This window comes from Hymenobacter cavernae (assembly GCF_014641455.1).
Taxonomy (GTDB): domain Bacteria; phylum Bacteroidota; class Bacteroidia; order Cytophagales; family Hymenobacteraceae; genus Hymenobacter; species Hymenobacter cavernae.
The window spans coordinates 114,671-230,013 of the sequence record NZ_BMHT01000001.1 but is presented as its reverse complement, the minus strand read 5'-3'; the positions used below and the strand labels follow the sequence as shown (position 1 = coordinate 230,013).

The window sequence follows — 115,343 nt, the reverse complement described above, 5'->3', positions numbered from 1 at the left end:
CTTGCTGAACATGTCGACCCGCAGCAGCTAGGCTTCAAATGGCTCAGCAATCAGGTTATAATCGAGGCCGTGCCGCTCCGTAGTTTCCCGCAGAATGGTTTTTTGCCACGGCCGCAGAACTTGCTCAGCACCTAGCTCGATGATGTCGGCAATTAGTCGATTCGACAGCACAAGGTTTGCTACGTACCCATTGATGTCGGTGGTAATGTGTGTTTTGAGTGCGGTCAGCAGTTGTTCGCGGGCATCGGCTCGGGCTGCCTTTTCGCCGCTCAAGCGTCGGCGGAAAGGAAAGCGCCGCTGCTCAGCCGGTAATGCCGGTTCGGGCACCGGAACAAAGTTATCGGGCGAAAGCGCCGCCAGCTGGTCAAGGTAAGGCGAGCGTTTCAGCTCCGGATGCAGGCCACGGGTCGCCTTCCAATCGGTAGCATCCTGGGGCATGGCGCGCACCAGCTCCGGGAGCCGATCATTGGCAAACACCATGTAAGGCGGCCGGTCGAGTTCCTTCGCAATCCGGTCGCGAAGCAGGTACAGGTCGCGGAACAGCGGCATCTCGTTAGGCTGAATGCGGTACTTGCCGGCAATGCGCAAGTAAGGGCGCTCATCACGCGTATAGCGAACTTCTTCCAGCGCTTTGTTTTCCTCCTCGGCCCAGTGCGCACGACCTAGGTCGGTGAGCTTGGCCGTGAGCCGGTCGCTCAGCTCAAACAGGTAGAGCACGTCGTTGGCCGCGTACAGCTTCTGGGCTTCCGTGAGAGGACGCTTGAGCCAGTTCGATTTCTGCTCGCCTTTGTCAACCTCCAACCCTAGCTCGCTCTGAATCAGTCGACCCAGCGAGATGTTGTTGTCTGATTCGCCCAAAAGCGTGTACTGCACGCTCGTGTCAGTGATGTGGCGCACATGCACGCCATACAGCTCATCCAGCAGCAGAATGTCGGATTTACAGCTGTGAAATACCTTTTCAATGGCCGGGTCGCGCAGCAACACCCAGATGGGTTCCAGCTCGTGCGCTGGGTTGGTTAGCGGAATAGGATCAATAAGATATACTTTCTGGCCGTCAAAGATCTGGATGAGCGCCAGGTTGCGGCCATAGCGGTGGCGCATATCGTCAAACTCCAGATCAACCGCGAGGCGTGAGCTGGCTCGTAGCGTGTCGGCCGTTTGTTGGATATCGGTCGAAGTAGTTAGGTACTGAATGTCCGTCATTAAGAATGAAATAATACAAGGCGGAAACCAGAGTAACAGCGCCACCGGAGACTGGTTCTGGTAGGAGTAAAGGTAGGAAGCTCCGGCGGGGAAAGCCAACATACCTAGGTCTTATGATGCCGCAGCCTGCAAATGAGTCATCTGGCTGACAACGAGTTCAACGAGCCACGCAGCACACGCTATGCCTCAAAAACGCTGCTAAGCTTAAGTGCCTGCATACATGGAATACGCGCTATGAATCTGGGCTTTATGCTATTTAATTGCAGAAATATAATTAATGCAATATTAAAAGGGAGTTAAATTTTCCTTTAAAAAAGAAGGAGGTATGCATACAAAAATAGATTTCACTAATAAATTTGTATTCCTACCTGCCTAATTACCGCCGCGACACCAGCCGTTGACCCTCTTTTCTGCCGATCTGTCAACCATTTTCCTGGTTTATTGCGCTTAAGCCCCCGTGCTTAGTTCGGTAAGATGTGAATTGTGTGCCTGGCTTCTTTGAGCAGAAGCCATTTATGAAGTTGTGTTGTAGCAGGGTCCTTTTTTCATTCCTGGCAGTTTTTCGACTGGCAGTTTTTTTCACTTTAACCGGCTTACGGGCCACGTTTAATGAAACAAAAGTTTATACTCACTTTGGTGTGGTGTCTGCTGCTGGCGTCGGTTGCCTGGGCGCAAACCCGCGCCATCAGTGGCCGCGTAGTAGGCTCCGACGGGGCAGGGCTGCCCGGCGTTACGGTGCTGGAGCGCGGCACCACAAATGGCACGAGCAGCAATGCCAACGGCGAATTCTCGCTGACGGTGCAGCCGGGCGCGTCTCTGGTCGTTAGCTCCATCGGCTTTGAAAGCCAGACAGTAACCGTTGGCTCGGGCTCGACCGTGAATGTTACGCTGAAAACCAGCGCCACGCAGCTGAATGAAGCAGTAGTGGTAGGCTACGGCACGCAATCGAAAGCCGACCTGACGGGCTCGGTGACCCAGCTCACAGCCCGCGACGTGGAGAATACACCTGTAGTAAGCTTTGAGCAGGCTATTCAGGGCAAAACGCCGGGCGTAGTCATCAACCAGACGTCCGGAAAGCTAGGTGCCGGCTTGCAGATTCGGGTGCGCGGCTCTTCGTCCGTCACGGCTTCCAACCAGCCGCTGTACGTGATTGATGGTATTCCCGTGACTTCGCAGGACGTAAGCTCCGATACCGAGCCCCTCAACCCGTTGGGCGATCTGAACCCGAATGACATCGAAAGCATCACGATTCTGAAAGATGCTTCATCTTCAGCTATTTATGGTTCGCGCGCCTCGAATGGGGTAGTGCTGGTGACGACCAAAAAGGGTCGCCAGGGCCAGACGAAAGTGAACGTGGGCTACTACTACGGCACCAGCTCGGCTACCAAGAAACGCAAGTTTCTGAACGCGGCGCAATACAAGGAGCTGTTCAGCGAAGCAGCCATCAATGCTGGCTACGACGACCCCGCTGATGCCTTCACGGAGAACGGCCTCGACTATGACTCGCCCTATGATGAGAGCTGGGTGGATGCTGGTCTGCGTCGTGGCTACGTGACGCAGTATGACTTCAACGTGAGCGGCGGCGATGCCAAGACGCGCTTCTACCTGAGCACCACCTATAACGATCAGAAGGGCATTATTGTAGGCAACCGCTACCGCCGGGGCAGCGCCCGTCTGAACCTAGACCACTCCATCAGCGACAAGCTGAAAGTGGGGTTGAACTTCTCGCTGACGCGCTCTGTGAACGACCGGGTGCCGGAAGACAACGACTTCTCTAACCCGATTCAGCTGAATGCGCTACCGCCAATTCAGCCGAAGTACGACCCCATTACGAAGCAGCTGAACCAAGCGACTCTCTACTATAACAACCTGCTGGACCTGCAGAACGGCATGAACCGCGCTGGTACCTACCGTTCCTTCAGCACGGCTTACCTGACGTATCAGCCCATCAAAGGCCTGACGCTGCGCACTGAAACCGGTGCCGACTTCCTGAACCTGAACGAAGAGCTGTACCGTGCCGCTGGCACGCAGACTGGTGGCAACTCAGGCTATGGGTACAACAACCAGGTGCAGGTGATTAACTACACCACCAACAACACGGCTACCTACAACTTCACCCTGCACGAAGACCACAGCTTCGATGTGCTGGGTGGTTTCTCGTTCCAGCGTTCGGACACGAAGCAGACCTCAGCTGAAGGTCGAGGCTTCCCAAATTCTGAGTTCACCAAGATTGCCAGTGCCGCTATCAAGACGGCGGGCAGCGCTTCTTCGCAGAGCGGCTACTCGTTCATATCGTACTTCGGCCGCCTGAACTACGCCTTCCGCAACAAGTACCTCGTGTCGGGTAGCATTCGTTATGATGGCTCTTCGCGCTTCGGCAAGGCAAACCGCTATGGTACCTTCGGCGCCGGCTCCTTGGGGTGGTTGATTTCGGAAGAAAGCTTCCTGAAGGATAACTCGGTGGTGAACTACCTGAAGCTGCGCGGCAGCTACGGCCTGACGGGTAACGCCGAAATCGGTAACTATGCCTCGCGTAGCCTGTATTCGGCTATCTTCTACGCCGACCAGTCGGGTATCACGCCGGCAACGTCGGTGAATGGCGTGCTGACTTACGCCATTGGCAACCCGAACCTCTCGTGGGAGAGCACCGCGCAGACCGACCTAGGTCTGGAGTTCGGTTTGTTCAAAAACCGCTTGTCAGGTGAGATCGATGTGTATCAGAAAAATACCCGCGACCTGCTGCTGAATCGGCAGCTGCCCTACCTCAATGGCTATAGCCTCGTGACTGAAAACGTGGGCAAGCTGCGCAACCGCGGCCTAGAGATTTCGCTGAATGGCCTCGTTATCGACAAAGCAGTGAAGTGGAACGTGGGCGGTAACATCTCGTTCAACCGCAACCTCATCACTGAGCTGGTTGATCCGATTGTGGCAGGCGGTAACACGCTGGCGCAGGTGCGTGAAGGAGAGCCTATCGGCGTGTTCTATGGTCGCAAGTACGCCGGCGTTGATCCCGAGACAGGTGATGCTTTGTACTACACCGCTGACGGCAGCAAGACGAACAATCCGGCTGAGGCTTCGCAGCAGAAGCTAGGTAACCCAAACCCCAAATACACGGGTGGCGTGACGACCAGTGTTTCGTGGAAAGGTTTTGACTTCAGCGCCGTAGGTCAGTTTGTATATGGCAACGACATCTACAACACGGCTGGAAGTTATCAGTCGGTGAATGGCGACTACTTCGACAACCAAACGGTTGACCAGTTGAAGCGGTGGCAGAACCCGGGCGACATCACCAACGTGCCGCAGGCGCGCCTGTATGCCTCGAACGGTACGGCGGTTTCGTCGCGCTGGATATCGGGCGGCTCTTTCTTCCGCGGAAAAAACTTCACGCTGGGCTACACGCTGCCCAAGACGCTGATGGGTGAAAGTGTGCTGAAAACGGCGCGCCTCTACGTGACGGCTCAAAACCTGTTCACCATCACCAACTACGACGGCTACGACCCCGAGGTGAACTCCGCCACGTTTGGCAGCGCCAACTACATCCTAGGCCATGACTTCTACACGCCGCCACTGGCGAAGACCTTCTTGGTGGGCATAAACCTAGGTTTTTAATCTACTGCACTGACTACTAGAATGAAGACTATATTTTCCCGTTCGGCTGTGGCGCTTACCCTGGGGGCAACCCTAGCGCTGACGGCTTGCGAAAAACAACTGGACCTGGCGCCGCCGCAATCGGTAGATGCCACGACTGCGCTCAACTCGGAAGCGAAAGTAGGTAGCGCCGTCATTGGCCTGTACGCCAAGCTCGACGAGCCGTCGCTGTATGGCACGCAGCTGATTCTGGTGCCCGATGTTCTGGGCGGCGACGGCTATGTGAACTGGCAAGGCTCCTTCACGACGTATCGTGAACTGATCCGGCGCACTACAACCAGTATCAACAACATTGCGGAAACTATCTGGCGGGTAGCTTACCAGGACATCAACCAGGCAAATCTGGTAATCAATGCCTTGGAGGTAGTTGCCTCCAAAGATTTGAAAGCACAGTATGAAGGGGAAGCCCGCTTTGTGCGCGCCGACCTGTTGTTTGAGCTGGTGCGCCTCTACGGCAAGCAGTACAACGCCGGCACTGCTTCCACGGACCTAGGTGTGCCCATCAGCCTGACCCCGGCCCAAACATTGGAAGACGCAGCGGTAGAACAGCCACGCGCAACGGTGGCACAGGTATACCAGCAGGTTATTACCGACTTACAAGCCGCTATTAAGCTACTACCGCCCACGAATGGTTTCCGGGCTTCCAGCTACACGGCCAAGGCATTGCTGGCACGGGTGTATTTGCAGCAAGGCAACTACGCAGAGGCGCTCACCCTAGCCGATGATGTAATTAAGAACAGCGGCAAGTCACTGTCGCCCACGCTACAGGCGGTTTTCACCAACCGCAACTCATCAGAGTCGTTGTTCGAAATTCAGCAGAATGACCAGAACAATGCCGGTACTTCCAACAACGGTCTGGCTACCTTCTACGCCAATATTGACCAGCTTGGGCGCGGTGATGTGCAGGTGCTGGGCAGCTTTTCCAACCAGTACGGTCCTACTGACGTTCGCGGAACGGATTCGCTGACAGCTGACCAAACCAAAAAGCTCATCTACATCGGTACCGGCCCGACACGCGCGCCTGACCTGCTGCGTTCCGGTAAGTGGACTTCCTATGGCCAGAATATTCCTGTTATCCGGTTGGCAGAAATGTACCTGATTCGGGCAGAGGCCTCTTTCCGCGCTGGCGACTCTGAAACTGCTCTAGCGGATGTAAACCGCATTCGCACGCGCTCGAATGCTACACCACTCACCGCGGATGAAATCTCCCTGAGCGCGATACTGCGCGAGCGGCAGCTGGAGCTAGCTTTCGAAGGCTTCCGCATTCACGACCTAAAGCGCACCGGCACCAACGTTACGTACACGGCCACGGATGGCACGCCCGTAACCATCGACATCACGAATCCCCGTTTCGTGCTGCCGGTTCCGCAGCGCGAAATCAATGTGAATCCTAGCCTGATACAAAACGCCAGCTACTAACCTAGCTTACTGATACCAAAAAAGGTCGCTACAATTCTGTAGCGGCCTTCTTTATGCGCTATAGCCTGGCTTTTACTTACTCGTCCTCGTCTTCATCCGAAGCCTCAAAATCTAGCTCGGAAGCTAGGTCCAGAGCCTCGGCAATGATATCGTCCATCATTGGCTTGGTGTCGGCGTCTAAGGCGCGCTCGAAAAGATTGAAGAGCTGTTCGGCTTCCTCGTTCACGTAGAGGTTGGTATAGAGACGCTCGAACAGCTTTGCGTCGCGGGTGATGGTAGCGTCAATGTCGGCGACGGAGCGGGCACGCAGGGCTTTGTGCAGCACCTCCATCACACGGCGGCTTTCTTCGTGGTCACCTAGGTCGGCGACGAGCTTCAGCAGCGACATGGCCACGCCCAGGCGAACCCGCTCGAAGCGAAAAGCCAGGTCGGCTTTGGAAGCGTGCTCGAACTCGGCGTAGACTGCGCGAATAGGTTCGGTGATATAAGTAGCCACGTCAGCTTCCGCGCGGAAGGCGGCACGTAGGAGCTGCTCGTAAGGGTAGATTCGCATGGTAAAACGGTAAAAGCAGGAAATGGAGTAAGCGGGCTAGGCTTAGCGAGACTGAATTAAATACGGGCCTCTTGTAACCTAGGGTGGCAAAGGTACGATTGATTAGAAAGGCGAAAGCCGCGCTGCTGCCTCACCTGTTACTCTTCGTACTTCATTTCTAAAGCTTCTACCTAATGACACACAAAGAAAAATGGCTGCTTTTTGCCCCCTCGGGCTTAGTTGTTATTGGCTTCGGCACTTGCCTGGTGCAATGGGCAACCACTAAAATGCAACGGAAAGCGCCTACTCGCGAGTGGGTGCTGGCTGGCACGGCGGCGCTAACCGTACTCAACGCAGGTGTGAGCCTGTTCGGACGCGGCGTAGCAGAAAGCGTGCTGTACCAGATCCGGGAACAAGGACCATCTGCCGTTACCGTCGACAACATTCCTACGGAAACCTCCGCGCTGGATACAGAGGAAGCTTCCGCTCTCGATTAGCCGTCATAGGTTTCACTTATGAAAACCAAAAGGCCCGTTGAGCTTGCTCAACGGGCCTTTTGGTTAGCTAGGTTCGCGTATGCTACCGACCGGCTTGTACCGATGTGGCGGGCTTAGCAACACGGAAAGGAACTCCCAATAGTTCTGCCACGCGAGGTGCCACATCTTGCAGCGCCATTTGAGGCACGACTTGGCCAGCCGTGAACCCCGGACCATAGCCAATAAAGCCCGTTTGAATTTGCGCGAAATCGGGGAAGAAGCCGTGGGTGCCGCCTTTGCCCGGCTTCACAACTGCACCTTCCCGCGCTGCGCTCATCGAAACACCTGGCACCGGCGCCAAGGCCAAGGCAGCATTCGGATCGGCACCGATTTGGTCCAGCTCAGCGCGCTCGACTACGCGGAATAGCTTTTGTTGTTCGGCGGGCAGCTTACTGAGTAAAGCGCGCACTTGCGCCACCGTTTTCTTGTCGCTTTTGTTTTTCAACATCAGAAACGCCGCGGCGCCTGACGTGTGAAACTGCGCTTTCCACTCGCCTTTACCAGCGCCGTACAAGCCATTCTGGGCTAGCCATACGTTAGGAGCCAAGGTCGTGTTGATATCCACAAAGCCGTGGTCACCGGTCACGATAACGGCCGTTTCATTCTGAATTCCCGCTTTGGTAAGGGCTTCCACAATGTTACCCACGGCCCAGTCGGCGGTGGCGAGGGCTTTGCGCACATGCTCTCCGTCGCGGCCGTCCTGGTGCTCGGCGTGGTCTACCCCGAAAATATGGATAGTGAGCAGCGCGGGCTTGTAGGTTTCCAGCAGGTAAGCCGCCATGCGGCTGCCGTTTTCGTCGCCGCTCGCGTAGTCGCTGCTCATTTCGCGGGCCGTGAGCTTGCCGGTAGCGTTCTGCTCAATTTCCTCGAACAAGCCTTTCGGCGTGGTCTGCTGCCGGATGGGTGTCAGGCGGTCCATGTTCTTATCGAGCGACCAGAACTCGGGTACGTTGTAGTCGATGGGCGCGCCAACCGACACGGGCCACTGCACGGATGCCGACTTCAGGCCGGCTTGGTGCACCGCATCCCAGATTGTCTCGGTTTTGATCAGGTTTTCCTCCCAATACCAACGGCCGGTAGCACCGTCGGGCTCGAAAGGCGAGTTGTAATAAATGCCGTGCTGAGCCGGCGCCACACCCGTAATGAGCGTCGTGTGCGACGGATACGTCACGCTCGGGAATACGCCCCGCACGCCATCGGCCGAGGTGCCTTGCGCGGCCATGTGCTGCAAATTGGGCGTCGGCCACTTTGTTTCGCGGTAGAAATCAGGCCGGAAGCCGTCTATGCTGATGAGCACGACGTGCTTGGCCGTTTGGGCGAACGTGCTGAAGGTGAGGCCAAGACCTAGGCCTAGGGTGGTGAAGAAAGATTTCATGGCTGTGGAATTGTGAAAATTTAGAACGTCAACGGTCGTCATGCTGAGCTTGTCGAAGCATCTCTACCGCTTCGTTGCTAGTGGGCGGATTACTACTGCGGTAGAGATGCTTCGACTATGCTGCGCGTCGCTCAGCATGACGACCTAAAAAGCAAGGCTAAAAAGAATACCGGGCGCCGAGCTGAATCTGGTAGGGCGTGCCGTTTTGGTTGGTCGTGCCCACGTTCTCATTCACGCGGTAGATGTAGCGCTGCGTGGCCTGGTTGAACCCCGTAACCGACAGCAGATTCTGCTGACCTAGGTTGTAGTTCACGCCCCAGTCCTTGTTGAGCAGGTTGGCGAAGTTGAACACATCCACGCTGAAGGTGAGGCCTTGCGTTTTGAAGGTCTTGAAGGTCTTTTGCAGACGCACATCAAAGGTGCCAGAGAAAGGATTGATGCCGCCGTTGCGGTCAGCGATGGTGCCCAGGCTGCGACGGATGTAGTCCTTGGCGCGGTTATCGGGGTTGTCGAGCACCTTGCGCATGGAAGCGGCTACAGCGGGGTCCGTTTCGGGGTTGTTCGGGTCGAACACGAAAGCTAGGTCGTTGTCGGTGCCGGGGCCGCCCACGAAGTCGCCGTTGATGTCGGCATCCACCGTGAGCGAGTAGCGCGTACCACCTAGGCCCGTGAAACGGCCGCTCAGCGCGAAGCCTTTTACCGTGGGCGTGGTGCCGAAGAACACCACTTTGTGACGGAACTGGTTATCGGAGTAGTTGATTTCGCTCAGGCTGCGCGGGTCCGACTTGATCGGGCGGAAAGTGGAGGTGTTGGCCACGTTGCCGTTGTAGGACGTATTATCGCGGGTCGAGTTCCAGGTGTAGCTGGCGTTGAAGAAACCATCCCGGAAGTAGCGCAGCTCGGCATCTACTACAATGTTGGCTTGGTGAACTTTAGCGCCGTTGTTGAACTCCAGGGTTCGGCCTACGGCTTGTGTTTTACGACCCAGCACGTTATTCGTGATACCCGCCGTGGTGATGGTATTGGCCGGCACGAACACGCCGCGGTTGGCTTCGTTGCTGAGCGTGAAGTACGGCTGATCGACCAGGTTGCGGTCGAGGTACACGTAGTTGTCCTTGGTGTAGGAATAAAGGAAGTTTACACCCACCCGCAGCCAATCGTTCACGATGCGGTTGATGCTGAGGTTCGCTTTGTAGATGTTAGGAACCTCTAGATCCTTGTTGTTCAGGTTGATGGTCGACACGTAGGGCACGCCTGGCAGCAACCCTGGGGCTGCGCTAGGGTCGGCGCGGTAGGCCGGGAAGTCGGGACGCGGCACCGGATTCGAGCCGGTGGAAGGGCGCGTTACGTCGATGGAAGCAACCTTGGTGCCGCTGTTCTGGATGTTGTTCACCTGGGCATAGTTCACGGGGTTAGCCGAGAAAATGCCGCCACCCAAGCGCACAATGCTTTTCCGCTCGCCCTTCACATCCCAGGTCAGTTGCACGCGGGGCTGAATGTTGTTCCAGTCTGTCGGGTTGTTGTCGGTGCGCAGACCTAGGGCTTCCTGCACCACGGGGTTGTAGGCGCCGGCCGTTAGGTAGCTGGTCATGTCCCAGCGCAAACCGAGGATAGCCTCTACGTGCGGCAGCGGATTGTACTGCATTTGCCCAAATAGCGACGTATTCAGCACATATTGCTGCACCGACGGAATGCCTTGCAGCGGCACTTCCCGGGCATAGCGCGAAGGGTTTAAATCGTTAAATTCCTGCAAGCTGTTGAACACAAAACGCCCATTCTGCTCGCTCGAAATGTAGGTGTCGAGGTAAGTAAGCGTGTTGTCCGTGCCGAAGGTGAAGTTGTAGCGGCCTTTAGTCAGGTAGGTCGTGTTCACCAGCTGAATCTGGTTTTCCAAGTTGTTTTCGGGGGTGAAGCGTTGCCCACCGAGCTGCACTGAGGTGCTACCCTGGCGACCATTGGGCAGGCGGGAGCGCACCGTCACGATGGCGCGCGGAATGTTGGCAGAAGGTAGCTCGTCGTTGGGCGTGTAGTCGCGCTTCACGGTCTGGTACTGCACCTTCAACTCGTTCAAAAGGTTGGGGCTGAACTGGGTACGCAGCGAAGCTAGGGTGCTGTTTTCGCGCGACTTAAAGTTGCCATACACCTCAAACAGGTTGATGCTGGAGTTGTCGTCGGTGCTGTTGGGGTTGTTCCAATCGCTGTAGTTGTTGCGTAGCGTCAGGCGGTTCTTCTCGTTGATCTGCCAGTCGAGGCGAACGAAGAAGGTGTTAGCCAACGTCTTGCGGCCAAACTCGCCGGTTTGTTTGGCGTTGCTCAGGCCGTACTTCGTGCGGCCAATAGTCAGTACCGTATCCAAGGCGCCGCGGCTGATACCTAGGGCATTGGCATCAGCATCCGACTTGATGTCGGCAATAAAGAAGGGCGCCGATTGATCTTGCCGGTCGAGGGCAGTGAAAAAATGCAGCTTGTCCTTGATGATCGGGCCACCTAGGCTAAAGCCGTACTGGTTGGTGGTGAAGTTCTGGGTGCGGCGGTTGCCCCGAATATCATAAGAGCTAGCCAGGAAATCGGCTCGGTAATAGTCGAAGATAGAGCCGGTGAAGGTGTTGGTGCCCGACTTGGTCACGGCGCTGATGGTGCCGCCACCCTGCCGGCCCTGGGTCACATCGTACACGTTGGTGGCCACCTCAAACTCGCGGATGGCTTCTAGCGAAAGCGAATACGGGCCGTTACCCACGGCACCGGAAGTGAGGTTGTTACGCGCACTTACCCCGTCGATGAGGTAGTTGGTGGAAGAGGGCAGCTGTCCGCCCACGCTGCCGCCGTTGGAAGTAGGCGCCAGCGAAGCTAGGTTGGTGAAGCTGCGGTTTAGCGTCGGAATCTGGCGAATGGCTTGGTCCGTGATGGCCGTGCTGCTGCCGAGGCGGTCGATGCGGCTGTTCAGGGCATTGCCACGCACCACCACTTCCTTCAGCCCAACGGAGGCCGGCTGCATGGTGAAATCGATGGCAAGTTGGTCACCTAGGTTCAGGGCTAGCTCATTTTTAACTTGAGCCGCCGAGCCGATGTAGGTGGCCCGCACACTATAGGGTTTGCCGAGCGGGAGCTGCCGTAAAAAGTAGCGGCCTTCGCCGTTCGTAACGGTGGTAGTTTGGAAACCGGTGGCTTCGTTGCGAACTACGATGGTCACGCCCGGCAGCGTAATACCTTTCTCATCAACGACCCGGCCCGCAATGGAAGCATCGGTCGATTGACTTAGACCTAGGTGCGCGCTGAGCAGCACCCACAAGAGAAAAAACAGCGTAAACGTTTGGCGCATGGTGGTAGGGGGTGAAATGGATGCGCAAAGTTTCCGCTGGCGTGTCAAGGGAATATTAAGGGCATAAGACGTTGGTGTTATGATTCTAACACTGTGGAGCTGGACAATAGCTAGGTTATAGGCATCTGCCAAGACACAGGCGAGCAGGAAAAAGCCGTCATCATGGCCTACATTCGCTAAGTGCTTAGGCAGTGTACCTAGGTTGGCTTTGCTGAAGTAGCAAGGTCAAGCTGCAACCTAGGTGCAGCGCCTCCGCTCAATTGCAGTCTTTCTTTGGTCTTTCTTTCTCTCACTTCTTTCCCCGGTTTTTTGGTGGTTAAACTTCGTACCCTCGCGACCTTTCTACTGCTGCTAACCTGGCAGACAGAACCCGCATCAGCCCAAAACACCCCAGCCGCCGACGCCGGTCCGCTACTCACGCCGGCTCAATTCCTAGGTTATCCGCTGGGTAGCCAGTTTACGCCGCACGCGCAACTGCTGCGCTACGTGGATCATATTGTGCAGCACTCGCCCGCCACCATGAAGCTGGTGCGTTACGGCGAAACCTACGAGCACCGCCCGCTAGAAGTGGTGCAGATTGCCACCGCCAACAACTTCACGCGTTTAGAAGATATTCGGCACAATAATCTGCGCCTGGCAGGCGTGGAAAGCGGCCAGGCAAACCGCCAAATGCCCGGCGTAGTGTGGCTCAGCTACAACGTGCACGGCAACGAAGCTGTGTCGTCGGAGGCGGTGATGCAGGTGCTGTACGACCTAGCTAATCCGCAAGACAAAGAGGTGCAGCAGTGGCTTCAGAACACCGTAGTGCTCGTGGACCCCTGCGTGAACCCCGATGGCCGCGACCGGTACTCGTCTTGGTATAATCGGGTGCGCAACCAGTCGCCAAACGCTTCGCCGTATTCGTGGGAGCACCACGAGCCTTGGCCTGGCGGGCGCTACAACCACTACTACTTCGATCTGAACCGCGACTGGGCTTGGCAAACACAGCAGGAAAGCCGCCAGCGTATTGCGCTTTACAACCAGTGGCTGCCCGAAGTACACGCCGATTTCCACGAGATGGGGCCCAATAACTCGTATTACTTCTCGCCGGCTGCCAAGCCTTTCCACGCTGACATCACGCCTTTCCAGCGCCAGTTTCAGAATATCATTGGCGAGTACAACGAGAAGGTGTTCGATAAAAACGGCTGGCTGTATTTCACCCGCGAAGTCTACGACCTTTTCGCGCCTACCTACGGCGACACCTGGCCGACCTTCAACGGCGCCATCGGCATGACCTACGAGCAGGGTGGGGGCGGACCAGCCGGCGTAGCCTACGCCCGCGCCGATGGCGACACACTGACCCTAGGTCAGCGCATTGCGCACCACGTAGCCGCTAGCCGCGCAACCATCCAAGCCACCGCCGAGCACCACGACGACCTGTTGCGGGAGTTTCAGAGATACTACGACGATGCCCGCACCAAGCCGAAAGGCGACTATAAATCATATGTAATGGCGGGCGCCAGCGACCCTGGCCAGCTCCGCGCTTTCACCCAGTACCTCGACCGCCAGCAGATTAAATACGGCTACGCGGAGAAGAAAATGAAAGTGCGGGCCTTTAACTACACGTCGGGCAAAGTGGAAGCGGTGCAGATCGAGCCACGCGACGTGGTGGTGAGCATGTACCAGCCGAAATCCACCTTGGTGAAGGTGCTGTTTGATCCAAAACCGCAGCTTGAAGATTCGCTCACGTATGATATTACGGCCTGGGCGTTGCCGTATTCTTTTGGCCTGAAAGCCTACGCGCTGCGTGAAAAGCTAGGTTCCTCGGCTACGGCACCGACACAAATCACCGTGAAAGGCAGCGCGGCCGCTACCGCCGAAAAGCCATACGCCTACCTGGCCCGCTGGAACAGCCTCCAGGATGTTCGTTTCCTGAGCCGCTTGCTCCAGCAGAACGTGAAGGTGCGCGTGGCTCAGGAGCCGTTTGAGGCAGAAGGCCAGAAGTACCAGCACGGCACGCTCGTGATTACGCGCACCGGCAACGAAAGCATGGGCGCGAAGTTCGATCAGCTCGTGCGGGCCCAGGCCGATTCGGCGGGCGTGGTGGTGCAGGCAGTGAAGTCCGGCTTTTCTACCACCGGTGGCGACCTAGGTTCGGAGTCGGTGCACTTCGTGAAGCGACCCAATGTGGCGCTGCTGGCCGGCCCCGGCGTCGACCCGACGGCTTTCGGCGAGGTGTGGCACTTCTTCGAGCAGCAGATCGGCTACGCCGTAACGGTGCTAGGTACTGACTACTTAAGCACGGTGCCGCTCGCCAAATTCGACGTGCTGATTCTGCCCGATGGCAACTACACCGACGTGTACTCGGAGCGCAATCTGGAAAACCTAAAGCAATGGATACGCAGCGGCGGCAAGCTTATCGCGCTGGAAGGTGCCTCACGCTTCCTGGCCAACAAGCGCGACTTTCTGCTCAAAACCAAGCCCGCCGATTCGACAGCTTTGAAAAAAGCTAGCCCCTATGCGCTGCTGAAACCTTACGGTGCCGCCAACCGCGCCGGCATTGAAGAGCGGGTGCAAGGCAGCATCTACCGCGTGCAGCTCGACAACACGCATCCGCTGGCTTTCGGCTACGGTAATACGTACTTTGCCCTCATCCGCGAGCCGCTGGGCTACCGCTTCCTCGGGGAAGGTGGCTGGAACGTGGGCGTCATCAAAAAAGGCAGCTACGCAGCCGGTTTCACAGGCACCAAGGCGCGCCAGCAGCTCACCGATACCTTCGTGCTAGGCACCCAAGACCTAGGTCGCGGCCAGGTGGTGTACATGGGCGATAATCCACTGTTCCGGGCCTTCTGGCAAAGTGGCAAGCTGCTGTTTGGCAACGCGCTTTTCTTTGTTGGTCAGTAACCTAGGTTCTTCCTGTTGCTAAACAAAAAGCCCCGCCAAAGTATTGGCGGGGCTTTTTACTGGGTGGGTAATACGGCTAGTAGACTAGTCTACTACGTCTTTTGCTTTGGTCTTAACGGCTTTAGCACCTTTCTTCACGGCTTTACCCGTTTTCTGGGCGCCTCTTTTTACGGCGTGTCCAGCTTTCTTGCCTGTTACTTTGGCGTCTTCCTTAGTTTCGTGGATCTTTTCGCCTGCTTCAGTGCGGCCGGTGCGGGTTTCCGTTTTCACGGTGCCATTATCACGAACGGTCGTAGTCGTTTTAGCGCCGGTAGCCGGATCTTGCGTGGTAGTAGTCTGCGCGAAGGCAGCGGTTGAGAAAGCTACTGCGGCGAGTAGCATGAGTGACTTTTTCATGAGATTGTTAGGCTAAGGGAGAGAACCTTTAGGCCCTTATACGCACCCCCTGAAAATGGTTGTATTAGCTCATCCGTAAAAGCGTATAATCACGGCAAAAGCAGCGAACTGTCGCCGTAGCTCAGAAAACGATAGCCGTGCTGAAGCGCATGGTCGTACACGCGCCGCCACTCCGCGCCAATCAGCGCCGATACGAGCAGCAGCAGCGTGCTTTCCGGCTGATGAAAGTTGGTAATCAGCCCTTGCACCACCCGAAACTGATAGCCCGGCGCGATAAGCAGCTGGGTAGTAGCCTGCAAGATATCGGTGCCCGTGGCCTCTAGGTGCTGAAGCAGCGCCTGCAAAGCCTCGGTTGTAGAGAGCGGCGGCAAGTCTTCGTAAGGTTGCCACTGCCCTACGTGCAAAGAACCTAGGTTGGCGGCCGGATTTTGCGCCAGCAAAGCCCCAAGCCAGTAAAGACTTTCCAGCGTCCGAAGGCTGGTAGTTCCCACGGCAATAACGGGCCCGCCGGTATGCGCCAGCAGCTGCCGCAACAAGCTGGCTTCCACGCTGATCGGCTCGCCGTGCATGGCATGGCCCGCCATCTGGTCGGCCTTCACCGGCTGAAACGTGCCGGCGCCAACGTGTAGCGTCACTTGCCCCTTGGTGATGCCGCGGGAAGCTAGGTCGGCAAATACGGCTTCTGAGAAGTGCAGGCCAGCGGTGGGCGCGGCTACGGCGCCTTCGTGGGCGGCGTATACCGTTTGGTAGCGCACGGCGTCCACATCCGTGTCGGCGCGGTTCAGGTAGGGTGGGAGGGGCAGGTGGCCCGCGGCTCGCAGCACCTCGGCAAACGGCAGCGCCGCCGGCTCCCAGCTGAACTGAATCAGGGCGTAGCCGTCGCCGGTTTCCAGGCGCTCAGCCGTGAGCAGCGCCTCTTGACCGTTGGCGGTGAAAGCAAGCGTAACCGGACCCGTTTTCCAGCGCTTGCCATTGCCTATCAGACACTTCCAGACGCAGCTGCCGGTCTGTTGCATGGCCGGCTCAATGGCGCGGTGCGGCGCTACCGGCTCCAGGCAGAAAAGCTCGACGATGCCACCCGTGGGCTTTTGGCAAAACAAGCGGGCGCGCACCACCTTCGTATCGTTGAAGATGAGCAGCGAGCTAGGTGGCAGCTCGTTGGGTAAGTTGTAGAAATGCCGGTCGGTGATTTCGCCGCGGCGCCACACCAATAAGCGCGATTGGTCGCGGGCAGAAAGCGGCTCGGCGGCAATGCACTCGGGCGGCAGCTGGTAGGTGAAATCGTGGATGGAAAGCTGGCGCGGATCAGGGAAAGCAGACATACCGCAAAGGTAAGGCTAGGTTGCGCTACTGCCGCCAGCCTCGACCTAGGTGCTTAGAGCTTGGTTTCCGCTTTGCGGAAGAACATGAGGTGCTGCTGCGGCAAAACTTCCACGCTCTTGTCGAACTCCAGCCCCACGGTTTCCATCTCTTTGCGCGCCTGCTCGATGCTCATCTTATGAATGCGCTTGATATGCACCTGCGGATCTTCGGCGCGGTATTCGGCCAGTACCACACGGCCTTCGGGGGTGAGAGACGTGCGGATGGCTTCCATCATCTCGCGCGGATGGTCAAATTCGTGGTACGCATCCACGATCAGCACGACATCTACGGCGCCGGCGGGCAGGTTGGGGTTTTTGGTGGTACCGAGCACCGGTTCCACGTTCTGCATGTTGTTGCGCTGCTTGTTTTCCTTCAAAGCGGCCAACATTTCGGGCTGAATATCAACCGCCAGCACTTTCCCTTTCGGCACCAGCGGACTGATGCGGAAGGAGAAGTAGCCAGTGCCCGCGCCAATATCCGCCACTACATCGTTTGGCTTCAGGTTGAGTTGCTGCAACAGCACGTCCGTACCTTCTTCCTCGTCGCGGTCGGAGCGCTCCAGCCAGCCCGAGCCTTCATGCCCCATTACGTGCGCAATCTGCCGACCCTGGTAGTACTTGCTGATGCCATTGGGGTCGGAAGCAGGGCGGAGCTCGTAGCCACTGGAGTCAGCAGGAGCTTCGCTGCGCGTCTGTTCACCGATGAAAGCTGCGCTGCTGCTTTCTGTTGGCGGTTGCGTACAGGCTACCTGCATCAGCAGTACGCCAGGAGCCAGAAAATGCTTTACGAACAAGGAAGAGCAACGCATAGATAAGTATTCACAAAAGCCTCCAAACTAAACAGCACTTGGCTTCGAAGGGTTCGGCAAAGCCCTGACCCTATTTGCTACAACGCAGGAGAAAGCCCTTTGCTTATACAGGCAAGCTAAAAAAGCTAGGTGGTAAATCAAGGCCAGAGCTAGGTGCTGATTCTCAAAGAGGTTCTGACAAAGAACATCTTCTGTGAGGCAGGTGCTGAACACTGCTAAATCAGATTATTACATTTTTACTGCCCTAAACTCCGGCCAACCTATACTTTTACGCGTATAGGGCACTGTTCAACCCAATCTTTTCACCTTTTTACTCTCTTCTTATGATGCCAAAAATCCACACGAAATGGCTTGGCTACATGACGTCGGCTGTACTTTTTGCCGCATCACTCACGAGCTGCAACCGCGCTGAGTATGCTATGCTGCCCAAAACGTCGTCGTACCACGGCACAGCTGCCAACCGCGCTGTAGCAGTGGCCCCCGTAGCGCCCGCCCCAGTAGAAGCTGCTCCCGTTACTACGCCTGAAGTTAGCACTCCACAGGCTGCGCCGGCCGTAGTTGCTCAAGCTCCAGCAGTTCCCGCTAAAGTTGCTGCTCCTGTAGCGCCTGCTGCTACCACTGCCAAAGCGGAAGTTGCTAAGCCAGCCAAAGCTGTCAAGCTAAACATCGTGCAGAAAGCTATGGTGCAGAAGGTGATGAAGAAGGCTGATAAAGTAGCTTCAAAGATGCAACTCAAGCAGCGCACCGAAACTGCTTCGACGGATGATGCTAACGCACTCAGCCGCAACATCAAGCTAGGCATTGTATTGCTGTTAGTGGGTATTTTGCTAGGGATATTTGGTGGCATTATCGGCCTGCTTGGCGCTATTCTCGCCATCCTAGGTATCGTGCTCATTATCCTAGGCATTTTGGACGAGGTATAAGCGTCTATAATGCAATAAAAAAGCCCGACCATCATGCATGATGGTCGGGCTTTTTATTTTAAACCTAGGTTTTACATCGGGTCCACGTCGGCTACCAACCTAGCCTGTTTAAACTCTTTTTGATCTTTGACCACGTTCATCGCCTCGCAGATTTGCAGCTTAGCCTGCTTGAGCACCGTGTGTTCCCGATCAAGCTTAATCGTGATTTCCTGCAAGTAGAAGTTGCGGATGCGGAAAATATATGGCGCTTCCGGCCCCAGCACCGCCTCCCGACCTAGCCTCGCCACCAGTTCCTGGGTGAGCAGAATGGCCGCCTGTTCACCTAGGCTTTGGTCCATATGCTTCACCGTCATTCGGATGACCCGCATAAACGGCGGAAAGCCATATTCGCGTCGCTGCGTGATTTCGTAATCGTAGAATTCGAGGTAATCGTTGCGGATTACTTTGTCGAAAATCACTTGCTGCGGGTCGGCGGTCTGGATGATAACCTTGCCTTTCTTGCCCTTGCGCCCGGCGCGCCCGCTCACCTGCACAAACATCTGAAACGCCCGCTCGTGCGCCCGGAAATCGGGGTAGTGAATGATGCTGTCGGCATTGATGATGCCGACCAGACTCACATTGGCAAAGTCTAGGCCTTTGGTCACCATCTGGGTGCCAACCAGCACGTTGGTCGTCTGCTTCTCGAAGTCGCTGATGATTTGCTGGTACGAGTTCTTGGCGCGGGTGGTATCCAGGTCCATGCGCTGCACGTTGGCAGCCGGCAGCATAATCTTGAGGTCGTCCTCGATCTTTTCGGTGCCAAATCCTACCGTTTTCAGGTTGCGCGAACCGCACGCGGGGCACTCCACCGGCATGCGGTCGGCGTAGCCGCAGTAGTGGCATCGCAGCTCGTGGCTGTGCTTGTGGTAGCTCAGACTAACGGCGCAGTTCTTACACTTCGGAATCCAGCCGCAATCCAGGCAATTGATAAAAGGCGAGTAGCCGCGCCGGTTTTGGAACAGAATAACCTGCTCCTTTAGGCTGAGCTTGGTTTCGATTTCCGTCAGCAGCTCGGGCGTGAAGTGATTATGCATCTTCTTCGCCTCGCGCGACTTACGCGTATCAACCAGCTCAATTTCAGGCAAACCGGCTTCCCCGAAGCGTTTGGTAAGCGTAACTAACCCATAGCGCCCGGCGCGGGTTTGGTAGTAGGTTTCAACGGCCGGCGTAGCCGAACCTAGCAACGTTTTGGCCCCTTGATAATTAGCCATCATCAAGGCTACCTCGCGGGCATTGTAGCGCGGGGCCGGCTCGTACTGCTTGTAGCTCGACTCGTGCTCTTCATCCACAATGATAAGAGCTAGGTTGTCGAAGGGCAGAAACACGGCCGAGCGCACGCCCACCACCACCTGAAAGCGCCCCGATAGCACGCCGTTCCACACTTCTACCCGCTCGTTGTCGGAGAACTTGGAGTGGTAGACACCTAGCCTTGACCCAAACACGCGCATCAGGCGTGTTACGATCTGAGCCGTGAGGGCAATTTCCGGGAGCAGGTACAGCACCTGCCCGCCGCCTTCCAAGGCCTTGCGAATCAGATCAATGTAGATTTCAGTCTTGCCTGCGCCCGTTACACCGTGCAGCAGCACGATGTCTTTCTCCCCGAAGAGGTTCAGGACTTCGTCGCGGGCGGCGGTTTGGGCTTCGCTGAGCGCGAAGTGCAGCTTGGCTTCCGGCTCATCTTCCAACGGAAAGCGCGACACAATCACGTCGAATTGCTCCAAAACGCCATTTTTGATGAGCGTATTGACGGCAGAAGGGGAGAGGTGCGGACTGCTCGTGAGATACGCTTTTTCCAGCCCCTTGTGGTTGGCGTGAATATTCTGGTACACCGGCACGCGCTGCAAGTAGCGCATCAGCACATCAAGCTGTTTGGGTTTGGAAGCTAGCTTTTGGAACAGTTCTTCGAGCACACCTTCCTCCACAAAGTGATGCGCCAGGTGCACCTTCTTCACCACTTTCGGCGTGTACTTATCAGCCAAGTGCTCAAACAGAAAGATGACGTCTTTCTGAATCAGGCTTTTAATTACCTTATGAAAGCTGCTGATACCCAGTAGGTCGCCTACTTCCGTAAACGTAAGCGACTTGCCATCTTCCGAAGCCAGAATGCTCACGATGCGCTCCTCCTGCTCCGACAGCGGGTACGGATTTTCCTCCGCTACAAAAGCCGGGTGCAACTGAATGCGCGACTCCGAGCTAAGCTTCAGCGCCGAGGGTAAGGCCGCGTTGATCACCTCTCCGAGGGTACACATGTAATAGTCAGCCATCCAGCGAAACAGCTTCAGCTGCGGCTGCGTGACGACCGGCGCATCATCAATGAACTCTAGAATATACTTGGCCTGGTACTGCTTAGGCGGTGTTTCGTGCACGGCCGCCACAATGCAGCTCAGCGTTTTCTTGGCACCAAACTGCACAATCACGCGCCCTCCAATCACGACTTCGTCGTTCATTTCGTAGGGCACGCGGTAGGTGTAGAGCTTGGGCAGCGGCAACGGCAGAATCACGTCGACGAAAAGCGTGATGCGGTCCGTCGCCGTGGCTTCCGGCAAAACAAAGTCAAAAGAGAGGCTCAAGGGAAAGAATACTGTCGGGCGAACCGTAAAGATAACACGAATGGAGCGGGCAACCGGAGCCATGCGCCTCCAAATGTGCGCCGCGCTACAGTTGGGCCAACGCCTCCGTTACCGTATGCACCGGCCGTTGGCAGGCCCGGTTAAAGCAAACATAAATAGTGGTCTGATCGTTTTGAGCCGCACGCTGTTGAAGCAACGGCAAGCCGCTGCTGCTAGTCGTGCCGGCCACTACGGCATTGGGTAAAAAGTACTGTTGCAGCTCGTGGCGCATGGTTTCTGCCGCTGGCCCTACAATGGCAATTTCCGCGGCCGGCTTCAGTAAAGCGGCGTACAAGGAAGCCCAATTGGTAAGGTGCTGTGGCTCTTTCACGGCTAGTTCCTGCACCTGCCGGAGCATCGTAGAAGCTAGCTCCGCGTAGCGGGCATTTTCCAGGTGCAAACCCAGGCGGTGCAGGTTGTGCGCCATTACCGAGTTAGAGCTAGGTATCACATTATCAAACAGCTCCTTCTTGCGGGCAATCAGTGCTTCGCCGGTCGCGTCGGTATAGAAAAACTGGTTTTCCTGCGGGTCAAAGAAGTTCGCCAGCACATATTCCGTCAGCGCTTCCGCCTCGCCCAGCCATTGCTCCTCGAAGGTAACTTCGTAGAGCTGCGTGAAGGCTTGGATGACTAACGCATAATCCTCCAGAAAGCCCGCGATGGTAGCGCGACCATTCTTATAATTACGCCACAGGCCGACACCGTTGCGCAGCTTCTCCTGAATAAATTGGGCGTTTTGTAAAGCTAGGTCAAGGAACGCTGCTTCGCCAAAAGCCCGGTAAGCGTCTATCAATCCGTTTAGCATTAGGGCGTTCCAACCAGCCAGGATCTTGTCATCAAGGCCGGGTCGTACGCGGTTTGCTCGCGCCTCCATGATTTTCTCCTTCCAATCGCGCACGAGTTGCGTCACAACTTCCGGGGCTAGCTCATGCTCCTCGGCAAACTCCGCATCTGTCTGCCGCCGATGCAGAATGTTGCGGCCGTGCTCCCAGTTACCTAGGCTGTTGCAGTTATAATAGCTGGAAAAAAGTGCCTCCTCATCGCCGAGCAGCTCACCTAGCTCTTCTTTGGTAAACACGTAAAACTTACCTTCCTCGCCTTCACTATCCGCATCCAACGACGAATAGAAGCCGCCTTCCGGGCTGGTCAGCTCACGTTGCACAAAGGCTACCGTGTCATACACTACCTCCCGAAACAGATCATTTCCTGTTACTTGATATGCTTCGGCGTACAAGCTCACAAGCTGGCCATTGTCGTAGAGCATTTTCTCGAAGTGTGGTACCAGCCACTCCGCATCAACCGAGTAGCGCGCAAAGCCACCACCAATTTGGTCGTACAAGCCGCCCCAAGCCATTTCGCGGAGTGTAAGTATGGTTTGATCCAGCACTACCTGGTTGCCGATTAGGGCGTGGCAGCGCAGCAGGAAGCGCCAGATGCTGGGCATTGGGAACTTCGGCGCGCGGTTCATGCCACCTAGGTCCCGGTCGAAACGCCCACCTAGGTTATTGACCAACAGGCTAAACTCCTCGTCCGACAAACCTAGGTCTGGGCCTTGAGAGCTATATTTCTCTAAGTCACTGGCCCGAAGCACGCGGGCAAACTGCTCCGCCGATTCGTCCAGCTCCGCCCGGTGCTCACCCTGATACGCCTCGCCAATGCTCGTTAGCAGCTGCACCCAATTGCGGGGCGGGAAGTAAGTGCCGCCGTAGAATGGCTTCGCATCCGGGTTCAAAAACACGTTCAGCGGCCAGCCGCCCTGTACACCCATCGCCTGCACGGCGTCCATGTACACCTGGTCGACGTCCGGTCGTTCTTCCCGGTCTACTTTGATGCACACAAAATGCTGGTTCATCACCTCCGCGATACGCTGATTCTCAAACGATTCACGCTCCATTACATGGCACCAGTGACAAGCCGCGTAACCAATGCTCACCAGAATCGGTTTTTGCTCTGCTTTGGCGCGGTCCAAAGCTTCTTCTCCCCACGGATACCACATCACTGGGTTATGCGCGTGTTGGAGCAGGTAAGGACTGGTTTCGTCGATTAAACGATTCGTGAAACTTGATGCAGAAGTAGACATGAGAACAAAGAGCTAGCTTGAAAAAACAAAACCCGGCCAGAGCAGCCGGGTTTTGTTTTACGTAGGAGGTGTCGATTCGTCAGTTTTCGCGGGCTTCTTGCGCGGTGGACGGCCGCGCCGCTTCGCCGCGACAGCAGGTGCCGTTGGTACATCATTAGGATTAGCTTCAGCTACGGGCGCAGGCTCAGGAAGCGGCTGAGACTCAACTGCTGCTGGCGCTGGTGCTGTCACGGCGGGTGCTTTGCGGCGAGTGGTGCCAGCGGAGCTAGCTTTCGCCGTTTTAGAAGCCGTGTTAGTCGCAGCTTTTGCTGACTTACGGCCGCTTTTTGCCTTCAGAATCTGCCCTGCCGTGCGTCCTTTGCGAGCTCTAGGGGCAGTTGGCACGGGTTCATCTGTCGTTTGCAGGTCGGCAGTGTTCGGTTCATCATCCGAAGGAGTAGCCGAATCTTCCGTTGGTTCGGATGCTTCTGCTTGTGAAGTGACAACGGATGCAGGAACAGACTCCAACTCAGGTTCTGAAGCTAGCTCAGGCCTAGGTTCCGACTCATGCGCTGGTTGAGGAATCTCCGTTACTTGGTTTTCAGCAGACGGTAACTCAACCGACTCAGGCGTGCTTTCAGCGGTGGCATTTTCAGCAATAAGTGCCACTGGCTCCGCTGATGGTAATAGTAGCTGAGCTTCAGGAGTAGCCAGCGCTGCGAGCTGAGCTGCTTTTTTGCGGGCTGTTCGTTTAGCTCCACCTCTTGAACGACGCTTTTTCTTCAACGAAGCAGGCGCCGCTTCTGCCGTCTCCGTAGTTGGCTGCGCTTCTATTGCTGGTTCTTCGGCTATAAAGGTTTCCTCTTCTTCATCTTCCTCAACCACTTCCGTCATCAGTGGCTGCTCTTCAGGAGTCACGGGAACAGCAGTTCTTTCGGCTGCACCGATGTCAATGCGTTCCTCATCGTCTTCCTCCGGCTCGGGAAGCACCACAGGCTTAGGAGTCGGCAACGCTTTTAGTCGCTGCTCCACCTCGCGTATCTCAGCGCGTAAGTCGGCCTGAGTAGACAGGCGCTGCAAACGACCGAGTGTATTTTCCAGAAATTGCCGATACTCGGGTGCACTCGGGTAAAGCGGTCGGTGCGATAAGGCTTGCCGTACTGATTCCCATTCTTTCCGGAAACGACCAAAATCGGCGTCAAAATACGTTCGTGTGAATCGCTCCCAGATATAATTATCCGCTACTTCAGAAGGATGCAGCATGTCAGCCGCGTAGAAGCGATAATCACGCAGATCATCCAACAACAGCTCGTACGCCGGGAAATAAGCTACATCGGCAAGCAGTTCGCTCAAGTAATGGCACGCAACTCTCAACACTGATTTGCTTACGGCATTTAGCGGCAATGTGTCCTTCAAATGCCGTACCGGGCTGACAGTCAAGATAAACCGAAGCTTCGGATTCTGTAGCCGCAGAAAGGCGTGGGTTTCTGCCACCGCATTAATAATCTCGTCCGGCGTCAGCAATTCTTTCTCAAAGCGCTCAGCCGGAATCTTGTGGCAATTGCTTACAAGCTCCTGCGTTTCCAGCAGCCGGTACGCAAAAGCAGAACCTAGGGTAAGCACAACGACATCAGCCGTGCGCACGAAGTCGCCGGTTTGCTGCACCAACTCCTGAATATGTTGCAGCAACGCAACGGGTGAGTCGGCACCGATGGTAGCATGCAAGTCATAGCTCTGCCACCTGCCGCGTGCTTCCACTAGGTGTTGCTGCCAGTCCACTTCTTCCCCGACAGCGGCCCGTAGTAGCTTGCAAGCGGATAAAGGGTTGAATACAGTGCCAAAGGGATTAACCAATGTCTGCACTTTCGCGTCCGCAAGTCGATTGCCAATTGCATCGGAAAAGCAGGAGCCTACAGTGAGGATGCGTGCTGATGCGGGCAGCGGGTGCGGGTGTGCAATAAAAGGAATTTCGGTGCGAAACATTCTAACTAAATACGGCCGCGACTGGACAAGGAACAAGCAACCTACTGAACTCTGTGCGTTTAGCCAAACCCAAACCTAGGTCTTCGCCTACTCAGCTAACCTGTTGATTACCGAGCAAACCACGTAGTTGAACAAGGACTTGAACGAAAGAAGTTACAATTTCAACAAAAAAGCCCAACCACTCGCGTGATCGGGCTTTTAACTTAAGCAATGCGAACTATTCAGCTACTACATTAAAGCGCACCTGGTGCTTCACTTCTTTGTGCAGGTTGATAGTAGCAGTGTACTCACCAGCAGTTGAAGGCTCTTGATCGAAGGAAATGCGCTTACGATCTACTTCAATGCCTTTCGCTTTGAGTGCCTCGGCAATTTGCAGCGTAGTTACACGACCGAAGATCTTACCGGTTTCGCCTACTTTAGCCCGAATCTCTAGTACTGCTTCACCGATCTGGTTAGCAATGTTTTGTGCGTCAGTTTTTATTTTTTCTGCTTTGTGAGCAGCCTGGCGTACGTTTTCAGCTACAATTTTCTTGTTAGCCTTGTCAGCCAGAACCGCAAGGCCCTGTGGCAACAGGTAGTTACGGCCATAACCAGGCTTTACCGTCACGATATCGTTCTTGTAACCTAGGTTCTTTACGTCGTCTTTCAGAATTACTTCCATGTCTTTATCTAGTATTGAGTAGTGAGTAGTAGGTATTAAGTAAGCATAGAAGAAAACTTTCTGATTGCCTCACTACTCAATACCAACTACTCAATACTAACTAATGTCTATTTCAGCGAGTCAGTTACGTAAGGCATCAACGCCAGGTGACGGGCTTTGGCCACGGCTTGCGCTACTTTGCGCTGAAACTTCAGGCTGGTACCCGTGATACGACGGGGCAGTACGCGGCCTTGCTCGTTCACGAACTTCAGCAGGAAGTTCGGGTCTTTGTAGTCGACGTACTTGATGCCGTTCTTCTTGAAACGGCAATACTTTTTGCGAGTATCCTGTTTGTGGATTTTTTCGTTAGCTAGGCTCATCTTCTTACTGGGCTACGGCGTCCGATTGTTTTTGGGCTTTCTGCTGGTTCATCTCACCGTTGCGGCGACGCTGGTTGTAAGACACGGCGTGCTTATCAAGCACCGTAGTCAAAAACCGAATGATGCGCTCGTCACGGCGGAATGCCAGCTCCAGCTGGTCAACTACGTTGCCAGCGCCAGTGAACTCGATCAGGTGGTAATATCCGGTCGATTTCTTCTGAATCGGGTACGCCAATTTCTTGAGGCCCCAGTTTTCAGTGTTGATGATGTCGGCGCTATTTTCCTTAAGCACCTGCGAGAACTTCTCGATCGTCTCTTGCACCTGAGCCTCGTTCAGCACGGGGGTCAGAATGAAGACCGTCTCGTAATTTCTTACTTCCATTAGACGGGATGAATAAAATTAAGTGAAAACTAAATGAGGCGGCAAAGGTACTACTTCTATTGCTCATGACAAACATATTGGTTTAATTAGTTCATACTCAATCAGCAGAAGTAATAAGACTAGATTGAAGTATAGGGCTTTCGTAAAAACTTGGTTCAAGTTGACAACTACTATAAGGTATACCAAGTAGTAAGTAGAAGGTATAACCAATAGTAGGGGTATACTACTTACTGCTAGCATAATAGGTGGGCCTTGCTGTATTTAGGTACCTATATAAAGTAGTATTTATTGCGGTTTTTAGAATGATTCTAAGCAAGATTCATTACGTGAAAATTACCTAAACCGGGTTTGTGGTCTGCGATTCACGACCTACATTTGTGGCCTTGGAGCACCTGTGCGTTTCTTTTCTTCAGTCTTTTTGTGCTATGGATAGCATCCGACTACGTTCCCTTTCTCATCTCTTCCTTGCGTTGTTCCTGACCTTTGCTGGCCTAAGCAATGCTGTGGCTCAACAGCAAAGTTCTGGTACAGCGCCGGTGGGTTCAGCCCCTGGCGTAAGCAAGGATGGAGTAGCCCCCGGTGCTACCGCCGGGGCTGACCCAGCCACCGGTGGAGGTGATGCTGCTGCTATTGCTGCCGGCGATGCATTGTTCAAAAACAATTGCGCTCAGTGTCACGCTGTGAACGACGTAGTAGTCGGACCAGCCCTAAAAGACATTACCAAGCGCCGTCCGATATCTTGGCTCATCCCTTGGATAAAGAACTCCAGCAAAGTAGTAGCCAGTGGCGATGAATATGCAGTGAAGCTGTTCAATCAGTATCAGAAGCAGCAGATGCCTAGCTTCCAACTATCAGATGCTGAAATTACCTCTATTATCTCTTATATCAGCGCCGAGAGCGGAAAAGGAAGTACGGCTGATCAGGGAGGTGTAACAGCAGGTAACGTTAACGCAACAGACGGCAAGGATGCTGCCGCTGATGATACTGCTGGAGCTGGTCAGTATGTTAATGTTCTATTGATCGTATTAGTAGTAGTTCTGATCGTGTTGGTAGTGACGCTCGTCATTATCGCCAACATCATGAAGGATGTACTTCGCGGCCGCAAAGACTTGGATGGTCGTGATGTAGAGTTGATGGAGCAGCGCTTCGATTATTCGAAGATATACAAGTCCAATATCGTACGAGGGCTTGCTGTCACCGTCTTTACACTGGCTATCCTCTACGAATCAGTTCAGGCTGCCATGGGCGTTGGCCTAACCCAAGGCTATCAGCCCACGCAACCTATTGCCTTCTCACACAAACTACACGCTGGTACAAACCAGATTAACTGCTCTTATTGCCACACTAGTGTGTATAAGAGTAAGAGTGCCAATATTCCTTCGGCTAATATCTGTATGAACTGCCACTCGCAGATCAAAACAGAATCGCCGGAGATTCGCAAGATTTACCGTGCTATTGAGAAGAAACAGCCAATTCAGTGGGTACGTATTCACAACCTACCTGACCTAGCTTACTTCAACCACTCACAACATACGCAAGTCGGCGGCATCGAATGTCAGACTTGCCATGGCCCTATTCAAAACATGGAAGTAGTGTATCAGTACTCTGCTCTCACCATGGGCTGGTGCATCAACTGCCACCGCGAGACGCCTCTCAACACGAAAGGCAACGGCTACTACAATAACCTTGTGAAGTTGCACGACAAAGCTAATAGTGCAGCACCGTTTACCGTATCTTCTAACGGCGGTACGGAGTGCTCTAAGTGCCACTACTAGGTTATAGGGCTGTATAGAAGTTGATCTTAATCAAGCTCTATACAGCCTAACACCTTTACTGATTTTAGATTCTAAATAAGCCTTAACTTGGTGATCCTACTCGGTTCTAAAAAGCCTAATCACCAAGGTCTTAAGTCCTAAAAACAAATGCAAGAGTCGCCTAAGTACTGGAAGGGAATTGAGGAACTGGAAAACTCGCCGGAGTTTGTAAAAAACGCACTCACTGAGTTTGCGGATTTTCTACCGGTGAAAGAAACCTATGGCTCTTCCGACGAATCGGTAGCCCCGCGCCGCGACTTCCTCAAGCTCATGGGCTTCGGCATTGCCGCGGCCACTTTAGCTAGCTGCCAAACACCAATTAAGAAGGCTATTCCCTACCTGAATAAGCCAGAAGAAGTTGATCCAGGTATTGCTAACTTTTATGCCTCGTCGTACTTCAACGGTACTGACTACAACAGCATATTGGTAAAAACTCGTGAGGGCCGTCCGATTAAACTAGAAGGCAATCCTGGTTCACCAATTACAGGGGGAGGCCTATCGGCACGAGCGCAGGCTTCTGTGTTAAGCTTGTACGATGGTGGCCGCTTGCAGCACTTCACTATAAAAGGGCAGAAAGCAGAAACAGCTCGCGTTGACCAAGAGATTCGGACTAAGCTTGCCGGGGCTACTGGCCGAATTGCAATTGTGTCTCCTACCATCATCAGCCCGACTACTAAGAAAGTAATTGCGGAGTTTGCTGCCCGTTATCCCAATACGGAGCATGTAATGTATGATGCCAACTCCAGCTCTGCTCTTCTGCGTGCTAATGGTGGCGTTGTACCTGCTTACGACTTCAGCAAAGCCGATGTCATTGTTAGCCTAGGTGCTGATTTCCTAGGTACATGGTTGTCTCCGATAGAGTACGCCCGGCAGTACATTACCAACCGCAAAGTATCGAGTGATAAGCGTACAATGTCACGGCATTTCCAGTTTGAGCCGACTATGTCGCTCACTGGTGCCAATGCTGACGTACGTGTCGCAGTAAAGCCTTCTGAAATGGGGGCAGTAGCCGCTGCACTTTACAATGGTATTGTTGGCGGAGGAAGTTCATCGTTCAAGAATGAGCAGTTAAACAAGGCTGTTGCTGAGTTGAAGGCTCATCGTGGTCGTAGCCTAGTAGTTTCAGGCTCAAATGATGTAGCGGTTCAAACAGTTGTAACTGCCATCAACCAAGCTTTGGGTAATGTAGGTACTACTGTTGATACAGATAACCCCTCTTTTGTTCGCCAAGGTGATGATGCCCGTTTTCTGCGTCTGGTGAATGACATGAATGCTGGTACTGTAGGCGCAGTTATTTTCTACCATGCCAATCCAGCATACAATCATCCTTTAGCAGATAAAGTAAGATCAGGCATTGCAAAGGTGCCCATGAGCATATCGCTCAACGACCGTTTAGACGAGACAGGTTCGCTTTGTTATTATGCTTGTCCAGACCACAATTTTCTGGAATCGTGGAATGACTATGAACCACGTCGTGGTGCTTTGAGCTTAGCTCAACCTACTATTTCGCCTTTGTTTGCTACCCGCCAAGCTCAGGATAGCTTGTTGAAGTGGGCAGGCAATCAGCAATCATACTACAATTATCTCCGTGCTAACTGGCGTGGCGTCTTAGGAGGCAACTTTCAAGCTAACTGGGATAAAGCAGTACATGATGGTGTCGCTGTTGGTTCTCTTACTCCCGCTGTTCAACCTCAGCTAGGTAGTACAATCACAATTGATCAAGCTCTTAGTAAAATTGCTTCTGCACCGAAGCAAACAGGTATAGAACTCTCCCTTTACGAGAAAGTAGGTGTAGGCCCTGGGTACGGAGCTGATGCAAATAACCCTTGGCTACAGGAGTTGCCAGATCCAGTTTCCAAAGCTACTTGGGGTAACTACCTTGCTGTACCTCGTACTATGGCTGTTGCGGCTGAGAATAAATGGGAGCAGGGTGATGTAGTTCGCATTACCACTGCAAACGGTCAATCAGTAGAACTGCCTATATTAATTCAACCGGGCCAGGCACAAGGTTCTGTTAGTGTTGCAATAGGTTATGGGCGTGAGAAGGCAGGACGAGTAGGGGATAAATTAGGCGCAAATGTTTACCCGTTAGCAGTAGCGGCAGATAACGCCATTTCCTATGTTACTTCGGTCACTAAGATTGAAAAGACAGGAGCTAACTCGCAGATTGCACAGACGCAGACGCACCATACAATTATGGATCGTAAGCCAGTAGTGCAGGAAGCTACATTGGATGAATATGCCAAGAATCCGAAAAAAGTTACTGAGTACGATAAGGTTGCTACTCCTGAAGGATTAGAAGATCCCAGAAAAGTTTCTCTGTGGCAAGATTATGAGTATAAAAACCACCACTGGGGAATGGTCATTGACCTTAACTCATGCATCGGCTGTGGTTCTTGTGTGATAGGTTGCCAGATCGAAAACAACGTAGCCGTAGTCGGTAAACAAGAGGTGATCAACCGTCGGGAAATGCACTGGCTGCGCATTGACCGTTATTATAGCTCAGATCATCACAAGGATGAATTTGAGACCGAAGGTAAGCTAGCTACATACCGGGCTATGGAAGATCCTTCCGACAATCCGTCGGTTATTTTCCAGCCTATGCTTTGCCAGCATTGCAATCACGCACCATGTGAGACAGTGTGCCCAGTATTGGCTACTACGCACAGTTCGGAAGGTCTGAATCAAATGACCTATAACCGTTGCGTTGGTACCCGCTACTGTGCAAATAACTGCCCGTACAAAGTGCGTCGCTTTAACTGGTTTTCTTACTACTCTAACGAGAAGTTTGAAACGGTGAATGGTCACATGTTCACTGATCTAGGCCGGATGGTACTGAACCCCGATGTTACAGTGCGTGCCCGTGGTGTAATGGAGAAGTGCAGCTTCTGTGTGCAGCGTATCCAGTTGGCTAAACTCGAGGCTAAAAAGCAGAAGCGCCGTCCGAAAGATGGCGAAGTTGTAACTGCCTGTGCACAGTCATGCCCAACTCAAGCAATTGTGTTTGGTGACCTACTCGATCCAGAGTCACAGGTTCACAAAATAACACAGCGTGAACATGGAGAAAGAGGTTTCCATGTAATTGACTCTATCAACACGCAGTCGAATATCACGTACCTTACTAAAATCCGTAATACGGAAGAGAGTCGGAACGCTTAGTTTTTGTGTAATACAGAAGAGTTGTTGTAAAAAATGGCTCTTTCTTCCACTCCTTTAAGTTCAAGATTATGCAGCACGTATCAGCCGTAAGGGAGCCTCTCGTAACAGGAGGAAAGACCTACCACGACGTTACGCAGGACGTGTGCCGCCAAGTTGAAGCCAAGCCGAACGTCCGGTGGATGGCAGCCTTGAGTGTAGCTTTGTTCCTGTTCGGCGTTTTTCTCTACTCAGTTTATCGCACCTTATGGTATGGTATCGGAGAATGGGGTTTAAATAAGACAGTTGGCTGGGCTTGGGACATCACCAACTTCGTGTGGTGGGTAGGTATTGGCCACGCTGGTACGCTTATCTCAGCTGTGTTGCTGTTGTTCCGTCAGAAGTGGCGGACCTCCATCAACCGGGCAGCAGAAGCAATGACTATTTTTGCGGTAATATGCGCCGCTATGTTCCCTGTACTGCACATGGGACGTCCATGGTTAGCTTTCTGGGTATTGCCGTTCCAAAACACTTTTGGGTCACTATGGGTAAATTTCAACTCCCCTCTGCTATGGGACGTGTTTGCCATCTCGACTTACTTCTCTGTTTCGTTGGTGTTCTGGTACACAGGTCTGATTCCGGACTTCGCTACCATCCGTGACCGAGCAAAAGGGCCAATCGCACGTCGTGCGTATGCACTACTTAGCTTCGGCTGGACGGGTTCGGCCAAGCACTGGTCGCGCTACGAAACAGTTTCTTTAATCCTAGCTGGTGTTTCTACGCCGCTAGTATTATCAGTACACACGATTGTATCGATGGACTTTGCTACCTCTGTTGTACCAGGCTGGCACACTACCATCTTCCCTCCATACTTCGTGGCAGGAGCTATCTTCTCCGGTTTTGCTATGGTACTCACGCTGATGTTGATTACGCGTGTAGTGTTTAAGTTGGAAGATTATATCACACTGGAGCACATCGCCTTGATGAACAAGATCATGATGATCACTGGCTCAATCGTAGGTGTGGCATACATTACAGAGTTCTTCATCGCCTGGTACTCGCAGGTAGAATTTGAACAGTACGCATTCATCAACCGTGCTACTGGTCCTTATTGGTGGGCTTACTGGTCAATGATGACCTGCAACGTAATTACCCCGCAGCTGGTGTGGATTCGTAAGGTTCGTTATAGCATCCCGCTCACTTTCCTGCTCTCCATCATTGTGAACATTGGTATGTGGTTCGAGCGCTTCGTAATTATTGTTACTTCGCTTCACCGTGACTACCTGCCCTCTAGTTGGGCCATGTTCTCGCCAACCAGAATCGATGTTGGTATCTACTTGGGTACCATTGGCTTATTCTTCACGTTGTTCTTGCTTTTTGCCAAGTTCTTCCCTGTCATCAACATGGCTGAAGTGAAGTCTGTCCTGAAATATGGAGTAGACAATGGTCCAACATATGTTGGAGGACATGATCATCATGCTCCCGTTCAACATGCTGCTACTCCTGGTGTTCCTGCCTCAGCTCCTGTAAACTATAATAAGCATGACTAAGCGCTTCGCCCTCGGCATCTTCGATGACGAAGACGTGCTCCTGCACGCCATTGATAACATCCGCGCTGCCGGTGTTAAAATCCACGACGTATTTACGCCATTTCCTGTACACGGCATCGATGATGCACTAGGTATTGAACGCTCTCGTTTGCCTATAGCTGCTTTCTTCTTTGGCCTGTGTGGAACTTCATTTGCTTTGTGGATGCAGATCTATATGCTAGGTTTCGACTGGCCAATGATTATTGGTGGCAAGCCACACATCGCTCTTCCTGCCTTTATCCCTGTGACTTTCGAGTTAACTGTGCTCTTCTGCGCATGGGGGATGATGATTACCTTCTTCACTATATGCGGTTTGTACCCACGGTGGAGAGTTCCAGTGCTAGATGTTCGCTCCACTGACGATAAGTTTGTAGTAGCTATTGATTTGAACAATAGCACTTTCGATATGAACCACCTAAGACAATTGTTGCGTGACAATGGTGCTTCGGAGGTGAACGAAAAAGAAATGACTCAGAAATAATGACGCATACGCTGAAATTAGGTCTGCAAGCGTCGGCTATACTGTTCGGAGCAGTATGCACTGTTGCCTGTAATGAAGCCGGTAGTCCCGGTGTGGAATATGCTCCGCAGATGTACGAATCAATTCCTTACGAGCCGCTGAAGCAAGAGAATGTTAATATCATCAATCCGATGGGACTTAACATGCGCACACCAGTGGTTGGAACAGTACCATTAGGTAAGTTGAGTTACTACGATCATATTCCGAAAGACAGTGTTCGTATTGCAGAGCATACCTTGCGAAACCCATTTCGCTATACCAAAGCGAACCTAGAAGAGGGTAAGGTTCTTTACACTCGTATTTGTTCGCATTGTCATGGTGAACAAGGTGACGGTCAAGGGCCAGTAGGGCAAAAGTTTAAAGGTGTGCCGAACTACTCTACTGGAGCTTATAAGACGATGAATGATGGGCACATCTATCACGTCATACAATGGGGACGTAACCGTATGATGCCACACGGATCTATCGTTAATCCAGAGGAGCGTTGGAAGATTGCTATGTACGTACGTGTACTCCAGCAAGGAAAAGGTCCAGATGGTTTAGCTGACTTGGTACAAGCTAAAGGTGACGATTCTCCTGAAATAGTTGATCAATCAGAATCGACAGATCGGGCAAATCAAGCACCAGTAGAGGAAGCTCAGGCTGGTAAAGGTTCTGCAACTCCTGGTCAGGGTGGTGCTCAAGGACGAAACGGAAAAGCTAACTAATCAACTATGGCAACTTTGACGCATCATGAAAGCGCCACGGCTGAACACCTGGAGCTTTCCGCGAAAACACGTAGAACATTTGTTACGATTATTGTTGCCGGTGTAATCCTGCTAGTAGTTGGGTTGATTTTAGCGGCTATGGGTGTTGGTGCTGACCATCACGCTGCTGAACATGGCACTGGCATGGGAGCTTCCGCACACCATGAAGAAGGAAGTCCTATCTGGCTAAAGCGCCTGTTCGCTAGTCTATGGCTGAATAATGTGTACTTCGTTGGTATCTCTGTAATTGGCACTTTCTTCGTCGCATTACAATATGTTGCTTACGCAGGCTGGTCAGTGCTAATCAAACGTGTCAACGAAGCACTGAGTGCTTGGCTACTTCCAGGAGGAGTTATTATGCTGCTAGTATTCTTAGTAGGCAAGCATGATCTCTTTCACTGGACACATGAAGGAATTATGGATCCTAAATCACCAAGCTATGATGCTATCATCTCTGGTAAAAGTGGCTTTCTAAACCAGCCTTTTTACCTCATAAGAATGATAGTTTACATAGGTATTTGGTGGTTCTTCTCTGAAAGACTGCGCAAGCTTTCGTTAGAAGAGGATCTAAATGGTGGTACTGCTTACTTCCACAAAAGCATCAATGTAGCTGCTGTATTCTTAGTGCTATTTGCGGTGTCCTCATCAATGTCGGCTTGGGATTGGGTAATGTCTATAGATACACACTGGTTCAGTACAATGTTTGGCTGGTATGTTTTTGCTAGCTGGTGGGTATCAGGTATTGCAGCTACTACGCTTATTGTAATTTTCCTGAAGCAGGCTGGATACATGCGTTTTGTAAATGCTAGCCATTTGCATGATCTAGGTAAATTCATGTTCGGCTTCAGCATCTTCTGGACTTATGTATGGTTTGCTCAGTTCATGCTGATCTGGTACGCTAACCTACCAGAAGAAGCTGTGTACTATAATCAACGTCTAGGAGGGTTCAATGACCGTTATACAGGAATCTTCTTTTTCAACCTGTTAATAAATTTTGCTTTCCCCTTCTTAGTACTGATGACGCGCGATGCTAAGCGGCAGATGATTATGCTCAAAATTGTAAGCATTGCTATTCTGATTGGACACTGGTCTGATTTCTATTTGATGATCATGCCAGCAACTTTAAAGGCCGACAATGGGTTTATCATTGAGATCGGCACGGCAATGATCTTCTTAGGGTCTTTCCTTTTGCTGGTGACAAAACGTTTGTCGCAGGCTTCACTTGTTCCAGTGCATCATCCATTCTTGGATGAGAGTGTGCATCATACCACTTAACCTAGACCTGAGTATTGTGGAGTGAGAAGGTAGATCAGTGAAGTCCTCTCACTTATAGCTTCCCAACTCTCATTTCTGTAGCTCAACATATCCTCATGATTGCTCTCAGTATTCTTCTGGTTCTGGTATTACTGCTTGTCGTATTTGGCTTGCTGTTCCGCCTCCAGATTCTCACTTCTATCTTCTCGGGCAGCTTTACTCGTGACATCGGGCTTAGCAATCGTGCCAACGCTATCCTCATGCTTGTATTCATGGTGATAGGAGGCGGGGCGTTTGCTTGGTCTTTCGCGGACAACTTCGATAAGATGAATCCGCCCATTGCCTCTATTCATGGCCATGCCTTGGAACGGATGTTTTGGACTACTATGATCATCCTAGGTATTGCTTTTGCAATTACTCAAGTGATGTTATTTGTGTTTTCTTATCGCTATCAACATAAGGACAACCGTCGAGCTTTCTTCTTCTCTCACAATAATAAGATAGAAGTTATCTGGACTTTGATTCCTGCCATTGTGATGGCGAGCCTAGTATTCGCTGGGTGGAAGCAGTGGACTAAGATCACTGGTCCTGCCCCAAAAGACTCTGTTGTATTAGAGGTGATGGGCAAACAGTTCAACTGGCTTGTGCGTTATCCTGGTCGTGACCAAAAGCTAGGCGTTGTTAATTATCGTTTGATTGATGCCACAAACGAGTTTGGATTCGATCTGAATGATAAAAATGGCCTAGACGACTTTGTAGCAGGAGAGGTGCACGTTCCTAAAGGCCACCCAGTATTGTTGCGAATTCGTTCCCGTGACGTATTGCATGCGGTATACATGCCACACTTTCGTGTACAGATGTATGCTGTGCCTGGTATGCCAACAAAGTTCTGGTTCACCCCCACCAAAACAACCGATGAAATGCGGGCTCAGCTTGGTAATCCTAAATTCAACTATGAGCTAGCTTGTAACCAAATATGTGGCCGCGGGCACTTTGCTATGAAGTTGAACATTGTAGTAGATGAGCCGGATGACTACGTAGCATGGTTTGCTCAGCAGAAATCATTTGCAGAACAGAACCCTGATGTACTAGCTAGCTTCAAAGAGAAGTCTGATAAACTGGTTACCAAAGAAGCTGCAGCAGCTGTTGTTACACCTGCAACAAAAGCTTCCCTTTAATCTTCGTTACTTAATCGCACGCTATGGCTGCTAACCTTCCTGTTCACTCGCAAGTGCAAGGTGATATCGGCGCTACTGAACCACGTACCGAGCACGATGAGCATCTGCACCATGATGAGCATCACGAGCAAAGTTTTATAAGCAAGTACATTTTTAGTACTGACCATAAAATAATTGCTAAGCAGTTCCTGATTACAGGAATATTCTGGGCAATTATGGGTGGTGCCTTATCCAGCTTATTCCGTATTCAATTGGGCTGGCCGGAAGCTACTATGGATTGGCTGCAACCTGTCCTAGGTAAGTGGGTTGAAGGTGGTAAGCTAAACCCTGAGTTTTACCTAGCTTTGGTAACGATGCACGGCACTATTATGGTGTTCTTCGTGCTGACCGCTGGCCTGAGTGGTACGTTTTCCAACTTCCTGATTCCACTGCAAGTTGGCGCTCGTGACATGGCTTCAGGGTTCATGAACATGCTTTCTTACTGGTTCTTCTTTGTTTCCGGTTTGGTTATGTTCTTATCCTTGTTCCTGGAGACTGGACCAGCTGCTGCCGGCTGGACAATTTATCCTCCGCTTAGTGCCCTGCCACAGGCTATTCCAGGGTCGGGAGCAGGTATGACGATGTGGCTGGTAAGTATGGCTTTGTTTATCATCTCGCAATTGCTCGGTGGTGTTAACTACATCACTACTGTCATCAACTTGCGTACCCGGGGCATGTCAATGTCCAAGCTGCCACTCACTATCTGGGCTTTCTTTCTAACCGCAGTATTAGGTCTTTTGTCATTCCCGGTCCTTTTTTCAGCTGCACTGCTGCTGATCTTTGACCGAAGCTTTGGTACCAGCTTCTTCTTGTCGGACATCTACATTGCCGGCCAGGCTCTAAACAACACTGGGGGCTCACCAATCCTGTTTCAACACTTATTCTGGTTCCTAGGTCACCCTGAAGTTTACATTGTAATCATGCCTGCGATGGGCATGGTGTCTGAGATCCTAGCTACAAACGCGCGTAAGCCTATTTTCGGTTATCGTGCTATGATCGGCTCTTTGTTGGGTATTTCTGTGTTGGCCTTCGTAGTATGGGCACACCATATGTTTGTAACTGGCATGAATCCGTTCTTGGGCTCAGTGTTCATGTTCCTGACCTTGATCATTGCCGTTCCTTCAGGTGTAAAGGTGTTCAACTGGCTTGCTACATTATGGCGCGGTAATATCCGGTTTACCTCCGCTATGCTGTTCTCGATTGGCTTCGTATCGCTGTTTATTGCTGGTGGTTTGACAGGTATCGTGCTTGGTAATGCTGCACTAGACATTCAGATGCACAACACTTACTTCGTAGTGGCTCACTTCCACTTAGTAATGGGTAGTTCTGCGTTCTTCGGCTTGTTTGCTGGCGTGTACCACTGGTTCCCGAAAATGTTCGGCCGTATGATGGATGAAAAACTAGGTTATATTCACTTCTGGTTGACTTTCATAGGTGTATACCTAGTGTTCATGCCGATGCACTACGTCGGTATTGCTGGTTTCCCACGTCGCTATTATGCTTGGACTGGCTTTGACTCCTTTAGCCAATTTGCTGATTTGAATAAGTTTATTTCGGCTGCCGCGATTTTTGCCTTCTTGGGCCAGTTCGTCTTTATATTCAACTTCTTCTACAGCATTTTCCGCGGACGTCGGGCTACTGAAAATCCATGGCGTTCGAGCACGCTGGAGTGGACTACACCTGTAGTTCCCGGTCACGGCAACTGGCCCGGCGCTATTCCTGCTGTTTATCGTTGGCCTTACGATTACAGCAAGCCCGGTGCTGCAGAAGATTTCATACCACAGAACGTTCCGTTCTCAGAAACGAAATCTTCTAACATGCCGAATGAGCGTGAGCAAGACTAAGATATTTTGCTACAAATGAAATGGGCTCCTGTATTACAGGAGCCCATTTCATTTGTAGCAAAATCGTTCAAAGCTAATGATACATTTCTTTCTTATGACTTGAGCAAAACACTGCTCAGGTATGTTATCAAGAAAACAAAGAGCTAACAAGTGAGTATCACAACGTCCGCTTCTGTACACCGATTCCGCCTCATGGGTATTGTAACTGTAGTAGCAGTTTACTTGCTGATCTTGGTGGGTGGTATTGTGCGTAGCACTGGTTCTGGAATGGGTTGTCCTGACTGGCCTAAGTGCTTTGGTATGTGGATACCACCTACCGATATAAAGCAACTCCCCACTGGCTACAAAGAGGTGTACACAGCACAACGGGTAGCGAAGAATAAGAAGTTAGCTTCAACTTTAGAGCGGTTTGGCTTCAAGCAAGTTGCCGGAAATATTTTTGCTCATCCAAACCAGTATATAGAAACAGATTTCAATGTTACGAAGACTTGGATCGAATACATAAATCGACTCTTGGGTGCTCTAATTGGAATATTCATTTTCTTAACAGTCGTATTTGCACTTCCTTATTGGAAGCTGGATCGTCCTGTTTTTTGGTTAGCCTTTTGGGCATGGATTCTGACCGGGGTACAAGGGTGGCTAGGTTCCTTAGTTGTCTCAACCAATCTTTTACCCATTATGGTGACGATTCATATGGGCTTAGCGCTCGTAATTGTTGCTATGTTGATTTATGCGGTTGATCGTTCTCAGCGAGAATTGAAAGCTGTTGCGACAGTACCACTATTGGGTATGCTCTCCGTATGGCTGTGGGGAGCAACGCTGCTGACCTTTGCACAAATAATACTAGGTACACAGGTTCGCGAGCAGGTAGATGTTGTGGCTTTTGCTGCCGAGTATGCAAGCAGAGACCAATGGATAGAGCAACTGGGAGCAGTATTTCGCTACCATCGTACATTCTCACTGGTGCTTTTGGTTGTGAATGCATACGTCGTGTACCAGCTACTACAGCTGCGCTCCAAAGAACTACATCAGCTTGCCACTATCAGCTTGACCTTGATCATATTGGAAATAGTAGCAGGTATGACTCTGGCTTACTTTGCACTACCAGCAGCAGTTCAGCCTGTGCATTTAACAATTGCTACACTATTATTCGGTGTGCAATTTCTGACCAGTGTGGTATACCATCGTGTGACGAAAACGGCTATGCAAGCCGCTTATCCGCGGGTTGTTGCGTAACTTTGCGCCCCTGTTAGACCCACTCTAACGGGCATCTTGGATCTCAATTGATGATAAAAGTTAAGGCCTATTTTCAGCTGCTCAAGTTCCGCTTAGCGCTTACTGTTGCATTTTCCAGCGCCATCGGCTACTTATTAGGCGTAAAAGAATTTAACTGGGGCCTCGCCGTATTGGTGCTGTTTGGAGGGCTGGCTGTCACTGGCTCTGCTAATACAATTAACCAAATCCATGAGGTAAACCTTGACAAGCTGATGAAGCGCACCGCTAAGCGCCCCTTACCAATGGGAGTGCTTAGTATTACAGAGGCTTGGATATTTGCCATCTTAATAGGAGTGTTGGGCCTTTTCATCCTAGGTTATTTCTTCAACCCTTTGACGGCAGCACTTTCCTTACTGTCTCTGATTCTGTACGGCTTCATCTACACGCCCCTCAAGACCATCTCACCGGTGTGCGTAGCAGTTGGCGCTATTCCTGGTGGGATGCCGCCGCTGTTAGGTTGGGTGGCGGCTACGGGTGTGCTGGGTGTAGAAGCCTGGATCCTATTTGGTATTCAATTCATGTGGCAGTTTCCGCACTTTTGGGCCATTGCATGGGTTTTAGATGAGGACTATAAGAAGGCAGGATTCAAAATGCTTCCTACTCCGGGAGGCAAAGACATGCGCACTGCCTTTCAGATCATGACCTACACATTGCTGCTGATACCGTTAAGTTTGTTGCCCCTGGAGTTTGGGATGACTGGTAAGACATCTGCGTTGATTGCAGTAGTATGTGGCGTGCTTTTCTTGATGCAGACCTTCTATCTGATGCGTACTTGCTCCAAAAAGGCAGCGATGAACATCATGTTTGGGTCGTTTTTGTACCTGCCAATCGTGCAGATCGCGCTGGTGTTTGACAAACTGTAACTGTTTTCTGCTTTATGCACTCTTCTGAAACGCTCACCGATAAAGAGCCAGGCACCGGCGTTCACCCGTTGCGGATGCTTTTGATTCTTATAATTGTGAGCATCATCATGATGTTCGCAGCTTTTACCAGCGGCTATATCGTACGCCGTGAGGAAGGTAACTGGCTGGAGTTTGACCTGCCTAGTGGTTTGCTGATTAATACGGTCGTAATTGCCTTAAGCTCAGCTTCTATGCAATGGGCTTGGTTTTCAGCACGTAAGGACAACGTACGTCAAGTACAGATTGGGATGCTAATTACGTTTGCTCTAGGCCTTATCTTTTTGGTTGGCCAGTGGAACGTATGGGGTGATCTGGTAGCTAATAAAGTTTACTTCGGTGGCACCGATTCGAATCCATCAGGTTCATTTACTTACGTATTGATGGGGGTTCACGCATTTCACCTTATTACAGGGCTTGTCTTTCTCGTAATAACCCTAGGGCGTAGCTTGCAGTACAAAGTACATTCGCGCCAAATGCTCGCTATTTCGAACTGCACAATCTACTGGCACTTCTTAGGTGGGCTTTGGTTGTACTTGTATTTGTTCCTACTTTTGAACCACTGATTTCGTCTTTACCCGTACGCTATGTCTACTACTTCCACGACGCAGACTCTTTCTTCGTCCGCCACTCTCGAAAAGCCGCGTACCGGCACCTGGGATGGGGGCAATGAACCTTTCAAGGCGAGCTATGGCAAGCTAATGATGTGGTTCTTTCTGCTGTCGGATGCTTTTACGTTCGCAGCTTTTTTGACCGCCTATGGCTTAATACGGCACCGTCATCTGGCTTATGTGGGTGATGCCAAAGAGTTTGTTTTCTCGACGGCTTACTGGCCCATTCCGGAGAAGGTGTTTAATGCCTTTCCTGGTTTTCACGGTGTAGATCTGCCGCTGGCGTTTGTTGCTTTGATGACGATGATCCTCATCTTCAGTTCAGTGACAATGGTGCTAGCCGTAGAAGCCGGGCAACGTATGGACAAAGCAGATGTACAGAAATGGCTGCTCTGGACGATTTTATTCGGCGCTACATTCGTAAGCTGCCAAGCTTTGGAGTGGAGCCACTTCATTGAAGGTACTGAGGCTGGTACGAAGATGGCCGACGGCTCAATCTTCCACGGTGCTAACCTAGCAATGAACCAGTACGGCCCGCCCTTGTTCGGTGACCTATTCTTCTTCATCACTGGTTTCCACGGCACACACGTATTTAGCGGACTGTGCTTGCTGACTTGGAGCTTTATTGCCACAACTAATGGTACGTTCGAGAAGCGTGGCCACTATGAAATGGTTGAGAAAATCGGCCTGTACTGGCACTTTGTAGACCTAGTATGGGTATTTGTATTTACCTTCTTTTATCTGGTATAATGAATTTTTGAATGCTGAACAGTGCAGCAGACAATTCAAGATTCAACATTCAAACGTAGAACTTCATGGCTCATCACGTAGCAAATACTCCGACCCAACTCGGTGAGATTCCGAAGCCAAATACCGGCTGGATCTGGAAGACCTTCTTCATTCTGGTAGCTATTACCGCTGTTGAATTCTTGTTGGCCTTCACAATGTCCGCCGGAACATTCCGCAACAGTATCTTCATCGTAATGACTATACTGAAGGCCTTCTTCATTGTAGCTGAGTTCATGCACTTGAAGCATGAAACCAAAGCTCTCATCTGGACTATTCTGGTTCCGATGGCGCTGTTAGTGTGGCTGCTTGTAGCCTTGGTTTCAGAAGGTTCCTCAATCGGCGAAGCTATCTTCAACGCCTTCAAATAAACATGCGGCCCAAGCAAACCTTGTTGTTGGGCCTCCTTTTGCTGGTGCCGGTGTTAGGGTTTCTGTTCCTGACAACCTTTGGCACAAACCGTTACGCGCTGCCAACTTACCTGCCTGACCATGTCGATTCGACGTTGGTAGGAGGGAAGTGGCAGCGCGATACTGTTTTTCACCAGCTAGGTAATTTTAACCTAGCTTCTCAATCTGGCCGCATTGTCAATCAGAAAGACTTGGCTGGGGGGGTGTATGTAGCTAGCTTTTTCTATACAACGTGCGTTGGAGCCTGTCCATTAGTAAACAGTCAGCTTACGCGCGTACAGGAACAGTTCCGCCATGAGCCGCGGGTGAAGCTCGTATCCTACGACGTAGATGCCGTACATGATTCAGTGCCTGTACTAGCTAGCTATGCAGAGCGCTATGCAGCAATTGCGGGCAAATGGTTTTTCCTTACTGGAGAAAAAGCGCAGGTAGATCGGCTGATTACGCAAGATTATCGGTTGCCGGCACCTTCTGGCGTCGCGCCTGGTTTAACACATAGCCAGCAGCTGTTCCTGGTTGATCGTGATAAGCGGATAAGAGGAATTTACGACGGTACTGAGCAAAAAGAGGTAGATCGGCTCATCACCGAAATCGAAGTCTTATTGTACACCTATGACCACGACAACGCAGCCCGTCATTGAGCCGGGCAGTTATACCAAGTACAAGATCATCCTAGGCACGCTAGCGGCAGTAGTGCCGCTGCTGGTAGCAGTGCTGTACTACTTCCCAGAAACATTTCGGATACCGGGTGCTCAGGTTAAGTTTCTGCCGGCCGTAAATGCGGTGCTTAACTCACTGACAGCCATTTGTTTGGTGATCGGATATTACTTCATTCGCCGCAATCAGGTAGTACAGCACCGCTTAATGATGAGTGCGGCGTTTCTACTGGGTTCCTTGTTCCTGGTTTCCTACGTGGTATATCACTCGCAGGTAGCGTCTACCCACTTTGGAGGGGTCGGTGTCATTCGTTATGTCTACTTTATCTTGTTGCTAACACACATTTCATTAGCAGTCGTAACAGTGGGATTGGTGCTGTTTACGCTGTACTTTGCTTTAACGCAGCAGTTTAGCAAGCATCGTCGTATTGCCCGCTGGACGTTCCCGGTCTGGTTGTACGTATCCGTAACGGGCGTTGTCGTTTATTTTATGATTGCACCGTATTACACCTAGGCTGCGTACCTGAAAGAGGAAATTTTACCGAAAAGAAGCTGTTAAAAAGATATGAAAAAGTTGGTTTTTGCTGGAATATTGATGTTTCTGCTAGGCTCTCTACTGAGCCTGATGCCCCTAACGGCAAGTGCCCAGTGCTCTTTGTGCAGCAGCCAGGTAGAGTCGGCGCGTACGGAGAAGGACGCCCAGGATTTTTCCGGCCTGAACACCGGTATTCTGTACCTGATGACCATTCCTTATTTGCTAATTGGTGCAGTTGGTTTTTTCTGGTATCGGCACGCCCACCAGCGTAAGTAGTGCAATCTGTTAAGATGCACGCAGGCGTATACTCGTCGATCAGATAGATTGGTTTCGACAAGAAGAGCTAGGAAATGCCGCCAAATGGCGGCATTTTTGTTGAATGCCCTATTATGGAAAATACTTCCTATTGACATTCATTACCTTATAACTCCGATTTGATATACTCGCGCTCCTCTCCGTTAGTGTTGTTGATAGCTGCGGCGCTCTGCTTCTTGGGAGCGTACCTGAGCAATTATTACGGACAGGGAGATGGTGTGCTGCTCCGTACCGATGCTGCTCGTCTGCAAACGTTAGTAACGGAAGCCGAACTCACCGCTGAGCGCGATGCGAATGAAGTAGCCGAACGCTTACGAAATAATGAACTCAACTTTGGGTGGCTGGTCGGGCGTACAACGTATCCTTGCTTTGTTTTTGAAGGCGATAAGCTGCTGTACTGGTCTGATCATACGACGCGGCCAGAGCCGGAAAACGTAGCGCAGAAGTTTCGGGAGAAGTTGGTTGATATGCGGTTTGGCCAGTTTCTCGCCTTACGTCATCCCGCGGGCGCCTACACTATTCTGACGTATATTCCGCTGGAGCGGCACTATAGCATCAGCAACCGCTACTTGCGGGAAGGTGCAGAACGAGCCTTGTTTCGTGGGCTAAACGTAAAGCTGGTTGCTAATGCTACCCAGCGCAGCTTGCCTCGCTTGTATTCAGCCACCGGCGCGTACTTGTTCTCGCTGGAAAGTTTGCAACCCAATCCCGTTACCGGTAAGTACTTGCCTCTAACGCTGTTGCTGCTAGGTTTTGGGCTGTACTTGAATGGCTGGGCACGTCTATCGCAACAGCAATTCATTAAAGGGCGCACATTGCTCGGCACCGCTACGGCTGTGTTGCCCTTAGTGGCGTTCCGGTCGGCGCTGTTGTACTTCGGTTTGCCGTTCTCCTTTATCGAAGTGCGCATCTTCGACCCGAAGGTATATGCCGCCTCCTGGCTGTCGCCGTCGCTCGGCGACTTGCTGATCAACGCGCTGCTGTTCCTGCTGGTGGCTTACTACAGCGTGTTCTTGTTCCGCCACTATGGCCTGATTACCCGCATTCAACGAATTAACAAGCTAGCTCCACGGCTGATACTGGCGGCAAGTGCTGTGCTAAGTTTCTTCGGTTTGCTGGAGTTGTTGTTCGAATTCTACGCCAACAGCTTCAACAATTCGCAGCTGGTGCTCGATGTCACTCAGAATATTCAGGTGTCGGGCTTCAAACTGCTGCTGTGCCTAGCTATCGTGCTGCATACTACTGGGTATCTGATAGGGTTCTACGTTCTGTCTCAGGTATTTCTGGCGTCAGTTCGCCCTCCTACGCGGGTGCTGGGCTTGTTTCTGCTGGCGCTCTGCGCGCTCTGTGTTTTGCCTCTGAGCTTGGTGCTCACGAAGGTGCATTTCATACTGTTAGGTCTTACCCTGGTATTCTTCTGGGTGATTCGTTTCACCGGCCTGAAACGAGTAGGCGAGATTGTTCCGTACCAGATCTACCTTTTTACTTTCCTGATGCTCAGCGTCAGCTCGATTGTGGGCGCGTTGGCTTTGTATGAGCGATTTGATCACCAGTTGGTATCGAGCAAGAAAAAGATAGCAGGTAACTTATTAGTAGACAATGATCTGCAAGGAGAGTACCTGCTGGGTTTGCGAACCCGCGAAATTGCGGCTGACCAGAATATTGCCACTCAGCTGGCAAACATCTTCACTAATCCGGAGTCAATCCGTCAGCGAATCGTCAAGTATTACCTGCGCGATTATTTCGACAAGTACGAGATTGTCGTCACCTTATTTGATGCCGCTGGTCGGCCTATCAGTGGCGAGCAAGGTACAACAACGCTTCCACAGATTCGGGCGCGACTGGTGCACACCGCCGATAGCACCGACCAAAAGAATCTGTACCTGATTCGGGGCACTACCTCATTCAGCACTAGACGCTACGTGGCTTTTGTGCCCGTACGCACACCTGCAGGCAGTACCTGCACCATCTTGCTCGAACTCTCCTTGAAAAAGCTCACGGCCTATAGTGTAGTGCCCGAGTTGCTGGTAGATCAGAAATTCTTCCAGCCAGGGCTAGGTCCTGACCTGAGTTATGCAGGCTACGAAAACGGGCACTTGGTATACAGTGAAGGTGATTTTGACTACGTAAACCGACTTTCCGCGCAACAGCTGCGTGATCCGCGCCTGTATGATCCGGGCCTTTCGATCCGCAGGTTTCACCACCTAGGTGTGCGCGGCCCCCAAAACCGAACGGTAGTCGTCACAACTGCGACCTACTCTTTTGGCGATTGGTTGGCCAATTTCTCTTTTCTGTTCCTGCTGCATTCGTTCTTCTTCCTGCTGTGCACAGGCTTGTACATGGTGGTAGAAGGACGTTACATTGATCTGTTCCGGGCCAACTTTAGCACCAAGATTCAGCTGTTTCTGAACCTAGGTATCGTAGTACCGCTGCTCATCGTGAGCGTTGCTACCGCCAGTCAGGTGACGGATTCTTACAAGCGGGACTTACGCCGCACCTACGAGCGCCGCGGTAAGACAGTGCAGGAGAGTCTATTAAAGAACCGGGCTCTGCTGGCCGACTCAGCTAGCCGCACCGCCTTGGTTGAGCTAGCCGATAACGTATCGAACCTGACCGAAACGGACCTCAACCTCTACGATGCGCATGGGGCGCTGCAAGTAAGCAGTCAGCCGCTGATCTTTGAGTCGGGTGTACTCAGTCCGTTGATGAATCCGCAGGCCGTAGCTGCGTTGGCCGAGCAGGCGCAGCCGCGGGTGCTGCTGACGGAGCGTGCCGGCTCGTTGTCGTTTAATGCGCTCTACCTACCGTTGCGGGCTACGGCGCGGGCCGGGCAGCCGGGCACCGTAATCGGGTACGTGGGTATCCCGTTTTTTGACTCGGAGAAAGACCTGGATAACAAATTGATAGAACTGATCTGCACCATCCTGAACATTTTCACGGTGATGTTCATTCTATTTCTGCTGCTGACGTTTCTGGCATCGCGGCTCCTCACCGAGCCACTTAAGCTCCTCACCGAAAAGCTGAAGCAAACGACGCTTACGGGGCAGAATGAAATGTTAGCCTACGAAGCGTCGGATGAGATTGGGCTCCTTGTGCGCGAATACAACGAAATGCTGCTGAAGCTTGAAGATAGCAAGCAGGAGCTAGCTACCCAGGAGAAAGAAGCCGCTTGGCGAGAAATGGCCCGGCAGGTTGCGCACGAAATCAAGAACCCGCTCACGCCCATGAAGCTTTCCTTGCAGTTTTTGCAGAAAGCCATTGCTGAGCGCCGGCCCAACACGGAAGAGTTGATCAGCAAGATTTCGCAAACCCTTATCACACAGGTAGATGTGCTCAGCGACATTGCTACCTCCTTCTCTACCTTCACCAACTTGCCTGCCATGCGCCCGGAGCGGTTGGACGTAGTGCCTATCTTGCGGCGCTGCGTGGGGTTGCACCAGGGTGGCGCCGGCACGGGCGGAATTCAGTTGCGGCTGCCTGCTGATGCGGCTGAGGCACATTACGTCGTTTTTACGGACGAAAACCTACTGGTTCGTACGTTTAATAATCTGCTCATCAATGCGCTGCAAGCAGTGCCGGCGGGCCGTAAGCCTGTTATTGAAGCTAGCTTGGAGCGCGCCGAAGGAAATCGGGTGCGAATCTGCATCAGGGATAATGGCATGGGCGTTCCGGAGGCGGTGCGCGATAAGATATTTGTGCCGAACTTCACAACAAAGGTTTCCGGTTCCGGAATTGGACTGGCTGTAGCACGGCGCGGTATTGAAAGTGCGGGCGGAAGTATTTGGTTTGACACGCAGGAAGGCGTTGGGACAGTGTTCTGCATCGAGTTGCCGCTCGCCCCGGAATAATAATTGCAGAGAGAAGGCAGTGATATATAGGAAGTTAGCAATGTAGTGGCTTCTTGCTGTAGCCAGCCATTGCACCTAGCTTTGTAGTCAGGTATCATCCGAAACGTAGCCGGCCTAGGAAATAAGCTGAGCTAGGCAGCGTTTTATCAATAAACCTTCTCCTACCAAATCCTAGCAGTATTTGATGACAGCTTCTACGCGGCGTATTTTTCCGATAGGGTGCTGTCTGTTGGTGCTGCTGTTGCTGCTAACCGATAGAGCGGTAGCCCAGCAGCTCGCCGGGATGTCGTCGCGACGTAGCCGCTGGGTACACTTGATGCCGGGGCAGGATACGATCAACTTTGCTCTGCCCGATACCCTAACGGTAGTGCCTTCATCGGTAACGGCCAACGGACATTCGGTAGCTTATAATGCGCGGACTGAAACGTACCGCATCGTGCGTGCGCCTGGCAGCGTACCGTTGGTAGCTGATAGCTTGGCACCTAGCCCGAGCCTCGATTCTATACTGGTGAGCTACCGGGTGCTGCCCCTGCGGCTCACCGCCCCGCATTATCGGCGGCCACGTAGCCTCATTGATACCCTGGGTTTTCCGCGGCGCCTGAGCGACTACCAGGATTTTGTGGTGAAAGAACAGATTCTGAGCACGCCGGGCATCAATAAAACCGGCAATCTGTCGCGTGGGGTGTCGTTTGGCAACGCGCAGAATGTGTTCGTCAACTCCTCGCTCAACCTGCAACTGGAAGGAAAACTAACTGATCAGATCAACCTGACGGCGGCTATTTCCGACCAGAATGTGCCTTTTCAGCCGGAAGGCAACACCCAGCAGCTACAGGAGTTCGACCGCATCTACATCACCCTGACGCATCCGCGCTGGAACCTGACCGCCGGCGACGTGGTGCTGCGCAATAAGCCCGACTACTTTCTGCGCTTCTACAAAAACGTGCAGGGCGCGGCCATCGAAACCAATTTTTCGCCGGGGCGTGGCCGGCGCAGCACCACGACCTTGGCTGGGGGCGTAGCCAAAGGAAAATTTGCCTCGATTGATCTGACGCCCATCGAGAACGTGCAAGGGCCGTACCGCCTGCGTGGCCCAAACGGCGAGCAGTTTATCATCGTGCTGGCCAACTCAGAGCGCGTGTACCTGGATGGGCAACTGATGACCCGCGGCTTTGATTTCGACTACACCATCGACTACAACCAGGCGGAAATCACCTTCACGCCCAAGCACCTGATTACCCGGAACTCTCGCCTCAAAGTTGATTTTGAGTACTCCGACTTCAACTATTCCCGCTCCCTGGTTCACCTGAGCCATTATCAGCAGCTAGGTCGCCTCAGTGTGCAGGCCAACTACTATCGCGAAGCCGACAACCCCGATAACTCGCCTAACCTGACGCTCACGGCCGATGATAAGCAGTTGCTGCGCAGCGCTGGCGACCAGGTCAGCCAGGCCCCTGACACCAGCGTAGTTGCGGTAGCGTACAACCGACAGCAGGTGCAGTACCACCGCGAAATACGGCTCGTGGCTGGTGAGCGGGTACCCATGTTCGTTTTCGCGAAGGACTCGCTGAGTGCCGTCTACAACGTACGCTTCACGGAAGTGGCGCAGGGGCAAGGGGACTATAGGCTCAGCACGCAAAACCCGGGAGCCAACGGCCGGGTGTTTGAGTATGTAGAGCCTGTGGCAGGCGTGCTGCAAGGCAATTATCAGGCAGTGAGGCTTCTGCCGACTCCGCTGCTGAAACAGATGATGACCATCGGCACCCGGTACCGCGTCGACTCAACAGCTACGGTGTTCGTGGACCTAGCTTCTTCGGAGCTTGACCTGAACCGCTTCTCGCCAACTTCAACGCCGGGGCGGGCTTTTCGGGTTGGCTATGCGGTGCAAGATCGGCCGCTGAACCTACCTTTGCTGAAGCAATACAAGCTTCGGAGTACCCTCGATTATGAGTACACCAGCCGGCAGTTCGCGCCCATCGACCGCTACCGCGACATTGAGTTCGACCGTAACTGGAGTACGACCAACACTGTGCAGGGCAATGGCTCTTATCGGACGCCGCGTGAAGACAATATCCTCAATTTCTCGGCGGGCATTGTAAAAGATATAAACAATACCATTTCATATCGGCTTAGTCGCCGCTACCGGGCTGGCGAGGTGAACGGGGTTCAGCACTGGCTCGATGCGGCGCAGCAGCTAGGTAATGCACAATTGCGCGGGACTTTGTTTGTGCTCAATTCGCAGGCCGGCAACCGGCGTTCTAGTTGGGCTAGGGGCGAGGCCACCGGGCGCTACGTGGGCGGACCTATCGTGCCTGGCTACGCGTATCGCTTCGATAAAAACCGTGTGGCGCTGCCTGGCGGCGATTCGCTCACCTCGGCCAATTACTTCGACGAGCACGCTCTGTTTATTCAGAGCCGCGACAGCGCCAAAACGCGCTTCCGTCTCGATTACACGTACCGTCGCGACCAAGCGCCTAATACCGAGCAAACCGCCTTGTACCTGCGCGGCCGTGCCCAAACTTGGCAGGGTACCTTCGCAAGCAGGCTGGGCAAAAGTCAGGACCTGAACCTGCTCTTCACGTACCGCGACCTAGCTGCCCGCGACAGCTCCCGCCAACGCACCGTACTCAGCAAGCTCGATTGGAATGCTGGTTTCTTCAATAATCTGTTGCGCTCGGAATTGAGCTACAGCGTCGCGACGGGGCGTGAACTGAAGCGTGACTATTCCTTTTTGCCCGTGCCGGCCGGGCAAGGCACGCACTACTGGCAGGATACCAACGGCAATAAGCTTCAGGAAAGAGACGAGTTCTTTGAGGCTCAAACGCCCGATGCACAATACCGCACGTACATCAAAGTGTATTTGCCCACCGACAACTACATTGTGGCGTTTACCAACCGCTTCAGCTATCGGCTCACGAGCAGCGCGCCGCGGCAATGGCGCGACCAGCCCGGCTTGCGCGGCTTTGGCGCCCGGTTTTCGGCCATCACCAGCGTGACCCTCGACCGCCGCACGATTGACAAAGACCTAGGTTCTCGCCTGAATCCGTTTGCGCTGCAAACCAATGACTCACTGTTGCTTTCCCTTAATAAGCTGATTCGCAACACGCTTTATTTCAATCGTTCCAATCCCATCTTCGGGGCCGAGTTTACGGTGCAGCAGAATCAGCAGAAAACCTTGCTGACCAATGGAAGCGAGATACGGAACCTAGCCACGCAAAGTCTTCTGGTACGGCGGACGCTCGCTCAGTCGTTCACCGGGCGCGTCACCACCACCCGGAGCATTCGCGGCAACAATTCCGATTACCTAATTAATCGCAACTTCCGGTTGCTGATCTACGAAGTGCAGCCCGAAATTAGTTACCAGCCCACTCCAACACTGCGCTTCACCGGCACGTACCTGCACACGAGCAAGCAGAATACCTTTGAAAGCGACCAGGAAACGCGCGGTACTTTCGACGAGCTAGGTATCGAGACCCGGCTGAGCCAGGTTAGCAAGCGTACCCTCTCCGCCACGACGCGCTACGTTCGGGTTGGTTTTCGCGGCGAACAAAGCTCGCTGGTAGCCATGGAAATCCTGAATGCGCTTCGCCCCGGCAACAACATGACCTGGAACCTGAACCTGGAACAGCGCCTGAGCAATGGCCTGAATGTGTCAGTGGCCTACGACGGTCGCAAAGCCAGCGGCGCTGCCATCGTGCATACCGGCCGGATGCAGGTTTCTGTATTATTTTAAATTAAAATGAATGCTTTTGAATCCTAGGTGTTAGTTGCGCGTATAACGTTTGAAATTAATAGTATATTCGATATATTGTTTTAAATTTGCGGGCGTTTACGAGGTGACCTGTAATTTTTCTATTCTATCTGGATAAAGTTTAAATGGTATATGTCGAACAAACAATTTACTTTTGCTCATGTGCGTGTGCTCGAGATACTCTGGAGGGCCAGCTTAATAATATCATTCTACTATGAATCTTGAAGCTCCGGTATATATTGCCGGCCATCGTGGCATGGTCGGTTCGGCCATCCTACGGCGAATGCAAAAGGCTGGTCATAAGAACTTTATCCTGCGTAGCTCCTCGGAGCTAGACCTGCGTGACCAGGCAGCAGTAGCTGCTTTCTTCGCAGAAGAAAAACCCGTGTATGTCGTGTTGGCAGCCGCGAAAGTAGGAGGCATCCTTGCCAATAACACCTACCGCGCCGACTTCATCTACGACAATCTGATGATCGAAAGCAACGTGATTCATCAGAGCTACGTGCACGGTGTCGAGAAACTGCTTTTCCTGGGTTCTTCCTGCATTTACCCAAAACTGGCTCCACAGCCGTTACAAGAAGACTCGCTGCTGACGGGCTTGCTGGAAGAAACCAACGAGCCGTATGCCGTTGCCAAAATTGCGGGTATCAAGATGTGCGATGCGTATCGCAGCCAGTACGGAGCCAACTTCATCTCGGCGATGCCGACGAACCTGTACGGACCTAATGACAACTATGATCTGAAAGGCTCGCATGTGCTACCAGCCCTACTCCGCAAGTTCCACGAAGCCAAGCTCAACAACGCGCCCGAAGTGGAAATCTGGGGCACAGGCACGCCCCGCCGGGAGTTTCTGTACGCCGACGACCTGGCGGATGCCTGCTATTTCCTGCTACAAAACTTCAATGAGCCGGGCTTCGTCAACGTCGGTACGGGCGAAGATGTGACTATTGCGGAGCTGGCCGGGCTGGTCAAGTCGATTGTCGGTTACGAAGGGGAGCTGCGCTTCAATTCAAGCTACCCGGATGGCACGCCGCGGAAGCTCATGGACGTGAGTAAGCTGACCAACCTAGGTTGGAAATACACAACCAAGCTAGAGGACGGAGTGCGCAAAGCCTACGCAGAGTTTCTGGCCAAAGCGCCCGAAGTAGCTCGGTAGTAATTTATTAATTCTTACATTGTTAGTGGCCTTCGGCTGCTAAAAACATATAAGCTGCTTACCGAGCGGAGCTAATCCGCTTGGTAGCGCTGCTGAAACATAATTAACCAAGTCAAAAAACTTTCCTCATGAAGGTCGCTCTAATCACAGGCATCACAGGACAAGATGGGTCCTACTTAGCGGAGCTTCTGCTCAGCAAAGGCTACGAAGTACACGGCGTAAAGCGTCGTACCTCGCTGTTCAACACCGACCGCGTTGACCACCTCTACGAGGGCAACTCGCCCGACGCCAAGTTCAAGCTGCACTTCGGCGACCTTTCGGACACTACCAACATGATTCGCCTGATTCAGGAGATTCAGCCCGACGAAATCTATAACCTAGGTGCCATGTCGCACGTGAAGGTGTCGTTCGATGAGCCGGAGTACGTGGCTAACGTTGACGGTATCGGTACGCTGCGTATCCTGGAAGCTATCCGCATTCTCGGTCTGACCAAGAAAACCCGGATCTATCAGGCTTCTACCTCAGAGCTGTACGGCCTAGTGCAGGAAGTGCCGCAGTCGGAAAGAACGCCGTTCTATCCTCGCTCACCTTATGCTGTTGCCAAGCTATACGGCTACTGGATTACGGTTAACTACCGGGAAGCTTATGGCATGTATGCCGTTAACGGCATCCTTTTCAACCACGAGTCGCCGATGCGTGGTGAAACCTTCGTTACCCGCAAAATTACCCGCGGTGTAGCCCAGATCGTGACAGAGATGCAGGAATGCATCGAGCTAGGCAACCTGGACGCGCGCCGCGACTGGGGCCACGCTAAAGACTACGTAGAAGCTATGTGGCTCATTCTGCAACAGGATGAACCGGAGGACTTCGTTATTGCTACCGGTGTTACGACCACTGTGCGCGACTTTATCCGGATGGCTTTCGCTGAAGTAGGCGTAGAAGTAACATTCACTGGTGAAGGTGTGAACGAAATCGGAACGGTTTCGAAGTGCAATGATCCTGAGTATCAACTGCCAATCGGCCAAGTGGTAGTAAAAGTAAACCCAGAGTATTTCCGTCCGACGGAAGTAGAACTGCTCATCGGTGATCCGACCAAGTGCAAAGAAAAGCTAGGTTGGGAGCCCAAGTACGACCTGGCTGCGCTGGTAAGCGAGATGGTTAGCGCCGACGTGAGCCTGTTCAAGCGCGACAAGTATCTGCTGAAAGGCGGCCACAAAGTGTTCAGCTACAAAGAGTAGTCGGACTTTGCGCCAACACAAAAAGGCCGGGCTTCACAAAGCCCGGCCTTTTTGCTTGATAAATGGTTCAAGCTTTCTTCGAGTTAGTCAGCACATCATTTAGCGGCAATCAGCTTTCGAATGCTTTCTACAATAGCTAGTTCTGCTTGGCCGGCGGGCGCTTTGGCGGCTTCTACCTGCCGCAAAGCTGCTGCCTGCCAGGCCGCAGTTGGCTGCTCTCCCTTTTCCAGCAAACGCAACCGCTCCAGACCTAGGACCGCAAGCGTAGCAAGCTGAGTAGACAACGGAGCGTATTCGCGTAAGAATGGCTCCGCGGTTAATAGCGGCTGCACCCGCGCATCATTGGCTTTCCATTGTAGTAGCGTGGTGCGTAACGTGTTCAGCGTCAGCGATGCTTGGTCGTTTCTGGGGAGCTTGCCTGCTGGCGGGCTCGCCACGTATTGCAGCAGTTGATTGACATTGACGCCAAACTGCCGCGCCGCTTCGGCTTCGGGCAGAGCGGCATCTACCAGGCGGTTCAATGGCGTTTGGGTCGTGTAGCTAAAGCCTTGCCGATGGCGTTTGTACTCCTTCACTGGCTCCAGCACGCTGGCCAGCATCGTGAGAGAGGCTAGGTTCTGTTGGCCCGCAAGCTGCAAAAGCAACTGTTCGGGTGCGCGGCGGTGTTGCAGACCTAGGTTTTCTAACTCACTGGAAGTACTTGCCAACCGCCGGTACATATCTGGCACATCGCGCACGGTAGCCGGCGACCATAGCCGCTCGGCAACGGCAGCGGCTCGGGGCCAAATGCGGCTGTCAATTATCGTTGAATCGGCAAATTCGGCCCACATAGTGGCCTCGCCACCTAGCACACGCCGTTGCTGTTCGGGGGTGAGCGGAGCGTCGGCTGGGAGTGGGTCGTTGAGATAGTGCGTAGCGGCGCTGTAGTTCAGGTCGATATAGTAGCCGTTGGAAAGCAGCGCCTGGTGGCCGGCCTTCACCGCTTCATACAGAGCTTTGTGCCCACGCCAGCTCTGGATAACAGCTTCCTGCGGAAGATCAGGCCCAAAAATTTCGTCCCAGCCGACCATTATTTTACCTTGTTTGGTGAACAGGGGCAGGATGCGCCGGTTGAAGGCAGTTTGGAGAGCGTGCGTATCAAACTTGCCATTCTCCTTCACCATCTTGTTAGCGCGCATGTACTCCGCAATGCGCGGATTGCGTCGCCACTGCTGCCCATTGTTTTCATCGCCCCCAATGTGAAAATACGGGTCCTGAAACAAGGTCGTCATTTCGGTGAGCAGCGTATCGAGCAGTTGATACGTAGTTTCGCGGGTCGGATCAATGGCGATGTTGAGTACACCCCAGCGTTGAGCCGGCGCGTACGTGGAATCGTTGCTGGCCAGCACCGGGTAGGCCGCAATTAAGGCTGTGGTGTGGCCGGGTAAGTCAAACTCCGGCACTACCCGGATGCCCCGCTCCGCCGCATACCGCACCACCACGCGCACCTGCGCCTGGCTGTAGTACTGCCCAGCCGCGGCCACTTGCTGCAACCTAGGTAAGGACTTGCTTTCCACCCGAAAGCCTTGGTCGTCGGATAAGTGCCAGTGCAACACGTTGAGCTTCATAGCTGCCATGCCATCAAGGTTGCGCTTAATAACAGAGACTGGCATAAAGTGCCGGGCAGCGTCAATTAGCAAACCCCGCCACGGAAAGCGTGGCTGGTCGGTGATATCAACTTCGGGGAAGTAGTAGCTCTTCTTCTCGTGCGTGAGCAATTGCTCCAGCGTAGCTAGGCCACGCAGTGCACCTAGGCTGGTGGCGGAGGTAAGCGCAATGCCGACCGGCGTGACGCGCAGACTATACGATTCGTCTTCACCTAGCTTCACTTCGCCAACCCGGCCGTAGCGGATCGTCAGGGCTGGGCGGGGTTGCTTGAGGCCGGTTATTCTGGCTAGCCGAACCAGAAAACGATTGGCAGCAGCACGCACGGCGGGGTCCTGATCACTATCGAACTGAATGCCGGTACCTAGCCCCGATTTGAGCGTGAAATGATTGGCGCCCCAGGTAAGCTGCGCCGGCACAGGCATCAGCTGACGGGTGTCAGTGGGCTGCGTTTGTGCGATAAATGAACATAAAACCAGGTAGCTACACAGCAGCAAACGGCCAAAATGAAGCGAAAAACACATGGTAGAACGGGAAGGTGGAAGGCGGAAAGGTATTAAAACCATTCCAGAGCCTAGATCATCCCCCGCGACTTGAACTCAAGGTATTTGTTTATCGTGTTGATCGTCAGCTGGTCGGGTGCGGTGAGTAGAGCGTGAATGCCGTAGCGTTGCAGCTCACGCACGATCTGGCGCTTTTCCTGGGCGAACTTCTCGGCAATCGTCTGGTTGTAAACTTCTTCCGTTGTTTCGGCGGGCGAGTTTAGGAAAAGATCCAGCTCAGTATTTTCGAAGAAGACAACCAGCAGCAGATGGTCTTTGGCGAGGCGGCGCAGGTAAGGCAACTGGCGCTGTAAGCCGCTCAGCGTCTCGAAGTTGGTGAATAGAATCAGCAGGCTACGCTGCCGGATTTTGGCTTTGATATTGGTGTAAAGCAGCTCAAAATCAGTTTCGAGGTATTTGGTGCGCTGTCGGTAAAGCACTTCCAGCAGCTTGAGCAAATGGCCGCTACGACGGTCCGCGGGTACAACAGCGCTGAGCTGATTGGAGAACGTGACCAGCCCCGCTTTATCGTGCTTGATCAGGGCAATGTTGCTGACTATCAGCGTGGCATTGATGGCATAATCCAGCAGACTCAGGCCCGCGAACGGCATGCGCATCACCCGTCCTTTATCGATCAGGCAATAGACCTGTTGAGCGCGTTCATCCTGGAAGTGATTGACTACCAGCGTATCCGTGTCTGCATTGGAGCGGCGAGCCGAGGCCTTCCAGTTGATGGTTCGTGGATCGTCGCCGGCTACGTAGGGCCGGATCTGCTCGAACTCCAGGCTGTGACCTACGCGCTGAATGCGCTTCACGCCTACTTCCGTCAGGCGGTTGCTGATAGCCAGCAGCTCGTACTGGCGCATTTGCAAAAACGACGGATACACCGGCACCACCTGATCTGGCCCATAGCGAAAACGACGACGCACCAGTCCAATCGGTGAAGTCACGAACACGTTCACGGCTCCAAACTGGTATTCGCCTCGCTTGGTAGGCCGCAGTTGGTAGCGGATGATAGTGGTTTCGCCAGCTTTCAGCTCTGCCCGAAACAGCACATCACGCCGTTGAAACTGCACCGGAATTTCATCAATCGTCCGGGTGCTGACGGGGAAACGATAGTGGTTTTCGAGGTAAATAGCTAGGTCGTTGTCGCTGCCATTAGCAAGCTTGTCGCCTAGCACGCGCCGCCCAAAAACGTGGCCCGCGCCGTTGCGGCCGGGCGTGTAGAGCAATAGGCCATCCAGCAAAGTCAGCACTACAAGTAAGGCTAGCACTACCTGCAAGGGCACGAGCAGCACCGGCAGAAAAAACGCCACTACCAGCCCCGTTACTACAGCCGCTAGCACCAGAAAGAACCGGGAAGTAAGATAGAGCGACTTCACTTTTCAGTTACTAGTTAACATTTACCAATTAACATCTGTCAGTTATCAGTTATCCGCGTTTGGCTACTCACACCTAGGTGAGTTGTGCAGTGATAATTGGTAACTGTTAATTGTTAACTGAACTACCTAGGTACCTCTAGCTGCTGAATGATTTGTTTCACCACGTCATCTGGTGCGGTTCCTTCCATTTCGCGCTCGGGGGTGAGCAGAATACGGTGACGCAGCACGGCCGGAGCGAGGAATTGCACGTCTTCGGGCGTTACGAAGTCGCGGCCGCGCAGGGCGGAAAGCGCTTTGGCACCGTTGAGCAGCGCCAAAGAAGCACGGGGCGAGGCACCTAGGTAGAGCGCCTTATGAGCCCGCGTATTGCCTACCAGCTGCGCAATGTATTCCAGTAGCTTCGGCTCGACGTGCTGCTGGCGAACCTGCTGGCGCAACGCCCGAATGTCGGCAGCACTCAGCACGGTGCTGACTGCCTCCAGCGGCGTGCCGCCGAAGCCTGCGTGATGGCCTTGCAGAATAGCCACTTCCTCCGCCGTGGTAGGGTAGCCAACGTTGATCTTAAATAGAAAGCGGTCGAGCTGGGCTTCAGGGAGGCGGTAGGTGCCTTCCTGCTCGATGGGGTTCTGGGTGGCCAGCACGAGAAAGGGCTCCTGCATCGGATACGTTGTGCCATCCTGCGTGATGTGACGCTCTTCCATCACCTCAAACAAGGCCGACTGCGTCTTGGCGGGGGCACGGTTTATTTCGTCAATCAGCACGACGCTGGCGAAGATAGGGCCGGGCCGAAACTCAAACTCGGCGCTATTGGGCCGAAAGATAGAGGTGCCGAGCACGTCGGACGGCATCATATCGGGGGTGAACTGGATGCGGCTAAACGGCACATCCAGGGTGCGGGCCAGCAACTTGGCAGTGAGCGTTTTGGCTACGCCCGGCACACCTTCCAGCAATACGTGGCCATCGGCCAGGATAGCGGTAAGCAGCAAGTCAATCAGCGCCTGCTGCCCGACAATGACTTTGCCTAGCTCTCGCCGGATAGCATCGGCGCTGGCTTGCAACCGGCTGAAATCAGCGCGGGGCGAGAACGGCGCGGCAGGCTGGGGCGAGTCAGGCGGCAGGGAAGAAGTAGAACCTAGGTCAGCGAAATCGTTTTCCATTAAATCAGTAGCTTTTGCAGATAGTAGCGACGAAATTGATTGTAGAGAAAGCCTTAGCGGGCATCGCGGCGAAAAGCACTTATCAGCCGGCTAAGCGTAAGCAGCTCAACGTCGGAGACGCGGGGAGCCGTGCGGGCGAAGTTGATGAGGCGCACCAGCTCGTCGACCCGGCCGCGGGCAAGTCCTGACTTCTGGGCCAGCCTTTCCCGAAACTGCTCATCAGCGATATTCGTGGTATTCTCCTGAAAGCGCGTGCGGACGTACTCCAGAAACAAGCCGACTTTCTTTTCGGCAATAAGCTGATGGTTGCTGCCCTGCCGGTAGAGCGAGGCCACCGTGCGCGTGAATAGCAAAGTAGTGTTAGGCAACGGTTTCAGCACGGGAATAATGCGCTGCCGCCGCTTCGCTTCAAACAAGATAAACAATAGAATTCCAACTAAGCTGGCGTAAAAAGCCGTGCGTAGGGCCGGGTAGCGCAGCACCACACGCAACAGCGATTGTTGTCCCGGTCGCCCTTGCTTCTGGTATTCATCCCACCAGATGGTGCGCGGCGCGGGCAGATAGGAAAGACTAGCAAATGCAAAATCGCTAGTCTGGGGGCGCAGCACGTACAGGTTGGTGAAAGCAATCGGGACCGAGCACAGGTAGAAACTGCCGCGGCCATGCGCAAAGCGCAGCAGCACCGGCCGGTTTTGCGCGTCAGTCGCTAGTACCCTAGGTGCTGCTGCGCTGTCGAGGGTGAAGTGCATGTCCGCCAGCGACCTAGGATAGTGAAAGCGTCGACCCGAAGCGAGGCCCGCAGCGAAGCGCAGGGAAACCGAATCAGCGCGCAGTCGACCGGGAAAGTTGCGCAAGGGCCGTACGCGTGCGTCGGCATCCGTATCGAAGTGCAGCGTGTCGCTTAGCTGCGAATCAAATTCTTCGGCCGCGATAAAGACATTGTTGCCGCTGGCTACGAAGCGCAGCAACGCGTCACAATCCAGCGAATCGAAGCGGAAAGAGCGGTTGACGAAACAATAGTTGACATCATGGGGGAAATGGACTGTGCTGTCACGCTCAGGCGTGTCGGGGCTAGCTTCGGGATAAAGCTGATTGAAGATCGGCTCCCGCACTGTTTGTACCCGGCGGCCAAACAGATCCGGCAGCAAGTCAAACAGCGCGTACGTGCCGTACGGAATCTTGTCGTGGTTGATGAAGGTGGGCGTGCGGTTGACGGGCTTCGGCCGGTTATACTCGACCAGCACATACGCCCCGAACAGGACGACCAGACCCAGCAGATACAGTTGAAAACGACGATCTTTCATTAGGCGGCGTGCGGCGTAAGAAGCTGCAAAAGCGCCAGGCGCGCCTCACGAGCCAAGGCATACTGAGCGGCCGTGAGCGGCAGCTCGCCGTACCAGGCATATTCGAACTGCCGGGCCACTTGCCCAAAAGCAGCGTGCAACGGTCCGGCGGGTACTTCGGCCAGGTAGTCGGCATTGGTTTTCTCCGGGCGCCAAGTGAGCAGGCCGCGGTCGGTGAGCTGTTTGAGCACGCTGAGAAAACCTAGGCGCACCGCCAAGCGGTAGTCGCCGGCAGCTTCGGCTTCGGCAATGCGCGCGGGAAAGTCTACCGCGTGAATGTCTTCTCCTTCAGTAGTGTAGGCCAAAGGCATGCGTTGCGGATTGCGGCCGAAAGCGCCGGTTAGGTCTACTTTGAGCAGGCGCAGCACGATGAAAACAAAAGCCACCAGAAAAGCGCCGTAAACCAGATAGCGCCAGCCGTGCTGGTACGCGGGGCGGTTCAGCAAGCGACCTAGCCAGCGCCGAAAGCGGTACCAGAATGAATCCCAGGCGCTGGTCTGGGGCACCGGCTCCATCTCGTATTGCAGCTCCCGCTGGCTGCGCAGCGCTTTCAGCCGCTCCGCTGTGGGGCGCCGCAAGGAGACTTGCTCCGGCGCGGCTGCCAGCTGCAACTGCCGGGGCGCCAACGACTGCGACTCCGCTACGAGCGGCTCCCCGAGCGAAGCTAGCAGCAGCAAAGCGCAGCAGCTACGCCGCAACGGCGGCAAAGCTAGCTTTGCATTAAAAAATGAAAGGAAGAACCGCAAAATAGTCGACCGGAAGCGCCGCAGCAGGGGAGAGTATTGTCGAGAAAGGCGATAGGTGATAGGGTAGAGGCTAGTAATCACCTTCTTCCTCGGGGCGGTAGTGGTCGTCTGGGTGCAGGGGTGCGGCCGCGGCGGGTTGCCCCAGACGGTCGACCAAAGAGCGGAGCCCTTCGCCGTCCTTGCGCTCTACCAGGTTGAAGTATTGAAAAGCCAAGGCGATGAAGATGAGGGTGTATAGAAGCATTATAGCGATGGTGCTGAAGCTGTTGGCTGCTACCGTCAGGATGGGGCTGACCGGGGTATCGTCGGGCTTCACAAGAGACCAGACATTCAGGAAGCTAACGGGCATGACCAGCACCAACATAATCAAACTCACGATCATGCTCATCACCACAAGCAGTCCGAAAGTTGACCACCACTTTCCCCAAATCAGGTAAAAGCAGCGACGTAGCGTAGCAAAGAAACCTAGCTCTTCGCGCACCCAAATGATGAAGAAGAGGCTAAGCGTGACTCCCATGTAAAGAAAGGCACAGTAGCAAACCGGTATCAGTAAGAACAGAAACGCCACCCCACCGGAGCTTCCGGCACCTAGCCCTCCCAGAAATACCATTCCGAAAAAGGGTATAAACAGCAGCATGAAGCAGATGGCCAGTCCTATAAAAGCCAAGATGGTGCCGAGCAGGCGCCGCCGCACAAACGCCCACACTTCTGCCACGGATATCTCTGCAGTCGGATCTTCCTGGTGCAGCCGTAGCACCATGTAGCCATACACCGTCAGGATGCCAAGCGCAAAAGTGATGAGACCTGTGACAACAAAGAGTAACGATTGTGGCACCTGCTCGCTGAAAGAGAAGTAGTTCATTGTGCCACCAGTTCGACTAGCAATAGTAGCTGCTCTGAAGTAGCTGCCCAGCCGCGCTTGGAGCAGTCCCACCATAATTCCATTTAGCAGCGCAATGGGCAGCACAATGTAAAGCAGGCACTTGCCAAGCGGCTTGAAGTGCGCTCGTATAAAGTCGAACGTGGCTTCGAGCTTCTGGCCGAAATCGCGCTCTTTCAGGAAGTCGGCGGGTTGCGTAAAGGAAAGACGAGGCATAGAAACCTAGGATAGTTGATGATCAGCAAGCCGCTGCAAACGAAGCGGATAAAAGATAAAATACCAGATGATAAAGCTCAGCGAGCCGCCGATGATGAGCAGGCTCAGGCCCAGCGGCATTTCGGTGTGGCGGGTCACGAAGCTTTCCAGGAAGCCGGCCACCACGAAGATGGGCACCAGCCCGATAGCTAGCTTTAGTCCGTCGCGGGCGCCGCGCCGAAACGATTCGGTGCGCGAGAAGGTACCCGGAAACAAAATGCTGTTGCCCATCACAAAGCCCGCGCCACCAGCCAGCACAATAGCTGAAATCTCCAGTGTGCCGTGTATCCAGATCGTCAGCGCCGACTGAATACCTAGGCCTTTCGCCACAAAAAAGTACTGAAACGAGCCGAGCATCAGCCCATTCGTGAACAATGAATAGGCTGTGCCGAAGGAGAGCAGCACACCCATGGCGAAGGTGCGCAGCGCCACATAAATGTTGTTGCTGGTGATATACAGAAACATCGTGCTTTCACCTGCGCTTTTGTAAACGGCCATTGGGTCGCCGCGCTCGATGTTGTGCAGCGTTTGATTGACATATTGGTCGCCGAGCACCACGCGCACGAAGGTATCGTCGTAGGCGGCGGAAAGCGCCCCGATGCCTGTCGCCAGCAAAAAGAAAACCAGTGCCCAAGCAAGCTGCCGGTGCGAACGAGCCACCAGCAAGGGCAGCTCGTGGCGCCAAAACCGGCCAAAACGCCCTGTGCGCTCCTTTTTGTTTTTGTAGATAGCTTGGTGTAGCTTGCCTGTGAGGTCGTTGAGATACTGCGTGGTAGGCGACTCGGGGTAAAACGTGCGGGCAAACGACAAGTCGTCGGTGAGTTCTATAAACCGAGCCGCCAGCTCATCCGGGCCCTGGGCGGGTTGCGTTTCGTAAAGCCGCCACTTTTCGGCATTCTGACGTAGGAATACAGCTTCGCGCATAGTTATCAAACACGGGAATAAACAAAAGACGAGCTGTAGGCCAAGGCCGCAAAAGCTAGCTAGACAAATATATTCATAATCTCCTACGGCTCCCAAAGCGCAGGCATTTACCTTTTCTATGAGCACGATTCGCGTTCAGACAACCCAGAATGTTACAATTGAGTACGAGGTGGCCAGCGTCGGCGACCGGATTATTGCCACCATCCTCGACTATCTGGTGCTCTTCGTGTGGAGTGTTGTCGTCATTGGTATTGCTTCGCAGTTCGGGCAAACGGCTTTGGTCGTTCTAGCCATCGGGCTGGTCGGGGTGCCCTATTTATTTTATCATCTGATCAGCGAGGTGTTTTTCAACGGGCAGAGCCTGGGTAAACGCGCCCGCGACCTGAAAGTAGTTCGCCTCGACGGCGGCCGACCTAGCCTGGGCGACTATCTGCTGCGCTGGTTGCTGCGCCTGATCGATCTGGGCGTCTTCTCGGGAGCCGTTGCCGTCATTACGATCCTCATCAATGGCCACGGCCAGCGCCTCGGCGACCTTGCAGCCGGCACCACGGTGGTGCGCCTGCGGCCTGCTGCTGGTGCCGGGCGCGCAGCGGCGCATCTAGGTTCCCTCGACCCAAATTATCAGGTCGTGTTTCCGCAGGCAGCCAACTTGGCGGATCATGATGTGGCGCTTATTCGTCAGCTGCTGGCGCAAGGTCTGGAACGCCAGAACTATCTGCTGCTCAATGAAGTGGCAAACAAGGTGAAAAACCTGACCGGCATTTACACCACGTTGTCGGACGAAGCATTCCTGCGCACGCTACTGCGCGACCATGCACACCTGGCAAGCGAAGGCGCATATTAATCAGGAGCAAATCAGGAGAAAAAACAAGGGTGACTTTCTCCGGAAAGTCACCCTTTTCTTATTAAAAGCTGTACCTAGCTTACCACGGCACTGGTTGTCCCTGCCACGTCAGGAAGCTGCCGTTTTCTTCGGCGTGCAGCTGATCGGCAATACGGATAATGCCACGAGCCGAGTCGGAAGGAGGGAGCGTAGCGCCAGTGCCACCCATACCCGTCCGGACCCAGCCCGGATCGACCAGCACCGATATTAGACCGTAGTGGCCAACTTCAGCGGCCAAGGAGCGCATGTACATGTTCAAGGCGGCCTTGCTGGCGCTGTAGTGGTATGGGTCGCCGGAGCTTTTCCACGTCAGCGAACCTAGCCCGGACGACAAGCTCAGAATGCGTGCTTTGATTCCATTTTGCAATAAATCCAGAAACTGCTGTGCGACCAGGATAGGACCTAGGGCATTGGTTTGCATCACGTAGATGGCGCCTTGCCCGGTCAGCTGACCCAGGCGCTGATTCGTCGGCTCATCGGCGCTGGCGCCAGGGTAGATGCCGGCGTTGTTGATGAGCACTTCCAGGCCGTCGGTTTTGGCCCGCACGGCTTTATGTGCCTCGCTGATGGAGGCCTCATCGGTCACGTCGAGGGCGATAAGAATGAGCTTGTCGGAATACTGCGACTGGAGCTGCTGCAACTCAGTGGCGGCGTCAGGCTGGCGGCTGGCGGCAAAAACCTGGTCGCCGCGCTCCAGATATTGGCGGGTAAGCTCAAGACCCAGGCCCCGGTTAGCTCCGGTAATAAGGATGCGTTTCATGGGAGAGACGGTGAAATATGGTAACAAGGACTCGAATATAGGACCATTCGCCTGTTCTTCATGCGCTACAACCCTCAGGAGTCTGACAGACGCAAAAAGGCCAGCGGATAAATCTATCCGCTGGCCTAGCTTATACTCGTCAGAATGCAACCTAGGTCTTACTCGGCCAAGTGCGTTACAACGTGCGTAATCTTGCGCTTGCCTCCACGGGGCGCGCGCTCCTCGCCCTGAGCCAGCAGCTCGTCGTCGCGCTCAGTTTTCTTCACCCAACTCACTGAGTACAGGTCTTTGCGACGGTCACGGAGGTTACGCACCGCACCGCTGCTGTTCAGGTCCTTGAGCAAATCGAGGTCGAGGTCGGCAATGAGCGTCATCTCAGTGTTCGGCGTTGCTTCGGCCACAATGGCGTCGTGGGGAAAAGCAAAGTCCGACGGGCTGAACACGGCGCTCTGCGAGTACTGGATGTCCATGTTCTCCACGCGCGGCAGGTTGCCTACCGAACCCGTAATGGCCACGTAGCACTCGTTTTCAATGGCCCGCGCCTGCGCGCAGATGCGTACGCGCTGGTAGGCGTTCTTGGTATCGGTCCAGAAAGGCACGAACAGAATCTTCATGCCATCATCCGACAACATACGGGCGAGCTCCGGAAACTCAGCATCGTAGCACACCAGAATGCCGATTTTGCCGAAATCTGTGTCGAAGCACTTGAGCTTATCGCCGCCGCGCATGCCCCAATAGCTAGCTTCGTCGGGCGTGACGTGCAGCTTGTACTGCTCGTCCACGGTGCCGTCGCGGCGGCACAGATACGACACGTTGTAGAGCTTGCCCTCTTCGTACACCGGCATCGAGCCGGCAATAACGTTGATGTTATAACTCACAGCCAACTCCATGAACTTAGACTTGATTGGCTCCGTGAAGGCCGCCATCGAGCGGATAGCAATGGAAGCTGACTGTTCGTTGGTAAGCGCCATGAGCGGAGCGTTGAAAAACTCCGGAAACAGCACGCAGTCAGCTTTATAGCCGCTCACCGTATCCACGAAGAACTCAATCTGCTGGTAGAAGTCTTCCAGGCTGCTGGTGGCGCGCATCTGCCACTGCACAATGCCGATGCGCACATTCGACTTCTGGTTACCAATCAGCTTTTCCTCTTCCTCATAGTACACATTGATCCACTCCAGCAAGGTCGCAAACGCCTTCGACTCGGAGTCGTAGGGCAGGTAGCCTTTGATGATCTTACGAACGTGAAACTCGTTGGAGAGCTGGAACGTGAGAATCGGGTCCGTAATTTCCTTGTTGCGTACCATTTCCACGTACTTGGCGGGCGTCATCTCGTTGGCGTAGGCGGCATAGCCGGGAATACGGCCACCCGCTACCATGGCGCGCAGGTTCAGGTTCTCGCACAGCTCCTTACGTGCATCGTACAAGCGACGACCTAAGCGCAGTGAGCGGTACTCAGGGTCCACAAACACATCGACGCCGTAGAGGGTGTCGCCGTCGGCATTGTGGGTGTTGAACTTGCCGTTGCCGGTGATCTTAGCGTAGGTGTGCTTGTCGCCAAAGTCGCTGTATTGCACGATGATAGCCAGGGCCGCGGCTACCACCACGCCGTTGTCTTCAATGCAGATCTGACCTTCGGGAAACTTGCGCAGCAAGGCCGTGTACTCATCCGACGACCATGAGCCTTCCATGTTGGAATAAACCTTGTCCATGATGGCCTTCACGGCTTTGAAGTCGTTCTTTTTCAGCGTCCGGAGCACCAGTTTGTGCGCGGGTACGGCCGTGGGCGTCAGCAGCTCGCTCGTGCTCGGCATACCCGGCAATGATTGTTTTTTAGCGTGGCTACCACCGGTTTTGCCCGTTGAATTCGTTGCCATATAGTAGAATGAGATAATCGAAAGAAAGCCAAAGATACCTCGCTCGCACGGAGCAGCTAGGTTCATCTTACGGCTAGGCAACAAGTTTAGTGGCAAAAAGGCTCACTGCGCTGCGAGAGAATGCAAACAGCCAGACCTAGGTAGGACCGGCTGTTACAGCAATGTATTTAGCCGAGCGCGGCCACCAGATAGCTGTTCAGCGCACCCACAAGCGCGCCTACTACTTAGGCTCCTATCTCCGGCACCTCCCCTGATGGCACTACTAAGCGGCCCGCCGTAGCTGCAATAATCTGCTCGACCGACACGCCCGGCGCCCGCTCGCGCAGCACGAAGCCATCCGGCGTAACATCAAGCACGGCCAGGTCTGTCACTATCTTCTTCACGCAGTGCAGGCCCGTGATGGGTAACGTGCAGGCCGGCAGCAGCTTAGACGACCCGTCGCGGGCCGTATGCTGCATGGCGACAATGATGTTGCGGGCCGACGCTACCAAGTCCATGGCGCCGCCCATGCCTTTTACCATTTTGCCCGGAATCTTCCAGTTGGCAATGTCGCCCTGGTCGGAGACTTCCATAGCACCCAGGATCGTGAGGTCGACATGCTCCCCGCGGATCATGGCGAAGCTGTCGGCGGAGCTGAATAAGCTGGAGCCCGGTAGCGTCGTAACGGTCTGTTTGCCAGCATTAATAAGGTCAGGGTCAACTTCCTGCTCGCTGGGAAAAGGCCCCATTCCGAGCAGGCCATTTTCGGATTGCAGCACCACGTTGATACCCTGCGGAATGTAGTTAGCCACCAGCGTCGGAATGCCGATACCTAGGTTGACGTAAGAGCCGTCTTGTACTTCTTGCGCAATGCGCCGGGCGATGCCGTGTTTGTCGAGCATAGGGAATTTCGCTGATAAAAGTGGAACGTCATGCTGACGGTAGGAAGCATCTCGCGTGCAATACTAAACCTAGCTGAATAGGTTAGCTCTGCAACAACTGCACGCGAGTTGCTTCGACCAGCTCAGCAGGACAAAAACGTTTTTAGCTCTGGCGAACCGTGCGTTGCTCGATGCGCTTCTCGTAATTTTTGCCCTGGAAAATGCGCTGCACGAAGATGCCGGGCGTGTGAATCTGGTTGGGGTCCAGCTCGCCGGCGGGTACTAATTCTTCCACTTCCGCCACCGTGATTTTGCCGGCCGACGCCATCATCGGGTTGAAGTTGCGGGCGGTGCCTTTGTAGATGAGGTTGCCGGCGGTGTCGCCTTTCCAGGCTTTCACGAAGGCAAAATCGGCGTGCAAAGCGGTTTCCAGCAGATACATCTTGCCGTTGAACTCCCGGCTTTCCTTGCCTTCGCCCACCTCTGTGCCGTAGCCGGCGGGCGTGTAAAACGCCGGAATGCCCGCGCCGCCGGCCCGGCAGCGCTCAGCCAGCGTGCCCTGGGGAATCAGCTCCACTTCCAGCTCGCCAGAGAGTAGTTGGCGCTCAAACTCAGCGTTTTCGCCTACGTAGCTGGAAATCATCTTCTTCACCTGCCGCTGTTGCAACAGCAGCCCGATGCCGAAATCATCGACGCCGGCGTTATTAGAAATGCAGGTGAGGTTCTTTATGCCGAGGCGCAGCAGTTCCTGAATACTGTTTTCGGGGATGCCGCACAGGCCGAAGCCACCTAGCATCAGGGTCATGCCGTCGCGGATGCCTTGCAGCGCAGCCTGGGCGTCGGCTACTACTTTGTTAATCATAGGGGTGAGGGTGGGTGGAAGCAGCAAGGTAGGAGTTCACCGCGTTTCGCCCAAGTCCCTTCCCTAACAGCTAGCCTAGCTCCCTGCTGTTTACTCAGTCGCAGGCAGGCGATAATCGAAGGGCAATAGCTCTCCCACTTTCTCGAATGCCCAATAGCCCTCGCTCAGAATAGCCAAAGGATTGATAAGGTGCCCATTACGTTCTATTTCGGCGTCCTTATCAAGCAAACTAACAAGCGAAACTTCAGGTTGCGCCCCTGCTATTGCAATTGAAGCTCCTGATGATTGACGCAGAATAGCATCCAGGTAAGCACGATCCGGCCTCTCGCGCAGGTAGGTCACCTGAATAAAATTTTGGAAACGCAGCCACACCTTCTCCGAATTAGGCTGCGTGCCACGCACGCTATCGGGTGGCAGCGGCCGCCGGTAGAGCAAGGAAAGCCTTGGTGATACCTGCTGCCACTGCCTCACCGAGTCATCGGGGAAGCCGCGATGTTGTTGCTGCAAAGCAGCACGCTGAACGCGCAGCAAGCTGTCGGCGCGCTGCCATTTGGGGTTCTGGATATGTTGTACTTTTTGCACCACATAGCCCTCTTCCGTGAGGCGGTTGTCGTACACGCTCTTCAGAAAATGCGGGAGCGAACCTAGGTACGCCTTGCGCCGATTGGCTTCCCAGCGTCGGCGCTTACTGGCGCTGGTAGTTGCTAGCTGCTCAAAAATCGGGTAGCCATAAAACGAGAAGACTTGCCCTTGCAGATCAAGCTGAAAACGCAAACCGTAGTAGCGGATGCAGTAGCCTAGGGCCTGATTATCAATCTCAACGAAAGTAGGGCTACTGGCTGTGAGTAGCTTCTTGTCGGGGTCGTTGTCGACGAAAATTGCTTCCGGATTGCGGATGCGGCATTGACGCGAGAAGCTGGTAGCCCCTAGAAACAGCTGCTCGAAGTGGCGGTAGTCGGCCGCCCGGTTTGGGTTTGGATGCACCACTACTTCGCCTAGCTGGTTCGTCGCTTTTGCAAGAAAAGCATTGATAACCAGCGGTGAGTTAGCAACTGTAATGGTTTGCCGATAGAGTTTGTAACCTAGGTAAGAGATAATAAAATCGTAGTGGCCGGTGGGTACATCGGTTAGTACAAAGCGGCCATTGGCATCTGTGCTGACCCCGCGGGTTGTGTTGGCCAGGAATACACTCGCGTACGCCAGTGGCTCATGCGTAAGCGAGTCGCGAACTTGACCGCCCAGGGTGCCTTGGCTAAATGCTACTCCATAGATTGCTAAGCAGTAAAGCGTTAATAGATATTTTCGTAGAATATGAATAAGCATAGGACGAATAACAGCTTGGTAAGATAAGGCCGAAATATAAGCCTAGCTATGGAAAATGGTGCAGCCTTCTGGCTAGTTGGGCCACATAAAAAAGCAGCTAAACCTCTCGATTTAGCTGCTACCCCTAAATTTTTCATGCTGTGGAGAAAAGCTCCTCGTTGCTCTATCCGCTAATCAGGTGGCGGCGCGCCTCATCGGCATCCTTCGCCAGCTGGGCTTTGAGGGCATCCAAGCCGTCGAACTTCTGCTCGTCGCGGAGCCGGGCTACAAACTGCACCGTCAGCGGCTGATCGTATAAGTCGCCGTCGAAGTCGAGCAGGTGGGCTTCAACGGTTTGGGATAGGTCGCCGCCCACAGTCGGGCGCACACCGATGTTCAGCATGGCCTGATACGTGTCACCCTCGGCAGTGGTCGCCATCACGGCGTACACGCCGCGACTTGGAATCTGTTTCAACGGCTCCTCGCTCACCATGTTGGCCGTCGGGTAGCCGATGGTGCGACCTAGCTGCTTGCCTCGCACCACGGTGCCCGTAAAGGTATAGGGGTAGCCTAGGTAGCGGTTGGCCGTTTGCACGTCGCCGCTTTCCAGGGCTCGCCGAATCCGGGAGCTGCTTACCCCAACTTCATCCACATCGGCGCGCGGAATTTCTTCGACTTCCATGCCGTAGCGGTCGGCGTTCTGGCTCAGGTACTCGAAGCTGCCTTCGCGGTTTTTGCCAAAACGGTGGTCGTAGCCAATGACCAGCTTGTGCGTGCCAACGGTCTGGATGAGAAGCCGTTGGATATACTCTTCGGAAGAAAGCTCAGCAAATTCTTTGGTAAAAGGCACCACCAGCAGGTAGTCGACCTCCGCTTTTCCCAGCAGCGCAATGCGCTCATCTAAGGTGGAAAGCAGGTGCAGGTCGAGGGGCTGCGGGTGGGCGAGGGGCGGGGCCAGCACCAGCCGCGGGTGCGGCCAGTAGGTAATCACGACGGCCGGCGCCTGATCCTGGCGGGCTACTTCCAGCAGGCGGCGCAGAATCTTCTGGTGCCCTACGTGTACGCCATCGAAGGTGCCGCTGGTCACGACAGCATTGCCGAGGTGCGGAAACTGCGCCGGGTCCTGAATGACTTGCATGGGCAAAAGATCAAAGATTAGTAATAAAGCGGTCAGTCGGCACCAAACGGAGCGGGGGCGGAGTCTGCTTCCGAAGTTGCATCCCGCCCTGTTGCGCTTGCCGCCGGGTTTTCAGCGCTCGTCGGGGCCACATATGCCTGAATACGGCGACGGGGTGGGCGTTGGTTCGGGTTAGTTGCGCCAGCGGGCGCTTCTGGTCGAGCTGGGCGCGGTGGAGCGAGGGCCTGAATGGCTTCCATCGTGAGGGCATCTGCCAGGCGGTACTCCCCGATGCGGGTGCGCACGAGCGATGTCAGGTGAGCACCGCAGCCGAGCGCCAAACCTAGGTCGCGGGCCAGACTGCGGATGTAGGTGCCCTTGGTGCACACCACCCGAAACTGCACTTCCGGCAGCGCAATGTGCGTGAGCTCGAAGGTTTTAATCTCAATCTGCTTCGACTTGATTTCGGCCGAGTCGCCGCGCCGCGCCAGTTCGTAGGCACGTTCTCCGTTCACTTTCACCGCTGAGTAAAGCGGCGGCGTCTGGTTGATGATTCCCACAAAGGACTGCGTGGCAGCCCGGATTTCAGCTTCCGTCAGATGCTCGTAGGGCAAGCTGGCATCCACGGGCGTCTCCAGGTCGAAGCTAGGTGTCGTCTGACCTAAGCGGAAGGTGCCGGTATATTCTTTTTCCTGCGCCTGAATCAGGTCAATCTGTTTGGTTTTCTTGCCGGTGCACAGAATGAGCAGGCCCGTCGCTAATGGATCTAGGGTGCCGGCGTGCCCGATTTTGCGGATGCGCAGCGTATTCTTCACCTTGCGCACCACGTCAAATGAAGTCCAGGTCAGGGGCTTATCGAGCAGCAATACCTCGCCCGCTTCGAAGTCAAAGGAATGCTGACTCATACCAGATTCAGGTTGATACCCAAGGCAATCATAATCAGCAGCAGTCCACCCACAATAACGCGATAGATGCCGAAGACGCGGAAACCATATTTGGCCACAAAGCCCACAAACAGCCGAATCGCAATCAGGGCCACGATGAAGGCGATGACGTTGCCAAACAGCAACTGCTTGATTTCGGTAGACGACAGTGCAGCGTTGTCCTGGTAATAGTCCAGCATGTCTTTAGCCGCGGCGGCAGCCATCGTTGGCATGGCCAAGAAAAAGGCAAACTCAGCGGCAGCCCGGCGCGTGAGCTTCTGGGTAAGGCCCCCGATGATGGTAGCCGCCGAACGGCTAACCCCCGGCACCACCGCTATGCACTGGAAAAGTCCGATAATGAACGCTTCCTTGTAGCTGGGCGTCGTGACGGGGTGGCCGCCCACGGTAGGTTCTTCCTGCGGAAACCAGCGGTCCACGAACATCAGCACGATGCCGCCTACCAGCAGCATCACTGCCACCACCGTCACCGATTCTAACAGCGCGTCGATGTGTTTCTTGAGCAGTAGTCCCACAACTACAATCGGCAGAAAAGCGACCAGCAGCTTCAGGTAAAAATTGATGTTCTGGAAAAAGCGCCGCCAATACACGGCAAACACCGACAGTATGGCTCCTAGCTGAATCACCACCAGATAAAGCTTGGTGAATGCCGTGGCCGGAATACCTAGCAAGGCTAGGGTGATAATCATGTGCCCGGTGCTGGAAACGGGCAAAAACTCAGTAATACCTTCTACAAGCGCGAGCAGAAAGGCGTGCCAATAACTCATCTATTAGCGCTTATAAGTGGGACGAGCCGGCGCGGCAGGCGGCGAGAGAGGAGCCAGCGGCTGGTTTACAGTCGTGGGAGCCGTTGCTCCATTCGCCACGGGCGCCGAGCTGTCGGGCCGCACCATAATGGCGAAAAACTCGATGATAAGGCCGATAACCAGCAGAATCGGACCTAGGGTAATACCCAGAAAACCTTCGCCGTAGTCAGTCGAGTCGAGGGTCATGGTGATAAAGCCGATAGCTAGGATGGCCAAGCCGATGAACATCAGCCGGTAGTTGCGCCGTCCGAACGCAAAGCGTGGAGTCTGATCTTGAAGCATATGGATTGAGTTCTAAATTCTTTTAATACAAATCGTCCAACGACAAACCTAGGTATTTGCGCACGGCTCGGTAAGAGCTTAGAAAGCCGATAATGCAACCCAGTCCAATCAGCGCGGCGAACAGTAGAGCAATTAGCCGGTCGTCGCGCAGAACGCGCAGCTCATCTACTTGCAAGTAAGCGTATTGTAGCAGTGCCAGAAGCGTGAGGCCGGCCAGTATTCCGCTCATAAAGCCCTGCCAGGTCGCGCGGCGCAAAAAGGGACGCTGAATGAAAAATGACGTTGCGCCCACCAGCTGCATACTCCGGATGAGGAAGCGCTGCGAGTACAGCGCCAGACGGATCGTGTTGTTAATCAGCACGACTACCACAATCGTCAGCAGAGCGGCAAAGGTGAGCAGCACCAGGCTGATGCGGCGCAGGTTTTTGTTAACTGAATCAATGAGGCTCTGCACGTACGCCACATCATCGACGCCGGACTCGGCGCGCAACTCGTCGGTGATGCGGCGCATGTTAAGTGAGTCGGAGTACTCGGCGTTGATGTTCAGGATGAAGGCGTCGTGTAGTGGGTTGTCGCCGAGCAGTTGCCGAAACTGGCTGTCATCGGCAGGGCCTAGCAGTTCGCGGGCCGCTTCTTCCTTGGAAAGGAAGCGCACTTGGGGCTGGTCGCCTTTGTAGGCAATGTATTTCTTGCGGGCAAAATCCTGATGCAGGCGCAGGAGCTGCGTTTCGGGCAGGTCTCGGTCCAGAAACACCTGAACCTCAATGCTTTCCTTGACAACCGTTGAAAGCCGGTGGGCGTGAATCAAGAGCAGCCCAAACAACCCGATGACCAGCAGCGCCAGCGTAATGCTGAAAACTACCATCGTGTGCGGGTAGCTACCGAGCGTTTTCTTACGAATGGGCGAACGTTGCAACTGAGCCATGTAGGGCAAAGGTCATTTAACATTTACCATTTATCAATTAACATTTAACATTTATCACCTGCTGGAATGTATTCTGCGCTGTAATAACCTGACTGTGAGTTATAAAACCTCGCCATTGCCGACTGGTAGATGATAAATGTTAAATGATAGATGTTAAATGTTGAATGATTACATGATTGTTCGGGGGTCGTCATCTACGTTGAGCACTTCGCGGGCACGACGCCGGGCGGCTTCGCGGCGGCGCAGGCGCTTGCGGGCAAAAAGCTCCTGGAATGAGTCAAATTGCTGCGTATTCAGCAAGCTGAGGCCGGCGCGGGGCTGGTTGATGGTTTCCAGGTCGCGTGGCGTGGTTTCGTAGCGGAGCTTCGCCCGGAACTTGCCATCGGCTTGCAGGTAATATTCCAGGCTCAGGTCGCCAAGCAAGCTAGCCTGGTTGGAGGTAGTGGTAGTAGAGCCAAAGCCGCCGGAAGTATTGGCGCTGGAACTGAAGCCGCCCTCCCGCGTTACGCGCAGCCGCCCGTTCATAAAGCTGTAACTCAGACGCACTTGCAACGCCTGCAACTGCTCCGATGTCAGGCCGTTGATGTTGAAGTCGATTTCCAGGTTCTGGTCAATCTGCGAAGTCAGCAAACCTAGCTGCGAAGACACAATCTGTCCTAGGCTGTTTTGCAGCTTGTTGTCCTGGCCTTGCAGAGAAAGCTGCGTAAACTGCCCCTGTGGGGATAATTGCTTGAAAACTAGCAAGCTAAATACCTGTCGGTTTAGCTCCTGCTCATCGTTGCGGAGCGCCGAGGTAAAGGCCACCAGGTCGCCTTCCAGCGTTGAGGGCGCATCGTTGAACTCCAAACCTAGCTTGATGGTGGGCAGCAACAAGGGACCGGTCAGGTTCATGACGGCCGTGACGGGCACCACGGCGCCGTTGCTGGTCGTATTGCCGGAGTTGGTAGAGCCCTGAAACAGTGGAGCCAGCGACGTCCGCTGCGTGTACGTGGCCGTTACGTTCATTTCCCCGGCCAGCGGGTCGCCGTTCCAGGTAATTAGACCGCCCGGTCGCACCACAAATTCTTTATTCACAAGCCCTTGCAATGTGAAATTGTAGGCGCCGCGTACAATCTCCACTTGTCCGAACATGTTGAAGTCGCCGCGGGTGTCGATGTTCAGGCGCAGCTGCCCCACCGCCGTTCCGCGGATGATGTCGCCGGTACTTTCGTCCAGCAGAATCTCCATGTAGGCATCCGGGGTTATATCCAGGTTCATGTTCAGGCGAATGCCCGACAGGTCAATCTTCTGCGCCGCTGCTACCGGTACGCTGACGGTCGTGGTAGTATCCCGAATGTTGTGATTAACGAAACGGATGTAGTTCGCTTTCTGCGCCTTAGCTGCATTGTCGAGCGGCAGTGAAAGGCGCGTGCCGGCTTCGCTCTTGGCATTCACGCGAATGAACAGGTTGTCGGCGGGGCCACGCACGGTGGCGTCGCCGGTGGCAAACGCCTGCCCGAAATACAGCTCATTGTCCTTACGTATGGTGTTGAGCACCTGAAGCTTGCGGAAAGTGCCGCGTAAGTCCAAGCGCATATCCTGAAAACCTTTGTAGTAGATGTTGCCATCCACGGTACCTAGGTTGCCGAACACATCGCGCACCCGAATCTCGCGCAACGAAATGCCATCTTCCGCAAAGCGGATGCGGTCGGCGAAGGTGTAGGTGGTACCTAGGTAGCCGAAGGTGATACGCCCACCCGTCACGTCGACGTTGCCGACCAGATTAGGCGCTTTGAGCGGACCGTAGAGGTGGAGCATTCCCACAGCCGTGCCACCCATATCACGAAATAACGTCCGCAGCAGCGGCTCGGCCAGCTTGATTGGCGCATTATCGAGCATCGCCGTAAGGTCGAGCGGCTCGGTACTGTTCGGCGCGTAGGTGCCGGTTACGTGCACCACACGCTGCGCATCGCGCAGCACATCCAAGTCCATCAAGAGCCGATTATTGCGGTTGTCCCAATCGCCTTTGCCCGTCACGTTGCCGATCAGCACGTTGTCGAATTTCAGGGAGTCTACGTTCAGGGTATTGTTGATAATTGCGGTGTTATAAACATTGCTGATGCTTCCTTCAGCGTTTACCCGACCCATAATGTTCTGAGTGGTCAGGGAGCTAAGCGTACCTAGCTCGAAGTTCTTCACAGCTAGTTGGAGCTGTTTGGCGGGGTCGGTTGAAATAAAGCCCTGCGCGCTCACGCTCTGCGGACCGTTGCTCAGAGAGAGGTTCCTGATATCGAACTCCTTGCCTTGTCCGGAGATGATAACTGAGTTGTCAGCCGCAATTGTCCAGTGTTTATTCAGCAGATCTACGCCCGACTCGCGGAACACGACCTGCACGGCATTTGGCAGAAACGACAAAGCCCCGTTGATGCTGGCCCGGTTGGTTGTGCCGGTTTGGGCTACGGAGGTCGAGAAGTTAATCTTCTCCTGGTCCCACACGCCTTCCACGTAGAACTTCTCGGTGTTGCCTAGCCCTGGAACAATTTGACGCTCAGAAGTTACGTTAGCCTGGGCCAGCACTTCCGGCTGGTTAGGCAGCTTCGAGGTGTTAAATTCAAAGTCATTATTGATGACCTTCAGGCTATCATATTGCACACTGGCTACGTGGCCGCCCAGGGAGAAAATGGACGTGGGCGCGTTGCGGAACGAGCCATCAATGTGGGAGTAATCGGAAATAGTGAGCTGCGGCATGAACAGGTGCAGCACCGGGTTGACCTGCTTCAAGTACAGGTTCAGCCCGATTTGATATTCTGCGCTGGTCTGTTGCCGCTTCCGGCGGTAGTAGTTGGCAATAGCGGCATCGTTGCTCTCAAAATTGAGGCGATATTCCGTGAGTAGCGTCTGCACATCGCGGATGATATTGGAGAAGTGATAATTGCCGGTCGCAGTCAGGTTCAGCACTTCTGAGCGCACCGTAAGTTGGCGTTCGGTCCCCGTGCGCTGGCTCACCACGTCGAACGTATCAATAGGCACGGTGCGCCCCTGAAAACCTAGCTCAGAGTTGCGCAGCTGAATGCGGCCCAGTAACTCATCGAGGCGCAGACCGGTAAAACGCACGTCGGCCGTCGTAGCCACCGTGACGTGCTGCTGCGTGAAACCTAGGGCGCGAAGATCGGCGCGGCGGACCAAGGCCCGCACATCAATGGATTGGTGGCTTTTATTCAGGTCGACGCTGCCATTGGCCGTGACTTGCAGGCTAGGGTCGTTCACGGCGAGCTTGCCGGCAAATGCCTGCTGCCGGAACTGGCCGTTGGTGGTCACGTTGTGGAAGCGGTAGCCGTTCAGCCAAATGCTTTGCACAGTGGCGTTGGCCGTGAGCCGCGCGCCTTCTGCCGTAAAGCCGACGCCTTCCACGCGCCCGCTCATCGTGATGTCACGAATCACGTCTTCCTTGCCCAGTAATTTGCCCAGCTGAAATGCGGTGGTTTTCACGTCGCCCTCGTAAGTCGAGAAGCGCGGGTCGCTTTTGAACTTAAGGTTCACGTCCGAAACCACGTTGCCCAGGGCCGTATTGAAGCGGCCGTTCGCCACGAAGTCGTTGTAAAAACCCAGAAACTGTCCCTGAAAGCGTACCAAGCCGAGCCGCTGCACGTAGGGCCAGCCCGACGCCGGCACGTAGCGGCGCACGTCGCGCCCATCTATCACGGAGGGCTTCAGGCGCATTTCCACGAAGCTAGCTTTCAGATCGGGGAGGCCTTCCACGTTGATGTTGCCCACTACGTGCGTGTTCTTGCCGTAGCGAATATCGAGGTTCTTGGTGGTGAAGTTCTTCACGATGCCCTTGGCTTCACCCGAAATCAAGACCGTTTCGTTCCAGTCTTCCACTTGCGGGGCAAACTTGGCAATGTCGTCGGTGTTCACGCGTGACGGACCTAGGTTGGCTACCACGCGCACCGAGTCGTTGAAGTCGGTGAAGTTCAGGAAATGCTTGTACTCGAAGCGTATATAGTTCAGCAGCTGACTGTTCTGTACGCGCAGGTTTAGGTTCTTGAATTCCCAGAACTTGCCCGCGTACGTCATGTTGGCCGTTAGCTCGCGCAGCCGGGTTTGGGAAGGGATGTCGATAGCGCGCAGGCCATTGACCTGGGCGTGAATGGTGTCACCTTTTAGCCAGAGCTGCGAGGCATCGGCGTACACGCTGTCGATGTACATGTGCGCGTAATCCATCGCCTTGCCGTAGGTAGCGGCTTTCGGCTCATCCTGCCTATCGAGCACGAAGCGGGCGTTGCGCAGACCAATGGCTTCAATCTGAAAATCAAAGGGTTTGCTGGCCTTCTTGGTCGTGTCAGCCGGACCAATCAGGCGCTTTACGGCGCCAATAAACTCGTCTAGGTTCGTTGAATCGGGCTGGTTGGCGTACGTCACCAAGTCAAAGCGTGGCTCCTCCAGCGTGAGCTTACCCACGTGCAGGTGGCTAGGGTCGAACAGCGAAAACAGCCGAATGTCGGCGTCAGCTCGTCCAATGTTGAACAGTTCGTTCCCACGCTTATCGAGCACCCGCACGCCCTCCAGCAGCACCCGCGTGAAAGGCCTAATATCAACCCGCGTCACGATGACTTGGTGCTTGAGCTTATCCGTGAGGATGGCTGCCGCTCGGTGGGCTAGGTTGGTCTGCACACTCGGCAGGCGCAAGGCTAACAACGCACCACCAACCGCCAGTAACACCAACACCAGTAAGGTGATGAGCACTCGGAGCGTGATGGTGATAAAACGAGGCACAGGCAGCGGAAAGTTGGTAAGATAACGACAAAGATGCGGAGTTGTACGCAACCATGCCGGATGCGGAGGTGCCAAACTGGCTTACGTAGTAAACCTTAATCGGAAGCTGTATTGTTCAGATAAGGAAAAAAAGGATTGGTTTAACGATTTAGCCGACCTTTGCAACTTGCGCTAACTGCTTTACTTTTCAGAACGAATGTCTTCTCCTATTATTCTGGCAATTGAGTCATCGTGTGATGATACCTCGGCCGCGGTGATGGTCGGGGGCGAAATCCGCGCCAACGTGGTAGCCACGCAACAGGTGCACGAGCAGTACGGCGGGGTGGTGCCGGAGCTAGCTTCACGGGCGCACCAGCAACACCTCATCCCGGTGGTGCAGGAGGCCATGCGCCGCGCCAAGATATCGAAAGACGAGCTAGATGCTGTGGCTTTCACGCAGGGGCCAGGCTTGCTAGGTTCTTTGCTGGTGGGCAGTATGTTCGCCAAAACCTTTGCCTTGGCCCTCGGCAAGCCGTTGTTGGCCGTGAACCACATGCGTGCTCACATTCTGGCGCACTTCATCAAAGATCCTAAACCTAGCTTTCCATTCCTGTGCCTCACTGTGAGCGGCGGCCACACGCAGCTGGTAGTGGTACGCAGCCCGATGGAAATGGACGTTATCGGGCAGACCATCGACGACGCGGCCGGCGAGGCCTTCGACAAAACCGCCAAGCTGCTAGGTCTGCCGTACCCTGGCGGTCCGCACCTCGATAAGCTAGCCCGTAGCGGCAATCCGTTGCGCTTTCCGTTCCCCGTGGGCACTATGGCCGGCTACGACTTTTCCTTCAGCGGCCTCAAAACGGCAGTGCTGTATTTTTTGCGCCAGCAAACCGCCAAGGATGAGCAGTTTATCCAGAACAACCTAGCCGACCTCTGCGCCAGCATTCAGCACACTATCATCCAGACGCTGCTGCGCCAACTCATCCGTGCGGCCAAGGACCAGGAGCTGACGCAAATAGCCTTAGCTGGTGGCGTGGCGGCCAACTCGGGCCTGCGGACCACATTGCAGGAGCTAGCCACCGAAAAAGGCTGGGAGGTATTCATCCCCGATTTCGAGTTTTGCACCGATAATGCCGCTATGGTTGCCATGACCGGTCATTTTCAGTACGAAGCCGGCGATTTTGCCAGCCAACTCGTAAGCCCTGATCCACGTTTGAAATTAACCTAGCTTTTAGAAGTGTTGAATTTCAGGAATGCTGAGTCCTAAATGTTGAGTGTTGAATTATTGTCAAATCTGGCTTCCATTTAACATTCAAAATTTAACCCTCAACATTCAACATTTCGAGACACTTCAAAACGAAGAATGGCAAAAGATACCGCTCCTAAGAAGATAAACATCGTTAACCGTCGGGCTAGCCACGAATATGCGTTTCTGGCCAAGTACGACGCGGGGCTGATGCTGCAAGGCACTGAAATCAAGAGTATTCGCGACGGCAACGTGAACATGCAGGATGGTTTCTGCATCTTCCATCCCGATGGCAGTCTGTGGGTGCACAACCTCACCATTGCCAAGTACACCGAGGGTACCTACAACAACCACGAGCCCACCCGCGAGCGAAAGCTGCTGCTCACTAAGCGCGAGCTGAAGCAGCTAGCCGGTAAAAATCAGGAGCAGGGCCTTACCATCATTCCCATCCGCATGTTCGTGAATGACCGAGGCTTTGCGAAGCTAGAAATTGCCTTAGCCAAAGGCAAAAAGCTTTACGACAAGCGCGAAGACCTCAAAGCTAAAGATCAAAAGCGCGAAATGGACCGCACCCGCGACTATTAAGAGCAACTGAGTAGCTGACTAATTGAGTAATATTGCTCAACTGATCTAGCCCTTATTCAGCTACTCAGTCATTCAGCTATTCTGATGAAGACAAGCAGTTACTCAATTACTCAGTTACTCTTTTGGAACACGGAATTTGCGCGTTGAGCGCTGTGCCGGTGCGCGCCGAGCCTGCCGATAGGGCAGAGCAAGTGACGGAGCTAGCTTTTGGCGAATGCTACAGCATACTGCTCACGCAAGGCAATTGGTATCAAATCCGCGTGGCGGCCGACGAGTACGTGGGCTGGATTTTCTACAATCAGCACCAGCCCGTCACGCCCGGCTACTTTGCCGACTGGCAGGCCCAAGACCATCCGCGCAGCCTCGACTTGGTACAGCTCGTGAGCGACGCTACCACGCGCATTCCTGTGACCCTAGGCACGCGCCTGCCGTTCTTCGATGGCATGATGCTGCGAGTAGGGGAGCAGCAATTTTTCTACAATGGCGCCGCCACTAACCCACAGAACGGCCACGGTCCGCACGGCAGCCCCGAAAAGCGCCTCGCTTTACTGATGAAAATGGCGCAGTTCTTCCTGAAAGCGCCCTATCGTTGGGGTGGCAAGTCGTTGTTCGGTGTCGATTGCTCGGGGCTGATGCAGCAACTCTACGGCCTAGTCGGGTACCAACTCCCGCGTGATGCCCGCCAGCAGATTGACCACGGCCGCGTGGTGCATTTCGTTTCCCAAACTCTACCCGGCGACCTAGCTTTCTTCGACAACGCCGACGGCGCCATTGTGCACGTAGGATTGCTTCTAGAAGATCAGCAGATTCTGCACGCCAGCGGCGAAGTGCGAATCGACCCACTCGACCACAACGGTATCTACAATCGGCAGCGCCAAAAGTACACGCACAAGCTACGGCTGATTAAACGCGTATTACCGGAATAGTACCTAAACTAACCACGAGAGCCTATTGTTAATACGCTTAGAATCACCTAGCTTTCCGCTAGACCAGATTCCACCGGACCAAGCGTATGGACCAAAAAGTTCTTGTTTTGAATGGCGACTACACTGCCATTACGCTGTGCAGCGTGCAGAAGGCTTTCGTGCTACTCTTTCTCGACAAAGCCGAGATGATAGCTAAGTCGGAACACGGCACGCTGCGCACCATCAGCCAGGCCTATCCTAAACCTAGCATCATTCGGTTGCAGCGCTACGTGCGGGTGCCCTACAAAGGCATTGCCCTGAGCCGCCACAACATCATGAAGCGCGACCATTTTGAGTGTCAGTACTGCGGCTCGACCAAAAACCTGACCCTCGACCACGTGCTGCCCCGCAGCCGCGGTGGTGAGTCGTCGTGGACGAACTTACTCACGGCTTGCGCCCGTTGCAACCATGCCAAAGGGCACCGCACTCCGCACGAAGCCGGTCTCACGATACGTCAGCAGCCCAAAAAACCAACTTTATCTGGTTTCTTAAAGCTTAGTGCCGGCACCATAGACCAAAACTGGCACGACTACCTCAACTGAAAAAGCCACCCCAGCGGGTGGCTTTTTTGTGTTTTCAAGCTTAGGAAGGCTTCGTAAGCAGAGCTAGCTGTCGAGGTATTTACAGGTTGCTCATGAACGCAAGTAAGTCCTGATTCAGGTGGTCCTTCTTTTGCAGGCTCAGCGTTAGTTGCTAGGAGGCTATCTCTTCTGCTAAACTCGTTAGTTGGCCGGTGGAGAAGTAAAAATGCTAGGTAAGGTTTTTAGAGCAGTCATAATTATATACATCCATGCTAAATAGCGACAAGCTGAGTCACTTAAGCAGTATAATGCTCTTTAGTAAAGGTACTATCCGGAGTCTCGTAGGCTTTTCATAACCAGCAACTGAATCAAAGCTGAGCCATACAGGTTAAAGGAGTTCTACCTTTGCTGGTAGTTCACCTAATGCTTCCTGATGTCAATCCCCAAATTCGCGGCTTCGCGGTCTTTTCACACTGAGCTTAAAACCAGAATCAACGACTACTTCGCGGAAGCTGGCAAAGCAACTACCGGCGATGCTAGCCTGTTTGTCAAAGCTATTATTCTCACGGCTTCTTTTGTAGCCGTTTACCTGCACCTGGTGTTTCTGACGCCGCCCGGCTGGGTAGCGCTGGCCGAATGTGCGCTGCTAGGCCTCATTGGGTCTGCAATCGGTTTCAACGTGATGCACGATGGCGCCCATGGTAGCTTCAGCAAGTCGAAGTGGATCAATCAGTTTGCCTCCTTTACGCTGAATGTGCTAGGTGGCAACAGCTTCATGTGGAACATGAAACATAACCTCATTCACCACATGTACACCAACGTAGATGGTGTGGATGACGACATTGATGCCCAGCCTTGGCTGCGCCTGAGCAGCACCCAGCCGCGCTACAAGATGCACCGTTTTCAGCACCTGTACTTCTGGTTTTTCTACTCCCTTCTCTTCATTGCCTGGATCTTCTTCATGGACTACCAGAAGTACTTCAAAGGCAAGATCGGCGCCATGCCCATCAAGAAGATGAGCGCTATCGATCAATCCGTGTTCTGGGGTTTCAAGGCGCTACACCTAGGTCTGTTTATGGTGCTACCTATTTATATGGTAGGCTTTTGGGCGTGGCTGATTGGCTTTATCGTATTCACTACGGTGGTTGGCTTCACCATGAGCATTGTGTTCCAGCTAGCGCACACCGTCGAGCACGCGGCCTTCCCCATGCCCGATGAAATCACGCACAAGCTGGAAGATGAGTGGGCCATCCACCAGATCAGAACCACCGCCAACTTCGCCACCGATAATAAAGTTATCAGCTGGTTGGTAGGTGGCCTGAACTTCCAGGTAGAACACCACTTATTCCCCACGATTTCGCACGTTCACTATCCCGCTCTGAACAAGATCATCAAGCAGGCTTGCGCTGAGTTTGGGGTTGAGTACAACGAATACCCTAAGATGCGCTACGCAGTAGCATCGCACGTCGCGCACCTGCGCGAGATGGGACGCAAGTAGCAGCCTGTTTCTGATATTAAACCTAGGTTCAATAAAAAGGCCTTCCCACTCGGGAAGGCCTTTTTATTGAAGAACTCAGACTACTAATTACGTGTCATTGCCCGGTTGGCTGCTAGCTCTGTAGCAGGAATTGGCCAAATATAATTTGGCTTATCAGGTGTGATTGCAGGCACAGAGCCTTTGCCGGGAATGGTTGCCTTCAGTCGCATGAGGTCGATGTTGCGAATACCTTCGCCCAGGAATTCAATTCGCCTCTGTAGCAAGGTCGCATTAACGGCTTCGTCTACCGTTTTAAACTCCGGGAAAGTAACCGGTGGAGTAGGCGGAGTAGTAACCGGCGCTGGATTGGAGCGCTGAAGTATTGTGTTTAGAATAGCTACCGCCTGTGGGTCCTTAGGGCCAGCAGTACGGAAGCGAGCCTCCGCCAAGCTCAGTAGCACTTCGGCATACCGGATTACGGGCGCCTTATCGGTCCAACCACTAGCAGAACCTGTAGGGTACTTTTTAAGGTACGATGCAGTGCCAATAGTCGTTACAAAGCTGGTGCGACGAGCATCGTTGGCCGGCCAAGCAGGGTTAGCGAGGATACCGGCTGAGTTCAAGCTAAACTCTGGGTTCGTACCACCTAATGAAGCAGGAAGGTAATAGTAAGCTAACTGGTTTTGCGTACCAGGCTGGTTCTGAGTCGTGAACGGAAAGCTTAGGATGCTTTCTGATGTTTCTTGCGGTGGAGCAAATACTGCTGCTATGGACGGGCTCAAGGCATGTGCTACTCCTCTGGTTGCTGTAAATGGAGCAGTAAGCGAGACAATTTTGTTGGCTTCTCGAATTACATCATCGTAGAGGCCCATACTTAAGTAAACACGTGTCTTGAGCGCAATGGCCGTGTTGCGGTGTGCCCGGGTAACATTTAGGATAGAGCTAGAATAGCTTAGTGGCAAGTTCTGCTCAGCGTATTCTAAATCCGCTACTATTTGCTTGTAAACATCGGCTACTGAACTCCGAGCTAGATCGTTATTGGTCAGGTCAGATTCAGCTTGCAGACGTAGGGGCAAGCCCGGATTATTGCCGTTGTTATCGGTATAAGGCTTAGCGTAAAGCTGTAGGAGTGAATAATAGCTCAGTGCCCGTAGAAATCGAGCTTCAGCCTGATAGTTGACAGCAGTCGTAGTAGCAAAACTCTCTGGGAAAATAGGTGCTACAAACTTGCTCGTATTAGCGTCAAGGCCTGCTAGGAAGACATTAATCTGGTTGATAGCTTGATATCCAGCTGTCCAGAGGTTAATTACATCGTTCTGAGAGGTTTCTGTCAATGTGTGATTCCACACCTGTAGGGCAGTAATTGCATTCGAAGTGCGATTCAGAAAATCATCAGCCCGAACGTCGCCATATACTTGGTAGCGCCCACCCAAAAAGTTGCCAACCTTTACGTACGAGTATAAGGAGTTGATCTGTAGAGAAACACGGGCGGGTGTGTCATATACAGCTTCAGGGAGAAGGGCAGCTTCTGGAACTGGATTAAGTTGATCAGTATCGCACGAAGGCGCACCTATGCCTAGCAGTGCCAAGCAAGCCACCATGGCCGCTTTTTTCTTTATTGATGTATTCATTAGAAGGAAGAGTACTGCTTTTGAAACCTAGAAACCAATGTTGAATCCTACGGTGTAAGTCCGAGCCTGACCAACTGAGTTGCGGTCAACGCCTGAACCCGTATTAGCGCTTGAGCCCGATGAGTTCGTGGAGATTTCTGGATCAATACCTGTGTATTTAGTTAGCAGAGCAGCGTTCTGAACTTGCACGTAAAAGCGGGCAGTAGAAACCCCAATCCTGCTCAGCACAGTTGGCTTCAGGGTGTAGCCAAGAGCTACGTTCCGCAGGCGGGCGAAGTCACCTTTTTCTACGTTTGAAGACATAATCAGAGCTGAGCCGTTAGAAATGTTGTCGCCGTACACCACACGTGGCCATTCTGTATCTGTGTGTTCCGGAGTCCAGCGTTCTAGGATGTCAACGTCGTTGTTCCAAAAGCGCTGATCATGCAGGCCAGCCTTGGTACCGTTGTAGATGTAGTTACCGCCAGAGAACTGAATGAAAACACCTAGGTCTAAGCCTTTGTAGCGGAATGTATTATCAAAGCCACCATACCACTTCGGCAGGGTCGGACCGTAGTATTTGCCATCTACCAACTGATTAGGAGCCGTAGTAGCTTTTCCCTCGCGGTCCGTCCACCCAGCACCTTGGTGGTCGTACTCTGCCACAGTGCCATCGGCCTTCTGAATCATTCGGCGACCGTTATTAGGATCTACACCAAGTGAAGGCACAGCTAGGATCTGTCCTACTGACTCGCCTGCTTGTGTATAGTTGACAGTCTCTGAACCAGATGTAGCTGTGCCAATGCGCTGTCCTTCGTTAGCTAATGTTAAAACCTGGTTCTTCAGCGTAGTGAGATTGCCACTGATAGTCCAATTGAAATCTGCCTTTTGGATAGCGTTGAACCGTAGATTGAGTTCGATACCTGTGTTACGCATCGAGCCCACGTTGTCCAGAATAGAGTTGATGTTGATATTGGTTACATCACCAGGAGTACCACCTGGAATACCCTTCGACGGAGCCTGCGGAATACGGAGGATCATACCATCAACCAGGTTCCTGTAGTAAGCAAAGTCACCTGTGAGGCGGTCCTGTAGGAGACCAAATGAAACACCAACGTCTGTCTTCTTACTGGTTTCCCAATTTAGCCGCTTGTTGCCGGGTGCGCTGAAGTACAACGTAGAATTAGCGCCATAGAAGCTTGACTCATATGTCTGCAACGAAGCAAAATCATCAATACCTTGGTTGTTGCCAACTTCACCATAGCTACCTGTTACTTTCAGGAAGCTAAGCACATTGGAGAAAGCAACATTTTTCCAGAAGCTTTCTTCTGAAATCACGTAACCTAGCGAAGCTCCGTAGAAGTTGCCCCACTTTTTCGCAAAAGCCGAGTAACCGTCACGCCGGAAGTTGATGGTAGCTAGGTACTTCTTTCCAAAGTCGTAGTTCAAACGACCGAAATACGATAACAGGTAGTTTGCACCTTGAAAGTTGCCGGCTACAGCTACGTTAGCGTAGCCACCTTGAAAAGTAGTGAAGTAGGGGTCGGCTACACCCGTACGGTTGGCACCCCAGCGTAGCACATCGGTGTGCTGCTGTTCATTACCTAGCAGCAGCGAGAAGTTATGATTCTCTCCAAGCGTCCGATCATATTGCAACGTATTCTGCCAGTTCCAGCGCTTGTTGGTGCGGTAGTAGTTAATAGCTTGGCCATTACCGGAGGCATCACCTGCAATAGAGGTATAGAAAGCGCGGTCTTCAAAAGAAATATTGTTGATGCCGAATGTAGTACGGGCATTTAAGCCTTTGATGATTTCCCAATTAGCATAAACGCTTCCCTGAATTTCATTACCGTCAGATTTGAAGTAGTTATTCTCCAAATCTACTAAAGGGTTGTAGTAGCTTGTTAAAAGTGGTGTACCTGCCGGTCCGCCCGGATTGAGGTTAGCACCTGGACCTATGCCAGCACCACTAATATTATAGGTGCCGTCAGGATTCCGGGGAGCTACGTTAGGAGGAAGTACCAGTGGTAAACGACCTAGGCCAGCAATACCAAAAGCTGCATCGCCAACTGAGCCTGAGTTTGGTGATGAATTTTGGGTGTTAGAGTAGCCCACCCGCAGACCAATTGAGAAGTTCTTGTATACTTTGTGGTCTAGGTTCAAGCGAGCCGACAAACGCTTAAACTGGTTTTTTTCCAGCATGCCTTTCTGATTCGTATAGCCTACCGACGAGTAGTAATTGGTCTTGTCAGTACCACCCGAAAAGCTCACATTGTTAGAGGTAGAGAAGCCCGTCCGATAAACATAGTCGTACCAGCGCGTATCCACCAGACTGCCATCAGGATTATAGGAAGGAAGGAAGCCTTCTATGTTGTTGCCTGCTGCGCCAGCTGCTACCCGGTTTGCATTCAGGTTCCGAACCGCCTCATTTTTGATATCCATGTACTGTTGGGCATTAAGCACATCGTACAGGCGCACTGGCTGCGACCAGCCTGCCCACGAATCAAGTGTTACACGGCTTTGGCCTTTCTTGCCTTTCTTAGTCGTAATCAGAATAACACCACCAGCAGCACGCGAACCATAGATAGCACCGGCAGAAGCATCCTTTAGCACTTCCAGGCTCTCGATGTCATTTGGGTTAAGATTGCTGAGCGGATTGTTCGGCACGCTGCCTACTGCGGAGGTATTGCCGCTAAAGGCTGGAATACCGTCGATAACAACCAGTGGTGCTGAACTTAGGGTTATGGAGTTTACCCCCCGAATACGGATAACAGGAGCGTTATTCAACACTCCGTTCGGCGTGGTGATGTTAACACCAGACGCACGTCCCTGTAAGGCTTGATCAAAACTTTGAACCGGAGTATTAGCAATTTCTGCTCCTTTAATCGTTGCTACGGAACCAGTTAAGTCGCGCCGGGCCTGGGTGCCGTAACCAACTACTACTACCTCATCCAAGCCCGTAGCACTAGAGGCTAGTGTTACGTTGATGGTTGACTCGTTGCCGATGTTAACGGTTTTCGAATCATACCCAATTGATGAGTAAACTAAGCTGGTTGCTGAAGCGGGTGCGTTCAACGAGTAAGTGCCGTCAACGCTAGTTGATGTACCTAAAGACGTGCCTTTTACAACTACAGTAACCCCTGGTAGCCCAGCTCCGTCAGGGCCGACTACTTTCCCGGACACAGCGCGGCTTTGCGCCCTCAACTCATGGCCTGCCAGCGCAAGTATTGTAAACAGGCAGAGTAGTAGAATTTTCCTCATGTGGTAGAGTTTGGTTGATTGGAAAAAATTCAAAGAATATAACGAATGAAGATGATATTTTTAAGAAAAACAAATGTGTTTGATCATTTTTTCAATAATAGGTGTCATATCCTAGGTCAAATAGCCGATTCTATCTGTTATGATGTGGGTAGTTGCTTTTAGGTAGTAATTCGATAAACATAGCACAATGCTGGTTGAATGCCCTATTATTTAGGGTGTGTTCTTCTGTATAGCTATGTTTTCAGCCTAGAGGTCTATAAATCACATCTTGCATAGATTAAGTAAAAATGAAAATTAGCTAGATTAAACTTTGGCATCATTTAGTAGAACTTTCCCAGATATATAAACAAGATAATATTTATAGTTAATTGTATTTTTTTGCTAAAGAAAAAGGTATTAGAAAGTCTAGGTATAAGCACCATTAAGTACTGCCTGTACCTTACTGGTTCTACTTGTAGGTTAAAAAGGGCGTCTAGGTGAGCCGCCTACTGTAGTGCTTTATCAGAAAGAGAATGAGGGAGTAAATCCTTGTTAAATAGCGTATCAGGGAAAGAGCTTTTGAGTTGCTTGCTGCTATTTTTCTTCAGCCGAATTCTGTATCTTTGCGCCCCCTCCAGGGTGGTAGGGTCTGATGCTGAGCTTCAGATAGTTACAAACAACGCGTGCCGACTGTTGGCCCTAGGTCGGAACGTGTATAGCTAGGGCCCAGACCAATATGGCAGAAGTAGTAGATAACTTCGATTGGGACAACGTCGGAGCTAGCGGCTTTGGTGGCAATTACAGCGCCGAGGAGCGCGCCCGCATGGAACAGATGTACGGCGACACGCTGACGACCGTGCAGGAAGAAGAAGTTGTACGGGGAACGGTAGTCGGCATCACCGACCGCGACGTTATCCTGAACATCGGCTTCAAATCGGACGGCCTCGTGCCCTTGTCTGAATTCCGCGACCTACCCGACCTGAAGGTTGGCGACCAGGTAGAGGTATTCATCGAAGACCAGGAAGACCTGAACGGCCAGCTAATCTTGTCGCGCAAGAAGGCGAAGATCAAGCAGGCTTGGAAGGCCATTTACGATGCACTGGAGAATGATACCGTGCTGGAAGGCGTGGTAAAGCGTCGCACTAAAGGCGGCCTCATCATGGAGCTGGATGGCGTAGAAGCTTTCTTGCCCGGTTCGCAAATTGACGTGAAACCGATCCGTGACTTCGACATCTATGTAGGTCGTCGCATGGAAGTGAAAGTAGTAAAAATCAACGCTGCTTTCGACAACGTGGTTGTTTCGCACAAAGTCCTGATCGAGAAAGACCTCGAGAAGCAGCGCGAAGCTATCCTCAACAACCTGGAGAAAGGCCAGATCCTCGAAGGCGTTATCAAGAACATGACGAACTTCGGCGTGTTCATCGACCTAGGTGGTGTCGACGGTCTGCTGCATATCACCGACATCTCGTGGGGCCGCATCGCGCACCCAAGCGAAGTGTTGCAGCTCGATCAGAAGCTGAACGTAGTAGTTCTGGACTTCGACGAAGCCAAGAAGCGTATCAGCCTAGGTTTGAAGCAGTTGACCCCGCACCCATGGGATTCGCTGCCCGCCGACATGGGCGTAGGCTCGAAGGTGAAAGGCCGCATCGTGAACGTAGCCGACTATGGCGCATTCATGGAAATCATCCCTGGCGTAGAAGGCCTCATCCACGTTTCGGAAATGAGCTGGAGCCAGCACCTGCGCAACCCACAGGACTTCATCAAGCAGGGTGACGTAGTGGAAGCGCAGATCCTGACGCTCGACCGCGACGACCGCAAGATGAGCCTAGGTATCAAGCAACTGACCGAAGATCCTTGGACTCGTGGTGACTTCGGTACGAAGTACGCTGTAGGTACCAAGCACAACGGTCTGGTGCGTAACCTGACCAACTTCGGCCTGTTCGTAGAGCTGGAAGAAGGTGTTGACGGCCTCGTGCACGTTTCGGACCTGTCGTGGACCAAGAAGATCAAGCATCCTTCGGAAGTTGTGAAGGTTGGTGACCGTCTGGACGTGCTGGTGCTGGAGCTGGACGTTGCAAACCGTCGCTTGGCCCTAGGTCACAAGCAGCTGGAGGAAAACCCCTGGGATACGTTCCAGACGGTGTTCACCCCTGGCTCGGTTCACCGCGCTACCATCACCGAGAAAAACGACCGTGGCGCTGTGCTCGAGTTGCCTTACGGCATCGAAGGCTTCGCGTATCCGAAGTCGCTGGTGAAGGAAGACGGCTCGAACGCTGAGAACGGCGAAACGCTGGACTTCCGTGTGGTAGAATTCTCGAAAGACGACCGTCGCATCGTGCTGTCGCACTCGGCCACTTTCGGTCAGCAGGCGCAGCAGGAAGACGACCGCAATTCGAAGTTCGCCAAGAAGAAGCCTGCCGCTGGCCAACCTGCCGGCAACACTCAGGCTGACGGTAAGCAGAATGACGCGAAGAAGCTGGCTCCGGCTGAGAAGTCGACCCTAGGTGACCTGGACGCTCTAAGCGCCCTGCGTGACCGGATGATGGGTAACGAGCGTCAGGCTGGCGAGCAGAAGCTGCAAGCCCAAGCTGAGAAGAAAGCTCCAGCTCCAGCTCCAGCGGCCGAAGCTCCGGCTCCTGCCGCTGAAGCTCCTGCTGAAGGTGGCATCCTAGCCAGCGTGACCAGTGCTGCTGCCGCTGCTTTCGACAAAGCCAAGGAAGTAGCCAGCGACGCAGTAGATGCTGCTACGCACTCGGCTGCTTTCGAGAAAGCCAAAGAAGTAGCTGGTGACGTAGTAGAGCGGGCTAAGCACCTGCTCGACTCGGACGACGCTGCCGACAAAAAAGAAGGCGACCAGGCATAAGCAACCCTAGGTCGTTGAGTAAAGAAAGGCTCCGGTTATTCCGGAGCCTTTTTTATTTTCAAGCTAATAATCATCGTAGCCCCGGCAACAGTAGTCCTTCGCTGCGCATAGTAGTAGACGATGGGTAAAAACGAATGATTTTTAAAAGGTCGCTATTTGATTCTCACAGAAAAACAGCGGCTTACCTTTAATTGCAGCGGAAAAGCAGGACTTGGTTTGGCATAAGCCAGATAAACCTGTAAGTTTGCATCCTCATTCTGGTGACGTGACCGAGTGGCTAGGTAGAGGTCTGCAAAACCTCCTACAGCGGTTCGAATCCGCTCGTCACCTCTCTTTATAGTTCCTGTTTTCAGTAGCTCAGTACCCCGGTTGATTAGCCCCAACCGGGGTTTTTGTTTTTAGGCCCTATAGTGTTGAGTTAGAAGCCTAGGTCGGGAGGAAGTGCTAGAAAAAGCGCATAGAAATGCGTAAGTGGGGCGACAAAACATAATCCTTACATTTAAGAAAATCGTACAAGCGGGCTACCCACCGCCCATTCCACTTCCTTTCCAAGCACTTCTATTCTATGAAGATTATTGACCTGCGCACCATGCGCGGCCCAAGCTACTGGTCTGTCAAGCACTACAAGTTGATTGTAATGAAGGTGGACCTTGAAGACTTCGCTAATGTATGGTCAGATGCGGTGCCTGGGTTAGATTCCAGGCTCATGCAGCTATTCCCGACGATGGGCCAGCCGCAACCGACCGTTGAAGCAACAAAGTACTCTACCAAGTACCCGCCGCTTACTCACGAACAGCTTTCCGATGGTGAACCCCTAGGCCATGTCATTCAGCACGTTGCGCTGGAGTTGCAGCGCATGGCCGGAATGCCGGTTTACTGGGGGAAGTCGTACCCAGCGCGCGAAGAAGGCGTTGAGTTCGTGGTGTTTGCCTACCAGGAGGAGCGGGCTGGCCGTGCCGCGGCGGAAGCTGCTGTGCAAATCGTGGAGGCTTTGTGTAAGGAACAGACAATTGATCTGCAACCAATCATTGAGGAGCTGCACGAAATTCGGGAGGATGAGTTCTTTGGACCTAGCACCTGGAGCATTGTCGCGGAAGCCGCTTCGCGCAACATTCCGTACATCCAGCTTAAGAACAGCTCGATCATTCAGCTAGGTTACGGTTGCAATCAGAAGCGTATTCAGGCAACCACGTCTTCTAAAACGGCCTATTTCGCCGTCGAAATTGCCGGTAATAAGAACAAAACCAAGGCCATGCTGCACGATGCCGGCGTGCCGGTGCCACGTGGCACCACGGTTTATTCGCCGGAAGGCTTGCAGGATGCCATTGAAGAGCTAGGTTACCCCATCGTGACGAAGCCGCTCGACGGCAACCACGGCAAGGGCGCCACCATCAAGATTAAGAATTGGGAACAAGCCCTAGCGGGCCTGAAAGCTGCGCAGGAATACTCGCGCGCCGTCATTGTGGAGCGCTACGTGGAAGGCGACGACTACCGCCTGCTGGTGGTGAATGGCAAGCTCATTGCGGCCGCTAAGCGCACGCCGGCCGCCGTGACCGGCGATGGCGTGAGCACGATTCAGCAGCTTATTGATCAGGTAAATACCGATCCGCGCCGCGGAATTGGTCACGAAAAGGTGCTGACCCAGATTAAAGCCGATCAGCATACGATGGACCTCTTGCAAGGGCAGGATCTGACACTGGAATCGGTATTGCCCGTGGGTAAAACGGTGTATCTGAAAAGCACCGCCAACATCAGCACCGGCGGCACCGCGACGGATGTGACCGATTTGGTAGATCCTTATAACGTCCTACTGGCCGAGCGCGTAGCCGGTATTATCGGCCTGGACATCTGCGGTATTGATCTGCTGACCAGTGACATTGCCATTCCGCTGAATGAAACCCGCGGTGCTGTTATTGAGGTGAATGCTGCGCCCGGCTTCCGGATGCACATTTCGCCTACAGAAGGCCTGCCGCGCAACGTAGCCGCGCCGGTGGTCGATATGCTGTTCCCGCCCGGCTCAGCGTCCCGTATTCCGATCATTGCCATTTCTGGAACCAACGGCAAGACCACTACCACGCGCCTGATTGCGCACATTGTTGCGGCGAAAGGCTATAAAGTGGGCTTCACGACCACTGATGGCATTTATATCCAGAATAAGCAGTTGCAAAAAGGCGACTGTACCGGCGCCGTCAGCACCGAATTTGTGCTGAAAGATCCCACAGTAAACTACGCGGTACTCGAAACGGCCCGCGGCGGTATGCTGCGATCAGGCCTAGGTTTTAATACCTGCGATATTGCGGTGGTAACCAACGTCGCCGCCGACCACCTAGGTCAGCGTGACATCTATACGTTGGAGGAAATGGCCGAGGTGAAGGCCGTTGTGCCGCGTACCGTGCAGAAGAACGGCTGGGCCGTGTTGAATGCAGACGACAACCTGGTATATGGCATGGCAAAAGGCTTGGATTGCCGTGTGGCCTTCTTCAGTATGGATGAGAACAACCCGCGCATTCGCGAGCATGTAGAGCAGGGGGGCGTGGCGGCTGTCTATGAGGAAGGCTACGTGACGATTTATAAGAACAGCTATAAGCTGCGCATCGACCGAGCGGTTGAGTTCCCGGTGACTTTTGGTGGCCGTGCAGGCTTTAACATCGAGAACTCGCTGGCCGCCGCATTAGCGACGTATCTGGCGGGCTTCGAGCGCGACGAGATTAAAACGGCGCTACGCACGTTTGTGCCTTCCGCTACCAAGACGCCGGGCCGTATGAACGTATATCGGTTTCCTAAATTCGAAGTGGTCGTCGACTACGCGCACAACACCGCAGGGCTTGAGAAATTTGCAGAGTTCCTCAATAACACGCCTGCAACGCGTAAGATTGGGGTTGTATCCGGGCTCGGCGACCGGCGGGATGAGGACACCCTAGGTTTTGCGCGCGTAGCAGGTCGCATTTTTGATGAAGTAATCCTGCGCCAAGATCGTGACCTACGCGGCAAAACTGCTGATGAGCTGCGCGAAATCATGACTCGTGGCTTGCGTCTGGATAAGCCGGAACTACCCATAACTTACATTGAAAACGAGATGGAGGCCATTGACCATGTGTTGGCTACTGCTCCCGAGGGCGCCGTCGTTGTGTTGCTAACAGAAAATATCAGCGGCACGACCAAGAAGCTGGAGGAGTTCGAGCAGTCCATCTGAACCACGGATTCGATCAAATTAATTGAATTCCACGGCTTTTGCGGACGATTCACTTCTGCTCTTTTCCTGATTTATTCTGACTTCACTCTCAAAAAGAAAAGCCTTCCCATTGCTGGGAAGGCTTTTCTTTTTGAATAGAACCTAGGTTATGAATTGTCCACAAAAGCCGTGGAATCCGAAAAACCCGCAGGGATTCGTGGTTCAGACTACTTCAGCGTGAACGTCGTTTTGCCGATCATCACGCCGCCGGAGTACAGCTCCACCGTGTGCAAACCCGTTTTGTAAGGAGCGCCTTTGGCATACACAAACTGCACAGGCTGGCGCGTGTTGTCGTACACGATGTCCTGCTTGGCCGTGTAGAACGCCTCAGCGCCATCAATCATGAACGTGCCGCCGCCGGTGCTCAGGTTGTAGAGCGCCGAACCATCCGGCTCGATCAGACGCATCATGATCTGCTTGGTTTCTTTCGGCGCGACGTCATTGCGAGCGATGTTGAAGGTTACTTTCACCTTTTCCACACGCTTGGCTTTAAACTCGTTTTCTTCGTCGTCCTTCTCTTTGTTGCGGCTGTTAACGACACCAACCTTAATGTTTTCAGCCTGCAAGCGCGAAGCGATATTAACTTTCTCGGTCAGCTCCTGATTCGAGCGCACTACCGTCGAAATCGTGTCGGTGAGCTTGTTTTGGCGCTCTTTCAGAGTCGTTGTCTCCGTGTAGAGTGCCTCATTATCCTGCTTGAGCTGCGCAATTTCGGCATCTTTCGCCTTCAACTGGCTTTCCAGGTTAGCAGCGCGCTGCTTGAAGCGTTGCTGATCGGCAATCGAGAAGCTGCCTTTCTTGAAGGAGCGCAGCTTCAGTAGGTCGGCGTTGATAGAAGCAATCTTGGCTTCCAGCGAGTCGTTGGATTGGCCCATTGCCTGCACCTCCTGGCTTTGCCGCTCAAAATCAGCTTTGAGGGTTTCGAATTGCTTGATCTGTTCCTCTAGCTTCGTGTCTTTTTCCTGCACGGTAGCTGTAAGCTGCTCATTCTGCTTGCCCTTCTGCTGATTCATATAAATCAACACGGCATTGATGCCCAGCAGGACCAGAATGAGGGCTATCCAAAGTAGGGCCCGGTTATTTTTCTGGGGCTCGGGGCTGGTATTTTGTTCCATGGCAAACGTGGGTGTTTTAAATGAGTAAAGCCCGGACTGTCCGGATGGCGCATTACCTTTATTCGCAAAAATAAACGGATTAGCTGCCTACGCAAATTCAGCCTCTAGTTAATAATTCTGTACGAATTTGGATTTAACCTTTGATGAGTCTTACTGGAGCCAGCGCTACGCTACGGGGCGCACCGACTGGGACGCAGGCGCAATAACGCCACCGCTGCGGGATTATTTTGCGCAGCTAGGTTCACCCGACGACCGGCGAATCCTGATTCCGGGTGCTGGAAAGGGCTATGAAGCTGAGTATCTGTATGATCGGGGCTTTACAAAAATCTTTGTGGCCGACGTGGCGCCGGAGGCTTTACAAGCCTTGCAGGCGCGGGTACCTAGCTTTCCGAAGGAACATTTGCTATTACAGGATTTTTTCAGGCTGCCCGCCGCGCCGCCTTACGACTTGCTGGTGGAACAAACATTTTTTTGTGCTTTGCCGCCGGCGCTACGACCTGCTTACGCCGAGCAGTGCGCCCGACTCCTGCGAGCGGGCGGTACGCTGATGGGCGTACTGTTCGATGCCGATTTCGGACCTAGGTCGGAGCCGCCCTTCGGGGGCAGCCGCGAGGAGTACCGCGCGTACTTCGCTCCCTACTTTGAGTTCGTACACTTTGAAACCGCGTATAACTCCATCAAACCCCGCCAAGGCCGTGAGTTGTTTATTTGCCTGAAGAAGAAAATTGGCTCTGAACAGCAGTAAAAGAGTTATGCGATTACTCCTAAAACTCTTTTACGCTATCTGGGTACTTGTCTTGACAGGGGCGGTGCTAGCTTGTGCCTTGTCAACTAGCGTCTGGGCTGTGGCAGTATACAGGAACTACCTCAACCTATATACTGAAGAAGAGCTTCAAAAAACCGTACTTTTTGACCCTAGGCGTGCTGATGTATACCCTGTTTTTCTAATAGTGTCAGTCATTTTCTTGTTGCTGTTTATTACGCTTCTTCGCTCAGCATTACGGCTCCGAATGCCGCATTCATAACCTGCACTTCATCTGTTTATCGCGCCTACTAAACGACGCATTGCGTTTACCTCTCATGTTTAACTCTCTCGCCACTGCCCTCCCGCATTTTCGCAATACAAATTCTGGTCAGTTCTTTCTAATGGCAGGCCCCTGCGTGATTGAGGGCGAAGACATGGCCCTGCGCATCGCCGAGCGCGTGAAGCACATCACGGATAAGCTTCAGATTCCGTACATCTTCAAAGGCTCGTACCGCAAGGCCAACCGCTCGCGCCTCGACTCCTTCACCGGCATCGGCGACGAAACGGCGCTGCGGATTCTCCAGAAAGTAAGCAAGGAAATCGGCGTGCCTACCGTCACGGATATTCACGAAACCGGCGAGGCTGCCTTCGCCGCCGAATACGTTGATGTGCTGCAAATTCCGGCCTTTCTGTGTCGCCAGACTGATCTGCTCATCGCGGCGGCCAAAACCGGCAAGGTGGTCAATATCAAAAAAGGCCAGTTTCTGTCGGGTGCGGCTATGCAGTTTGCCGTCGATAAAGTGAAGCAATCCGGCAACGAGAACGTCATCCTCACCGACCGCGGTAACTCCTTCGGCTACTCCGACCTGGTGGTGGACTTCCGCAATCTGCCCGAGATGCAAAGCTTCGGCGTGCCCGTCGTGATGGACGTGACACACTCCTTGCAGCGGCCCAACCAGGCCAGCGGCGTAACCGGCGGCCAACCCGCTCTTATCGAGACGATTGCCAAAGCGGCCATTGCCGTTGGCGCCGATGGTTTGTTTATCGAAACGCACCCGACGCCCGCCACCGCCAAGTCGGACGGTGCCAATATGCTGCCCCTGGATCAGCTGGAGCGACTCCTCACCAAGCTGACCAATATCCGCCAGGCTTTGCAGGACGAAGGGCACGTAGCGGACCTAGGTGTAGCGGGTTTGTAGCTGCCAACTATCCAATTTTAATGTCCGTTTTTTGCGAAAACATACCTTATATTTGTTTCGTTGAAAACAAAAATAGCAGGAAGCTCGCGCCTCCTGCTACCATTACGCTAGGGGCCAAATAAGAGGTATAAACCTCCCATTCCTCCCAAAGCTGCCAGTACCTTCACCAGGAAGGTAGTGGAAACCTGAATGGAGCATTGGAAATGAAGCCCATCCAAGTCTGTACGACCCTTACCCATAACCAGTGGATTTGAGGGTGGCTCACACACCCACTTATCCCGAAGCCCGTGCTCACAACACGGGCTTCACTGTTTTAAGAGCTCAAAACAGTCGTGTTGGCGGGGTGACAACCGTACGCTTGCCAAATATACTGGCATTTAGGGCATTTGTTTGCTATTTATAATAGCAAATTTATTTGCCGTATCATTCGGCCACCTGATCAACCTAGGCCGATAAGCTCCGGGTTCGGTTAAGAAGCTTATCCACTAAGTTGTCGAAGCGCAGGCGGAAGTGCTGCTTTGGCTGGTTTTTGCGGAAAAACACCAAGCCCACAAAGAACAGATCAATCGTCAGCAGTACTTCCGGGTGTGCTTTGATGGTTTCCCAGGCACGCGTCATCTCCGCTGACCAGTGAATGTCGTCGAAAACAAAAAGGCTGTGCTCGGTGCGGAAGGGGAGAAGCTGCTCGAAATAGCGCACAGTGGGCTCGTAGCGGTGGTTGCCGTCGAAGAAGACAAAGTCAACGGGGCTACCTAGGTTTTTAGCGCTGGCTGCTAAAGTGTTATCGAGGTTTCCTTCTACCAGCGTGACGTTCTTCAGACTTAGGTTCTGAAAAGTCTCGCGGGCAACGGCAGCCGTCTGGGGGCAGCCTTCAAATGTGACGACGCGCGTCCGTGAATTAGCGGCAGCCAAGTAAGCCGTCGTCAGCCCTAGGGAAGTACCTAGCTCCAGCACAGTACGGGGCTGAAAATGATTGACCAACCGGAAGAGCAGCTGCCCGAATTTGCGCGGCTTGGCCGCCGTGCGGGCAATATCGCGCACGCGGCGCTCCGTGCCGGCACCGGTATGCGAGCCAGCACCAAAGTCGCAGACGGTTATGGAATCGGGCCGGTGCAGCAAGGCTTTACGCTCCGCCTCAATGCGTGCAAACGCGGAGTAGAAGCCGCCGCGCTGAATAACGTCGTTGTAGAGCGCAAAAACGAACGGGGAATGCAGCCCATGCGCATTCCCCGAGCGGAGTAAAAACTGTAAGTAGCTGAGTGCCTGGTAGAGCAATTTCTGGTGCTTAGGTAACCGTGCTTAGTGCGGAGATAGCAAAATCAAGGATTTCCTGTTCGCTAAACACTGCTAACTAAGTATCGGGTACCAAAAATACTAATTCAGACGGTAGGGGACTACCAGCGTGAACTCAGGAATTTCTACCATAAAGCTACGGCCGTCCACGAGACGTTCCATCTGATAAGTGCCGCACATTTTGCCCAGGCCGCTCTTAAGGTTGCAACCCGATACATATTGGTGCGAGTCGCCGGGCTCCAGCACAGGCTGCTGCCCTACAACGCCTTCCCCTTCTACTTCGCGCACGACACCATTGGCATCATGAATGTGCCAGTGCCGGCGTAGCAGCTTCACCGTATATTCGCTATTGTTGCGAATATCAATTTTGTAGGCAAACACGTAGTGTTCCTGGCTAGGGCTGGAATAGTCGGGTAGATAATTTGTTGTGACGCTAACCGTGACGCCTTGCGTGGTCGTGGTATTCATGGCTCTCATTCAGTTCAGTAAAAGACAAACAGCCGTGGCCGGAATTTGGTTTATCTACGCAGCTTAGCCCTAAAAAGGTAAGCTGACTCCTTAAAAAATTACATATTCCATGTCTGTAAAGATAGAAGAAAGCTGGCAGCGCGTACTACAAGATGAGTTTGAAAAGCCATATTTTCAACACCTGACGGCTTTCATTCGGGGCGAGTACGCTACCACGACCGTGTATCCACCTGGCCCGCAGATATTTCACGCGTTTGAAGCCTGCCCGTTCGACAAAACCAAAGTGGTGATCCTAGGTCAGGACCCGTACCACGGACGCGGACAGGCCCACGGTCTGTCTTTCTCCGTGGCGCACGGCGTACGCACGCCCCCGTCGCTCCAGAATATCTTCAAGGAGCTGCACGACGACCTGCCCGGCACACCGCCCGCCCCCGATGGCAACCTCGACCGCTGGGCGCAGCAAGGTGTTTTACTGCTCAACGCCACGCTCACTGTGCGAGCTAGTGAGCCAGGCTCGCACCAGAAAAAGGGCTGGGAGCAGTTTACCGATGCCGTTATTCAGAAAATATCGGAGCAGAAGGAGCACGTCGTATTCATTCTGTGGGGCGCCTACGCGCAGAAAAAAGGTGAAATCATTGACGGTAGCAAGCACCTCGTGCTCAAAGCGGCGCATCCTTCTCCCTACGCCGCCGACCGGGGATTCTTCGGCTCCAGGCCCTTCAGCAAGACAAACGCCTACCTGGAACAGCACGGCCAAACGCCAATTCAGTGGTAGCTAGCCCAACCTAGGTACACAAAAAAGACGTCCTGAGCAGGACGCCTTTTTTGTGTACCTAGGTTGTGAGTTTATTGATGACTAATCGATCAGATTAAACAAGCGGCTCCAACGAATTTTGTGGAAGAAATCGGAGTAAGGGTCCACTGACAGCCAGATGAGCACGGCTTTACCAACGATATGGTCTTCCGGCACAAAACCCCAATAGCGCGAATCAAGCGAATCGTGGCGGTTGTCGCCCATCATGAAGTAGTAGTTCTGCTTGAAGGTGTAGGTGGTAAGAGGCTTACCATTCTGCTGAATCACGCCATTAAGGACCGTAACGCCCTCGTTATGCTCGTAGCGCAGAATGATTTTTTCGTAGAAAGGCGTGTTTTCGGGCGTGAGTTGCACCGTCTGGCCTTTCTTTGGGAGTTGCAGCGGGCCGTAGTTGTCGCGGTTCCAGTTGAATTTGGCCGGGGTGCTAGGTTGACTGTGGGGATAGTCGGGGTTATTGGGGAAAATGTCCATCTCAGCCTGACCAGCCGGGCTTTTATCCTGCACAATGCCTTTCACGAAAGACTGCTGCTTGAAATAGTCGGCGGTAGCGGGCGTGGCATCTACGATGTACGCGGGGCCAAACTGCGTAGGCTGCGGCTGCGGAATGCCCGACGGGTTGTTGAAATCGGTCACGCCCTGGTCACGAAACACTTTGTCGCGAATGACATCATTCACCTGTAGGTAGTAGCGATTCTGGCTCTGGGGCGGGTTGTTCATGGGCTTGCCATTCACAAACACCTGCGTATCCTTGATTTCCAGCACGTCGCCGGCTACGGCCACGCAACGCTTGATGTAGTTGGTGCGGAGGTCGGCGGGGTGCTGGCTTTCGAAGGGCACGTTGAACACGACTACGTCGCCTTGCTTGATTTCCGAGAAACCCGGCAGCCGGTAAGACGGCAGCTGAATAGCATCGGAGTAGCTCTTCCAGTCGGTCCCCCAGATAGTTTGGTGGGTAAGCGGCACCTGCAAAGGCGTCTGCGGGGTGCGCGGCCCGTAGTGAAGCTTGCTCACAAACAGATAATCGCCGACGAGCAGCGAGTGCTCCATGGAAGGCGTCGGGATGGTATACGCCTCAAAGGTGGCCCAGCGGATAAGCGTGGCCGCCACCACTGCAAAGAGAATAGCATCACCCCATTCCCGGAAAAAGCCTTTGGGTTTTTTGATGGGAGGAGGGGGAGTAGCAGTGCGTTGTTCCCAGGATTGTACGGCCATATCGTTGTGCGTGGAAAGCCAGAGTAAGCGAGTAAGATAAAGCCCGGATGCACCGGGCGCTGATTGGTAAATATCTACTTATTTACGCGAATGTTGCGTGAGCCTGCACCTGTGTACCTAGGTTCTGATTTACAGATAGAAAACGTGGCTGCCCACAAAAGATTATAAGCCCAGCAGTTCTTTCATCCCAAATACGCCTTGGCGCCCTGGCAGCCACTCAGCGGCCAGCAAAGCACCCTGCACAAAGCCTTCCCGCGAGTGAGCCTCGTGCTTTAGCTCGATAGCATCCACGTTCGAGGTGTAGGTTACGATATGAGTGCCAACCACTTGGCCTATACGCTCCGAAAGAACGGCTAGTTCCTGCGGCGCTTCGGTGGGTTCGTTGCGCCAGGTGGTTTTGGTCGGGAAGTGCTTCAGAATGCCTTCCGCGGCTGTGAGGGCGGTGCCGCTGGGCTGGTCGACTTTCTGCGTGTGGTGAATTTCTTTCACCTGCACATCGTAGCCGCCAAACTGGTGCATTTTAGCGGCAATGTACTCGTTGAAGTGGAAGAACAGATTCACGCCCACGCTGTAGTTGGAGGCGTAGAACAGGGCACCACCTGTTTGCTGCACCAAAGCCTGCGCTTCTGAAAAGTGATGTAGCCAACCCGTGGAGCCGCAAACAACTGGTATTCCCTGCCGCAGGCACGTCATGACGTTGTTGAAAGCTGAGTCGGGATGCGTAAACTCAATGGCCGCGTCGACAGCTGTCGAATCGAAGTCAGTGATGCTTACGCCAGGGCGGGCCGGATCTACGATACCAGCAATCTGGTGGCCGCGGGCTACGGCCTGGACCTCAATGGCTTTGCCCATTTTGCCGTAGCCAATTAGCAGCAGCTTCATTTAGGTGAGCGTTTAGAATTTAAGTTAAGCGTAAGCGCCAAACCGGGCATCGGTAGCGCCGACGGCATGGGAATGAGGGTAGGGTACCAATGAAGGCTAAGGTCGTCGCTCACATCGAATTCACTCAGGTGCGCGTCTACCACGGCATCTAGGGCCGTAACACCATACACGAGTAGCGAGTAAGCTATGAACTTGTCGCGCGAAGTGCGGTAAACATTAAGGCCTGTTCTGACGTTGGCTTCTGAAGTTTCCAAGCTAGACCTAGGTCCTGGGTCCCCGGTATTAGTCCCTGTTCTTCGCCAGATTTCTAAGCTGTTCGCGTACTCTTTGTAGCGGACTTGATAGAAAAAATCGGCGTAAGTAATTGCGCCAATACCACCGTACACCAACGGCAGCTTCCAGTAGCTGTGGTTGTAAATCTGCCCGCCACCCGGAAAAATGAGCGACAGCAACCCCGCTTTCGCCGGCTTCGTAAGGCGAAAGATCAGTAGCCGCTCTGTCCGGCGAGCAGAGTCGGCGGCGGTGTCTTTCTTGCGCTTCGCGATTGGTCGGCCTTGCGCAGTATCTAGCACACTGTTATTTAGTGTGTTATTACCTAGCGAATTTCCGAGGGAGTTGCCCAATGTACCACCTGGGAAAGTAGTTTGGGAAAATGCCGGACGGATTACTAATGCGAGGACTAGCCCCAGCAGAATACCTAGACCACGAAGCCTGATGTTCATGACGAAATTAGGCGGGTTGCAGAATGTGAAGAATGCGCTGCATGTCTTCCACAGAATCGAAGGCAATCTTGATTTCGCCACGACCCTGCGGACCGGGTTTCACCTGCACGCGGCTGCCAAAGCGGTCGGAGAGGTGGCGCTCGGTGCGGCGCAGCTCGGCCACGGGCACTTGCGGCACGGCAGGCTCGGCGGGAGTCTGCTCGGTAGCAGAGGCAGGCTTGGGCGCCAGACCGTTGCGTACCAGCTGCTCCACGCGGCGCACTGAAAGGTCTTCATCCACGATGCGGTGAAATAGCGTGAGCTGCTGCTCCATATCGTCGATGTTGATCAACGCCCGAGCGTGGCCCATGCTGATAACCGTGTCGCGCAGACCAATCTGAATATCGGGCGGGAGCTTGAGCAGGCGCAGGTAGTTCGTGACGGTCGAGCGGTTCTTGCCCACCCGGTCGCCTAGCTCTTCCTGCTTCAGGTTGCACTCGCTCACCAGCCGCTGATAGCTCAGGGCGATTTCGATGGCATTCAGGTTTTCGCGCTGAATGTTCTCAATCAGAGCCATTTCCAGCATCTGCTGGTCGTCGGCTTTGCGGATGTAGGCCGGAATAGTATCGAGGCCAGCCAGCTTGGACGCTTGCAAACGCCGCTCACCACTGATGAGCTGGTACGCATTCGTACCCGTCTGCCGCACCGTTACGGGCTGAATAATACCCTGAAGCTTAATCGAGTCGGCTAGCTCGCGCAGGGCTTCCTGGTCGAAGTGCGTGCGCGGCTGGTAGGGGTTGGCCTGGATGTGCTCCACCGGAATCATCCCGACCGAGTTGACCGGATGCGGGACAAGGCCCACCCGCTCACTTTTCTTCTCGTAGCTACCTTCAATGAGGGCATTCAAGCCCCGACCTAGGCCACCAATCTTCCGTTTGGGTGCTGCGGGAGCGTTTTTATCTTCGTTCTTCTCTGACATACCTACAATCAGCTTTCACCCAACACCGAGCGAAAGCAAGATTCAAAAATACACAAACGCCGGGGATGCAGCAGAAATTTTGTTCCACGAACAGAAATAATCGTGGAACATTGGGCTGGGATGAACTGGTATGGAAAGCTGGTACACATTGCGGACGTCATTTCCCGCAGAGGTGCGCAGAGGAAACGTAGAAGGGCGCAGTGTTCGATGACGCTCATCAACACCAATACACAGTAAGCTAGGTTGGCTTAAATGAAAATGGCAGGTGAAAACACCTGCCATTTCGTAAAAGAGTAATCAGCAATTCAACTCATCAGCAATCAGCAGATTAAGCTGCTTCGTCGCCGGCTTCTTCGTGCTCACCAGCTACTACGTTCTTCTCCACAATCTCGCGGGCCAGGTTCAGGTAGCTGATCGAGCCTTTGCTTTCCGCATCGTGCAGAATGACCGGGATGCCGAAGCTAGGTGACTCGCTCAGCTTCACGTTGCGCGGAATGATGGTTTCGAACACAAGCTGCTGGAAGTGCAGCTTCACTTCTTCCACCACTTGGTTGGAGAGACGCAGACGCACATCGTACATCGTGAGCAGAATGCCTTCGATTTCCAGCTCCGTGTTCAGGCGGCTCTGAATGATCTTAATGGTATTCAGGAGCTTACCTAGGCCTTCGAGGGCGAAGTACTCGCACTGCACCGGAATGATAACCGAGTGCGCCGCCGTAAGAGCATTCACCGTAATCAGACCTAGGCTCGGCGAGCAGTCGATGATGATGAAGTCGTACTGATCGGCCAGGGGCCGCAGTGCTTCCTTCATCTTCTCCTCGCGGTTGGGCAGGTTGATCATCTCCACCTCAGCACCCACCAAGTCGATGTGGGAGGGCATGAGGTCGAGGTGGGGCAGAATGTTGGTATTCAGGATAATATCCTGGGCGTTGATGCCGTCGACCATGCATTCGTACACGCTGTTCTCGATGTCTTTCGGATCGAAACCCACGCCGGAAGTGGCGTTGGCCTGTGGGTCGGCGTCCACCAGAAGCGTGCGGTACTCCAAGGCCGCCAGGCTAGCCGCCAGGTTGATGGCCGAGGTGGTTTTACCCACTCCTCCTTTTTGATTGGCTACCGCAATAATTTTTCCCATATGATTGATGAGCTGCTAGCTTTAGGCTGTTAGCTCCTAGCTTTTCGTGTTCTGATCAAAAAAAGCTAACAGCCAACAGCTATCAGCTACTAGCTTTTTTACAAAGTAATCGTCTCACCGATTTGCAACAGCACCAGTTCTTTGCCGGCTTGCTGAGCTTGCTGCTTGGCTGCTTCCTGGTCGATCTTGATCACCGGGAAAGTATCGTAGTGCATGCCAATGATTTTGGAAGCACCTACCCAATCAGCGGCTATCAGCGCATCACCGATGCCCATGGTGTAGTTGTCGCCGATAGGCAGCAGGGCGAAGTCGAGCTTGTGCTGCTCAGCGATGAGCTTCATGTCGTAGGTCAGTGCCGTGTCGCCGGCGAAGTAGAAGGTTTTGCCCTCTGCCTCAACGACAAAGCCAGCGGCCAAGCCGCCATAAGAACCATCGGGCAGCGAGCTGGAGTGCGCGGCGGCTACCATCTTCACGGTACCAAAGGGCAGCTTTACCTTGCCGCCAATGTTCATGGGATAAGCCGCTTTCAGGCCTTTGTTGCCAAACCAACCGGCAATTTCGGCAATAGCAACAACCTCGGCACCGGTGCGCTTCCCAATAGCTTCCGCATCAGCGACATGGTCGCCGTGGCCGTGGCTGAGCAGCAGGTAGTCGGCTTCGATGGTGGTTACGTCGATAGCTGAAGCAAGCGGGTTGGGGCTGATAAAAGGATCGAAGAGCACTTTGCTGCCCTCAATTTCGAAGAGGAAAGAGGAGTGGCCGTAGTAGGTTACGTTCATGATGGAGCTAATAGCTGCTGACTGTAGTTGTTAGCTTACGAAAAAGCTAAAAAAAGGAGCTAGCTGGTCAGTAGGAAAGAAAAGACTTGTTCTGAAAGCTAACTGCTAACAGCTTAGTTTAGCACAAATATACACTGTTTCGTCTTTCCCATGTTCTTGTTTCCGCGTCGTTTTGCTGGGTTCTCGTCTGCGTTGCTCATGGCGTTAGCCAGCTGCGGCAGCCCAGGCGAGCCGGTCAATGATCGACGTGTTTTTCGCTACAATCAGCCCGAGGCGCTGACTTCGCTGGACCCCGCTTTTGCCAACAAACAGGCGAATATCTGGGCTGTGACGCAGCTCTATAATGGCTTGGTAGAGCTTGATGATCAGCTAAAGCCAGGGCCAGCGCTGGCACGTCGCTACGACATTTCTCCGGATGGCAGGACGTACACGTTTGTGCTGCGGGCCAACGTGTTTTTTCACGATTCGGAGGTGTTTCCGGGGGGCAAAAGTCGGCGCGTAACGGCGCAGGATTTTGTTTATAGCTTCAAGCGTCTGCTCGACCCTGCCACGGCTAGCCCTGGTGGCTGGGTTTTCCGGGGCAAAGTGCTGGAAAACGCCAAAGGGGAAATCAGCGACACGGCCTTTGTGGCGCCGAATGATAGCACCGTGCGCATCTACCTCAAGGAACCGTTCATTCCCTTCCTGGGCATCCTGACGATGCCCTACGCCTATGTGGTGCCGCACGAGGCAGTGCAGCGCTACGGCAAAGATTTTCGGGAGCATCCGGTGGGTACGGGGCCGTTTCAGTTTAAGCTCTGGGATGAAGGCAACGCTATCATCTACCACCGCAACCCAAACTATTGGCGCCGCGACGCGGAAGGCAAGCCGCTGCCATACCTGGAAGCGGTGCAGATCAGCTTCATTCAGGACCGCAAGACGGAGTTTCTGACGTTTCAGCAGGGCAAGCTGGACTTTCTGTCGGGCATTCGGGAGGGCTCCCGCGACCTGATTCTGTACCCTGATGGTACGGTGCGCGAAGATTTTAAAGGCAAGTTTCGCTTCGAAAAGGTGCCTTACCTCAATACCGAATACCTAGGTTTTCAGTTGGATCCGGGGAACCTGCGTGGTGATGGCGCTAACCCGGCATTGGGCGATAAGCGCGTGCGGCAGGCACTGAGCTATGCGCTCAACAAGCCGGAGCTGCTGGCTTATTTTCTGAACAACGTCGGTGTGCCGGGTATTTCGGGCTTTGTGCCGTCGTCGCTGCCTTCCTATAGCGCCAAGCTGGTGCCGGGCTACACGTATCAGCCGGAGAAAGCCCGGCAGCTTTTGCGCGCGGCCGGGTACAGGCCTGGCAAGCCGTTGCGCCTGCGCCTGAGTACGGTGGCGGAGCGCAAGGAAGTGTGTGAGTATTTGCAGAAAAAGTGGGCCGAAGTGGGTGTGCAGGTGACCATTGACGTGAACCAGGCGGCGGCGCACCAGGAGCTGGTTGATAACGGCCGGGCCGCTTTCTTCACGAAGTCATGGCTGGGCGACTACCCCGATGCCGAGAACTACCTGGCTTTATTCTACAGTCCTAACTTCTCGCCCGCCGGCCCAAACAAAACGCACTTCAAAAGTGCTGCCTACGACCGACTTTACGAGCAAGCCAAGCTGGAGCAAGACCCACAGAAGCGCTACGCCCTTTACCAGCAAATGGACCGCATCGTGGTGGAAGAAGCCCCGGTCATTCCGTTGTATTACGACCAGGTTGTGCGCCTGACTCAGAACAACGTGCACGGCCTCACGCCTAATCCCATGAACCAACTGGTGCTGGAGCGGGTGCGCAAGGAGTAAAACATAGGGTGTCAGAACTGTCATTCCGAGCAGCGCGGGGAATCTGAGTTACGAACCTAGGTGGCTAATCCAGATTCCTCGCGCTGCTCGGAATGACAGACGCGCCTAAGTAAACAAAAAGCCCTTCCGCACGTAGCAGAAGGGCTTTTCTACTCCGAAAAACCTAGGTCTTACTTGCTGCCTTTCGGCTTCGGCTGACCTTGCTTTTTTGCTTCGGCTTCGCGCTCTTGGGCGGCCTTCATGGCTTCGGCGAGGCGGGCCTGGAAGCCGCTGGGTTTCTTGTCCTTGTTCTTGATCTTGTTGGCTTCGAGTTGAGCGCGCAACTTGGTGTCATCCACAAAGCGACGGGTGATAAACTGCTGGGCGAAGGTGATGACGTTGGAGACGAAGTAGTACCAGGTCAGGCCCGAAGCGTAGCTGTTCAGCACAAACAGGAAGATGAGCGGCATCAGGTAGCTGTAGAACTTCATCGGGCCCTGCATGGCCGTGTTCAGCTGGTTGCTCTGCCACGTCATGAGCAGGGTAGAGGCCGTCATCAGGAGCGTGAACATGCTCACATGGTCGCCGTACCATTTAATGGCGAAGGGCAGTTTGATGAACACGTCGTAGCTGCTCAGGTCTTTTGCCCACAGGAACGGCTCTTGGCGCAGCTCAATCGAGTTGGGGAAGAAGCTGAACATGGCAAATAGGATGGGCAATGTCAGCAGCGTCGGGACGCAGCCGCTGAGCGGGCTTACACCCATTGAGGAGTAGAGCTTCATGGTTTCGCTCTGCACCTTGGCTTGGTCGTCGCCGTACTTCTCCTTGATCTGGTCCAGCTCCGGCTTCAGCACCTTCATGCGGGCCTGCGAAACGTAGGTTTTGTAGGTCAAGGGCCACGTTACCAGCTTAATAAGCACCACCAGTAAGGCGATGATAATGCCGTAGGAACTAATGAACTGCTCCAGGAAGTGGAACACCGGAATAACCACAAAGCGGTTGATCCAGCGGAACAAGCCCCAACCTAGGTACACGTTGCGGTCAAACTCAGGCGCTACGTCTTTCAAGATGTTGAACGAGTTCGGGCCGAAGTAGAACCGAAAGCTAGCTTTTCCCTGCTGCACATCGGTCGCTGGAATGGTGAGCGTGCTGGTCAGCGTCTTGATGAAGGTCGGGTCTTCGTTGGTGATGGTAGAGTTGAACTGACCGTTGCTAAACTGGTGCTCGGCAATGATGCCAGCCACGAAGAAGTCGTGCTTGTGGGCGGCCCACTTCAGCGGCTCGGTCACTTTCACTTCCTCCGGTTTTTCGGATGCTTCCGCAATTTCGCCCCGGTCACCGCTGGCCAGGTAGTGGTTGATGGTGCTGTGATTGCGGTTCTGGGTGCGGTCCTGCTCGGTCTGGCGCACGCGGTCCAGGAACGTGAAGGTCAGCGGCTCCTGTGCCAGCACGTTGTTCAAGCCCGTAAAGCGCAGATTGTAGCCGAGCTGGAAAGAGTTGTCTAACAACGTATAAACTTGCTCGATGCGGCCACCCGCCACCTCAGCGGCAAACGTGAGGCGTTGGCCTTTCTGCTCGCCTTCCGCTATGGGCTGAGCACCGCCCGCGGGCTGAAAATAAAGGTCCGAAAGCTTGACGGTGCGGCCATCCGTGGTGCGGAAGCGCGTATCCAGCTGGGCGCTCTGGCTGTCAATCAGGTCGAAGGGCTGGCCGAAGAACGTTTTGTAATCGTTCAGCCGAACGGCTTCGATGCGGCCGCCTTTGGTCGAAAACGTGACCGTGAGCTTGTCGTTTTTGAGCTGCACCTGCTGGGCCGTGCCCTGCGCAGCCGTGGCAAACGTACCTAGGGTGCGGGCCGCCGTGGCAGAGTCGAGGGGCGCGGCAACGGCTGGCGTGGCACTCGGAGCAGCAGCGGCGGTAGTGGTGGGTTTGGCGGCCGGTTTATCCTTCGGGGCCTTCGGGGCAAAGAAAAACAAATAGGCGAGCAGCAGGGCCGAAATTAAAAACAGGCCGGTTGCTTGGTTCTTGTCCATTGACGGGAACTGACGGGGAGGAAAATGACGAAGCCCTAACGGCTTCTAAAAGAGGAAACAAGAAAAAGGCCGCCTCAAAAAGTGGGCGAACCAATCACAAAGGTAGCGTGTGGCAGAGGGAAATGTTGAATGTTGAGTTTTGAATGTTGAATGGCGGACAATTTGGCAGCTGTTTTTCTTTTCGGAACCTAGGTGCTTCCCGATTGTAAAAACGTCATTCCGATCAGCGGACAGAATCTCGCGTGCCGTAGTAGCTCCAATCAGTAGGATTACCATAGCACATGAGACTCCGCCCGCTGGTCGGAATGACGTTCCCGGAATGCTTCATCGAGTTAAAAGTTGAACGTCATTCAACACTCAACCTTCAACACCCAACATTTCTAAATCTCGTTCTTATGGTGCTGAATAGCAGCGCGTACGAAACGCACAAACAGCGGGTGCGGGTTCTGGACGGTACTTTTCAGCTCGGGGTGAAACTGCCCGGCCACAAACCACGGATGGTCCCGCAGCTCAATAACTTCCACGAGGTTCGTGTCGGGGTTCACGCCGGAGGCTAGCAGGCCAGCTTCCTCAAACTGAGCCAGGTAGTCATTGTTGAACTCGTAGCGGTGGCGGTGCCGCTCGCTGATCTGGTTACGGCCGTATGCCTTAGCGGCTTTCGAGCCTTTGCGCAGCTCGCAGGTGTAAGCGCCCAGGCGCATGGTGCCGCCTTTCTGGGTGATGGCCTTCTGCTCCTCCATCATGCTGATGACGGGGTTTGGCGTCTGGCCATCCATCTCAGTTGAGTTGGCGCCTTCCAGCTTCAGCACGTTGCGCGCAAACTCCACCACGGCGCACTGCATACCCAGGCAGATACCGAAGAAGGGTATGTTGTTCTCCCGCACGTACTTGATAGCGGCCACTTTCCCTTCAAAACCTCGTTCGCCAAAGCCCGGTGCTACCAGTACGCCATCTACGCCGTGCAGCAGCTGAGCCACGTTATCCACGTTGATGTGCTCAGATTGAATGCTGCGCACCGTCACCTTGCACTCGTTGTGGGCACCGGCGTGAATGAACGACTCGGTGATGGACTTGTAGGCGTCCGGCAGCTCCACGTACTTGCCAACCAGCGCAATAGTCACTTCCTCAGTCGGGTTTTTCAAGCGACCCAGGAAATCTTTCCAGGCTTCCAGATCGGGCACGGCAGTGCCGCCGGTGAGCTTCATCTTCTTGATAACCCGGTCGTCGAGCTGCTCTTTCAGCATGAGCAGCGGCACCGAGTAAATGCTGTCAGCATCCAGCGACTCGATAACGGAGTTGATCTTGACGTTGCAGAACAGCGCAATTTTCTTGCGCATCTCCATCGGAATCGGGTGCTCGGAGCGGCACACCAGAATGTCGGGTTGCAGGCCCGCTTCGCGCAAGTCGCGCACCGAGTGCTGCGTGGGCTTGGTTTTCAGCTCGCCGGCTGCGGCCAGGTAGGGCAGCAGCGTGAGGTGAATAACGAGCGAATCGTTGGGCGGCAACTCCCAGCGCAGCTGGCGCACGGCCTCCACAAACGGCAGGCTCTCAATATCGCCGATGCAGCCCCCGATTTCGGTAATCACCACATCAAACTCGCCGGCTTGCCCCAGCAGCAGCATGCGCCGCTTGATTTCGTCGGTGATGTGCGGCACCACTTGCACCGTCTTACCTAGGTAAGCGCCCTCGCGCTCTTTGCGGATTACGTGGTTGTAGATGCGGCCCGTTGTAACGTTGTTAGCCTGCGAAGTCGGCGTGTTCAGAAAACGCTCATAGTGACCTAGGTCGAGGTCGGTTTCGGCGCCGTCGTCGGTCACGAAGCATTCCCCGTGCTCGTACGGGTTCAGCGTGCCAGGGTCGATGTTGATGTAGGGGTCAAACTTCTGAATAGTGACCCGAAAGCCGCGCGCTTGCAGCAGCTTGGCGAGGGAAGCGGAAACAATTCCTTTTCCGAGGGAGGAAGTCACCCCGCCGGTGACGAAAATATACTTGGCCGTTGCAGCCGCGGAAGTTGGAGTTCGGTCTGGCATAACGGGAAACAAAGGTACGAAAAGAAGTCGGCGCGGGCGTGTTGGATTTCGTCTATTTCCGGTTAAGAACCGGCGCCATGACCTAGGTTCAGGAGTGTAGTAGTGTCATTCCGAGCAGCGCGAGGAATCTGAGTGAAGACCTAGGTTGATCAATTCAGATTCCTCGCGCTGCTCGGAATGACAAACCCGATTTGCTTGCACAAAACTTTCCGCTGCCGCAATTTCCATTCTACCCTGCAACCGCTGCATCTTGCAGCCTATGCTGCTTACGCTTTTCCGCCGTCTGCCTTTGCTGGCGCTGCTTCTAGTAACCACATTCGTCTTTGCTGCTAGCGGCGGCGATGATGAAGCCGAAACTTCTCTGAATCGGGGCCACGGTCCGCGCTGGCTCAACAAGCTCATCACCGATTCGCCGATGCTGCGCCAACATCAGGTGGGCGTGTGCATCACCGATGTGGTCACGGGCGAGAAGCTGTACGAGCTAAACGCCGACCGTTATTTTACGCCGGCCAGCACGATGAAGCTGTTTAGCTTATACGCTGGCCTGCACCTGCTGGGTGATTCGCTACCTAGCCTGCGCTATGTGGTGCGCCACGACTCGCTGCTTTTCTGGGGCACCGGCGACCCCACACTTTTGCACGGTGATGTGCCGAGCCGCCGTGCCTTCGACTTCCTACAAAAGCGGCCCGAGAAGCTCTTCTACCTAGGTATTCCGTGCGTTGATGCCTTTGGGCCGGGTTGGGGCTGGGATGATTTCAACTACTACTTCTCGCCGGAGCGCGGGCCATTTCCGATCTACGGGCACACGGTTCGGTTCTACGGCCGGTCGGGGCAGCGACCTAGGGTAAGGCCGCGCTTTTTCAATCCGGTGGTGCAAGCTGCCCCCACGGGCGCGACAAGTGCCGACCATGTGCGGCGGGCGTTGCTGGAAAATCAGTTTACGTACTTCCCGGCGGCCAAAAACTGGGTGGATGAAACACCTTTCCGGACCAGTCCGGAGCTGTTGCGGCAGCTGTTGCAAGATACTTTGCGCCGCCCCGTGGGTTTGCTGCCGTGGCGCCAACCTAGGTTGCAAGATTCGGTGCGTACCCTCGCCGGCTTGCCCGTCGACTCGCTTTACCGGCGCATGTTGCAAGTGAGCGACAACTTCCTGGCCGAGCAGCTCCTGCTCATGTGCTCCAGCAAGCTAGGTACAGATTCGCTCGACACGAGTCGCGTCATCCGGCTCGTGCGCCGGCAATACCTCACTGATCTGCCCGACGTGCCGCGCTGGGTGGATGGCTCCGGTCTTTCGCGGTTCAACCTCGTAACGCCCCGCACGCTGGTGGCCTTGCTGCTGAAGCTACATCAGGAAGTTCCCGAGCCGCGGCTGCTGAGTCTGCTGGCGGCAGGTGGTGGCCACGGCACCCTGCGCCGCGTGTACCACGATAAAAGCGGGACGTGGTTCTGGGGTAAAACGGGCACCCTCACCAACAATCACAACCTGTGCGGCTATCTGCGCACGCGCAAAGGTCGTTTGCTGGCCGTGAGCTTCATGAACAACAACCACATAGCCGAGACCAGCGAGATTCGCAAGGAAATGGAGCGCGTGCTAGGGCAGGTGCGGGAGCGGATGTGAGGGTGTTCTCAATACAGACCATTATCAATCTATTAGCCGTCTGCCTCAGCGCATAAAAAAGTAAAAGCTAGGTTGTGTTGAGGTCAGAGCGCCAACGCAACCTAGCCTTTCTCGGGCTGATAGGGTTTAGTTCTTAATACAACTCCCAAACTTAGTTGTGATTGACTAGAGCACACGCAGCCTCACTGATGCCGCTTCTTATGGTGCTTGCGAATACGCCGTCGCTCTTGGGCTTCTCTTCTAACGGCCTTCTTGCGTTGAACCATTTGATCTATTCGGGAGATTAGTAAGAGCAGTACTGTTGCACCAACGCACATTCCGCCTAGCCAAAAAAGCATGTTGGGTGTACCATTCTGTGGCTTTACACTGGTAGAGCTTGGATAATGAAAGGTCTTGACTCCCTTAAGTGTGAGCACCAATCCAAGTAGCAAGAGAAATACGCCGAACCAGAAGAGGAAAAGGCACCCATGTGCCGACTTCAGGCTGAGCCTGCTTTTCTCTTCTGACATGGCTTAATACAGCACCCGAAACTTAATCGTGTGCTCCACGTGGCGCAGCTCGTTGATTAGCTCCGGCTCGTATTGCTTGTCGATGTCGGTAATCACGTAGCCGATGTGCTCGTTGGTTTTCAGGTACTGACCCAGGATGTTGACGTGGCGGTTGGCCAACACGTTGTTGATGCGGGCCAGCACACCAGGCACGTTGGCGTGGATGTGAATGAGGCGGTGCGCCTGCTGATCGGGGAGCTGAATGTTGGGGAAGTTGACGCTCTGCTGGGTGTTGCCCGAGTTGATGTACTGCATGATGCGCTCTGGCACGAACTCGGCGATGTTGCGCTGGGCCTCGGCGGTGCTGCCGCCAATGTGCGGCGTGAGCAGCACGTTGGGCAGGCCGCGCAGTTCATTCTCGAACGGCTCCGAGTTGGTTTTCGGCTCGTAGGGGAACACATCGACGGCCGCGCCACCTAGGTGCCCGGAACGCAGCGCGGCAGCTAGCGCCGACACGTCTACGACGTGGCCGCGGCTGTTGTTGAGGAAGATCGTGCCCGGCTTCATTAATGCAAATTCCTCAGCGCCAATGAGGTTGGTGTTGCTGGTGCGACCATCAACGTGCAGCGTCACGATATCGACCTGTTGCAGCAGCTCGTGCAGGGCGCGCACTTTGTGGGCGTTGCCGAGCTGGAGCTTCTCCGCAATATCGTAGTAGAATACCTGCATCCCGAGCGCTTCGGCCACCACCGACAGCTGCGTGCCGATGTTGCCGTAGCCAATGATACCTAGCTTTTTACCCCGCACTTCGAAGGCGCCCTTGGCCGATTTATCCCAGATGCCCTGGTGCATCTTTTCGCTCTTTTCGGGCAGGCGGCGGGCCAGTGCAATAATCTCCGACAACGCCAGCTCCACCACCGAGCGAGTGTTCGAGAAGGGTGCGTTGAACACGGCTACGCCCTTTTTCATGCAGCCCACCAAATCAATCTGGTTGGTGCCGATGCAGAAGGCACCCACGGCAATCAGACGGTTGGCGGCGTCGAGCACGCGCTGCGTCACTTGCGTTTTGGAGCGAATACCTAGGATGCTCACGCCTTCAATGCGCGCTACCAGCTCATCTTCGTCGAGGCCACCTTGCACAATGTCAACCTGATAGCCTTCCTCGCGGAAAAGCTGTTCGGCGGTGGGCTCGATGTTTTCGAGCAGCAAAACACGGATGCGGTTTTTTGGATAAGAAAGCGTCATCGGGAGTTTATTCTGGTACAGAAATTCGTCGAAAGAGGGCACCACTTCGTCGGCGCGGGCCACTACGGCGTCGCGCGTCACATTTTCGGTGAAGGCGTAGAAACGATTGGCTAAGCCGGCTTCGCGGATTTGATAATCGGTGTAGCCGTCGCCGAGCACGTACACGTCGCCGGGCAGGTTGAGCTGGCGCAGTTGCTCGATTTTGCCGCCGTCGCGGCTGAGCACATTGCTTGGGTCGAAGCCCGTGATGTTGCCGGCCTCGTCGTAGGTGAAGGTATTGGCTAGCACGTAATTAGCCTCAATGCCAAAGTCGGCTACTACTGGCTCGATGAACTCGCGGAAGCCGCTGCTCACGATGTACACGCGCCCCGGAAACTGCCGAAAAAAGTCGCGGTTGCGCACGATGCTATCCGAAACTTTCGTCTTTAGCTGCGCCACCAGCAACGGTAGATGCTCACGCCGGGCGCTCAGCAGACCTAGCCTGCGGCGCAGTGATTCGGAGAAGGAAATGCTGCCATTCATACCCGAATCGGTGAGGGCGCGGATGTCGCCTACTACTTTCTCGCGGTCGGGGTGGCCTTGCAGGGCAATGTCGGCTAGCTCGTCGAGTCCTTCGACTTGGGTGAAGGTGCTGTCGAAATCAATAATGAGGTAGGGAAGGTCGGGTTTGGCCATAGCGGCCGCAATATCGGGCGGAAAGCTTTGGCATTCGTGAAAGAAGCTAGTCTTTCTGGAAAGTTAGTTCAGCTTATCTTCACCG

83 protein-coding genes and 1 tRNA gene are annotated in these 115,343 nt (G+C 53.7%); 39 read left to right on the top strand and 45 right to left on the bottom strand.

The window, feature by feature from the left end; all coding sequences use genetic code 11:
* Positions 1-27 precede the first annotated feature (27 nt).
* Positions 28-1,305 (bottom strand): ribonuclease D, encoded by a 1,278-nt coding sequence (locus tag IEX74_RS00925; RefSeq protein ID WP_188810056.1) that lies wholly within the window; start codon positions 1,303-1,305, stop codon positions 28-30.
* Positions 1,306-1,812: 507 nt separating this feature from the next.
* Here IEX74_RS00925 and IEX74_RS00920 point away from each other — a divergent pair.
* Both IEX74_RS00920 and IEX74_RS00915 read left to right on the top strand, forming a co-directional pair.
* A complete protein-coding gene (locus IEX74_RS00920) occupies positions 1,813-4,812 on the top strand; it encodes a SusC/RagA family TonB-linked outer membrane protein (RefSeq protein WP_188810055.1) in 3,000 nt (999 codons plus the stop codon).
* Positions 4,813-4,833: 21 nt separating this feature from the next.
* Positions 4,834-6,270 (top strand): RagB/SusD family nutrient uptake outer membrane protein, encoded by a 1,437-nt coding sequence (locus IEX74_RS00915; RefSeq protein WP_188810053.1) that lies wholly within the window; start codon positions 4,834-4,836, stop codon positions 6,268-6,270.
* Positions 6,271-6,346: 76 nt separating this feature from the next.
* Here IEX74_RS00915 and IEX74_RS00910 read toward each other — a convergent pair whose 3' ends face one another.
* Positions 6,347-6,823 (bottom strand): hypothetical protein, encoded by a 477-nt coding sequence (locus tag IEX74_RS00910; RefSeq protein WP_188810051.1) that lies wholly within the window; start codon positions 6,821-6,823, stop codon positions 6,347-6,349.
* Between the two features lie 173 nt (positions 6,824-6,996).
* On the opposite strand from IEX74_RS00910, the gene IEX74_RS00905 reads away from it, so the two are divergent.
* Positions 6,997-7,299: a hypothetical protein gene (locus IEX74_RS00905; protein WP_188810049.1), complete on the top strand. Its 303-nt coding sequence runs from the start codon at positions 6,997-6,999 to the stop codon at positions 7,297-7,299.
* Between the two features lie 82 nt (positions 7,300-7,381).
* Here the strand turns inward: IEX74_RS00905 and IEX74_RS00900 are convergent, their stop codons facing one another.
* Together IEX74_RS00900 and IEX74_RS00895 are read right to left on the bottom strand one after the other, a co-directional pair.
* The gene (locus tag IEX74_RS00900) at positions 7,382-8,713 is read right to left on the bottom strand and encodes an alkaline phosphatase family protein (protein WP_188810046.1); all 1,332 of its coding nucleotides are present in this window, start codon (positions 8,711-8,713) and stop codon (positions 7,382-7,384) included.
* 157 nt (positions 8,714-8,870) lie between these two features.
* Positions 8,871-12,032 carry a TonB-dependent receptor gene (locus IEX74_RS00895; RefSeq protein WP_188810044.1) on the bottom strand — a complete coding sequence of 1,054 codons (3,162 nt, stop codon included), beginning with the start codon at positions 12,030-12,032 and terminating at the stop codon, positions 8,871-8,873.
* Positions 12,033-12,344: 312 nt separating this feature from the next.
* On the opposite strand from IEX74_RS00895, the gene IEX74_RS00890 reads away from it, so the two are divergent.
* Positions 12,345-14,915 (top strand): M14 family metallopeptidase, encoded by a 2,571-nt coding sequence (locus tag IEX74_RS00890; RefSeq protein ID WP_229755110.1) that lies wholly within the window; start codon positions 12,345-12,347, stop codon positions 14,913-14,915.
* Positions 14,916-14,999: 84 nt separating this feature from the next.
* On the opposite strand, the gene IEX74_RS00885 is transcribed toward IEX74_RS00890, so the two are convergent.
* From IEX74_RS00885 to IEX74_RS00875, 3 genes are all read right to left on the bottom strand, one after another.
* Positions 15,000-15,311, bottom strand: coding sequence for a hypothetical protein (locus IEX74_RS00885; RefSeq protein ID WP_188810042.1), 312 nt, complete (start codon positions 15,309-15,311; stop codon positions 15,000-15,002).
* 89 nt (positions 15,312-15,400) lie between these two features.
* Positions 15,401-16,633, bottom strand: a complete 1,233-nt coding sequence (locus IEX74_RS00880; RefSeq protein WP_188810041.1) for an S-adenosylmethionine:tRNA ribosyltransferase-isomerase — start codon at positions 16,631-16,633, stop codon at positions 15,401-15,403.
* A 53-nt stretch (positions 16,634-16,686) separates the two neighbouring features.
* Positions 16,687-17,481 (bottom strand): class I SAM-dependent methyltransferase, encoded by a 795-nt coding sequence (locus IEX74_RS00875; protein WP_229755065.1) that lies wholly within the window; start codon positions 17,479-17,481, stop codon positions 16,687-16,689.
* Positions 17,482-17,804: 323 nt separating this feature from the next.
* Here IEX74_RS00875 and IEX74_RS00870 point away from each other — a divergent pair, with 323 nt between their 5' ends.
* Complete coding sequence (locus IEX74_RS00870; RefSeq protein ID WP_188810040.1) at positions 17,805-18,404, top strand: hypothetical protein; 600 nt, start codon at positions 17,805-17,807, stop codon at positions 18,402-18,404.
* Positions 18,405-18,475: 71 nt separating this feature from the next.
* On the opposite strand, the gene priA is transcribed toward IEX74_RS00870, so the two are convergent.
* The 6 genes from priA to rpsF all read right to left on the bottom strand — a co-directional run bounded on the left by priA (position 18,476) and on the right by rpsF (position 26,496).
* On the bottom strand, positions 18,476-21,013 hold the full coding sequence (gene priA / locus IEX74_RS00865) for a replication restart helicase PriA (RefSeq protein WP_229755064.1): 2,538 nt from the start codon (positions 21,011-21,013) through the stop codon (positions 18,476-18,478).
* A gap of 85 nt (positions 21,014-21,098) precedes the next feature.
* Positions 21,099-23,132, bottom strand: a complete 2,034-nt coding sequence (locus IEX74_RS00860; protein ID WP_188810038.1) for a thioredoxin domain-containing protein — start codon at positions 23,130-23,132, stop codon at positions 21,099-21,101.
* 57 nt (positions 23,133-23,189) lie between these two features.
* Positions 23,190-25,094, bottom strand: a complete 1,905-nt coding sequence (locus IEX74_RS00855; protein WP_188810037.1) for a GSCFA domain-containing protein — start codon at positions 25,092-25,094, stop codon at positions 23,190-23,192.
* Between the two features lie 217 nt (positions 25,095-25,311).
* Positions 25,312-25,755 carry a 50S ribosomal protein L9 gene (gene rplI / locus IEX74_RS00850; protein WP_188810035.1) on the bottom strand — a complete coding sequence of 148 codons (444 nt, stop codon included), beginning with the start codon at positions 25,753-25,755 and terminating at the stop codon, positions 25,312-25,314.
* 107 nt (positions 25,756-25,862) lie between these two features.
* The gene (gene rpsR, locus IEX74_RS00845) at positions 25,863-26,114 is read right to left on the bottom strand and encodes a 30S ribosomal protein S18 (RefSeq protein WP_086593116.1); all 252 of its coding nucleotides are present in this window, start codon (positions 26,112-26,114) and stop codon (positions 25,863-25,865) included.
* Between the two features lie 4 nt (positions 26,115-26,118).
* On the bottom strand, positions 26,119-26,496 hold the full coding sequence (gene rpsF / locus IEX74_RS00840; protein ID WP_188810033.1) for a 30S ribosomal protein S6: 378 nt from the start codon (positions 26,494-26,496) through the stop codon (positions 26,119-26,121).
* Positions 26,497-26,921: 425 nt separating this feature from the next.
* Between rpsF and IEX74_RS00835 the strand changes: the two genes are divergently transcribed.
* The 20 genes from IEX74_RS00835 (at position 26,922) to gmd (ending at position 54,092) form a co-directional block, all read left to right on the top strand.
* Complete coding sequence (locus IEX74_RS00835) at positions 26,922-28,271, top strand: cytochrome c3 family protein (RefSeq protein WP_188810031.1); 1,350 nt, start codon at positions 26,922-26,924, stop codon at positions 28,269-28,271.
* A 147-nt stretch (positions 28,272-28,418) separates the two neighbouring features.
* Positions 28,419-31,469: a TAT-variant-translocated molybdopterin oxidoreductase gene (locus IEX74_RS00830; RefSeq protein WP_188810029.1), complete on the top strand. Its 3,051-nt coding sequence runs from the start codon at positions 28,419-28,421 to the stop codon at positions 31,467-31,469.
* A 68-nt stretch (positions 31,470-31,537) separates the two neighbouring features.
* Positions 31,538-32,995 carry an NrfD/PsrC family molybdoenzyme membrane anchor subunit gene (gene nrfD / locus IEX74_RS00825; protein ID WP_229755063.1) on the top strand — a complete coding sequence of 486 codons (1,458 nt, stop codon included), beginning with the start codon at positions 31,538-31,540 and terminating at the stop codon, positions 32,993-32,995.
* The gene (locus IEX74_RS00820; RefSeq protein ID WP_188810028.1) at positions 32,988-33,515 is read left to right on the top strand and encodes a DUF3341 domain-containing protein; all 528 of its coding nucleotides are present in this window, start codon (positions 32,988-32,990) and stop codon (positions 33,513-33,515) included. The genes nrfD and IEX74_RS00820 overlap by 8 nt, the downstream gene beginning before the upstream one ends.
* Complete coding sequence (locus IEX74_RS00815; RefSeq protein WP_188810026.1) at positions 33,515-34,261, top strand: c-type cytochrome; 747 nt, start codon at positions 33,515-33,517, stop codon at positions 34,259-34,261. The genes IEX74_RS00820 and IEX74_RS00815 overlap by 1 nt, the downstream gene beginning before the upstream one ends.
* Positions 34,262-34,267: 6 nt before the next feature.
* On the top strand, positions 34,268-35,575 hold the full coding sequence (locus IEX74_RS00810; protein WP_188810024.1) for a quinol:cytochrome C oxidoreductase: 1,308 nt from the start codon (positions 34,268-34,270) through the stop codon (positions 35,573-35,575).
* Between the two features lie 95 nt (positions 35,576-35,670).
* The gene (locus IEX74_RS00805; RefSeq protein ID WP_188810021.1) at positions 35,671-36,732 is read left to right on the top strand and encodes a cytochrome c oxidase subunit II; all 1,062 of its coding nucleotides are present in this window, start codon (positions 35,671-35,673) and stop codon (positions 36,730-36,732) included.
* Positions 36,733-36,755: 23 nt separating this feature from the next.
* A complete protein-coding gene (locus IEX74_RS00800) occupies positions 36,756-38,615 on the top strand; it encodes a cytochrome c oxidase subunit I (RefSeq protein ID WP_188810019.1) in 1,860 nt (619 codons plus the stop codon).
* A 192-nt stretch (positions 38,616-38,807) separates the two neighbouring features.
* On the top strand, positions 38,808-39,851 hold the full coding sequence (locus IEX74_RS00795) for a COX15/CtaA family protein (RefSeq protein WP_188810017.1): 1,044 nt from the start codon (positions 38,808-38,810) through the stop codon (positions 39,849-39,851).
* A gap of 50 nt (positions 39,852-39,901) precedes the next feature.
* Positions 39,902-40,753, top strand: a complete 852-nt coding sequence (gene cyoE, locus IEX74_RS00790; protein WP_188810015.1) for a heme o synthase — start codon at positions 39,902-39,904, stop codon at positions 40,751-40,753.
* A 14-nt stretch (positions 40,754-40,767) separates the two neighbouring features.
* Positions 40,768-41,355, top strand: a complete 588-nt coding sequence (locus IEX74_RS00785) for a cytochrome c oxidase subunit 3 (RefSeq protein WP_188810013.1) — start codon at positions 40,768-40,770, stop codon at positions 41,353-41,355.
* A gap of 21 nt (positions 41,356-41,376) precedes the next feature.
* Positions 41,377-42,150 carry a cytochrome c oxidase subunit 3 gene (locus tag IEX74_RS00780; RefSeq protein WP_188810010.1) on the top strand — a complete coding sequence of 258 codons (774 nt, stop codon included), beginning with the start codon at positions 41,377-41,379 and terminating at the stop codon, positions 42,148-42,150.
* A gap of 65 nt (positions 42,151-42,215) precedes the next feature.
* The gene (locus IEX74_RS00775; protein ID WP_188810008.1) at positions 42,216-42,557 is read left to right on the top strand and encodes a cytochrome C oxidase subunit IV family protein; all 342 of its coding nucleotides are present in this window, start codon (positions 42,216-42,218) and stop codon (positions 42,555-42,557) included.
* Between the two features lie 2 nt (positions 42,558-42,559).
* Positions 42,560-43,237, top strand: a complete 678-nt coding sequence (locus IEX74_RS00770) for an SCO family protein (RefSeq protein WP_188810006.1) — start codon at positions 42,560-42,562, stop codon at positions 43,235-43,237.
* Entirely contained in the window at positions 43,209-43,766 is a 558-nt protein-coding gene (locus tag IEX74_RS00765) for a DUF420 domain-containing protein (RefSeq protein ID WP_188810004.1), read from the top strand. The genes IEX74_RS00770 and IEX74_RS00765 overlap by 29 nt, the downstream gene beginning before the upstream one ends.
* Positions 43,767-43,817: 51 nt before the next feature.
* Positions 43,818-44,063 (top strand): CAMCR motif-containing small membrane protein, encoded by a 246-nt coding sequence (locus tag IEX74_RS00760; RefSeq protein ID WP_188810002.1) that lies wholly within the window; start codon positions 43,818-43,820, stop codon positions 44,061-44,063.
* 185 nt (positions 44,064-44,248) lie between these two features.
* Complete coding sequence (locus IEX74_RS00755) at positions 44,249-47,950, top strand: sensor histidine kinase (protein ID WP_188810000.1); 3,702 nt, start codon at positions 44,249-44,251, stop codon at positions 47,948-47,950.
* 184 nt (positions 47,951-48,134) lie between these two features.
* The gene (locus tag IEX74_RS00750; protein WP_188809998.1) at positions 48,135-51,680 is read left to right on the top strand and encodes a DUF8818 domain-containing protein; all 3,546 of its coding nucleotides are present in this window, start codon (positions 48,135-48,137) and stop codon (positions 51,678-51,680) included.
* Between the two features lie 232 nt (positions 51,681-51,912).
* The gene (locus IEX74_RS00745; RefSeq protein ID WP_188809996.1) at positions 51,913-52,854 is read left to right on the top strand and encodes a GDP-L-fucose synthase family protein; all 942 of its coding nucleotides are present in this window, start codon (positions 51,913-51,915) and stop codon (positions 52,852-52,854) included.
* A 128-nt stretch (positions 52,855-52,982) separates the two neighbouring features.
* Positions 52,983-54,092 (top strand): GDP-mannose 4,6-dehydratase, encoded by a 1,110-nt coding sequence (gmd, locus tag IEX74_RS00740; RefSeq protein WP_188809994.1) that lies wholly within the window; start codon positions 52,983-52,985, stop codon positions 54,090-54,092.
* A 95-nt stretch (positions 54,093-54,187) separates the two neighbouring features.
* Here gmd and IEX74_RS00735 read toward each other — a convergent pair whose 3' ends face one another.
* The 7 genes from IEX74_RS00735 to IEX74_RS00705 all read right to left on the bottom strand — a co-directional run bounded on the left by IEX74_RS00735 (position 54,188) and on the right by IEX74_RS00705 (position 62,965).
* Positions 54,188-56,260: a beta-N-acetylhexosaminidase gene (locus tag IEX74_RS00735; protein WP_188809992.1), complete on the bottom strand. Its 2,073-nt coding sequence runs from the start codon at positions 56,258-56,260 to the stop codon at positions 54,188-54,190.
* 50 nt (positions 56,261-56,310) lie between these two features.
* Positions 56,311-57,660, bottom strand: a complete 1,350-nt coding sequence (locus tag IEX74_RS00730; protein ID WP_188809990.1) for a DUF58 domain-containing protein — start codon at positions 57,658-57,660, stop codon at positions 56,311-56,313.
* 122 nt (positions 57,661-57,782) lie between these two features.
* Positions 57,783-58,817 (bottom strand): AAA family ATPase, encoded by a 1,035-nt coding sequence (locus tag IEX74_RS00725; RefSeq protein ID WP_188809988.1) that lies wholly within the window; start codon positions 58,815-58,817, stop codon positions 57,783-57,785.
* 53 nt (positions 58,818-58,870) lie between these two features.
* On the bottom strand, positions 58,871-60,121 hold the full coding sequence (locus IEX74_RS00720; protein ID WP_188809986.1) for a DUF4350 domain-containing protein: 1,251 nt from the start codon (positions 60,119-60,121) through the stop codon (positions 58,871-58,873).
* Positions 60,121-60,837 carry a DUF4129 domain-containing protein gene (locus IEX74_RS00715; RefSeq protein ID WP_188809984.1) on the bottom strand — a complete coding sequence of 239 codons (717 nt, stop codon included), beginning with the start codon at positions 60,835-60,837 and terminating at the stop codon, positions 60,121-60,123. Before IEX74_RS00715 ends, IEX74_RS00720 begins: the two co-directional genes overlap by 1 nt.
* A gap of 139 nt (positions 60,838-60,976) precedes the next feature.
* Entirely contained in the window at positions 60,977-62,002 is a 1,026-nt protein-coding gene (locus IEX74_RS00710; RefSeq protein WP_188809982.1) for a YesL family protein, read from the bottom strand.
* 6 nt (positions 62,003-62,008) lie between these two features.
* Positions 62,009-62,965, bottom strand: a complete 957-nt coding sequence (locus IEX74_RS00705) for a stage II sporulation protein M (protein WP_188809980.1) — start codon at positions 62,963-62,965, stop codon at positions 62,009-62,011.
* Between the two features lie 118 nt (positions 62,966-63,083).
* On the opposite strand from IEX74_RS00705, the gene IEX74_RS00700 reads away from it, so the two are divergent.
* On the top strand, positions 63,084-63,809 hold the full coding sequence (locus tag IEX74_RS00700; RefSeq protein ID WP_188809978.1) for an RDD family protein: 726 nt from the start codon (positions 63,084-63,086) through the stop codon (positions 63,807-63,809).
* 79 nt (positions 63,810-63,888) lie between these two features.
* Here the strand turns inward: IEX74_RS00700 and IEX74_RS00695 are convergent, their stop codons facing one another.
* The 11 genes from IEX74_RS00695 to IEX74_RS00645 all read right to left on the bottom strand — a co-directional run bounded on the left by IEX74_RS00695 (position 63,889) and on the right by IEX74_RS00645 (position 78,332).
* Positions 63,889-64,608 carry an SDR family oxidoreductase gene (locus tag IEX74_RS00695; RefSeq protein ID WP_188809976.1) on the bottom strand — a complete coding sequence of 240 codons (720 nt, stop codon included), beginning with the start codon at positions 64,606-64,608 and terminating at the stop codon, positions 63,889-63,891.
* Between the two features lie 158 nt (positions 64,609-64,766).
* Entirely contained in the window at positions 64,767-66,419 is a 1,653-nt protein-coding gene (locus IEX74_RS00690; RefSeq protein ID WP_188811316.1) for a bifunctional GNAT family N-acetyltransferase/carbon-nitrogen hydrolase family protein, read from the bottom strand.
* A gap of 287 nt (positions 66,420-66,706) precedes the next feature.
* On the bottom strand, positions 66,707-67,363 hold the full coding sequence (locus IEX74_RS00685; protein ID WP_188809974.1) for a 3-oxoacid CoA-transferase subunit B: 657 nt from the start codon (positions 67,361-67,363) through the stop codon (positions 66,707-66,709).
* A 142-nt stretch (positions 67,364-67,505) separates the two neighbouring features.
* Positions 67,506-68,204: a CoA transferase subunit A gene (locus IEX74_RS00680; RefSeq protein ID WP_188809973.1), complete on the bottom strand. Its 699-nt coding sequence runs from the start codon at positions 68,202-68,204 to the stop codon at positions 67,506-67,508.
* A gap of 90 nt (positions 68,205-68,294) precedes the next feature.
* Positions 68,295-69,527, bottom strand: a complete 1,233-nt coding sequence (locus IEX74_RS00675) for a carboxypeptidase-like regulatory domain-containing protein (RefSeq protein WP_188809971.1) — start codon at positions 69,525-69,527, stop codon at positions 68,295-68,297.
* 163 nt (positions 69,528-69,690) lie between these two features.
* The gene (locus IEX74_RS00670) at positions 69,691-70,644 is read right to left on the bottom strand and encodes a bifunctional riboflavin kinase/FAD synthetase (RefSeq protein WP_188809969.1); all 954 of its coding nucleotides are present in this window, start codon (positions 70,642-70,644) and stop codon (positions 69,691-69,693) included.
* 32 nt (positions 70,645-70,676) lie between these two features.
* The gene (gene truB / locus IEX74_RS00665) at positions 70,677-71,528 is read right to left on the bottom strand and encodes a tRNA pseudouridine(55) synthase TruB (protein ID WP_188809967.1); all 852 of its coding nucleotides are present in this window, start codon (positions 71,526-71,528) and stop codon (positions 70,677-70,679) included.
* Positions 71,525-72,331 (bottom strand): undecaprenyl-diphosphate phosphatase, encoded by an 807-nt coding sequence (locus IEX74_RS00660; protein ID WP_188809965.1) that lies wholly within the window; start codon positions 72,329-72,331, stop codon positions 71,525-71,527. The genes truB and IEX74_RS00660 overlap by 4 nt, the downstream gene beginning before the upstream one ends.
* A 3-nt stretch (positions 72,332-72,334) precedes the next feature.
* Positions 72,335-72,652: a DUF3098 domain-containing protein gene (locus tag IEX74_RS00655; RefSeq protein ID WP_188809963.1), complete on the bottom strand. Its 318-nt coding sequence runs from the start codon at positions 72,650-72,652 to the stop codon at positions 72,335-72,337.
* A 22-nt stretch (positions 72,653-72,674) separates the two neighbouring features.
* The gene (locus IEX74_RS00650; protein WP_188809961.1) at positions 72,675-73,577 is read right to left on the bottom strand and encodes a cell division protein FtsX; all 903 of its coding nucleotides are present in this window, start codon (positions 73,575-73,577) and stop codon (positions 72,675-72,677) included.
* A 168-nt stretch (positions 73,578-73,745) separates the two neighbouring features.
* Positions 73,746-78,332 carry a translocation/assembly module TamB domain-containing protein gene (locus tag IEX74_RS00645; RefSeq protein WP_188809959.1) on the bottom strand — a complete coding sequence of 1,529 codons (4,587 nt, stop codon included), beginning with the start codon at positions 78,330-78,332 and terminating at the stop codon, positions 73,746-73,748.
* 196 nt (positions 78,333-78,528) lie between these two features.
* On the opposite strand from IEX74_RS00645, the gene tsaD reads away from it, so the two are divergent.
* From tsaD to IEX74_RS00620, 5 genes are all read left to right on the top strand, one after another.
* A complete protein-coding gene (gene tsaD, locus IEX74_RS00640; protein ID WP_188809958.1) occupies positions 78,529-79,539 on the top strand; it encodes a tRNA (adenosine(37)-N6)-threonylcarbamoyltransferase complex transferase subunit TsaD in 1,011 nt (336 codons plus the stop codon).
* A gap of 135 nt (positions 79,540-79,674) precedes the next feature.
* Complete coding sequence (smpB, locus tag IEX74_RS00635) at positions 79,675-80,142, top strand: SsrA-binding protein SmpB (protein ID WP_188809957.1); 468 nt, start codon at positions 79,675-79,677, stop codon at positions 80,140-80,142.
* 122 nt (positions 80,143-80,264) lie between these two features.
* A complete protein-coding gene (locus IEX74_RS00630; protein ID WP_229755062.1) occupies positions 80,265-81,068 on the top strand; it encodes a C40 family peptidase in 804 nt (267 codons plus the stop codon).
* An 86-nt stretch (positions 81,069-81,154) separates the two neighbouring features.
* Positions 81,155-81,649: an HNH endonuclease gene (locus tag IEX74_RS00625; protein WP_188809956.1), complete on the top strand. Its 495-nt coding sequence runs from the start codon at positions 81,155-81,157 to the stop codon at positions 81,647-81,649.
* 412 nt (positions 81,650-82,061) lie between these two features.
* Positions 82,062-83,126 (top strand): fatty acid desaturase family protein, encoded by a 1,065-nt coding sequence (locus tag IEX74_RS00620; RefSeq protein WP_188809955.1) that lies wholly within the window; start codon positions 82,062-82,064, stop codon positions 83,124-83,126.
* Positions 83,127-83,209: 83 nt separating this feature from the next.
* On the opposite strand, the gene IEX74_RS00615 is transcribed toward IEX74_RS00620, so the two are convergent.
* Both IEX74_RS00615 and IEX74_RS00610 read right to left on the bottom strand, forming a co-directional pair.
* Positions 83,210-84,736 carry a RagB/SusD family nutrient uptake outer membrane protein gene (locus tag IEX74_RS00615; RefSeq protein WP_229755061.1) on the bottom strand — a complete coding sequence of 509 codons (1,527 nt, stop codon included), beginning with the start codon at positions 84,734-84,736 and terminating at the stop codon, positions 83,210-83,212.
* A gap of 27 nt (positions 84,737-84,763) precedes the next feature.
* Positions 84,764-88,009 (bottom strand): SusC/RagA family TonB-linked outer membrane protein, encoded by a 3,246-nt coding sequence (locus IEX74_RS00610; protein ID WP_229755060.1) that lies wholly within the window; start codon positions 88,007-88,009, stop codon positions 84,764-84,766.
* Between the two features lie 682 nt (positions 88,010-88,691).
* Here IEX74_RS00610 and rpsA point away from each other — a divergent pair.
* From rpsA to cphA, 3 genes are all read left to right on the top strand, one after another.
* Entirely contained in the window at positions 88,692-90,818 is a 2,127-nt protein-coding gene (gene rpsA, locus IEX74_RS00605; RefSeq protein WP_188809954.1) for a 30S ribosomal protein S1, read from the top strand.
* Between the two features lie 259 nt (positions 90,819-91,077).
* Positions 91,078-91,148 (top strand) — tRNA-Cys (locus IEX74_RS00600).
* Positions 91,149-91,383: 235 nt separating this feature from the next.
* The gene (gene cphA / locus IEX74_RS00595) at positions 91,384-94,011 is read left to right on the top strand and encodes a cyanophycin synthetase (protein WP_188809953.1); all 2,628 of its coding nucleotides are present in this window, start codon (positions 91,384-91,386) and stop codon (positions 94,009-94,011) included.
* A 206-nt stretch (positions 94,012-94,217) separates the two neighbouring features.
* Here cphA and IEX74_RS00590 read toward each other — a convergent pair whose 3' ends face one another.
* Positions 94,218-95,165 (bottom strand): DUF8428 domain-containing protein, encoded by a 948-nt coding sequence (locus IEX74_RS00590; protein ID WP_188809952.1) that lies wholly within the window; start codon positions 95,163-95,165, stop codon positions 94,218-94,220.
* A gap of 127 nt (positions 95,166-95,292) precedes the next feature.
* Between IEX74_RS00590 and IEX74_RS00585 the strand changes: the two genes are divergently transcribed.
* On the top strand, positions 95,293-95,910 hold the full coding sequence (locus IEX74_RS00585) for a methyltransferase domain-containing protein (protein ID WP_188809950.1): 618 nt from the start codon (positions 95,293-95,295) through the stop codon (positions 95,908-95,910).
* A gap of 335 nt (positions 95,911-96,245) precedes the next feature.
* A complete protein-coding gene (kdsA, locus tag IEX74_RS00580) occupies positions 96,246-97,109 on the top strand; it encodes a 3-deoxy-8-phosphooctulonate synthase (RefSeq protein ID WP_188809949.1) in 864 nt (287 codons plus the stop codon).
* A gap of 444 nt (positions 97,110-97,553) precedes the next feature.
* On the opposite strand, the gene IEX74_RS00575 is transcribed toward kdsA, so the two are convergent.
* Both IEX74_RS00575 and apaG read right to left on the bottom strand, forming a co-directional pair.
* Positions 97,554-98,384 carry an O-methyltransferase gene (locus IEX74_RS00575; protein WP_188809948.1) on the bottom strand — a complete coding sequence of 277 codons (831 nt, stop codon included), beginning with the start codon at positions 98,382-98,384 and terminating at the stop codon, positions 97,554-97,556.
* 99 nt (positions 98,385-98,483) lie between these two features.
* The gene (apaG, locus tag IEX74_RS00570; protein ID WP_188809947.1) at positions 98,484-98,870 is read right to left on the bottom strand and encodes a Co2+/Mg2+ efflux facilitator ApaG/CorD; all 387 of its coding nucleotides are present in this window, start codon (positions 98,868-98,870) and stop codon (positions 98,484-98,486) included.
* 109 nt (positions 98,871-98,979) lie between these two features.
* On the opposite strand from apaG, the gene IEX74_RS00565 reads away from it, so the two are divergent.
* Positions 98,980-99,645: a uracil-DNA glycosylase gene (locus IEX74_RS00565; RefSeq protein ID WP_188809946.1), complete on the top strand. Its 666-nt coding sequence runs from the start codon at positions 98,980-98,982 to the stop codon at positions 99,643-99,645.
* Between the two features lie 81 nt (positions 99,646-99,726).
* Here the strand turns inward: IEX74_RS00565 and lepB are convergent, their stop codons facing one another.
* From lepB to IEX74_RS00535, 6 genes are all read right to left on the bottom strand, one after another.
* A complete protein-coding gene (lepB, locus tag IEX74_RS00560) occupies positions 99,727-100,896 on the bottom strand; it encodes a signal peptidase I (protein ID WP_188809945.1) in 1,170 nt (389 codons plus the stop codon).
* Positions 100,897-101,058: 162 nt separating this feature from the next.
* On the bottom strand, positions 101,059-101,778 hold the full coding sequence (dapB, locus tag IEX74_RS00555) for a 4-hydroxy-tetrahydrodipicolinate reductase (protein WP_188809944.1): 720 nt from the start codon (positions 101,776-101,778) through the stop codon (positions 101,059-101,061).
* On the bottom strand, positions 101,775-102,350 hold the full coding sequence (locus tag IEX74_RS00550; protein ID WP_188809941.1) for a DUF5683 domain-containing protein: 576 nt from the start codon (positions 102,348-102,350) through the stop codon (positions 101,775-101,777). Before IEX74_RS00550 ends, dapB begins: the two co-directional genes overlap by 4 nt.
* Positions 102,351-102,507: 157 nt before the next feature.
* Positions 102,508-103,458, bottom strand: a complete 951-nt coding sequence (locus IEX74_RS00545; RefSeq protein WP_188809939.1) for a ParB/RepB/Spo0J family partition protein — start codon at positions 103,456-103,458, stop codon at positions 102,508-102,510.
* A 328-nt stretch (positions 103,459-103,786) separates the two neighbouring features.
* On the bottom strand, positions 103,787-104,593 hold the full coding sequence (locus tag IEX74_RS00540) for a ParA family protein (protein ID WP_086597370.1): 807 nt from the start codon (positions 104,591-104,593) through the stop codon (positions 103,787-103,789).
* Positions 104,594-104,691: 98 nt separating this feature from the next.
* Positions 104,692-105,372 carry a metal-dependent hydrolase gene (locus IEX74_RS00535; protein ID WP_188809937.1) on the bottom strand — a complete coding sequence of 227 codons (681 nt, stop codon included), beginning with the start codon at positions 105,370-105,372 and terminating at the stop codon, positions 104,692-104,694.
* Between the two features lie 198 nt (positions 105,373-105,570).
* Between IEX74_RS00535 and IEX74_RS00530 the strand changes: the two genes are divergently transcribed.
* The gene (locus IEX74_RS00530) at positions 105,571-107,190 is read left to right on the top strand and encodes an ABC transporter substrate-binding protein (protein ID WP_229755059.1); all 1,620 of its coding nucleotides are present in this window, start codon (positions 105,571-105,573) and stop codon (positions 107,188-107,190) included.
* A 170-nt stretch (positions 107,191-107,360) separates the two neighbouring features.
* On the opposite strand, the gene yidC is transcribed toward IEX74_RS00530, so the two are convergent.
* The gene (yidC, locus tag IEX74_RS00525; protein WP_188809933.1) at positions 107,361-109,202 is read right to left on the bottom strand and encodes a membrane protein insertase YidC; all 1,842 of its coding nucleotides are present in this window, start codon (positions 109,200-109,202) and stop codon (positions 107,361-107,363) included.
* Between the two features lie 380 nt (positions 109,203-109,582).
* A complete protein-coding gene (gene pyrG, locus IEX74_RS00520) occupies positions 109,583-111,232 on the bottom strand; it encodes a CTP synthase (protein WP_188809931.1) in 1,650 nt (549 codons plus the stop codon).
* A 259-nt stretch (positions 111,233-111,491) separates the two neighbouring features.
* On the opposite strand from pyrG, the gene IEX74_RS00515 reads away from it, so the two are divergent.
* Positions 111,492-112,850: a D-alanyl-D-alanine carboxypeptidase/D-alanyl-D-alanine-endopeptidase gene (locus tag IEX74_RS00515; protein ID WP_188809929.1), complete on the top strand. Its 1,359-nt coding sequence runs from the start codon at positions 111,492-111,494 to the stop codon at positions 112,848-112,850.
* 512 nt (positions 112,851-113,362) lie between these two features.
* Here the strand turns inward: IEX74_RS00515 and serA are convergent.
* Positions 113,363-115,258 carry a phosphoglycerate dehydrogenase gene (gene serA, locus IEX74_RS00510; RefSeq protein WP_188809927.1) on the bottom strand — a complete coding sequence of 632 codons (1,896 nt, stop codon included), beginning with the start codon at positions 115,256-115,258 and terminating at the stop codon, positions 113,363-113,365.
* Between the last annotated feature and the right edge of the window lie 85 nt (positions 115,259-115,343).

Excerpts from the sequence above, each read along its gene's own strand:
- IEX74_RS00925 (WP_188810056.1), bottom strand. The coding sequence starts at position 1,305 with ATGTTGGCTTTCCCCGCCGGAGCTTCCTACCTTTACTCCTACCAGAAC.
- IEX74_RS00920 (WP_188810055.1), top strand. The coding sequence starts at position 1,813 with ATGAAACAAAAGTTTATACTCACTTTGGTGTGGTGTCTGCTGCTGGCG.
- IEX74_RS00915 (WP_188810053.1), top strand. The coding sequence starts at position 4,834 with ATGAAGACTATATTTTCCCGTTCGGCTGTGGCGCTTACCCTGGGGGCA.
- IEX74_RS00910 (WP_188810051.1), bottom strand. The coding sequence starts at position 6,823 with ATGCGAATCTACCCTTACGAGCAGCTCCTACGTGCCGCCTTCCGCGCG.
- IEX74_RS00905 (WP_188810049.1), top strand. The coding sequence starts at position 6,997 with ATGACACACAAAGAAAAATGGCTGCTTTTTGCCCCCTCGGGCTTAGTT.
- IEX74_RS00900 (WP_188810046.1), bottom strand. The coding sequence starts at position 8,713 with ATGAAATCTTTCTTCACCACCCTAGGCCTAGGTCTTGGCCTCACCTTC.
- IEX74_RS00895 (WP_188810044.1), bottom strand. The coding sequence starts at position 12,032 with ATGCGCCAAACGTTTACGCTGTTTTTTCTCTTGTGGGTGCTGCTCAGC.
- IEX74_RS00885 (WP_188810042.1), bottom strand. The coding sequence starts at position 15,311 with ATGAAAAAGTCACTCATGCTACTCGCCGCAGTAGCTTTCTCAACCGCT.
- IEX74_RS00880 (WP_188810041.1), bottom strand. The coding sequence starts at position 16,633 with ATGTCTGCTTTCCCTGATCCGCGCCAGCTTTCCATCCACGATTTCACC.
- IEX74_RS00875 (WP_229755065.1), bottom strand. The coding sequence starts at position 17,481 with ATGCGTTGCTCTTCCTTGTTCGTAAAGCATTTTCTGGCTCCTGGCGTA.
- IEX74_RS00870 (WP_188810040.1), top strand. The coding sequence starts at position 17,805 with ATGATGCCAAAAATCCACACGAAATGGCTTGGCTACATGACGTCGGCT.
- IEX74_RS00860 (WP_188810038.1), bottom strand. The coding sequence starts at position 23,132 with ATGTCTACTTCTGCATCAAGTTTCACGAATCGTTTAATCGACGAAACC.
- IEX74_RS00855 (WP_188810037.1), bottom strand. The coding sequence starts at position 25,094 with ATGTTTCGCACCGAAATTCCTTTTATTGCACACCCGCACCCGCTGCCC.
- rplI (WP_188810035.1), bottom strand. The coding sequence starts at position 25,755 with ATGGAAGTAATTCTGAAAGACGACGTAAAGAACCTAGGTTACAAGAAC.
- rpsR (WP_086593116.1), bottom strand. The coding sequence starts at position 26,114 with ATGAGCCTAGCTAACGAAAAAATCCACAAACAGGATACTCGCAAAAAG.
- rpsF (WP_188810033.1), bottom strand. The coding sequence starts at position 26,496 with ATGGAAGTAAGAAATTACGAGACGGTCTTCATTCTGACCCCCGTGCTG.
- IEX74_RS00835 (WP_188810031.1), top strand. The coding sequence starts at position 26,922 with ATGGATAGCATCCGACTACGTTCCCTTTCTCATCTCTTCCTTGCGTTG.
- IEX74_RS00830 (WP_188810029.1), top strand. The coding sequence starts at position 28,419 with ATGCAAGAGTCGCCTAAGTACTGGAAGGGAATTGAGGAACTGGAAAAC.
- nrfD (WP_229755063.1), top strand. The coding sequence starts at position 31,538 with ATGCAGCACGTATCAGCCGTAAGGGAGCCTCTCGTAACAGGAGGAAAG.
- IEX74_RS00820 (WP_188810028.1), top strand. The coding sequence starts at position 32,988 with ATGACTAAGCGCTTCGCCCTCGGCATCTTCGATGACGAAGACGTGCTC.
- IEX74_RS00815 (WP_188810026.1), top strand. The coding sequence starts at position 33,515 with ATGACGCATACGCTGAAATTAGGTCTGCAAGCGTCGGCTATACTGTTC.
- IEX74_RS00810 (WP_188810024.1), top strand. The coding sequence starts at position 34,268 with ATGGCAACTTTGACGCATCATGAAAGCGCCACGGCTGAACACCTGGAG.
- IEX74_RS00805 (WP_188810021.1), top strand. The coding sequence starts at position 35,671 with ATGATTGCTCTCAGTATTCTTCTGGTTCTGGTATTACTGCTTGTCGTA.
- IEX74_RS00800 (WP_188810019.1), top strand. The coding sequence starts at position 36,756 with ATGGCTGCTAACCTTCCTGTTCACTCGCAAGTGCAAGGTGATATCGGC.
- IEX74_RS00795 (WP_188810017.1), top strand. The coding sequence starts at position 38,808 with ATGGGTATTGTAACTGTAGTAGCAGTTTACTTGCTGATCTTGGTGGGT.
- cyoE (WP_188810015.1), top strand. The coding sequence starts at position 39,902 with ATGATAAAAGTTAAGGCCTATTTTCAGCTGCTCAAGTTCCGCTTAGCG.
- IEX74_RS00785 (WP_188810013.1), top strand. The coding sequence starts at position 40,768 with ATGCACTCTTCTGAAACGCTCACCGATAAAGAGCCAGGCACCGGCGTT.
- IEX74_RS00780 (WP_188810010.1), top strand. The coding sequence starts at position 41,377 with ATGTCTACTACTTCCACGACGCAGACTCTTTCTTCGTCCGCCACTCTC.
- IEX74_RS00775 (WP_188810008.1), top strand. The coding sequence starts at position 42,216 with ATGGCTCATCACGTAGCAAATACTCCGACCCAACTCGGTGAGATTCCG.
- IEX74_RS00770 (WP_188810006.1), top strand. The coding sequence starts at position 42,560 with ATGCGGCCCAAGCAAACCTTGTTGTTGGGCCTCCTTTTGCTGGTGCCG.
- IEX74_RS00765 (WP_188810004.1), top strand. The coding sequence starts at position 43,209 with ATGACCACGACAACGCAGCCCGTCATTGAGCCGGGCAGTTATACCAAG.
- IEX74_RS00760 (WP_188810002.1), top strand. The coding sequence starts at position 43,818 with ATGAAAAAGTTGGTTTTTGCTGGAATATTGATGTTTCTGCTAGGCTCT.
- IEX74_RS00750 (WP_188809998.1), top strand. The coding sequence starts at position 48,135 with ATGACAGCTTCTACGCGGCGTATTTTTCCGATAGGGTGCTGTCTGTTG.
- IEX74_RS00745 (WP_188809996.1), top strand. The coding sequence starts at position 51,913 with ATGAATCTTGAAGCTCCGGTATATATTGCCGGCCATCGTGGCATGGTC.
- gmd (WP_188809994.1), top strand. The coding sequence starts at position 52,983 with ATGAAGGTCGCTCTAATCACAGGCATCACAGGACAAGATGGGTCCTAC.
- IEX74_RS00735 (WP_188809992.1), bottom strand. The coding sequence starts at position 56,260 with ATGTGTTTTTCGCTTCATTTTGGCCGTTTGCTGCTGTGTAGCTACCTG.
- IEX74_RS00725 (WP_188809988.1), bottom strand. The coding sequence starts at position 58,817 with ATGGAAAACGATTTCGCTGACCTAGGTTCTACTTCTTCCCTGCCGCCT.
- IEX74_RS00720 (WP_188809986.1), bottom strand. The coding sequence starts at position 60,121 with ATGAAAGATCGTCGTTTTCAACTGTATCTGCTGGGTCTGGTCGTCCTG.
- IEX74_RS00710 (WP_188809982.1), bottom strand. The coding sequence starts at position 62,002 with ATGCCTCGTCTTTCCTTTACGCAACCCGCCGACTTCCTGAAAGAGCGC.
- IEX74_RS00705 (WP_188809980.1), bottom strand. The coding sequence starts at position 62,965 with ATGCGCGAAGCTGTATTCCTACGTCAGAATGCCGAAAAGTGGCGGCTT.
- IEX74_RS00700 (WP_188809978.1), top strand. The coding sequence starts at position 63,084 with ATGAGCACGATTCGCGTTCAGACAACCCAGAATGTTACAATTGAGTAC.
- IEX74_RS00695 (WP_188809976.1), bottom strand. The coding sequence starts at position 64,608 with ATGAAACGCATCCTTATTACCGGAGCTAACCGGGGCCTGGGTCTTGAG.
- IEX74_RS00690 (WP_188811316.1), bottom strand. The coding sequence starts at position 66,419 with ATGCCGAGCACGAGCGAGCTGCTGACGCCCACGGCCGTACCCGCGCAC.
- IEX74_RS00685 (WP_188809974.1), bottom strand. The coding sequence starts at position 67,363 with ATGCTCGACAAACACGGCATCGCCCGGCGCATTGCGCAAGAAGTACAA.
- IEX74_RS00680 (WP_188809973.1), bottom strand. The coding sequence starts at position 68,204 with ATGATTAACAAAGTAGTAGCCGACGCCCAGGCTGCGCTGCAAGGCATC.
- IEX74_RS00675 (WP_188809971.1), bottom strand. The coding sequence starts at position 69,527 with ATGCTTATTCATATTCTACGAAAATATCTATTAACGCTTTACTGCTTA.
- IEX74_RS00670 (WP_188809969.1), bottom strand. The coding sequence starts at position 70,644 with ATGCAAGTCATTCAGGACCCGGCGCAGTTTCCGCACCTCGGCAATGCT.
- truB (WP_188809967.1), bottom strand. The coding sequence starts at position 71,528 with ATGAGTCAGCATTCCTTTGACTTCGAAGCGGGCGAGGTATTGCTGCTC.
- IEX74_RS00660 (WP_188809965.1), bottom strand. The coding sequence starts at position 72,331 with ATGAGTTATTGGCACGCCTTTCTGCTCGCGCTTGTAGAAGGTATTACT.
- IEX74_RS00655 (WP_188809963.1), bottom strand. The coding sequence starts at position 72,652 with ATGCTTCAAGATCAGACTCCACGCTTTGCGTTCGGACGGCGCAACTAC.
- IEX74_RS00650 (WP_188809961.1), bottom strand. The coding sequence starts at position 73,577 with ATGGCTCAGTTGCAACGTTCGCCCATTCGTAAGAAAACGCTCGGTAGC.
- tsaD (WP_188809958.1), top strand. The coding sequence starts at position 78,529 with ATGTCTTCTCCTATTATTCTGGCAATTGAGTCATCGTGTGATGATACC.
- smpB (WP_188809957.1), top strand. The coding sequence starts at position 79,675 with ATGGCAAAAGATACCGCTCCTAAGAAGATAAACATCGTTAACCGTCGG.
- IEX74_RS00625 (WP_188809956.1), top strand. The coding sequence starts at position 81,155 with ATGGACCAAAAAGTTCTTGTTTTGAATGGCGACTACACTGCCATTACG.
- IEX74_RS00620 (WP_188809955.1), top strand. The coding sequence starts at position 82,062 with ATGTCAATCCCCAAATTCGCGGCTTCGCGGTCTTTTCACACTGAGCTT.
- IEX74_RS00615 (WP_229755061.1), bottom strand. The coding sequence starts at position 84,736 with ATGAATACATCAATAAAGAAAAAAGCGGCCATGGTGGCTTGCTTGGCA.
- rpsA (WP_188809954.1), top strand. The coding sequence starts at position 88,692 with ATGGCAGAAGTAGTAGATAACTTCGATTGGGACAACGTCGGAGCTAGC.
- cphA (WP_188809953.1), top strand. The coding sequence starts at position 91,384 with ATGAAGATTATTGACCTGCGCACCATGCGCGGCCCAAGCTACTGGTCT.
- IEX74_RS00590 (WP_188809952.1), bottom strand. The coding sequence starts at position 95,165 with ATGGAACAAAATACCAGCCCCGAGCCCCAGAAAAATAACCGGGCCCTA.
- kdsA (WP_188809949.1), top strand. The coding sequence starts at position 96,246 with ATGTTTAACTCTCTCGCCACTGCCCTCCCGCATTTTCGCAATACAAAT.
- apaG (WP_188809947.1), bottom strand. The coding sequence starts at position 98,870 with ATGAATACCACGACCACGCAAGGCGTCACGGTTAGCGTCACAACAAAT.
- IEX74_RS00565 (WP_188809946.1), top strand. The coding sequence starts at position 98,980 with ATGTCTGTAAAGATAGAAGAAAGCTGGCAGCGCGTACTACAAGATGAG.
- lepB (WP_188809945.1), bottom strand. The coding sequence starts at position 100,896 with ATGGCCGTACAATCCTGGGAACAACGCACTGCTACTCCCCCTCCTCCC.
- dapB (WP_188809944.1), bottom strand. The coding sequence starts at position 101,778 with ATGAAGCTGCTGCTAATTGGCTACGGCAAAATGGGCAAAGCCATTGAG.
- IEX74_RS00545 (WP_188809939.1), bottom strand. The coding sequence starts at position 103,458 with ATGTCAGAGAAGAACGAAGATAAAAACGCTCCCGCAGCACCCAAACGG.
- IEX74_RS00540 (WP_086597370.1), bottom strand. The coding sequence starts at position 104,593 with ATGGGAAAAATTATTGCGGTAGCCAATCAAAAAGGAGGAGTGGGTAAA.
- IEX74_RS00535 (WP_188809937.1), bottom strand. The coding sequence starts at position 105,372 with ATGAACGTAACCTACTACGGCCACTCCTCTTTCCTCTTCGAAATTGAG.
- IEX74_RS00530 (WP_229755059.1), top strand. The coding sequence starts at position 105,571 with ATGGCGTTAGCCAGCTGCGGCAGCCCAGGCGAGCCGGTCAATGATCGA.
- yidC (WP_188809933.1), bottom strand. The coding sequence starts at position 109,202 with ATGGACAAGAACCAAGCAACCGGCCTGTTTTTAATTTCGGCCCTGCTG.
- pyrG (WP_188809931.1), bottom strand. The coding sequence starts at position 111,232 with ATGCCAGACCGAACTCCAACTTCCGCGGCTGCAACGGCCAAGTATATT.
- IEX74_RS00515 (WP_188809929.1), top strand. The coding sequence starts at position 111,492 with ATGCTGCTTACGCTTTTCCGCCGTCTGCCTTTGCTGGCGCTGCTTCTA.
- serA (WP_188809927.1), bottom strand. The coding sequence starts at position 115,258 with ATGGCCAAACCCGACCTTCCCTACCTCATTATTGATTTCGACAGCACC.